Below are 115,343 nucleotides of genomic sequence, written 5' to 3'. Positions count from 1 at the left end.
AGACCTTCGCGACGCAGGCGACACGCGGCTTGTGAGATGCGTTTCTGACGCGCGCTTTTGAAGCGCGTCTTTGAAGCGTCGGGCAAGACGACGGGCGAGATACCGTTTGCGACGATGCCGCGGCCGTCGTCGTCCGACGTTCTGGGCCCCGGCCTTCGCGTTGTGCCGGTGTGAGCCCTGCGACGCAAGCGGGCCGCACAGGCGCCGTCGCAGCGCCCGCGCAGCCCGGCGCTTGTGCGCTATTGACCGCTCTGGTTGGGGCTATTCATTCCGTTGCCCTGGCCGCGATAGTTGTCGCTGTTCGAGCGACCCATGCGGCTGTTGTCCGACGGCGTGGCGCCGGTTCCCGTGCCCATGCCGCCGCCCGTACCGGTGACGCCCGGCGAGCCATAGCCGCTATCCGCGGAGCCGTTGCCTGAACGGCCCATTGCGCCCGTGCCCGGCGTCGCGACGCCCCCCGCACCGCCGCTCGTGCCGCCGCCGGCGCCCACTCCCGCGCTGCCGCCGGATCCACCGCCACCCGCGCCGCTACCCGCAGCACCACCCGCGCCGGCACCACCGCCCGCCTGGGCAAATGCGCCGCCCGCGAACGTGGCCACGGCTACCGATACGAGCATCTTCTTCACTGAAGTCTTCATGATCGAATTCCTCCCGAAAGTCGTAGACGAATTGCGCGTCCCACTTGGGGACATGCATGCAGAGAGTTCGCAAGGGCCGTGCCGCGACCACGTGCCCGGATGCTGCGCGTGGGCTCGCGAACCGGCGGAAGAAGAGTTGAAAAAGAGGCGCGAGGGACAGAGGACTGGAGACGTGCAGATGCGGTAAGCAAACGGGGTACGGACCGCTCTGCGGGTAACGGAACGCGCGCGCTGATGCCGTCACGCAGCCTACGCGGCACTCCTGTCCGGCTGGTCGCCTCGCACGCGCTGCAGCGCCTCGAGCGCTCGCATGCGCGCCTGCTGGTGATCCACCACCGGCAACGGATAGTTATCGCCGAGCCGCACCGACTCGGCCTGCAATTGCGCCGGCTGCGCGAGCCACGGCGCGTGGATCGACGCATCGGGCAACCGCGCCAGTTCCGGCACCCAGCGCCGCACGTAGTCGCCTTCGGGATCGAACTTCTGGCCTTGCAACACAGGATTGAAAATGCGGAAGTACGGCGCCGCGTCGGCGCCCGTGCCGGCCACCCATTGCCAGCTTGCGGGGTTGCTCGCTTCGTCGGCGTCCACGAGCGTGTCCCAGAACCAGGCTTCGCCCGCGCGCCAGTCCATCAGCAGATGCTTGACGAGAAACGACGCGGCCACCATACGCACGCGGTTGTGCATCCAACCCGTGTGCCACAGTTCGCGCATGCCGGCATCGACGAGCGGATAGCCCGTCCTGCCGCGCTGCCAGGCATGCAGCGCGTCGGCGTCGTTGCGCCACGGCATGGCGTCGAACTGGCGCCGGAAGTTCACGCGCTCGAGCGGCGCGAAATGGTAGAGCAGGTGGTACGAGAATTCGCGCCAGCCGAGTTCGTCGAGAAACTTGTCGAGGCTCGCCGCGGTATGGGAGGCAGGACTCGCCTCGGCACCCGCGTGCCCCGCCTCCAGCGCCGCGTACCACACCTGCCGTACCGAGAGATTGCCGAAGCGAAGATACGGCGACAGCCGGCTCGTGGCGTGCGCGGCGGGCGTGTCGCGGCCGGTGGCGTAAGCGGTCAGCGTGTCGGCGAGGAACTGCCGGAGCCGGTGTTGTCCCGCTGCTTCGCCGCATTGCCAGGTGTCGCGCAGGCCGCCGGCCCAGTCCGGTGCGGAGGGTTGCAGCTTCAGGTCGGCGAGAGCGCTCACGCGCGAGGCGACGTTTTCCGGCACGGGAAAGAACGCGATGCGGCGAGGCGCCGGGCGTGGCGGCTCGGGCGCGTAGTCGTGACGCGCCGCGCGCCAGTAGGCCGTAAATACCTGAAACGGTTGGCCGCCGCGGGTCGTGACGGTCCAGGGCTCGCGCAGCAGGTGTCCGTTGAAGGTAAGCACCTCGATGCCGCGCGCTTTCAGCGCCGACTTGATGGCGGCATCCGTCTCGCGCTGTGCCGCCGAATAGCGGCGGTTCCAGCACACCCTGGCCGCACCGATCTGCGCGGCGAACGCCTCGATGACCTGTTGTTCGGGGCCGCGCAGAATGGTCAGACCGCCGCCGCGCGCGGCGAGCGCCGCGTCGAGTTCGCGCAGCGATTCGTGCACCCACCAGCGCGCGGCGCCGCCCAGCGCACGCGCGTTGCGCGGCTCAGGGTCGTAGACATACACGCAGACGACGGGGTGGCCGCTCGCCACGGCGTGATCCAGAGCGGGATGGTCCGCGAGACGCTGGTCGTCGCGAAACCAGACGATGACGGGCGGTTGCGAAGGGTGGGGCATCGGTGAAGAACGATTTTGTGCGATTGCGTGACAGACGTCGGTGCGGCGACCTGCGCGAAACGGAATATTCGCATTCTGGTGTCATGGCGTCACGCAGATGCGTTTCATGACCGTTTCGCCGGGTCATCCGCTTGTTGGTGCACCGGTTGCCCGTCCCGTTTTGCCGTTCATTTGCCGGTCCAGTTTGCCGGTCCATTCACCGCTGCGATAATTCCCGCAGGCGGGCACCTGAACGCCTGCCTGCCACCACGACCAACGCCCGGGCATGAACGCCCCGGCACCAGACTCTGCGAGGAACCCCATGCGCCTTCTGCTTGCCCTGCTTTTGCCCTGGCTTCAGTTCTTCACGATCGGCCGTCCCATCGCCGGCATCATCTGTCTCGTGTTGCAGATCACGATCATCGGCTGGCTGCCCGCCGCGATCTGGTCGGTGTACGCGTTGGGGCAGTACAAGACGGACCGGAAAATCGAGCGCGCGCTCGGCAATCGCGGCTGAGCGCGGGGCCGTGATCAGTCGTACCCGCCTGCGAGTGCGTCGGCATTGCGTTGCAGTCCCGCGAAAATGGTCTCTGCCACACGCGATGGAAAGCCGGGCGGCAACGCCGCGCCCACTTCGGCGATGACCGCGGGCGTTCTTTCGACGATGGGCGCGATGAGCGACGCCGCGTTCTCGCCGTAGAAGCAGCGCCGCGCCATCTCGTCCAGATGAGCGCGGCGGATTTCCTGCATGCGGTAGCGGGCGTGCTTGCCGGGAACGGCCATGGCGAGGCGCGCCTTGTACCACGACCACTGGCTGCCGCCGTCGCCTTCCACGGGCCAGATCGACATCACGTCGTAGAGCGGCGTGAGCGCGAAGGCGCCGCGCGCCAGCAGATGGATGCTGAAGTTCTTCGCGTGACCATCGGGCGCGGCCAGCATCCAGAACAGAATCTGGGCGCTCAGCAGCGTTTCGATGTCCCGCTGCCCGTTCGCGGACTGCCGAAGCCGGTCCGCAATCTGCACGAGCCCCGGCCCGCCGTCGCGCTGGTACTTCAGGTGAGGGGGCAGGCCGAGCGCCTGGCAGAAATCTTCCTGCGGAAGACGTAGCAGCGTCTTCCCGTCCGGCGTGAAGCGGCGGTCGAAGCGCGCCACGGCGAGCACCTTCTGGCCGCCGAACTGAAGCATCTCCGTGGACGCGACCGGCAACCCGTAGGCGGCAAGGAGGCGCATGCAGAGCCACTCGTTTTCGACCGAGGCCTGCATGTCGACCTTGCGCCCGCCGATCAGCCCGAGCGGCAGCTTGAAGATGTGGGTGGTGGGCGTGGCGCCGTGCGGGAGCATCCAGTGGCCCTCGTGGCGCAGGAAAGCGGTCTTCTCCTGAGCGCCGGCAAGCGAAATGCGGAAGTCGTCGGGGTCCTGATCCGCCGCCGTGCGGCCGGGGTTGAGCGATACCGTGTCCAGCAGGTGGCGCTCGATGGCGGCTTCGTCCAGCACGCGTCCGCTGATGGCATCCCAGCCGTCGGAGGTCGCGTCCGCCGGCAGAATCTGCAAGGCGCCCACGCAGTCGCGGCCGATGGCTTCGAGCAGGTCGAACGCGTCGAGCGAGGGCGTCTTGAAGCGCGCGCCGATGCGCTGGCGAATGGCCTCGTTGTCCGGCAGCAGATTCTCGAAGAAGTTGCGCACGCGGTCGCCGCGCAGCGGCGTGGTGTCCACGCCGAACGGCAGCGAGAGCGAGAGCGGGCGGCCAAGCGGCGAGGTCATCCAGGCTGCGTCGTACTGGAATTCCATGGCACCGCTGGCCGGGTTGCGCCACTCGCCGATGCGCGCGCCGTTGGCCCAGACCGAAAGGGCGCGGGTATGGGAAGGACGGCCCATGACTACCACGCGGTCGCGGTGGCCTCGCCACGCTCGCCGCGGCTCGCGACTTCGAGCTGGAGGTCGTAGAGCGCGGTCATGGCAAGCAACTGGGCGACGGTCGCGGCGGCCGCGCCCTTCTCGAGCTCGGACACGCGGTTCTGGCTGAGCCCGAGCCGGATGCCGGCCTGCGCCTGCGACAGTCCCTTCGCGCGCCGCGCGCTGCGCAGGATCTGTCCGATCTGCTCGGGTGTGGTGATGAGTTGCCGCATGGGAGGAATATCGGTGATGTCGATAAACGCAGTATATCGGAGATGGCGATAAATTCAATATATCGCTTTTGCCGATATTCATGGCGACATCGGCATAACCGATAACGGGCGGCCGATAACCGGCCGCCGGGCCGCGACATGGCCCGACTCACGCCGATGGCGCGTGCCAGTACACGTCGAGGCCCATCAGCGTGGTCAGCATGTTGGCCGCTTCCTTCATCTTCTCGCCGACCTCGGCAATCGACGGCACGGGCGCATTGTCGATGCGCTCGATATAAGGCGTGGTCAACGACGCGATGGCGTGTCCGTCGCGGCCGAACACCGGGTAGGCGAGATTGCGCACGCCTTTCACCTGGCGGCTCGGCATGCGGGCGAAACCGCGCTGGCGGATCACGTCGAGTTCGTGCGCCAGAGCGGCAGCATCGACTTCGAGTTCGCCATCCACGGGCACGTGCAGCGCGAGCATGCGTTGGCGCTCGGCCAGGTCCTGGAACGCCATCAGCACCTGCCCGGAAGCCGTGTCCGTCATGCCGATGAGCGTGCCCACCTTCAGCGAGAACCCCCAGCGCTCGGGACTTTCGACCCCCGCCACGATGATCACGCGCCCCGCCTGATAGACGCACAGATGAAACGACTGCCGCACCTCGTTCGCGAGCTGCGTGAGCAGCGGCAACGCTGTGGACACGAGCGAACGCACCGGTTGATGCCGGTGCGCGAGCCGGAAGAGCAGCAGCGAGAGCGCATAGCGTTCGCCATTCGCGACCAGGTAGCCGCGCGTCTGCAGCGTCACGACCATCCGGAAGATCTCGTTCGTCGTGCGGCCCAGCGCGCGGCCGAGCTCGACCAGTGACAAGCCCTCGGGATGGTCGGCCAGCAGTTCGATGATGTCGAGGCCCTTTTCGAGAGCCGGTGCCGAGTAGCGCGTCGTGTCCAACGTAGTGTCCTTCGCAGAGCCAGGGGAAAGGTTCGGAGGTCGTCCGCAGTGGATTGTAGTGCCGCACCGCGGGCCGCCGGCGCGCATATGCCGCTGCGCAGGCGCGCCGCGAGGGGCGGGAAAACACCGATCATCATTTTATGTATAAAAATGAATTTTATAAATAAAATATACGCACAGGGTGTCGGGCGCTGCGCAGGGGCGCAGACGCGGTTCCGCTGGAGGAGAGGTGCATGGCCGAAGTGGTATTCGAGCAGGTGCAGAAGTCGTTCGGCGCGGTGTCGGTGCTCAAGCGCATCGACCTGACCGTGCGCAATGGCGAGTTCCTCGTGCTGGTGGGGCCGAGCGGCTGCGGCAAGTCCACCTTGCTGCGGGCGCTGGCGGGCCTGGATGGCGTGACGCACGGGCGCATCCTGATCGACGGGCGGGTGGTCAACAGCCTGCCGCCCAAGGAACGCGACATCGCGATGGTGTTCCAGAACTACGCGCTCTATCCGCATATGAGCGTGCTGGACAACCTCACGTTCGCGCTGAAGCTGCGCGACCTGAAACCGCAAGAGATCGATGCGCGCGCCCGCGAGGCCGTGGCCATTCTCGGGCTGGAGAGCCTCGTGGACCGCTATCCGCGCCATCTGTCGGGCGGGCAGCGGCAGCGCGTGGCGATGGGCCGCGCGATCGTGCGCGACCCGAAAGTCTTTCTCTTCGACGAACCGTTGTCGAATCTCGACGCGAAGCTGCGCGTGCAGATGCGGGCCGAAATCCGCGCGCTGCACCAGCGTCTGAAGGCGACCACCGTGTACGTGACGCACGACCAGATCGAGGCGATGACCATGGCCGACCGCATCGTCGTGCTGAACGGCGGGGCGATCGAACAGATCGGCGCGCCGCTCGACCTGTACGACGACCCCGACAACCTGTTCGTCGCGGGCTTCATCGGTTCGCCGGCCATGAACCGCTTCGGCGGCGTCTATGAGCGGACGGGCGAGGGCGCGCAGGTGCGCATCGGTGCAAGTGCGCTGGCAGCGCCCGTTGTGGCAGCGGCCCCGGGCCAGCGCGTGACGGTCGGCGTGCGGCCCGAGCATCTGGTGCCGGACGCTGACGGCAGTCTGCCGTTCTGCGTCGACGTGGTGGAACCCACGGGCGCGGCAACCGAACTGTTCGGCACCGTGGCCGGCGAGCGGTGCTGCGTGTTGGTGAACGGCCGCGCCGCGTTGAAGCCGGGCCACGTCACGGCCCTGCACGCGGCACCGGAGCACGTGTATCTGTTCGACGAGGAAAGCGGCCGCCGTCTTCGTTGAGGGTTAATGCCCTGCGCGCCGACGCGATGTGCGAGGACAAGGGGCAAGGGCAGGGCGGCAGGAACACCCGCCACGACGAAGCAGCACGATGCATCGCATGACAACCGCAACAGCGAAGCCGTCGCGGCATGGCGGCCAACACAGACGGCCAACACAGAGCCAACACAAGGAGACGCAACATGTCGGACTACAACAGGAGGAAGTCTGCACGCGGTGCGATCGTGCGGGCGGTGGTGTCGGTACTGGCGTTGGCGGGCATTGTCGCTGCCGGCGCGGCGCATGCCGACAACGAATACAAGGGCTACACGCTGCGCGTGAAGCTGATAGGCGGCGTGCAGTACGAGGCGCTCTATACGCGTATCCCGCTGTGGGAAAAGCAGACGGGCGCGAAGGTGGAGATCGTGTCGCGCAAGAGCCATTTCGAACTCGACCGCGAACTCAAGCAGGACATCGCGTCGAATCACATCGACTATTGCGTGTCGTCGAACCACACGAACTTCGCGGCGCAGTATCCGATTTTCCGCGACCTGAAGGACCTCTTTCCCGCGGACTATCTCGCGCAATTCGCGCCCAGTCTGCTCAAGCAGTCGGAAGTGAAGGGGCATCTCGTGCAGATTCCGCGCTCGACCGACATCGAGGCGCTCTACTACGACAAGACCGTCTTCGACGACCCCGCCATTCAAGCCGCCTACCGCAAGCAGTTTAACGAAGCGCTGACGCCGCCGAAGAATTTCACCGAATTCACGCAGCAGGCGAAGTTCTTCACGAAGGCCCCCGGCTTTTACGGCACGCAGTTCCCCGGCAAGGACGAGGCGCTGACCGGCACCTTCTATTCGTTGCTCGTCGCGAACGGCGGCCAGTTGCTCGACGCAAAAATGCGCCCCGTGTTCAACTCGCCCGCGGGCGTGAAGACGCTCGACTGGTTCGTCGACCTCTACAAGGCCGGCGCCGTGCCGAAGGGCGCGCCCAACTACGTGTGGGACGACCTGGGCAACAACTTCGCCGCGGGCAAGGTGGCACTCGACATGGACTGGCCGGGCTTCGCGTCGTTCTACAACGACCCGAAGACGTCGAAGCTTGCGGGCAACGTGGGCGTGGTGCGCGCGCCGCTCGGCGCGGCGGGCAAGCGTCCGGGCTGGTCGGGTTCGCATAGTTTCTCGATCACGAAGGCGTGCACCCGGCCCGAGGTGGCGGCGAGCTTCATCCAGTTCCTCACGAGCCATGATTCGCAGATGGTGGAGGCGCGCCTCGGCACCATTCCGTCGCGGCTCGACGCGCAGCGCGATGCGGTGAAGGAGTTTCAGGCGAAGCACGACGACTACATGGCGAACGCCATCGCCGTATTCAGCGCCGCCGCGAAGGACGATTCGTTCACGCCGCCGCGCATCGCGCAGTGGAACGAGATCTCCAATGCGCTGTGGCCGGAACTGCAGAAGGCGATCATCGGCGACAAGAGTTCGAAAGCGGCACTCGACGACGCCGCGAAAAAAGTCTCGGACATCATGCAGGACGCGGCCGATAACGAGTAAGCGTGTAAGCAATTGATCGACTGATGACGAACCTCGAACGACGGGACGGCGACGACATGCACTCTGGCAATCCGCAACTCACGCGACGCGACCTCTATGTGCCGCAGGTGGTGCGCGAGCGTTTGTCGCTGCCCGCGAAGCTGCTGCTGCCGGCGTTCGTTTCGGTCGCCGTCGTCGTCGTGCTGCCGCTGCTGTTCTCGCTGTACACGAGCTTCACGTCGTACCGGCTCACGGACCCGGCCACGCTCACGCACTTCATCGGCTGGCGCAATTACGCGCGCGCACTCGGCAACGGCGAGTTCTGGTCGGCATTCGGCCGCACGGTGCTGTTTCTCACGGTGGCGTTGAACCTGGAAATGCTGCTGGGGCTCGGCATCGCGTTGCTGCTGAATCGCGTGACGGCAGGGCAGCGCGCGCTGCGCACCGTGATGATGTTCCCCATGATGTTTTCGCCCGTACTCGTGGGGTTCCAGTTCAAGTTCATGCTCAACGACAGCACAGGCGTGATCAATCATCTGCTCCAGTCGCTCTTCGGCATGCGGACCTCGGTGCCGTTTCTCGTCAACGAAAATCTGGCGCTTGCCTCGCTGATCGCGGCCGAAGTGTGGAACTCGACGCCCGTGTTCGCCGTGATCCTGCTGGCCGGGCTCATGGCATTGCCTAAAGACCCCATCGAAGCTTCGAAGGTGGATGGCTGCACGCCGTGGCAGACCTTCCGCTACGTGACGCTGCCGTACCTCATGCCGTTCATCTACATCGCGATGACGATCCGCTCGCTCGACGTGGGCCGCGCCTACGACATCGTGCGGATCATGACGAACGGCGGTCCCGGCGGGCGCACCGAACTGCTATGGACCATGGTGGGCCGCATCGCCTACGACGATTCGCACATGGGCTACGCGAACGCCATCGGATACGTGTCCGTGCTCGTGTCGATTCTCTTCACGCTGTACTTCTTTCGCAAACTCAATGCCGCCCGCCGGCACATGGGACCGGGATAGATGAACGAGCCACAAGCTGCCCAACCCCTGCTTCCCGCATCCACGCCGTTTCAGTGGAGCGCGGCCGTCAAACGCTGTGCGTTGTGGCTGGGCGTATTCGTCGTAATGTCGGTGATCTGCCTGCCCGGCCTCTGGGTCGTGCTCAACGCGTTTCGCCCGAACGTCGCGATCCTCTCGAACGAGTCGCCGTTCGCCGCGGGCAGCTACACGCTCGATAATTTCCGCGCGATGTTCGGCTTCGGCGCCATGGCGTCATTGCCCATCGCGAAGTACTTCGTGAATTCGCTGATCATTTCGAGCGCGAGCACGGTGGCGGCGCTCGTGATCGGCGTGCTGGGCGGCTATGCGTTCGCGCGTTTCGAGTTCCGCCGCAAGAACGTGCTGTTCGTGGCGCTGATGTTGACGCGCGCCATTCCCGGCATCGCGCTTTCGCTGCCCATCTTCATGCTGTGGGCCTGGACGGGCCTGCTCGACACGCGCCTTGGCGTGATCGTGGTCTACCTTGCCATGAACGTGCCGTTCACGGTTTGGCTCATCGACGGATTCTTTCGCGAAGTGCCGATCGAACTCTCGCAGGCCGCACTCATCGACGGCTGCACGCGCTGGCAGGCGTTCTGGCGCGTCGAGCTGCCGCTCGCGCGCTCGGGCATCGCATCCGCGGGAATCTTTTCGTTTCTCACCAGCTGGAACGAATTCGCGCTCGCCACCCAGCTGTGCCGCAGCCCCGAGACCAAAACGCTGCCGGTGGGGCTGATGGACTACACCGCGCAGTTTTCGGTGGACTGGGCGGGCATGTGCGCGATGGCTGTGGTCATCATCGTGCCCGCCATCGTGCTGACGTTCATCGTGCAGAAGCACCTCATTGCAGGCCTCACGCTGGGCGGCGTGAAAGGCTGAAGCGCTGAAACTTCATGGAAGCGGCGAGACCGTTCCAGTTCGGGAGACGAATGTCCATGGCAAGAATCGATGCGGTCGAAATCCGCCAGGTAGACCTGCAGCCGAAGGTCAAGCGCACCGACGCGATCCAGTCGTTCGTCGTGCAGGAAACCGTGCTCGTGACGATCCGCTGCGACGACGGCAGTAGCGGCACCGGCTACACGTACACGATCGGCACCGGCGGGTCGTCGGTGGTGGCGCTGCTGCGCGATCATCTGGCGCCGCGCATCATCGGTCGCGACCCGGCCCTGTTCGAGGCGATCTGGCGCGACCTGCTGTTTCACACGCATGCCACCGCCGTGGGCGCGATCACGAGCCTCGCGCTGGCCGCCGTCGACACCGCGCTGTGGGACCGCAACACGCGCGTCGCCGGCCTGCCGCTGTGGATCGCGGCAGGCGGCGCGAAGCCGCGCACGCAAACGTATTCGACCGAGGGCGGCTGGCTTCATCTCGCCACGCAGGAACTGGTCGAGCAGACCTTGCAGGCGCGCGCCGACGGTTTTCGCGGCGCGAAGCTGAAGGTAGGGCGGCCGCATGTTTCGGAGGACGTGCGCCGTCTCGACGCTGTGCGTGAAGCCGTGGGCGAGGGCTTCGAGCTGATGACCGACGCCAATCAGGGTTTCACGTTTCAGGAGGCGTTGCGGCGCGCGCATGCATTCGAGCCGTTTCGCCTTGCCTGGCTCGAGGAGCCCATGCCTGCGGAAAACGTCGATGCGCACCGCAGGCTGTCGCTCGCGACGAACGTGCCGGTCGCGGTGGGCGAGTCGCTGTATCACCTGGGCCAGTTCGGCGAATACGTGAAGGCCGATGCATGCGCCATCGTGCAGGCCGACGTGGCACGCGTGGGCGGCATTACGCCGTGGCTCAAGGTGGCGCACATGGCCGAGGCGCTCAACCTCGACATCTGTCCGCACTTTCTGATGGAGCTGCACGTGAGCCTGTGCTCGGCCGTGCCCAACGCAACGTGGCTGGAGTACATTCCGCAACTGGATTCGTTGACGGCGAATCGCGTGCGTATCGAAGACGGCTACGCCTATGCACCGAACGAACCTGGCCTTGGCATCGAGTGGGACTGGGACGCGGTTCGCGCTGCGGCGCACGTGGAGTTCGCCGTCGACGCATCGAACCTGCAAACCGCATAGAACGAACTAGAGAGGACGCATGCGAAAAATGGCGATGGTGGTGGGGATCCGGCCCGAACAGATCGCGGAATACCGGCGGCTGCACGCGCAGGTGTGGCCCGCGGTGCTCGAACGCATACGGCAAAGCAACATACGCAACTACTCGATCTTCCTGCGCGAGCCGGAAAACCTGTTGTTCGGCTACTGGGAATATCACGGCCACGACTTCGCGGCCGACATGGCGGCGATGGCCGCCGACCCCGAGACCCAGCGCTGGTGGACCTTCACCGCCCCGTGCCAGGTGCGCCTTGCGGGAACGCCCGAAGGCGAGCAGTGGGCGATGATGGAACAGGTTTTCGACCTCGATCCGCAGGACTGAGACGCACGCGGGGCACGCGCGGGGCACGTAAGCCCGCCGTCGAACCCACACCTCCCATCTCGGCGCGCTTGCGCATGCCGGCAAGCGCCTTGCGCATCTTTCCTTCCTGAGCGAGACGCGATGTCTCGTGCCGGCAGACCGCCCGACGCGCGGTCTGCCCCGGCAAGCTCGTCCATGTGTTTCCGCGGCCAACAAGTTTGAGCCATATCAACAGGGCCGGGCCACGAAATCCAGAGCATGAGGGAATACCGGCACGACCGCGCTTGCCGCGTCGCACGTGCGCCCGCGCGTTGCAAAGGCAACGCGAAATGAATGTGGAGCGACCTCATGAAAAACAGGTCTGGCGCCCGGCGGCGTCGCCGCACGGCCCGGTGGGTCCATGCGCTCGTCTCGAGCTTCGCCCTGGCGATTGCCGTGACGTGGCTGGGCGCGACCTACGACCATCCCGTGGATGCCGCCATCGTGGCCGGTATGAACGCGCCCGAATGCGCAAGCGTGGGCGCGATACCGGCCGGTTCGCTGTTGGCGGCCCGCGAACCGGAGAGCGCCGTTTGCCGGTCCTTTTTCCTCTATCGCGTATCGTTCGCTGACGCCGCGCACGATGCGCCGTCCTACCAGGCGCGCGTGCTCCAGCAGCGTGTCGATGAATTCTGGTTGTTGGTCGGCTACGTCCTTGCCCTGTGGTTCGTAGTCGTTTGCCTGATAGCGGGCGCCGCGCTGGTCCTGCGCAAGATCGTGCGGCACATGAACCTCCATCATCCGTAACGAAAGGGCTCGTCTTCCAGGTCCCTCGATCGGCCTGTTCCCGCAGCGCGCCTGCGCCGCGTCCGCGACCCGCAACCGTTCAGCTTTGCCACGACAGACGAAACCAGCGTCACGTTGAAACAGGGTTTGTCAGGATACGGCCGATCGTTCTATTCGACGTTAAAGAGACAGGCGTCCGGCTTTGGCGGTGCGCGCAGCATCCGCACAAAGCCTGGAACGAACGGCAAGAAGATCTGGGGTATCCGGCAATGAAAGGTCTCGACGAAATTTTCGCGACGGTGCGCTCACACCTGCTGACACAAGGGGCCGTTTCCGAAGACGAGAGCGGCAGCTGCCGCCTTCGCGGTCATCACGGACGCCGATGCGCCATCGGTGTCCTTATCCGGGACGAGCATTACAGCGACGCGCTGGAAGGTCTTGGGATCAGTTACTACACGGCCGGCCAGGACGGCCCCTTGCTCCACGCGCTGACGCTGTCGGGCGTGGACGCTTATGAACCGCGCGTCGCTGCATTGCTGCACGATCTGGAAGATGTTCACGACGCAGGGCAGGTGGCCGACTGGCAGGCGCAGCTCGACGAGATCGCACGACGACACGCCGTCGGCGGCATAGGCGCGCCTGGTTAACTCGCGCGCCGCCAACGGTCCCAGCCCAGGGAAAACCACGGCGTATTGCGCAGGGATTTCCGTCTGCCGCGTAAGAAGTCAGTCAGCATCCGTGGCGAGAATGAGGCGTCCCATGCAGAACAATCGAGGAGACCTCAAATGGACGATCCCCTGATCGCAAAGATCCAGGCGCACCCTGGGTACGCCGAACTGAAACGGAGGCGCAACGGCCTCGGGCTGCTGCTGATCAGCCTGATGCTGCTCGTCTACTACGGCTACATCGCCCTTATCGCTTTCGACAAGTCGTTCCTGGCGCGCCCCATCGGCACCGGCGTCACGACGGTCGGCATCCCCGTCGGCGTGGCACTGATCGTCTTTACGGTCGTCATCACCGGCATCTACGTGCGCCGGGCCAACAGCGAATACGACCGGATGACACAAGACATTCTCAGGGACGTGGCGAAATGAACAGGAAACAACTCACAGCCCTTGCCGCGTTTGCAGCGCTCTCGTGGACGGGCATGGCGCTGGCTGCGGGCGGCGACGTCGGACAGACCACGCGCCAGGCAACCAACACGACGGCCATCATCCTCTTTGCGCTCTTCGTATCCGGCACGCTCTGGATCACGAAGTGGGCCGCCTCGCGCACGCGCTCGGCCGCCGATTTCTATACGGCGGGCGGCGGCATCACCGGGTTTCAGAACGGCCTTGCCATTGCGGGCGACTACATGTCCGCGGCGTCCTTCCTCGGCATTTCCGCCGCGGTGATGACGAGCGGTTACGACGGGCTCATCTATTCCATCGGCTTTCTGGTGGGCTGGCCCGTCATCACGTTCCTGATGGCCGAGCGCCTGCGCAACCTCGGGCGATTCACGTTCGCCGACGTGGCCGGCTACCGCTTCGCGCAGGGCCCCATCCGCACGTTCGCGGCCATCGGCACGCTGGTGGTGGTGGCGTTCTACCTCATCGCGCAGATGGTGGGAGCAGGGCAGCTCATCAAGCTGCTGTTCGGGCTCGACTACTGGGTGGCGGTCGTGATCGTCGGTGGCCTGATGATGGTCTACGTGCTGTTCGGCGGCATGACGGCGACCACGTGGGTGCAGATCATCAAGGCGTGCCTGCTGCTGGCCGGCGTCACGTTCATGGCCATCATGGTCATGGCGCAGTACGGCTTCAGCCCCGAAGCGCTGTTCGCGAAGGGCGTCGAGGTGAAGACGGCCATCGCGTCCGCCGCGGGCAAGTCGCCCGAGGAAGCGGCGAAGATCGGACGGTCCGTGATGGGCCCCGGCGGCTTCATCAAAGACCCCATCTCGGCCATCTCGTTCGGCATGGCGCTGATGTTCGGCACGGCAGGTCTGCCGCACATCCTCATGCGCTTCTTCACCGTGCCGGACGCGAAGGAAGCACGCAAGTCGGTGCTGTGGGCCACGACGTGGATCGGCTACTTCTACATCCTCATCTTCATCATCGGTTTCGGCGCCATCACGCTCGTGCTCACCAATCCGGAACTGGCCGATGTCGCGAAGGGCGTGATCAAGGGTGGGGCCGGTACGGCGAACATGGCGGCCGTGCTCGTGGCGAAGTCCGTGGGCGGCAACGTGTTCTACGGGTTCATCTCCGCCGTGGCGTTCGCCACCATCCTCGCGGTCGTGGCAGGTCTCACGCTCTCGGGCGCCTCCGCGGTTTCGCACGACCTGTATGCCACCGTCTTCCGCGGCGGCAAGGCGGACAGCGCCGACGAACTGCGTGTGTCGCGCGTCACCACCGTGGTGCTCGGCATCGTGGCCGTGGTGCTCGGCATCGCGTTCGAGAAGCAGAACATCGCGTTCATGGTGTCGCTCGCGTTCGCTGTCGCGGCCTCGGCGAACTTCCCCGTGCTGTTCCTCTCCATGCTGTGGAAGGGCTGCACCACGCGGGGCGCGGTGATCGGCGGGTTCCTCGGGCTCGTTTCGTCGGTGGCACTGACGATCGTGTCGCCCTCGGTGTGGGAAGCCACGCTGGGTCATCCGAAGGGTTCGGCGTGGTTCCCGTACACGTCGCCGGCACTGTTCTCGATGACCATCGGCTTCGTGGGCGTGTGGCTCTTCTCGGTGCTCGACCGCAGCGAGCGGGCACAGCGCGAGCGCGAGTCGTTCGCCGTGCAGCAGGTGCGTTCGGAAACCGGGCTGGGTGCCGCACGCGCTTCCGGCCACTAAGCGGATCGCTGCAACGGTAGAGACGTGCGGGCGCGTGGATGGTTCGAGCGCGACCCGCACGTTCGTCATCTGGACTGGCATCCATGCCGAACGCCTTCAATTTCGCCGCATCGCCGTTCGACTGTCTGAACGAAGACGAACGGCGCCTCGTGCGCGATAACGTCGATATCGCGTATTACGCGGAAAACGAGGCCATTCTGGAAGCGGGCGGGGCGCCCGCGCATCTCTTCGTCGTGACCAAAGGCCGCGTGACGCAGTACGAAGGCGACGAGGTCGTGGCGACCTACGGGCCGGACGACTGCTTCGACGGACGGGCGCTCGTGGCCGGCAAGTCGGGCAGCCGCTTCGTTGCAACGGAAGAGGTGCTCGCGTATCGCCTCGCGCGCCAGACGGTAAAGGACCTGATTGCCGCCAACGCCGGCTTCGGCGCGCTGCTCTTCTCGGATATCGGGCGGAAACTCGGTGTCATTGCGCAGCGGCGCAGCCAGGAGGAGATGCAGTCGCTCCTGCTCGCTCGCGTCGACGCCGCGTTCATCCGGCCGGCGCACTTCGTCGACGCGAGCACGGACGTCGTCTCCGTCGTCAGGCTCTTTCAGGAGCACAACGTTTCGAGCGTGCTGGTGCGCGACGCCACCACCACGCCGCCGCGGCTCGGCATCTTCACGCGCACGTCGCTGCAGCGGGCGATTCTCGATGGCACGCCGCTCAACCAGTTGCCCGTGGGCAGGATGAGCGCGTTCACGCTCGTGGCCGTGCCGGTTTCCTCGCAAATAGGCGACGCGCTCACCACGATGCTGCGCCACCGTGTGCATCGCCTCGTCGTCATGCGCGACAACGAGGTGGTGGGTCTGCTCGAATCGCTCGACGTCTTCAGCTTTCTCGCCAACCATTCCTTCCTGCTGGCCGAGCAGATCGACATGGCGCGCGACCTGGACGCACTGGCCCAGGCGGCATCGAGCGTGACGCGCATGGTGTCGCTGCTGTTCCGCGGCGGCTCGCGAGTGGAGCTGATCGCGCGCCAGGTGCAGGAAGTAAACGGCCGCCTGTTCGAGCGTGCATGGAAGATGATTGCGCCGCCGGACCTCGTCGCAAACAGCTGCCTGTTCGTCATGGGCAGTGAGGGGCGCGGCGAGCAGTTGCTCAAGACCGACCAGGACAATGCTCTCGTGCTGCGCGACGAATACGCTCCGCCCGCGGAGCTGGACGCGATCGTCACGCGCTTTTCCGACGCGCTGGCGGCGTTCGGCTATCCGCCTTGCCCGGGCGGGATCATGTTGAGCCGTCCCGATTGGTGCATGCCGGTGAGCGCGTTCGGGCGGCGCATTCGCGAGTGGCTAATTGCTCCGGATGCCGAAGGATTGATGAACCTCGCCATTTTCTTCGATGCGCGCGCCGTGTGCGGAGACGCAGCGCTGCTCGAACAGTTGCGGGCGTCGCTCATCGAATTCGCGCTCGACAGCGAAGTCATGCTCGCGCGGTTCGCTTCGGCAACCGAAGCGTTCGGCAATACGCAAGGCTGGTGGAACCGGCTCTTCACGCTTGCCGACGCCGACCGCGGGCTGGACATCAAGAAAGAAGGCATTTTTCCGATCGTGCATGGCGTGCGCAGCCTCGCGCTCGCGTGCCGCGTCACGCGCGAGACGGGCACCGTGCAGCGGCTCGATGCGTTGGTTGCCCATGACGCCGTGAGCGCCGACATGGCCTCGGAACTGGCGGAGAGCCTGCATTTTCTGATGGGGCTGCGCCTGAAGGCGGGACTCGCGGAGATCGATGCACACAAGCCCGTGTCGGGCGAAGTGCACATGGCGCATCTGTCGTCGCTGGAGCGCGATCTGCTCAAGGACGCGCTCGGCGTGGTGAAGCGGTTCAGGACGCTGCTGCGGCAGCGCTTCCGGACCGAGTTCCTGTGAACGGAGCAGGGGCGTGACGCTCGCATCCCGCGCCTGGTTGCAGCCGCTGCGCCGGCGATGGCTCATGCGACGGCTGCGAGACCCAGCCTACCGCTTCATGCTGGAACCGCCGCCGCCCGACGAATACGTTGCGCTCGACTGCGAAACAACGGGACTCGACCGGCGCACGGACGAAATCATTTCGATTGCCGCGGTCCGCATTGCGGGCAACGTGATCCTGACCAGCCAGCGCCTGGAAATGCTGGTCAGGCCCACACGGGACGTTTCGCGCGACAGCGTCTGTGTGCATCGCCTGCGTTCGCGAGACCTGGCCGACGGCGTGCCGGCCGCCGAGGCGCTGGCGGTGCTGCTGCGTTTCATCGGCAGCCGGCCGATCGTGGGCTACTACCTCGAATTCGATCTGGCGATGCTCGACCGGGTGGCGGTGCCCACGCTGGGCATCGGCCTGCCGCAGCGCAGGATCGAGGTGTCAGCCATGTTCTACGACTATATGTTTCGGCGGCTGCCGCCGTGGCGCCAACAGGGCGCGCCGGACATCGACCTGCGCCTCGCCACGATGATGGGCGAACTGGGGCTTCCCATGCGCCCCGCGCACGATGCGCTTAACGATGCCGTGATGGCGGCGGAAGCGTTTTTGAAATTGCGACGATGGGGATAGGGCGCGGTGTGAGGTGATTCGGGTCGTGCCGTTGGGAGGTGGATTGCGGTTGGGATTGGGATTCGCGGGTTTCGAGGGCGCTTGCTTGGGTACGATTGTCGGCCCACGTTATGAGTTTACATAACACAAATTATCGACATATGCCATGCACCAGCCATTCAGCAACGCGCGGCTCCGGCCGTTAGACATGCGTCGACTCAAGCCGGGCCAGGCCGCCGAACGGCTGGAACTGAGTGTGCGGCAGGTCGAACACTCCCCGACGATGCTCCGAATGAGGTGTTGCGGTCTCTCGAAGATTTTCTCGCCTGATACGTTCAGCGCTGTTCGGCGAGATCGTTCGACATCGCCGTCCGGACGGAACTGTAAGGCGAACGGCCGCTTCACTGCTCACGTTCATCCAGATGCCGGAGATAGCCGCTGCTTTATTGAGTGGGCGTTACTATCCCAGAAACCCCAATAATTGCCCCATTAGCATCAACTGCTTTGACTTGAAAATATTGAAAACCATTCCCCGCAAAAGAAATTTTTGTCTCGAAGCCATTTTTCGCAGCACTGGTGATAAGTTTCAAATTATTTGCAGTGGCACCCGCGTAGACTTGCCAAAGTCTGGTTTCAGTCGAACCATTCCATGAAGCGTATACCGCAAGACCACCACCACTAGATGTGGCGACTATACTTGGCGGATAATTTGGCGTAGCCACCCAATTATATCGATATGTCCGATACGAAATGTTATCGCCGGCCATTTTCGTGTCATAAAGTGTATTCGTTGCGGGCGTCAATGCGGTATTGCCGGCCCCTGCGAATTCGGTGTAGTATCCGTTTCCCCACCCAATAAATTTATTGCCATTTTCGAGCCATTGTGTATTGCCTTGCGCGGAGGAAAAGAGATTTGGGTTGTGATAATACGAGTTTTCCACTGCCGCCGTCATGCTATTGAAATCGAGCTTTAACACCAGGCCGTGTGAAGGCGCCGTCCCAGGCGGAACCGATCCATAACAGTCATCGCAAGCATCATCAAACATGCTGATTACATTGTCAGAAATGTATCGAGCGTCATGTTGCCACGAAAACTGCGCGTCGCCGTTGGGAATCTTGAAGTCCCCGCTCCCGTCTCCAGCCAATTGCCAGACAAATTTTCCCGTAGATTTATTCAAGCGATAAATTGTCCACGTGCTTCTGGACGAGAATACGATGTCGTTATCGTTATTTGCCACCAGATCCAGTGAATTCAGATGGTAAGGGTCCCAGACATTGCCACTGGCTGTTGCGGTAGAGGCAGCGAGATGCGAGCTTTCCAATGGAATATGCTCCTTCGCGTCCCAAAAATAGATCAGCTCGTTTGTGGCCAGATCTATTTCCTGGATTGAGAAGTCATGAATCGACCCATTCTGCGGTCCGCCATATGGCGTTAAATCCATGGGGATCACCTTGGTTGCCAAAAATAACGCGGTATTTTTTGGCGTAATCAGAAATTCATGATTGTCCGCAACGAATCCATTGCGTGCAGATACAGTTTTTATTGTCTGATAATGATTATCCAGAATGTAGTAGCACGCGCCGGGCTCGGCCGCACCTGATGGCAAATTAGTGTAAACAGGCGATGTGGCGACAGTGCCCTGCCAGAAAGTCAAAACCGGTGCGCCCAAATATTGCTGAACACGAAAATCAAAATCTGTCAGGCTTGAATTGTTTAACGCCCGAAACCAGATTGGATTTCCGTCATTGTCGGTAATCAATGCACCGCTCTGCCCGTACGTTGCGGTATTCGAACCTGTATAAGGCGAATTGAAAATTGAACCGCTTGCCAGTTGCGTTGCATCATAATAATTGACGTTCACCTTCATCGGGTGCAAATTTGGCTCACTGACAAAGCTCCAGACTTGAGGTGATTCCAGAATGGGAGCCGGCGGGAGGGTGCCGGTATTTGACGGATAGACCTCGGTAGCACACAAGGAATCTTGCGCTGGGGCAGTAATGTTATTGCCTCCGCTACAACCGGTTATCAAGATCGACAATAAAACCAGCAATGCCGATTGCATGAGGCTTTTGAGTTTTGAATTTTGGCATGCTGAATTTTTGCGTAAATATTTTTCGTTCATTGTTTCGCCTTCCAGTCTTATCGAAAAATAATCTGCCAATCTGGCTCACCATTCGAACAGGCTGCCCGGCGAGGTCCAGCCGTTCTCAACCGGGCAAAAGGACTTCCGAATGATCATTCTTTCGGGTTGTAGATCGACCCGGACGGATACTCCGTGTCCGCGATCGACAGGGTGCCGCCGTCCAGGTTGTAGATGCTCGCGCCGGCCAATGCCTTGTTGCCCCGGAACCGGCTCTTCTTCACCGTGACGCTGGTCGACCCCACCTGCGACGCACGGCTGATCATGTAGATTGCGCCGCCTTTGCCGCGCGCCTCGTTGGACTGGAACCGGCTCTCGTCGAAAGAAACGAGCGAGCCGTAGTCCGCGTAAGCGGCGGCGCCGTCGTGCGTGGCCTCGTTGCGCACGAACGATGATCGCTCGTGCGTTGCCGTCACGCCCTCGCGATCGAGCACCGCGCCGCCATAAACGGCGTGGTTACCGGCGAACGTGGTATCGACGATGGTCAGCGCGGCTTTGCCGAACGCGTAGATCGCCCCGCCCTCCAGTGCATCGTTCCGTTCGAACCGGCAACGGCGGATCGTCATGGTGAATCCGACCGGATCGCTGTATGACTCGAGTGCGCGTCCGGCGCGGTACGCCTTGAGTCCGTTGGGCAGATAGGTTTTGCCCGCGTGATAGGCCAGCAGTCCGCCGCCCTTGCCGTTGTAGGTGAAACCCACGGCGTGTCCATCGCGGATCGTCAGCCCGTCGAGCACGGCATGGTTGGCTCCGTAGACGACGTGCGGGTAGCGATAGTCGCCCCCGGCCAGCTTTGCGCTGAGCACCGTGCGGCCGGCGTTCGGGCGGCGCTGCGAGACGTCGGTTTCGGTGCCGGCAAAGCCGCCGTATACCTCGACGTCGTCGTACAGGATGAAGGCCGCAATCCGGTCGTCCCGCTTGGCTGGGTGATAGTTGCCCGCCCTTACCCAGACCGCGGCTTTCGATACCGACGCCAGATCGATGGCCGCCTGCAGGTCGGTCAGCGCCGTGGCCCACGACAGCCCGTCCCGATCGTTGCCGCTTGCGGCTGCCGATGCCGGCGCGACGTAGATGACCTTCGCTGCGACCGCCTCGCCCGTCGCGACGGGCCGCGTGTACTCCCCGTGGTATTCGACTACGCCCTCGTTGTGCGTATAGAACTGGAGCAGCGTCGCGACGACCGGCTCCTTCATGAGCTGCGCGCCATAAAGACGTGCCTGATAGCCCACACCGCCCGTCGGCAACGGCGTGAGGTCGGACGGCTGGATCTGGCCTTTGAAATTGCTGATCGCCAGAAAGTCGACAAGCGGCAGCGTCTTTCCCGCCGGCACGCTGGAGCCGAGCGCGGACACGATGTCCTCGTGCCAGTTGTAGATGTCGTCGACGGCACAACTGACGAGGACCGGATTGTTGTTGGCTCCCGTGCCCTGATAGAGCCCCGCGCCAAGGCCGCTCGTCGCCTTGTTGCCGGCAATCGTGACGTTGACGAGCAGTGGCGACGAGCCGCCGTCGTTGCCTATGCCGCCGGCCGTCTTCGCTTCGTTGCGCGTGACGAGGACGTTGAACAGCAGCGGCGTGGCGGCGAAATCGTTGTAGATCGCCCCGCCCTTGTCCTGGCTTTTGTTCCCGACGAAGCGGCAGTCGATGAAAACGGGCATGGCGCCAAGGTCGTTGCTGACGGCGCCGCCGCGAAGACCGGCCTCGTTGCCAATGAACTCGACGTTGACGAACGATGCCTGGTCCGCGCCGGGCTTGTGGACGTTGTAGACGGCGCCGCCCTTCGGGGAAAAGTTATTCCTGAAGACGCAGTTGCGCACGACAGGACTCGTCATGAAGTTGCGCATGCCGCCTCCTACCACCATGTCGCCCTTCAGGATGTCGTCGGGCACCAGATGCAGCCGCGGCTTGTCGGTTCCGTAGGCGTCGGCGATCGTGAATCCATCGAGCACCGCCCGGTCCGCGCCCATGACGATGGTGTGCGTGTTGCGCGTTTTGTCGCCCTTGCCGATGTTGCCGCTCAGGGTCGTGATGTTGTCTGCGTAGTTGCGCTCGTCGCGTGCCGCCTCGCCGCCGGCGAAGCCGCCGTATATAGCGACGTCGGCCTTGAGGGTGAACGACTGCGTCGCATCGTCGGAATGAGGATAGTAGGTGCCGCGGGCCACCCAGATTTCGTCGCTGGCCGAAGCGGCCGCGAGCGCCTCCTGCAGGGACTGAAACGCAGTGCTCCAGGTCTTGCCGTCGCCGCCCTGCTTTGCGCTTTGATCCACGTGCCAGATCTTGCCCTGCGTGGGCGCGGCCTGGGCGCCCCAACTGCGAGTGACGACCCCGGTGCACATGGCCGAGATCAGTGTGAGTGTCTGTCTGCGGTTCACGCCCACTTCATTCCCCCAGATTGTTAGGTGTTCGCAGTTTCGCCTGTCTGGCCGGCATAGAAACAAACGCTGCCAGTCTGCAATCCCGAAGAACGTCTCTCCTTGACGGAAATCAATGCGTGGCGCCCCCGCTACCGTGAACTCGCACGCTGCCCTTGCGTGCGCTCGGGCGTTCACCCGACCACAGGAGATTGAATCTTGCGGGGACGTCGCAAAGCCGACCGGCTGCCCGCCTGCCGCCGCGGGAACGCGCAATGCGCGACACTATCGCCTCACCCAACGGAGCCGCAACATGAAATACCCCACGAAACGCTGGCCGATGTGCGCGGCGCTGGTGTTCTGGCTCGCCGGCTGCGCCGCGGGCGGCATGCAGCCCGGCCCGCAAAGGCACTTGACCGACACGCAGTGCCGCGACCTGACGGCGCTCAGAAACCACGCGCCGCTCACGCGCGAGCGCAATGCGAGCGAACTCGCGGCACTGGAGGAAGCCGGTTATCACCCGGCATGGGCATGGGATCCGTACTATCCGGACGACCTTCAGGCGGCCCAGCATCTGGTGGATGGCTGGTATCAGGCAGAGTGCCGGCCCGCTCAGGGTCAGTGAACGGCCAGGGAAGCGTCATCGAAGGGCGGCTCAGGCGCCGACGCTGCCGGCGCTGACTCGCCGCTTTCCACTTTCGCGGGCGCAAACGGAAATATCGAGATTCACCGCTTGATCAAATATCCCGCGCCTTCTCGCGAAACAGCGATTCACCACCTCATCAAATAGCCTTCCGACAATCCCGTAAGGCTAACTTCATAGCGCTCTCCGGCAGGCCATCTTCCGCCCGTTTCCCCGAAAAATCTCGGGATTTTCCCTCACCTGGCCTGTAAAACCACCGTCACTGGTATTGCCCTTGCTCTGAATGGCTCACGCCCGGTGCACTGCGTGCCGCTCCGGGACGACGCATCCCATCCCAACAAGGAGACTTCACCATGGCGTTACTGGAACGCGCGGCCTGGTACGACATTGCCCGTGCCACCAACTGGACCCCGACCTACGTTGCGGAGTCCGACCTCTTCCCCGAGATCATGTCCGGTGACCAGGGCATTCCCATGGCCGACTGGGAAACCTACGACGAGCCGTACAAGACGTCGTATCCCGAGTACGTGCGCGTGCAGCGCGAGAAAGACGCCGGCGCCTACTCCGTGAAAGCGGCCCTCGAACGCAGCCGCATGTTCGAAGACGCCGATCCCGGCTGGCTCTCCATCCTGAAGGCGCACTACGGCGCCATCGCGCTGGGCGAATACGCGGCCATGAGCGCCGAGGCCCGCATGGCGCGTTTCGGCCGCGCGCCCGGCATGCGCAACATGGCGACGTTCGGCATGCTCGACGAGAACCGTCATGGCCAGTTGCAGCTCTTCTTCCCTCACGACTACTGCCCAAAAGACCGCCAGTTCGACTGGGCGCACAAGGCTTATCACACGAACGAATGGGGTGCCATTGCCGCACGCAATACCTTCGACGACCTGTTCATGTCGCGCAGCGCCATCGAAATCGCGGTCATGCTGACCTTCGCGTTCGAAACGGGTTTCACGAACATGCAGTTCCTCGGCCTTGCAGCCGACGCAGCGGAGGCCGGCGACTTCACGTTCGCAAGCCTGATCTCGAGCATCCAGACCGACGAGTCGCGCCATGCGCAGATCGGCGGCCCCGCGCTGCAGATCCTCATCGCGAACGGCCGCAAGGAAGAAGCGCAAAAGCTCGTGGACATCGCGATTGCGCGCGCGTGGCGTCTCTTCTGTCTGCTCACGGGCTCGTCCATGGACTACGCCACGCCGCTCGAGCACCGCAAGCAGTCGTTCAAGGAATTCATGCGCGAGTGGATCGTGGGGCAGTTCGAACGCACGCTGATCGACCTGGGCCTCGACCTCCCCTGGTACTGGGACCAGATGATCAACGAGTTCGATTACCAGCATCACGCTTACCAGATGGGCATCTGGTTCTGGCGGCCTACGGTCTGGTGGAACCCCGCGGCCGGCATGACGCCCGACTGCCGCGACTGGCTCGAAGAAAAGTATCCGGGCTGGAACGATACGTTCGGCAAGGCGTGGGACGTGATCATCGACAACCTGCTCGCCGGCAAGCCCGAGCTCACGGTGCCCGAGACGCTGCCCATCGTCTGCAACATGAGCCAGTTGCCCATCTGCGCGATTCCCGGCAACGGCTGGAACGTGAAGGACTATCCGCTCGACTACCACGGCCGCACCTATCACTTCAATTCGGAGATCGACCGCTGGGTGTTCCAGCAAGACCCGCTGCGCTATCGCGATCACCTCACGCTGGTCGATCGCTTTCTCGCCGGTCACATCCAGCCGCCCAACCTCATGGGCGCGCTGCAATACATGGGTCTTGCACCCGGCGAAAGCGGCGACGACGCGCACCACTACGCGTGGATCGAGGCGTATCGCGACCGGCGCTATCAGAAAAAAGCCGCCTGAAGCGGCCAACCAATGGAGGACGACATGGCACTTTTCCCCGTGATTTCCAATTTTCAGTACGACTTCGTATTGCAGCTCGTCGCGGTGGACACCGGCAATACGATGGACGAGGTGGCCGCCGCGGCGGCTCACCATTCCGTGGGCCGGCGCGTTGCGCCGCAGCCTGACAAGGTGGTGCGCGTGCGCCGCCAGGGCAGCGAGGCGTTCTATCCCCGCGATGCGAAGCTCGAAGAAACCGACATTCGCCCCATGGAAACGCTCGAATTCATCTTTTGCGAAAACTGAGGTCGACATGAAGTTCCAGAAAGTTTGCACGCTCGACGACCTCTGGGAAGGCGAGATGACCGAAGCGGAAGTGGATGGCCACGTGATCGTGCTCGTGCGCCCCGAAGGCGGCGAACCGCGCGCGTTCCAGGGCATTTGTCCGCACCAGGACATCCCGCTCGTGGAAGGCAAGTTCGACGGCCGCGTGCTGATGTGCCGCGCCCATCAATGGACCTTCGACGCCAACACCGGCAAGGGCATCAACCCCGGCGACTGCCGGCTCGCCGAATACGCCGTGAAGATCGACGGCGACGACGTGCTCGTTGCCGTCGAGGGCGTCGAGCCCCTCTTCGCCCACTCCTGACCCGCAAGGAAAACCCATGAGCACCGACAACACAGGCGAGGCGTACCGCAATAACCGCGTAGGCCCCGTGCTGCGCGCAAGCAGCATCACCGCGGGCGTCATCGAAGCCGCGCACGAGGACAACCCCGACAAGACGATCCGCGTGGACGACAAGCTCGCCTACGTTCGCATCTATGCGGACGGCGAACTGATCCTGCGCCGCGCGACGCTTGAAGAAACGCTGGGCAGGCCGTTCAGGATGTCCGAACTCGAAGTCAACCTCAGCTCGTTCTCCGGCCGTATCGAGACGACAGACGACTACGTGCGCTTCTATTACGAAAAAACGCTTTGACCGGAGACGAGCATGACTCAGCCCGAAGTTCTCAAGCCCCTGAAAACATGGAGCCATCTCGCTACGCGCCGGCGCAAGCCGAGCGAGTACGAGATCGTGTCCACTAATCTGCACTACACGACCGACAACCCCGATGCGCCGTTCGAACTTGATCCCAACTTCGGCATGGCGCAATGGTTCAAGCGGTACCGCAACGCGTCGCCGCTCACGCACGCCGACTGGAACGCGTTTCGCGACCCGGACGAGATCGTCTACCGCACCTACAACATGCTGCAGGACGGTCAGGAAACCTACGTATTCGGTTTGCTCGACCAGTTTTCGGCGCGTGGGCACGACACCATGCTCGCGCCGTCGTGGGCCGGCACGCTGGCCCGCCTTTACACGCCGGCGCGCTTCCTGTTCCACGCGCTGCAAATGGGCTCGGCTTATCTCACGCAGATGGCGCCGGCCTCCACCATTTCGAACTGCGCCGCCTACCAGACTGCGGACGCGCTGCGCTGGCTCACGCACACGGCGTACCGCACCAAAGAACTCTCGCAGACGTTCGGCGACGTGGGCCTCGGCACCGAAGAGCGGCGCTACTGGGAACAGGATCCGGCGTGGCAGGGTTGGCGCAAGGTGGTCGAAGAGGCGCTCACGGCGTGGGACTGGGCCGAAAACTTCGTTGCCCTGAATCTCGTCGTGCGGCCTGCGGTGGAAGAAACCGTACTGCGCGCGCTGGGCACCGCTGCGCGTCATAACGGCGACACGCTGCTCGGGCTCATCACGGACGCGCACCTCCTCGACGCGCAACGGCATCGCCGCTGGGCCACCGCGCTCGTGCGCATGGCACTCGAGCAGGACGGCAATCACGCCGTGCTGACGAACTGGGTGAGCAAGTGGGAGCCGCTGGCCGATCACGCCATCGACGCCTGGTGCGCCGCCCTGCCCGATGCGCCGGATGCGGCTGCGGCGGCGAAAGCCGCCACGCGTGAATTCCGACGCGCGATGGGTCTGTGAGCGAAGGCCGGCGCAAGCCGGCCGTAAGAACGGAAGCAATCGATGAAACATCACATCACGATCGAAGGCGGCGCGCGGTTCAGCGTGGGCGCCGACGAAGACACGCTGCTGCGTGGCGCCTTGCGTGCCGACGTAGGCTTGCCGCACGAATGCAGTGTGGGCGGCTGCGGCGCCTGCCGTTTCGAACTCGTCGCGGGAACGATGGAAACGCTTTGGCCAGAGGCACCCGGTCTCACGGAGCGTGACCACAAGCGCGGCAAACGCCTTGCGTGCCAGTCGCGGCCGCTCGGCGACTGCACGATACGCGTGCGCTGCGACGAGAGTTATCGCCCTGTCGTGCCGCCCGTTCGCCGTGAAGCCACGCTAGAAGCGAGCCGGGCGCTCACGCCCGACATGAACGAGTTCACGTTCCGCGCACCCGGCGCCGCGTCGTTTCGCGCGGGGCAGTACGCCCTGCTCTATCCGCCGCACGTGCAGGGCGCCCGCGCCTATTCGATGTCCAATCTCGCGAACACGGACGGCATCTGGCAGTTCATCGTTCGCCGCGTGCCGCAAGGCGCCGGCAGCAACAGCCTGTTCGATGCGCTGAAGCCGGGGCAGTCCATCACGATCGACGGCCCGTACGGTCATGCGCATCTGCGTGACGGCGGTTCGCGCGAGATCGTCTGCATCGCGGGCGGGTCGGGACTGGCGCCGATGCTCTCCGTCGCACGCGGCGCACTGGCGCAGCCTGAGGGGCCGCGTGTGCACTTCTTCTACGGTGCGCGCACGCAGGCCGATCTGGGTGCCGCGGCCGAGATCGATGCGCTCGCGCACGAACGTCTGTCCGCCACCGTCGTGCTCTCGTCGCCGCAACCGCTTCCGCCGTGGTCCGGCGCAACCGGCTTCGTTCACGGCGAGGTGGAACGCACTATTGCCTTGCCGCTCGATCAGTACGAGTTCTATTTCGCGGGGCCGCCACCCATGATCGAAGCCGTACAGGAGATGTTGATGCAAAGGTATCGCGTGCCCTTCGATCAGATTCACTTCGATCGTTTCGTCTGATAGCCACGATCACGTGAATCGCGTATTAACACCAATCGCCATACCTTGCCGGGAAGCGTAAGCTCAGCGAACCAATCACGATTCCCAGCTTCCGGCGCAGCCCGCGGGCGATCGGACAGTCGCCCGCTCATCCTTCATGGCATCGAACGCGCATCCGGAAGCGAGCGAGCCAGCATGCCGAAACACCACACGCACGGGGCCGCGCACGCCGCCTCGCCGATGGCGCCGTCCGCTCGATCCGCGGACGGCAAACCGGACGGAAAGCGCTCGAAAGAGGTCCGCGTCCCCGCCATTCACGATCTCGCGAAGCGCCTGCGTTTTGCGCCTCAGCAAGGCCGCATCTGGCTGGACGACCAGCGCATGATGCTCATGCACATCAGTTCGCTCGGTGCGCTGCGCCAGGAACTGATCGAGAGCCTCGGCAAGGAAACCGCTCGCGGCCTCGTGACCCGCATCGGCTATCAGGCGGGCACACGCGACGCCGCGATGACGCGCAAGGTTCGTGCAGGGTCGAACAGCTACGACGACTTTCTCGCCGGCCCGCAACTGGTGTCGCTCGAAGGCATCGTGCACTGCGAGCCTATCGCGCTCGACATCGACGTGGGGCGCGGGCACTACTTCGGCGACTTCTATCTGATCGATTGTGCCGAAGCCGAAACTCACATCGCGAGTTACGGCATCGGCAACGAAGCGGTCTGCTGGATGTTGACCGGCTACGCCTGCGGCTACACGAGCGCTTTCATGGGGCGCCCTATTCTGTGGCGCGAAATCGAATGCCGCGGCATGGGCCACGCGAAATGTCGCGTGGTGGGCAAGCCTGTCGAAGACTGGGAAGACCCGCAGGACGATCTGCGTTTCCTGCAGATCGGTGACTTCGCGAAATGGTCGCTCGAGCCGCAAGCCGCACTGCCCGCCACCAGCCGCATTGCCGAGCGTATTGTCGAGGCGCCTGAGCAGAGTGTCGGCGTGGTTGGTATTTCCGCCGGCTTCAACACCGTTTGCCACATGGTCAACAAGGTGGCGCCAACGGAGGCCACCGTGCTCTTTCTCGGCGAGAGCGGTGTGGGCAAGGAGGTCTTCGCGAACAACCTGCACAATCTCAGCAAGCGTGCGAGTGGCCCCTTCGTGGCCGTGAACTGCGCCTCCATTCCCGAACATCTGATGGAGTCCGAACTCTTCGGCGTGGAGCGCGGCGGCTATACCGGCGCAACGTCGTCACGCGCGGGTCGCTTCGAACGGGCCAACGGCGGCACGCTCTTTCTCGACGAGATCGGCACGCTCAGTTACACGGCGCAGGGCAAGCTGCTGCGCGCGCTTCAACAGGGCGAACTGGAACGCGTGGGCGACACGCGCACGCGCAAGATCGATGTGAGAGTGGTGGCGGCCACCAACGTGAATCTGCGGGAAGCCGTGAAAGCCGGGCTTTTTCGCGAAGACCTGTTCTTCCGTCTGAACGTGTTTCCCATTCACGTGCCGCCTTTGCGCGACCGGCGCGACGACATTCCGTTGATGATGAACTGGTTTCTCCAGCGCCTTGCCAAGAAGCACGACAAGCACATCACGGGCTTTCGCGAACGTGCGGTGGATGCCCTCTTCAACTACGACTGGCCCGGCAACGTACGTGAACTCGAAAACATGATCGAACGCGCCGTCATTCTGGCCGAAGACGGCGGCGCGCTGGACCTGTGCCACCTCTTCACCACCGGCGAGGAAATCGACGTGTCGTCGTTCATTCTCAAGCGCAGCGGCAACATCGGGCTCCTGAACGAACCTGTGGAGGCTGTGCCGCCTGCGCTCGCGGGCGCAGGCCGACCAGGGCTGGCCGAGACGGAGGCCGCGATGTTGCGCGCGGCCGTTGCCGAGGCGAACGGCAATCTCTCGCTTGCCGCGCGCGTGCTGGGCATCAGCCGGCCTAAGCTGGCCTACCGCCTGCGCAAATACGGCATCCCTATCGATCGCGCGTGACATCGCGCACGGGCAGCGCCTCATGGTGGCGTCCGTCCGTGCGCGCCCTGCTTCAGAACCGCTTCTGCCAGGACATTGCCGCGTTGAGTTGCGAGTGAGTCACCTTGAGCGGCGCGGACGTGTTCGGCTGGCTCGTATTCGTCAACGTCTTTTGCAGCGCATACGACAGCGCGAAATCCACCTGATCGTTCTTGCTGAACGCATACGAGACACCACCCGTCACGCTCGTGGTGGGAATGGCCGGTATGACCGCGAACAGCGTGTTGTTCGGAATGGCCTCCTGCGCATAGTGGAAGCCCGCGCGGAACGCGAGGCTCGCGTTGTAGCGGTATTCCGCGCCGATCGCGAACACGTTGATGTCGCGGTAATTCTGCGGCAACGAGAGGTTGAGGTTCGCCCCGCTGCCCGACTGCACGAAGGTCACGTTGATGTCCTTCATCACGCTGGCGAGAAACACGCGCTGATAGTCGGCCGACACGCTCCAGTGGTCGTTGAAACGGTGGCTGAGGCCCGCCGTGAACTGCGCCGGCATCTCGAAGTTATGGACCGTCACCTCGCCCGAAAGCGGAATGTTCCCCGCAACGGAACTCACGGCGGACAACGTTGCGTGGCCGCCCAGGTCCCCCACGTGGGTCTTGAAGTTGTACGCCATGCCCAACACGGTGTCCGGCGTGAGCCGATACGTGAGGCCCAGCTTGCCGCCTATCCCCCATGCGTCGACGCCGCCGCCCACTATGCCGTTGTGCGAGAAATTGATGTAGCCGCCCGAGAGCCCCGGCACGCTGGCCAGGGTGGGCAGCAGCGTGCCCGAGGCACGGCGCTGCGCCGCAAGCGTGCCGATCTGCGAGGCGTCCAGCAGCATGCCGAGGTTCAGCGACGTCCACACGGCGTCCAACGAACCGCCGACGGTGAGTTTGTCCGTAACGTCGTACGAGAGGGCAAACGGAATGCGCAACACGAGCAGCCGCGAGAAATTGTCGAAGCCGGTATCGATGCCGTTGGTCGTGGTGCGCGACAGAAAACTGCTGCCGCCGAACTGCGTGCCCAGCCCGCCTTCGGCAAACGCGCCCACGCCGAACGCGTAGCGCCCGTGGCGGTACACGAACGCGGTCTCCGGCGCGAAGTACGGACCGTTGTTGTTGCCGTGATTGCCTGACGTCGCCGTTTCACCCGTGGCCGTATTGGTGGCCTTGATGTCGGTGGTGACGATGTCGAGGCCCAGGTCGACGTAGCGTCCGTCGCTCATCATGCCGAGCGTGGCGGGGTTCAGCATCATCGCGGCGGGGCCGACGTTGTACGCCACCCCGCTTCCACCCATGGCGCGCGAGACAGGGCCGAAGCCTTCGAGGTTGAATACGTCTGTCGCCAGCGCACGACCGGCCCATACCGCCATGCATAGCGCGACCGCTACACGAATGCCATTACCTTTCACATCTGTCTCCTTATGTCTATATTTAGTAATGCATAATACATACGATGCTACTGGCCACGATGATTGCGGCTAACGACTACGCGGCTTCCGAAGGCGGATCGCCCGCTTCGCTGAAATGGTCGATCACAAGGCGGTTAAAGCGTGCAGCGTGTTCGATCTGTGTCCAGTGGCCGCATTGACCAAACACGTGAAGCTGAGCCCGGGGAATCAGCTCGGCGAGGCGCAGCGAAGAAGTGAGCGGAATGACCTTGTCCTCTCGGCCGTGAACGATCAGCGTTTCGTGCGAAATGGCGCGAATCGCCTGCTCCGGGCTCGCGAGCGCATCCACCCAGCGTTGGCGCGGCGCCGGAAACAGGTTGGCGAATGACTCCTGGTAGCCCGGCTGCACGCTCGCTTCGTAGCGCAGCTTCGCCAGATCGTCGTTCACCAGTGTGCGGTCATAGGCGAAGATGTCGAGCAGCGCGCGCATGTTTTCGATCGACGGCGTATAGCCCCACACCGCATCCAGCCCCTCCGTGATGCGAAATGCGGTGCCGGCGCTTCCCATCAGCACGAGCCGGCCCACGCGTTGGGGCGCTTCGATCGTCAATGCGAGTGCGAGTGCCCCGCCGAACGAGTTGCCCACCACGTGCGCACGCTCCACGCCCAGCACATCGAGCAAGCCCAAGAGGTGCGCCGCCCAGTTCTCCATCGAGTAGCGAAATCCCGCCGGGCGTTCCGTGTCGCCGAAGCCCACCATGTCCGGCGCGATCACGCGAAAACGTTGCGCGAACGCCGGCATGGTGAGCCGCCAGTTCGCAAGGGCCGTGACGCCAGGCCCCGAGCCGTGGATCAACAACACCACGGGCCCTTCGCCCACGTCGTGGTAGTGCGTGCGTATGCCGTTGGCAACAATGCTTTTTGCCGCTTGAGGTTGGGTCTGCATGGAGGAGTCCGACGAAAAGGGAGGAATGGGCGCCGCACGGCATGCGGCGCCTCGTAATCAGCGTCCGCGCTTTTTCGCGCTCTGCCCGCCGATGCCGAAGTGCTCCTTCGGCATTTCGACGATGATGACGCGCACCGATTCGAGCGGCGCGTCGATGGCGCGATGAATCGCCTCGCTGACCTCGGCGATCAGCCGCTCCTTCTTTTCGTCGTCGCGACCTTCCAGGATGTAAAGCTGGGCAATGGGCACAATGGCCTCCTTGTCAGATGAAGCGCAGTCCGGTGGAACCCATTCCCTGGACGCGCAATGTGATGTTGTCGCCGGTCTCGACCGCCACCGCTTCCGTGATGCCGCCCGAAAGAATGAGGCTGCCTGCCGGAATCGATTCGCCGCGTGCGCCGAGATGGTTCGCGAGCATGGCAATGGCCGCGGCCGGATGCCCGAGGACGGCGGCGCCTGCGCCGAACGCGACCGGCTCGCCATTCTTTTCCATGACGATGCCGATCGTGCGCAAGTCCACGCCCTCCACGGCAAGCGGCTGGCCGCCCACAACAAAGCGTGCGGCCGACGTATTGTCGGCCACCACGCTCTTCAGGTCGAACTTGAAGTCGCGGTAACGGCTGTCGATGACTTCGATGCCTGGCAGAACGAAGTCTGTTGCGGCCAGCACGTTGCCGATGTGGCAGCCGGGTCCCTTCAGTTCCGCGCGCGTAACGAAGGCGATCTCCGGCTCCACCTTCGGGTGAATGAGTTCGTTTGCGCGACAGACGCCGCCGTCTTCAATCGCGAACGTATCCATGAGATAGCCGAAGACGGGCGTGTCCACGCCCATCTGGCGCATCTTCGCGTGCGACGTCAGTCCCGCCTTGTACCCGACGAGCCGCGCGCCGCGCACGAGATGCCGCTGCCGCATGGCGTCCTGCACCGCGTAGGCGTCGCCCCAATCCATGGTGGGCCAGGTGTCGGTGATCTTCACGGTGTCGCGCGCGTGAAGGGCGCACTCGTCGAGGTGCGCCGCGAGCGATTGAATGGTGTCGATGGGCAGGTTCATGCGGCTTCCTTGCGGGCGGCCTGTTCGCGGGCCTTCTTCAGCGTGAGCGCGGTGTCTTCGATCATGTCTTCCTGGCCGCCCACCATGCCGCGCCGGCCCAGTTCGACCAGAATGTCGCGCGCCGGGATACCGTACTTCTCGCCCGCGCGCTTGGCGAACAGCAGGAACGAGCCGTACACGCCCGCATAGCCGAGCGTGAGCGAATCGCGGTCGATGCGAATGGGGAAGTCCATCATGGGCACCACGAGGTCTTCGGCCACGTCCTGAATCTTCCAGACGTCCACGCCGGTTTCGATGCCCATGCGGTCGCACACGGCCACGAACACTTCGAGCGGCGTGTTGCCCGCACCGGCGCCGAGCCCCGCGGCGGCACCGTCGATGCGGTTCGCGCCGCATTCGATGGCGGCCAGCGAATTCGCCACGCCCATCGCCAGGTTGTGGTGACCGTGAAAGCCCAGTTCGGTCTCCGGCTTCAGCGCGTCGCGCACCGCGGTAAGACGCACCTTGACGTCGTCGGGCAGCATGTAGCCCGCCGAGTCCGTGATGTAGATGCAGTTCGCGCCATACCCTTCCATCAGCTTCGCCTGCTTCACGAGGCCCTCGGGGCTATTCATGTGGCTCATCATCAGAAAGCCGACGGTGTCCATCTCGAGCTTGCGGGCGAGCGTGATGTGCTGCTCCGACACGTCGGCTTCAGTGCAGTGCGTGGCCACGCGAATGGTATGCACGCCGAGTCTGTGCGCCATCCTCAGATGATCGACCGTGCCGATACCCGGCAGCAGCAGCGCCGACACCTTCGCGCGCTTGAGCAACGGAATCACGGCGCCGAGATACGCTTCGTCCGTGTGCGCGGGGAAGCCGTAGTTCACCGACGACCCACCCAGGCCGTCGCCGTGCGTCACTTCGATGAGGGGCACGCCGGCATCGTCCAGCCCCTGGGCGATGCTGCGCATCTGATCGAGCGTCATTTGGTGACGTTTGGGGTGCATACCGTCGCGCAGCGTCATGTCGTGCACGGTAATGCGCTTGCCTTTGAGATTCATGGCGTTTCCTTTATTCAGCGATGTTCGGTTGCGTCCAGGCCGCGAATGTCCGCACTCAGGCGGCCGCGCCTTCCACGGGCGCAAGCGTGATGCGGCCTGCGATCAGTTCTTCGGCGAACATCTCCGCCGTGCGTGCCGCCGCCGCGGTCATGATGTCGAGATTGCCGGCGTAGCGCGGCAGGTAGTCGCCGAGTCCCGCCACCTCCAGATAGACGGACACGCGTTTGCCGTCAAACACGGGGCCGTTCACCAGCCGGTAGCCGGGCACGTAGCGTTGCACCTCTTCGATCATCGCGAGAATGGAGTCGGTGATGCGCGCTTCGTCGGGCGTATCCGCTGTCAGGCAATGGACGGTGTCGCGCATGATGAGCGGCGGATCGGCCGGATTGATGACGATGATCGCCTTGCCCTCTTTCGCACCGCCCACGCGCGCCACCGCGGCTGCCGTGGTGCGCGTGAACTCGTCGATGTTCTTGCGCGTGCCCGGCCCGGCCGAGCGTGACGAGACGGTCGCAATGATCTCCGCGTAATCCACGGGCTGCACGCGCGAAACGGCATACACCATCGGAATGGTGGCCTGGCCGCCGCACGTCACCATGTTCACGTTCATCTCGCGTTTGCCGATGTGCTGCTTGAGATTGACAGGTGGTACGCAGTACGGACCAATGGCCGCCGGTGTGAGGTCGATCATCATCACGCCGAGTTCGTTGAGCTTGCGGCTGTTTTCGGCGTGCACATAGGCGCTCGTGGCGTCGAAGGCGATCTGCACGTTGTCGGCCTTCACGTGCGGAAGCAGGCCGTCCACGCCCTCCGCCGTGGTCTGGATGCCCAGTTCGCGGGCCCGTTTGAGGCCGTCGGAGTCGGGGTCGATGCCCACCATCCAGACGGGCTCCAGCACTGGGCTGCGCTGCAGTTTCGCGAGCAGGTCCGTCCCGATGTTGCCTGGGCCAATCAACGCGCAACGGATTTTCTGTGTCATGGGAAATGTCCTTTGAATGACGATGGGGTTCAACCGAAGCGCACCGAACACGCGCCGATGCCGCCAATCGCAAGGCGGAAGTTGTCGCCGGCCTTGACGGGCGCCATGGCAGCGAGCGCGCCGGAGAGCACCACTTCGCCGGCCTTGAGCGGAATGCCGAGCCGGCCCAGCGTATTGGCAAGCCAGGCCACGGCGTTGACGGGCGAGCCGAGCGCCGCCGCGCCCGCGCCGGTGCCGATCACCTCGCCGTTCTTTTCCAGCACCATGCCGCAGGTGGCCAGATCCACGGCACGTGCGGATACCGCGCGGTCGCCGAGCACGAACACACCGCACGAGGCGTTATCCGCCACGGTGTCCTGAATGCGGATCTTCCAGTCTCGAATACGCGAATCGACAATCTCGAAGCACGGCATCACGCATTCGGTGGCAGCCAGCACCATCGCGTTGGTGATGCCCGGGCCGAGCAGGTCCTTCTTCAACACGAAGGCAATCTCCCCTTCGGCCTTCGGCTGGATCAGCGTGTTCACGGCAATGCTCTCGCCCTCGCCGTACACCATGCCCGAGAGCAGATAGCCGAAGTCGGGCTGATAGACGCCGAGCATGTCCATAACAGCTTTCGACGTCACCCCGATCTTCTTGCCCACCACCGTTTCGCCTGCATCCAGCCGGCGCTGCACCATGCGCTGCTGGACGTGATAAGCGTCTTCGATGGACATGTCGGGATAACTGTCGGTGAGCGGCGCAACCGTTTCGCGCGCGTTCAACGCGCCGTAGAGCCTGTCGCCAAGCTCGGCAATCAACGTGGATTCCATGAGTCTTCCGGGTGGCAGGGTTGATCAAATGCGCGCATCACAGCTTCACGCACACGTTCTTGAGTTCCGTGTAGAACTCCAGCGAATGCACGCCGCCTTCGCGGCCGATGCCCGACTGCTTCGCGCCCCCGAACGGTGTGCGCAGGTCGCGCAGAAACCACGAGTTGACCCAGGCGATGCCCACCTCGATCGAAGCGGCCACGCGATGCGCACGCGCGAGATGCGTGGTCCAGATGGCCGTTGCAAGGCCGTATGCATTGTCGTTTGTACGCCGAATCACTTCCTGCTCGGAATCGAACGGCATGATGAGCGCGCACGGGCCGAAGATTTCTTCGCGAGCAATGGGCGAATCGTCGCCCAGGCCGGTCCAGAGCGTGGGCTGCACCCAGGCGCCCTCTTTCAGGTCGCCGGGCATGTCGGGCACGCCACCGCCCGTCACGACAGTCGCGCCCAGTTCGGCAGCCTTCGCGTAGTACGACAGCACCTTGCGGCGATGCTCTTCGCTGATGAGCGGACCGAGGCCCGTGGCCGGGTCTTCGGGTCGGCCGATGCGCAGCGCTTCGGCTCCCGCCTTGAGCGCGGCGACGAAGCGCTCGAAGATGGGCCGCTCCACATAGACGCGCTCCGTGCCAAGACACACCTGCCCCGCATTGGCGAAGCACGAGCGCAACGTGCCTTCCACGGCCGCGTCGAAATCGCAGTCGGCGAACACGATGGCCGCGTTCTTGCCGCCCATCTCGAGACTCACCGGCCGCGCGCCGTCCGCGGCGGCCTTCATGATGGCCGCGCCCGTGCGCGTTTCGCCTGTAAACGTGATGGCGTTGACGCCCGGGTGCGTGGTCAAAAACTCGCCGGCCGAACCGGGACCGAAACCATGCACGACGTTGTAGACGCCGCGCGGCACGCCGGCCGCGTTCATGACCTCGCCGAGCAACGCAGCCGTTTGCGGCGTTTCTTCCGAAGGCTTCACCACCACCGTATTGCCGCAGGCGAGTGCGGGCCCGACCTTCCACGTCATGAGCAGCAGCGGCAGGTTCCACGGGCAGATCACGCCCACCACGCCGACCGGGCGGCGCATGGCGTAGTTGATCGCGCCTGCGCCGTCAGGCGTCGCCATTTCGAAGCACTCGGTGGGCACATTCTTCACCACGTCGGCGAAGATCCGGAAGTTGGCCGCGCCGCGCGGAATGTCGAGGTGCCGCGCGAGGCTCATGGGCTTGCCGGTGTCGGCCACTTCAGCGGCGAGGAAGTCGTCGAAGCGACGGTTGATGCCGTCTGCCAGCGCGTACAGCACGTCGACGCGCTCCGTCACCGTCATCGTGCCCCACGGCCCATGCAACGCGTTGCGTGCGGCCTGCACCGCCGCATCCACCTGCTCGCGGCCCGCTTCCGCCACACGGGCGATCACGGCGTGATCGAGTGGCGAGCGCTTGTCGAACCAGCGCACACCGTCCCGATACTGGCCGTCGATGAAATTGCGGATGAGTGGAATGCCGCTGTCGGCGGCGTCGGCTGCGCTCGCGCTATGCGACGCGGCCCTCGGTTCTGTCGTCAGCATGATCGTTTATGCAATGTGTTCGTGTTCGTTCATAACGCCGGGAAACAGGCCGCCGCCTGAAACAACGGGTTTCGGCAGCGGCGCGACGCCCTCAGGTGTACACGCTCGTGAAGGCTTCGTTTAGCTCGCCTGAGTGGAAGAAGATGCCGCGGCCAAGATGGTCTTCGGTCCACGTGGTGACGGGACGGTCCGGCTGCGCCATGTAGCCGAGCCCCGCAAAGGTTTCGTTGCGGTTGCCGCTCGGGTCGAAGAAATAGATGGTCGTGCCGCGCGTAATACCGTGACGCGTGGGCGCCACGTCGATCTTCACCTTGTTCTTCGCCATGACGTCCGCGGACTTCAGCACGTCGGCCCAGTCGTCGAGGAAGAACGCGATGTGATGCAGGCCATTCGTCGGGCCACCCACGAACGCGATGTCATGCGGCGTCGAGCTGCGAAACAGCCACGTGGCAGCCTGAATGCTGTTGCCCGGCCCCACCATCACCTGCTCGGCCAGATGAAAGTCGAGACACGCCTGCATGAACTGCGTGTTCTCCGCCACGCGGTTGATGCCTGCCTCCGGGTTCAGTTCGCACATGAGCAGACAGTGGTCGAGCCAATGAACGCCGGAGCCCTTGATGTCGTCGGGCCACGGGTCGGGGTTGAGCGACCCGACGTCGGTGCCCACCTGTTCCTTGTATGCGTAGAGGCGCATGTCGTGGCCGCTCGGCAAGTTGAATTGCAGCATGCGGCCCGTTGCGGGCAGCGTGCCTTCGGGCAGCATCTGCGTACGGATACCGTAGGCTTCGATGCGCTCCTTCAAGACATCGAGATCGGCATCCTTCTCCACCTTGTAGGCCACGTGGCTCAGGCCCGCGTGGTCGGACGGGCTCAGAATGAGCGAGTATCTGTCCCATTCGTCCCAGCACTTGAGGTACACGTTGCCCGCGTTGTCGCGGAATGTCTCCTTCAGGCCCAGCACGTTCTGGTAATGCCTGAGCGCCGCATCCATGTCCATGACCCGCAGGTTGGCATGGCCGATTCGCATCACACCCATGGTGTCTCTCCTCCGTTTCTGTCTAGTCGGTATAACTAACGGGATGCCTCGCAGGCGAATCCCTTGAAAAACGGCTTTTGCATCTTGCCGGCTACTTCCAGCTCCACGTCGCACTGCGGAGCGATCCGGCAAGCCAGCGAGTAGCCGGCCTCTTCTTCCTCCACGCTCACATGCGCCCGGCTGACCGGCCCCAGCTTGCGGACTTCCCCGCGCAGCACGCGCACCTTGCACACGCCGCAGCCGCCGTTCAGGCAGCCGACGGGAATGCCCCGCCGCCCCAGGCGGGCCATGCCCGCGAGCAGTGACTCGTCCACCGCGCAGGGGTAGTGCTCGCCAGTCTGCGTGAGGGTGACAGCCACCTTCGGCTCGCTCGCGTCCATGTCAGACCTTCCTGAAGAGCGGGCTGCGCACCTGCTGCACGTCCGCTGCCGAAATGAACTTCTCGTGGTAGATATCGCCTTCGAAGAGCCGCCCCTGCATGAGCGTCGTGATGCACGCGTCGATCATGGCGGGCGGCCCGCAGAGGTACGCCTTGTGCCCCGCGAAGTTGTTGTCGAAGTGGGCCTTCGCCGCTTCGTGAACGAAGCCGTGTGCCACGTCGCCGCGCCCTTGCGCTCCTTTTTCCGCGGCGCCTTCCGACAGCGCGGGCACGTAGCGGAAGTTCGGGTATTGCCGCGCCAGTTCGCGGAACGCGGCGTCGTAGTAGAGTTCGGCCGCGTTGCGCTGACCGTAGACCAGCGTGATGGATTCGGTCGCTCCGCCTTGCAGCAGATCGAGAATCATCGAGCGCGGACTCGACAGGCCCGAGCCACCCGCCATGAAAATCATGGGCAGGTGTGCCGACTTGCGCACGAAGAAGCGCCCGTAGGGACCCGATAACGTCACCCTGTCACCCACCCCGAGTTGCTCATGCAGATACGCGGTGCCGACGCCGCCCGGAACCTGCCGCACGTTCAGTTCGATTTCGCCGGTCGCCGCAACGTCGGCCGGCGCATTCGCGATGGAAAACGCGCGGCTCTGATGCAGGTCCGGAATCTCGAGCTGCACGTACTGGCCTGCCTGGAAGTGGAGCGCGTCGTCGAGCCGTAGATAGATGGCCTTGATGGTGGGCGTGAGCTGGACGATGCGCGACACTTCCGCGCTGAAGTCCTTTACAGGAATCACTTCGGCGTCCGGATCTTCTTCCACGTCCGCTTCGATCACGGCGTCGGTGGTGAGCGTGGCACAGCAGGCGAGCGCCTTGCGTTCTTCGCGTTCGAAGTCCATCAGGGCGAACGGATTGGCGTCGCCCAGATCGGCCTCCCCGTCGAGAATCGCGACCTTGCACGTTCCGCACAGGCCGTGGCCGCAGGCGTGCGGAATATAGATGCCCTGGCGCAGTGCGGCATCGAGAATGGTCTGCCCTTCCTCGACTTCGATGGTGGCGCCCAGCGGTTCGATAGTCAGTTGATGGCTCATGATGATCGCTACGTCGAAACTTCAGGTGAGGCTGCTCACGAGCCACTGATACCGGCCAATCCCGGCGTGCGAAACCGGATCAGGTCCTTGTGACCGATACCGTTTTCCGCCAGCGTCTTCGCGTTGTCGGGCTGAAACGCCTTGCCGGATTTGAGCCACTGAACGTGATTCCAGTCGATCTTCGCGAAGTCCGGGTGATAGCCGTAGATGCCCGGCAGAATTTGCGCGGCGAGCGCCCCGAAGGGCGTGTGCGGCGGCACCGGCAGGCAGAACGGCGCCGGGAACATGAGGTGGTCTTCCCAGGCCACGTAGAGCAGCGGCGCCGGAAATTTCTCCACCGTGTCCTGCGGAGCGAAGCGGTAGGGTTTGAGTGCGACGACGGTCATAGCGGTCTCCTGCCGGTCAGTTGCCCGTAGCCTGGCCGCGCCAGACTGCGAAGTTCTTCTGGTCTTCGGATCCTTCGAAGTCCTTGTTGTCGTGCTCGCTGACCTCGTAGTAGTCGAGCACGGCTGCGAGCGGATCGAAGCCTTCCACGGTGGGGTCCGTGCCCGGCTTGAAGCAGTGGCCCTGATAGATCTGGTGCACCGGCAGCCACGACTGCACGTACTTCTCGGGCTCGTGATCGAAGATTTCTTTGCAGTGGTCGCTGCAGAAGTGATAGCGGTTGCCCAGGTAGTCGGACTCGCGTGCGCAGAGCTTCTTCGCGTCGCCGGGTTCCGTGAACAGCATCGGAATCTGGCAGGTCTGGCACAGCATGGGCAGTGTCTTCACGTAGAAGCGCTCGTCCGCCTGCGCACGCTCGCGCCAGTGATCGAAGCGCGGCCGGTAGAGCGCATCGAAGCTCTCGGGATACTTCGCAGCAAGCCACGTCATTTCGTCTTCGCGCGGCAGCCACGTGTGGAACGGTGCCGCTGCGCCGAAGCTGTAGAAGGTGGCCCACGCCTGGTGGCTGATGTGGTCTTTGCCTTCGCACGCGTCTTTCCAGCCCTTCGGTTCGCGAATGCCGTAGCGGGCCAGGTCGCGGAACAGCGCACCGCCGTTCTGCTCGGCATACATCTCCCACGCCTCTTTCCAGCTCATGACGCGCTTGGGCTGCATGTAGTCCATCATCATCGCCACGAGCGTGAGCAACCGGTAGCCGCGCCAGAACCACTTGTCGATCCAGCGCTGCACGATGGGCACGTTGCCCGGGTCCTGCTCGAGCATGAACTTGATGCATTCGATGCCGAGCGTCATGTGACGCGATTCGTCGGACTGCGCCGAAAAGCCGAACGTCACCGTGGACATGTCGCCGTTGTAGGCCGCGCCCGACATGAAAGGCACGAACAGCAGATTGGTCAGCACGTACTCGAACGAGAAGCTCACCGCCGTGAGGAACTCGAAGGGTCCGGCCGTGCACGCATCTTCGAAGAACGACTTCGGCACGGAGAGGTACCAGACGCGATCGAACCAGTGGTTCGAGTGGTGCATGCCGTTGAAGAACCGGTTGTACGTCGACATGGCGTGCGTTTCGGTCTGGTAGTGACGCAGTTCGTCGATGGACTGCATCTGGCACGCCACCCGCGCGCCCTCGCCGGTGAAGTGGCGGCCCACGTGCGCGAAGCCGCGGTGCGCGTAATACTCGAGCGGCGTCACGCCCTGAATGAAGAGCTTGAGCGCGTTGATGTAGCGGGCGTCGGTCACGCCCAGAAAGGCGTTGTTCTGCGTGAACGCGTCGATCACCGCGTACAGCTTCTTTTCCTTTTCGCCCTGGTATTTCCAGTAGGCGTCCATGGTGAGGCGGAACGGGTCCACCCATTTGTCCCAGTCGTGAATCTTGATGCCCTCGTACTGATCGTACGGGAACACCTTTTCCATGGGCTGATACGAAGTCTCCCAGCCGAGACCGCGGGTCATGGCCGCGTAGCGTTCTTTCAGGCCGAGTTTCTTTTTCAGCACGGGCGTGTCCATTCGTGTCTCCTTCCCTCTCGATTCGATGCTCTGTCGTTTAGTGTTTCCAGCTCAGCGTCAACTCATCGTCGTCTTCGTCGATATGGCCGGACAACGTGATGAGGTTCACATGCAGCTGCTGCAGGTTGAAGCGCGTGCCGGTCAGGTTCTCGATGGTTTCGCGGCGGATGGTGAGACGCCCCGGCGCATCGATCTTGACCATGCCGGGAGACTCCACGGCAACGGCGCTGGGGTTGTCCGCGAGGATGGCTTCGACAATCTGTCTGGACTCCTCATTGGCCTGAAAGGCGATGAATACGTTCGACATGAAATGTTCCTGATTTGGGGGCGTTCGGTGAATGGATGGCGGCCGGTTCGTGGCACGGCGACTTCAAGACTCGACGCCCAGCTTCGCGAGCCGCGTGCGCAACTGCTGGCGCACCTCGTCGAGCACGCTGTGCCCGCGCCCCGGGAACGCCAGTTCGGCAACCGGCAGCAGCGCCGCGGCAGCCTGCGCTTCCCAGTGGCTCACCCATTGGGTGAGCAACGCCTTGTTGTCTTCCGATTCGGCGGCCATCGTCTTCACGACCGCGTCGATCCAGCGTGCCGACTCGTCGTGCCATTCCGGCATGAACGACGTGAGCATGGCCACCGCGCTGCCGCCGGCCAGCGCCACGTAACCATCGACGAAGCGGTCATAGACGAGCGGATACAGCAGGCCGTCCAGCACGACGTTTTGCGCCACGTAAAGCTCCACTGGGTCGGCGAGCACCAGCGTGTCTTCGACGTAGCGGCGCAGCGTCTGCCAAGCGGGGTCGTTCATCCAGGCGTCTTTGGCCTCGTCAAGCGCGTCGGAGCCGGACATCGAGAGCGCGAGGCGCGTCAGATACTGCGCGACCCCCAGGTTGTCCATCGCGTGAAACATGGACGGCGCGGTGAACGCCGTGCCGTAGCCCACGGCGCAGATCTGCGAGTTGTTCATGTTCGCGCCCCACGCCACGTGGCGCAACGGCACGAGCACGCGCAACGCATGCGCCGTGAGGCTTTCCGGCATGAGCGCGAACATACCGCGCGATTCGACGAATTCGAAGTTCGCTTCCATCGTGTCCTGCTGACGGGCACGCGTCATCGTCCACGATGCGTAGTAGAACTGACGGGGGTCTTTCAGCGCATACCAGTTCTCCATGCGAATCGCGGTGCGCGCCCTGTCGAACAGTTCGTGCTCCGGGTCCCAGGTGGGCCGGTAGTGGAAGTTCGCCGCCGGCTGCGCGCCCATGGTGCCTTCCTGATAGCGCGAAGCGGTCTTGTCGCCGCCGATGTATTGCGCCACGTGCGCATACGTGTGCCGCAGCGGCTTGATGTCCACTGTTTTCAGATCGATCGTCACTGCCTGCTCCTGCTGGTCATGGGTTCGCCTTCTGCCGTGAGCCGCACGACGTTCTGCGCAACGCAGAACTCTTCGAACGCGGCTCGCGGCAACATCAGTTCGACGCAAAGCTCAGGAATGCCGACGGAAAATTCGAACTCCACGAATCCCCGCCGGTTGATGCCCGTGACCCTGACGAACCTGCGCGTCGGGTCGAATGCGTCGTTGTCTTGCTGCCCGAGTGCCGGATGTCCGGCTACCGGATGTCTGGTCATGGCGCGTGTCTCCTTCATGCCCGGCCCTTCATGCAGCCTCCATGCCACGCGACGGTCTTCAGAACCTAAAATCTCGATAATCGAGGGAAAACACCGAGGACCGAGTACCCCTTTGCAGGCCACAATCAAGGTTAACCCGGGCCGCAATACGCTCCTTTTCGGGCGTCAACGCATTGATTTACATGGTCGTCTCATGTTTTGATGAAGGCCTTCCCGTGCATTTGATGAAATCGTGAAATCGTCGCCCTTTCTCAGGCTGATCAGTTGAGAAAACGGAAAATCTCGACGAAGGAGACAAGATGCCGCCCCAACCCGCCCCCTTTCCCTCTGACGCAGACCTGCGGCGGCTCATCCATTTTTCGGCCGCCGACGGCCGTATCTGGCTGGGCGACCAGCGCATGGTGCTGATCCACGCGGCCGCGCTGGGCGCGCTCAGGAAAGAGATGATGGAAAGCGTGGGGCCGGCGCCCACGCGCCGCTATTTCACGCGTGCGGGATTCGCCGCAGGCGAGCGCGACGCCGTGCTTGCGCGCGAAATACGCGGCAATGCATCGCTCTACGACATGTTCGCCGTGGGCCCGCAGCTCCATATGCTCGAAGGCGCGGCGCAGGTCGCGCCGGTGCGCTTCGACGTCGATGTGGAAACGGGGCATTTTTTTGGCGAATTCCGGTGGGAGCATTCGTGGGAAGCGGAAGTGCACCGGCGCGCCTTCGGTCTGCAAACCGAGCCCGTGTGCTGGATGCTCATCGGCTATGCGTCCGGCTACACCAGCGCATTCATGGGTCGCACCATCCTGTTTCGCGAAACCGCCTGCACGTGCAAGGGCGACACGCATTGCCTGATCGTCGGCAAGCCGCTCGAAGAGTGGGACGATGCTGAAGAGCTTGGCTCGTGGTTCAAGGCCGAATCGCTGCTCAATACGATCCGGAGCCTGCAAACCGAGGTGGAGTCGCTGCGACTCGAGATCGAGCCGGACGCGAATCGTACGGAATTGACGGGACAATCCGAAACGTTTCGGCATGCATATGAATTGTTGCAGACGGCGGCACCCACGAAAGTGACCGTGCTGCTCACCGGCGAAACCGGTGTGGGCAAAGAGCGCTTCGCCCGCGCGCTGCATGCGCTGAGTCCTCGCGCGGACAAGCCGTTCGTGGCCGTCAACTGCGCTGCGATTCCCCATGCGCTCATCGAATCCGAACTGTTCGGCGCGGAGAAAGGCGCATACACGGGCTCGCAGGCCGCGCGGCCGGGCCGTTTCGAGCGCGCCGAGGGCGGCACGCTCTTTCTCGATGAAATCGGCGAATTGCCCATGGACGTGCAGGCCAAGCTGCTGCGTGCTATCCAGGAAGGCGAAATCGAACGGCTGGGTTCCACACAGGGCCGTCGCATCGACGTGCGTCTTGTCGCCGCGACCAATCAGGACCTGGGGCGCGCCGTGCAGGAAGGCCGCTTTCGCGCGGACCTGTATTACCGCATCAACGTCTACCCTGTGGTTATCCCGCCGCTGCGCGAACGCCAGGGCGATATCGAAGCACTGGCACAAACCATGCTGGAACGTTTTGCGCGCCTGCACGGCAAGCCGGTGCCGAAGTTGACCGATCACGCCTGCGAGGCGCTACGCAATCACGCATGGCCAGGCAATGTGCGTGAACTGGAGAATCTCGTGGAGCGAGCGGTGATCTTGTCGCGGCCGAACCGCGACATCGAGGCAAGGGACCTGTTCCCGGGCATCACGCTGCCCGCGGGCGCTTCCGTGGACCGGCGCGGGCTCATTACCGAAGGCCGGACGCTCCCAGTAGACTGCCGGGCGCTGCTCGAACAGTTGCAGAACTCGGGTGCGGGGCTGGACGGTCTTGAACGCGCCTTGCTGCGCGAGGCGGTGGACCGCGCGGACGGCAATCTTTCCGCGGCCGCGCGCATGCTCGGACTCACACGGCCTCAGCTCAGCTATCGCCTCAGCCGGGACCATGACAAGGAGAATCAGCAATCGTGAGTACAACCGATCCGGTGCATCCGCTCAGCCTCGCCTTCGCGATCGGGTCCGTGCCGCACGCCGATGCCGGCGCGTCCGCCATGCAGGCGCTTGCAGACGAAGCCAATGGCGCGCACGCCCGCACCTTGGGCGAACAGGCTTATCACCAGTTGCGCCAGCACATCATCGAAGGTCGCTATCCGCCGGGCACGAAGTTGCGCGTGGAACATCTGAAGGACGTGTACGGCGTGGGTGCCGGCACGCTGCGCGAAGCGCTCACGCGGCTCGTGAGCGATGCACTCGTGGTGGCCGAAGGCCAGCGCGGATTCCGCGTCATGCCGATGTCGCTTGCGGACCTCGAAGACATCACGCGTCTGCGCATTCACATCGAAGTGGACGCATTGCGCCAATCCGTGCGTCATGGCGACGACGCCTGGGAGCAGCGTGTGCGCCAAAGCTTCGAAGTGCTTTCCGGTTTCGAGCAACCTGTGTCCGTCGAAAACCGTCCCGCCTGGGAAGTGCATAACCGTCGCTTCCACGAGGAGTTGATCTCGGCGGCCGCGTCGCCGTGGACCTACCTCGTGCTGCGCATCCTGTCCCAGCATGGCGAGCGTTATCGCCGCGTCTGCATCGGGCTTGAAGACTCGCATCGCGACGTGCACGAAGAGCATCTGCGGATTTTCGAAGCCGCTATGCAGCGAGCCGACGCGCGCGCGGCGCTCGCACTGGAAGACCACATCAGTACGACATTGAGCATCGTGAAAAGAGCGCCGGCGGGCACGCTGCCGTTCGACCGTTGATGTCGCTGCCGCACGCCGGCACGCCGGAAAACCGGCACGAAACGCAGAGTTGGCCGGTATCGGGCATCGTCTTTCGACGCTGTGCGCACGAATCGTCTTGTGAATGCAGCATGGCCCGAATTCGCGTGATGCGAATGGCGCCGAAGCTTGTCCCCGCGAAGCATCCCGATAAAAGCGCGGCGAAGCCCTGAATTTTCCCGCCGATTTGCCGATAATCCAGCTGGAAGCCCGCGCATTCCAGCCGTACATGCCGGCGGCGCCCTAAACAAGATCGGCACCCTACAAGACGATTACCGTGTTTCCTAATTCTGTCAGGCGGGCGGCCGTTCTCGCGGGCCGCCGTCCTTTCATCGTGGGCGCGCTCGGCACGCTGCTGGCCGCGGGCGTGCTGGGCGTCAGCCTGCTCACACTCGTCGCCGCACGCGACACGGCAATCCAGCACGCTCACGAGACCTCGCGAAACGTAGTCGCCGTTTTGTCGAGCAATATCTCGCGCACCATCGAATCGTCGGATCAATCGTTGCAGACGCTGATCGCGGCAGTCGACAAGCCGGCCGTGCAACACATGGACGCCGACGTGCGGCACGAACTGCTGTTCAACCGCACGGCCGCTTCGCGTTACGTGACCGGCATGGGCGTGACCGACGCGCGCGGGCGGCTCATAGACGGCTGCTGTTCCAGCACGCATCACTGGGACTTCAGCGACCGCGATTACTTCCTCGTGCATCGTCAGTCGGCAAAGGTCGGTCTGTACATTTCGGCGGTGTATCGCGCGCGCTCGCGCGGCGGCGTGGAAGCCATGGCATTGAGCCGACGCATCGACAACGCAGACGGTTCCTTCAAGGGCGTGGCCCTGGTTGCCATCGACGTGGCGTATTTCCGGCACCTGCTGGACGACCTCGACGTCGGTCCGCACGGCATCACGGCTATCGTTCGAACCGACGGTACGCTGGTGGCAAGGAATCCTTACTTACCGCCGGCGCTGACGCCGAACTTCAGCAAGTCGCCCTCCTTCCCGCTCATGATTAACCACGCGTCGGGCTTCTATGCAGCGCGTGCGTCCACGGATGGCGTGTTCCGGCTCTACACGTTTCAGCGCGTGCCCGGTACGCCGCTCATCGCCGTCGTGGCACCCGCGCTGGACGACGTGCTCGCCTCGTGGAGAACGCTTGCGTGGATGGTGGGCGTGTCCGCTTCGGCCATCAGCTTCGCTTTTTGCGCGGTGGTGTGGCTGCTCGCGTTTGCGCTGCGCGACCGCGCGCTCGCCGAAGACCGCCTGACGGAACTCACGCAAACCGATTCGCTGACGGGCCTCAAGAACCGGCGCGCGCTGGACGACGTGCTGGAAAACGAGTGGGAGAGATTGCAGCGTAACGACAGCAGCCTCTCGGTGCTCTACGTCGATGCCGATCACTTCAAGCAATACAACGACAAATACGGGCATGCCGAGGGCGACAAGGCCTTGAAGCATCTCGCCGCGTGCATCGCGCGGCGCGTTCGGCGCCGTGGCGATTGCGCCGCCCGCTATGGCGGCGAGGAATTCGTGGTGGTCCTGCCCGACACGGACGCGGCGAACGCGTTGCTCGTGGCCGAAGGCATTCGCGAGGCGCTGGAGAAATCGTGGCGCGCGCGGCGTGAAACCGCTACGGCAGGCCTTCATCCGTTCACCGTGAGCATCGGTTGCGCGACGGCACGGCGCACGCGCCCTGCGTCCCTCGGCGAACTGACGAAGGCAGCGGACCTCGCACTCTACGAAGCCAAGCGTGCCGGCCGCAATTGCGTCAGAGCGGCAAGCATGGACGCCCCGCGGACCGACGCTGCCCAAGGCAATTAGCCGCCGGCCCTACCGGGACTCCAGCCACGCGGCCACCGCTTTCGCTTCATCGGCATCCAGCGAATGTGCGATGGCCGTCATGACGGGCGCGTTGGCGCGCGTGCCGTTGCTGAAGACTTCGATCTGCCGTTGCAGATATTCGTGGTGCTGGCCCGCGAGGCGCGGGAACGTGCCGTTGCCCTGGCCCTGCTCGCCGTGGCATGACGCGCACGCAGGCGTGCCTCGATCCGGTGCGCCATGTTCGAAGAGGTCCTGCCCCTTCGCGAGCAATGCGGCGTCGCCCGGTGTGCCGTGCACCGGCTCCTGATGCGCGTAATAGTCCGCCAGCGACGCGATGGTGGCATCGTCCAGCTGCGATGCAATGGCCCACATGTACGAGCGCGCGTCGGTTTCGCCGCGCGCGTGGTCGCGAAAGCCCTTGAGCTGTGCCGTCAGATACTCGGGCGTTTGTGCGGAAAGCCGCGGAAAGATGGGCGACTCGCTGTGCCCATGTACGCCGTGACACGCGGCGCACAGCTGGCCGGCAAGGCGCTCGCCGTCTTCGGCATGTGTGAGCGACGGCAGGCCGGCAAAGACCACGGCGAATGAAACGAGCCGCCTCGCGAGACGCAGCCGCGTTTTTAGCCGCGACGGCGCCGGCGGAATCGGGAGATGAAGAGTGCGCATGAATGACCCCGCAGATCAGAAAACGAACCAGGCGAGCATGTACAACGTGTTGTTGTCGCTGGCGTTTCGTCCGTTGCCGTCGTAGTTGAAGCGCGCGCCGTCGAATTTGAGGAACCACGTGTATTGCAGCGAGAGTTTTATCTGCGGCAGCGGCAGGTAATCGAGTTCGAAGATAAGGCCGCGCGTGTCCGGCAGACCGTTGACGCTGCCCGTTACCGGCACGGCGCCGTACAGGCCCGCATCGGCATTGCCTGTCGTCGAGAAGTACGCGAGTGTCGCGCCATACTTGCGCAGGTAGTAGTACGAAGCTTTGAGCTTGAGCGTGTTGAGGTGATCGGTCGGATTGGCGGGCGTGGGCCCTGCGCCAATGCCGCCGCTCGGAAAGCTCGCGCTCCAGTCCTGCTTTTCGTGGATGAAGGTGATCTGCGTGGTGAACGCATGCGACAGCGTGAGGTACTGGTACTGCAGGTCGAGGCCGTAATCGCTGAAGCGGTCGGTGGGGGAGCCGGGAATCGTGTTGTCCGGATAGACGTCTGCGATCAGGCCGAACGTGCCCACTTCGATGGAATGCGGCCCGAACTCGCGGTTGTAGGCCACCCGCCAGTACGGATTGGCGCCCTTGAGGCGCTTCACTGCACCCGGCGTGGTGATGTCCTGCCCCGTGCGAAACACCGAGAACATCTGGTCTGCCGTGCGGTAAAACCCGAACTCGGCATATACGCTGCGATTCCAGAACGCGTAGGCCGACACGCCCGCCACCTGCTGGGCGAGGCCGCCGTCGATCAACGTGGCCGCGGTCGGCGTGAGCGAAACGCTGCTCGACGCATAGGGGAAGCCGAACGCCGGCGTGGTGTTCCACACGTCGGACACGGTCGGGTTGTTGTTGACCGTGACGCCGTAGATGAAGTCGATGTCGCCCTGCGTGAAATGACCCGCTGCGCGAATGTCCGTATTGTCGATGCCGCTGTGATGTGCGACGCCGTCATAGGTCCACTGCGCGAAGGCGCCCACCGGGCCGGCAATGCGTCCGCCGTAGAACAGGCTCGCCTGTTGCAGCACCACGTCCTGGTTGCGCACGAAGTCGTAGTTGGTGTTGTTGATGCTGCGCGTGTTGGTCTGGGATATCTGCGCCATGCCCGCGAGTGGAATGGTCCACTTGTTCGATAGCGTGTAGGCGGTCAACTTGAAGAAACGCCCGAACGGCGTGAGTTCCGGGAAGCTGACGTGGCACGCCACACAGGCGAGTCCCGTTTGCCGTGCGAACGCGGGGACTGCTTTCGCCCCCGGCGCATGCAACAGCGCAGCCGCAACGAGTGCGAATGCGGCAAACCCATGCCGTCTTGTCCGGTTAGCCATGTCGTCCCCTCCGCTTCTTTTTTTTGCGGGTCCGACTGCGCTGGTTCGTGACTCGATCGACTCTCGATCGACGAACGAGCACATGGCCGTATCGGCGCGCGCCGGACACGGCTTCAATATAGGAGTGCGATGCGTACTGGTTTTGACCGAAGTCAACCGCTCGATAGCACACCCGAAGGCTCAACCGGAAACAGCGCGCGCCGTTCCACCCGCCTGTGTCGAGATTGCGCCGAGTGTGCGCCGCAGACTGTGGCCGGGACCACACTGCGAGCATCGAGCCTGCATTACGTCATACAAGACGTCGAAGGCATGGTGTAAGTGTGCATGTAAGCCTGCGCATAAACCGCAGGCGTGATCCCGTAGCACCGCACGAAGTGCTTGTTCAATGCGCTCTGATCGCAGAAGCCGCTCGTGATGGCGGCGTCGGCCGGCGTCATGCCAGCGCGTAGCAAACGGCTTGCTGCACGAAGCCGGGTCTGGACGAGCCACGCGTGAGGCGTGAGACCGGTAGTAGCCCGAAACGACTGGATGAGTCGAAACGGCGTGACCTCGCAGGCCGCGGCCATCTGCTCGAGCGTAACCGGCGAGTCGTATCGATCGGCGACGAGTTGCAGCGCGGGCTCGATCACCGTGCGCGCGTGCAACGGTCCCGCACCCTTAAGCGGCATGCCGGCGTGGCGCGAAACGAGCGTGCCGAGCGCGGCGATGAGCATCTCGTGTCCGGCTTGCCCTTCGCCCGCTTCGAAAAGCGCGTGGGCCGAAAGCAGGGCGCGCGCCAGTTGCGGATCGGCCAGTCCGTTCGCCACGAAGCCCGGCTCGGTTGTGAGACCGATCTGCGCGCGCAGTGCCGCGAGCGCCGGCTGTTCGAGATAGAAGCCGCGATAGCGCCAGATCTCGTGGTCCACGGTGTGTCCCGCGTGCACTTCCATCGGGTTGAACGCGAGCACCTGGCCCGTGCCGGCTCGCTGCGTGCTGCCGCGGCTGAAAAACGCGCTGCCGCCCTCTTCCGTGACCGCGAGCACCAGCGCCTCATGCACGTGCGGCGTGTACCGATGGCCCAGCAGATTCGCGCGCAGCAGCGAAAGGCCCGGCAAGGCCGGTTCGGTCCAGTAGCGCATCCTTTCCCGGGCAGTGGAGCGGGTCACGGGTACCTCACGAAGAGAGAAAGCCGCCGTCGGCCGCGAGCACGTGACCCACGACGTACGACGCATCGTCCGATGCAAGCCACACGACTGCCTGCGCCACTTCCTCGGGCTGACCGAGGCGCCGTACCGGCAGGCTCGCCGCGATCGTGTCCGGGTCGATGCCGGAGCCCAGCATCATGCTCGTCACGACGCGGCCCGGCGCGATGGCGTTGATGCGAATGCCGCGCGGCGCGCATTCCATGGCCGCCGACCGCATGAGCGAAATGACCGCGGCCTTGGACGCCGAATACAGCGCGAGCCCCGGATTCGGATTGCGGATGCCGCTCACCGACGCGTTCACGATGATACGACCGCCGCGTTCCAGCATCGCGGGAATCTGATGCTTCATGCCGTAGAACACGGAGCGCAGGTTCGCGTCGAGCACGGCGTCGAAGGTCTCGCGCGTCTGGGCTTCGAGGGGCGCGCGCGGCTCCTGGTAGCCGGCGTTGTTGAAGGCGACGTCGAGCCGGCCGAAGCGTGTCAGGGCGAATTCGACGAGCGCCGCGGCATCGGCTTCGTCGGTGACGTCGGCCTGCACGTACCGGGCGTCGCAGCCGAACGCGTGGCCGGCCTCGCGGCATGCCTGCACGGCGGCTTCGCCGGGCTCGCGGCGGCGCCCCGCCACGATCACGCCCGCCGCGCCTTCGCGCGCCATGAGGACTGCGGTGGCCCGGCCGATGCCGCTGCCGCCGCCGGTGACGAGGCAGACGCGGCCCGCCATGCGTGGCGGACGATGGGCGGTGGTGGAAACGGGCGTGTCGGATGCAGGAATGTCGGACATGAGCGGAACCGTCTGGCTGCGGCGCAAACCGCGCCGTGACGCTATTCCACCCAGGCCGACCGGCCGCCGTCTTGGTCGAAATTTGCGGCGGGCGCGCGCGCGGGCGCCTGCACGCCCGAGGGCCCCGCGCGATGCACGCGCCCTTTGGCACGGACGGCCGCAAATGGCGAGCGCAGTGTCCACCGCCGTGCCCGCTGCGGCGACCCCGCATAGCGCCACGTAAGCAGCAGCAACGCCGCGAGCGCAAGTGCCCAGCGCACGTCGGTGGGCACGGGTTCCCGATGCGCGAGCGACGGGTCGCGCAACGCAGTGGCAAGCGACGCCGGCCCCAGCAGCCGCCGATACCCGAAGCCGATACGGCTCGCCACGCTCGCCAGATACGGTCCGCGCAGGCCGGACAGCTCCTCGTGGCTTTCGCCCGCGCCGGGCGGTCGATCGGCCGGCGGCACCTGGACCACGTCGGCGGCGCTCCAGTAGCCGGTCTTGCGGCCGGACGCGTCGGTCTTCGGCACCGGCACGGGCTGTTCGCCGCCCACGCCGATGAGCCAGCCTTTCACGCCCGGCATGCCGATCTCGATAGCCGGCCCGTTCGAGGGCAGGATGGGCGGCGCCTCCTGGCCATCGGTGAAGAACACCACGGCGACGCCGCGTGCGGCAGGGTCTTGCCTGACTGTTTGTCCTTCCGACTGCCCGCGCGCTTGCCCGCCTGTTTGCGCGATGCCTGGGTCGCTGCCTTGCCCGCCGCCCTGCCCGATGGTGTGCGCGACCCGCACGGCCGAATAGATGCCGCCCTCCGCGATGCGGCTCCAGTTGGTCCAGCGCATGCGGCCGTCGATCGCGGCGAGCGACGCCAGCAGCGCGTCGTAATGCCGGCACACCTCCACGGGCGTCACGAGCGGCAGCGCGGCCTGGCCCGTGAACACGCTCCAGCCCACTTTCGAGCCGCACGGCAGTTGACCCAGCGCGTCGCGCATCGACGCCTTCGCAAACGCCAGCCGGCTCGCGGGCGCCCCGTTCAGGCTCATGTCTTCGGCGTCCATGCTCTGCGTGATGTCGAAGGTGACCATGTAGGTGAAGGTGTCGCGCGGCAGATCCACCGACGGCACGGCGAACGCCGCGGCCAGCAGCACGAGCGCAGCCGCCACGGCCCAGTCGCGTCCTGCAAGGAAGTGCCGCGGCGCATGCAGAAGACGGCGCGCAAGGGTGCGCACGCGCGCGCCCCCTGCCACCGATGCCGGCGCATGACGCGTCATGGCAGGTCCTCGCTTTGCGCGCCGCGCAGCTTGATCTGGCTTTTCTTCGCGATCTCGGCGGGCGCCTCCGTGGCCTGCTCGGGCGCGAGCCGCAACGCGAGTTCCAGGTTGTAGCGCGCGTCCCAGTCGTCGGGCGCGATGCGCAGCAGCGCGCGGTAGCGCGCCTTCGCCTGCTCGATCATCGGTGCCGGGCTGGCCGCTCCCGCGCTGTCGTGATTGCCCTGGGCTTCGCGCAGCGACATGTTGGCGAAATCGAACAGCGCGGCGCGGCCGGTCTCGTCGTCCACGCCGTCTTCGATGAGCGCATCGAAGCGGCGTGCTGCCGCGTCATAACGGCGCTGCGCCGAAAGCGCGACGGCCTGCGCGAGTTGCACGGGGCGCGGCACATGGGAATCGATCGTATCGGTGCCGCTGGCGGGGGCGGCAACGCGTGACGAACCGGCCGGTGCCGTTGTCGATGCAGTCGATGCAACCGCCAGTTCGCGCGCCACAGCCGCGACCTCGCGGTTCACGCGTTGCGCCTTCACGAGCCGGATCGTCTCGAAACCCGCCAACGCCCCACACGCGAGCGCAACGACGGCGAATGCAGCGTGAACGGTGGTGCGCTTCATGCCCAGCTCCGTACCTGAAGGGCGCGCGCCGCGAGCAACACCGCGCACGCCGCGAGCGCGACGGCAAAGCAGATGCCGCTGCGGTCCTGGCGCGGCAACTGCTCCACGAACGAAACGGGAAAGCTCTGCTGGCGGTCGATCTCGTTCATCGCCGCCGTCATCGCGCCGGGGTCGCCGGCCTCGTAGAGCCGGTACGGCGTGCCGAGCGAAAGAAAGAAGCGGTGCAGGTCGGCCTCGGGCGACGCGCTGCCCTCGCGCGCGGCCACGTCGAGCTTCGCGCCGTAGAAGCTGCTGCGCAGAAAGACGAAATACAGCGCGATGCGGTTGCGCGCGAGCCCTTCGGCAATGAGCGTGCGTTCCGTATCCGAGAGCTTCGCGCCGCCGTCGGACACCATCACGATGGCGCGATGCCCAGTCCAGGGCAGACCGTCGAATTGCCCGATGGCCGCAAGCAGACCGCGGCCCAGCTGCGTGTCCGGCATGCCGCGGCCGATCTGCGTGCTGCCGATCGCGGCGCGAATCACGGCGTGGTCGTAGGTGAACGGCACCGCGAGCATGGGATTGATGCCGAACATCATGAACGCGAAGCGGTCGTTGGGGCGGCCGTTCACGAACTCGTCGAGCGCGGCGCGCGCCACGGTGTTCTTGGCGTCGCCGGTGGCGTTGGCGCCCTTGCTCGCCATCACGCCGTTCATGCTGCCGCTGCGGTCCATCAGAATCAGCGTCTCCGCGCCGCGCCCCGTGCGGTGCGCTTCCAGATGGATGCGGCCCGGCTGCGCGAGTCCCACTACGATCGCCGCCATCGCCAGTGCGGCGGCCGCACGCGACACCCAGCCCAGCACGCGGCCCGCGCGATCGGGCGGCAGCCACGCGGCCCACGAGAACGGCAGCGTGTCGTCGCGGCGCGGCATGAAGGGCAACAGCGCAAGCGGCAGCAGCAGGAGCATCCAGGGCGCGGCGAAGTCGATGGGAGCGGCGACGGGCGCGATCATCGTTGCCGGCGCCTTTCCGCGAGATAGAGCGCGCGGCACAGATCGACGAGGCCGCGCGTGTCGGTGTCCGCCGTGGCGGGCGCCGCTTCGCTCTGCCGCGTCACGGCGAAGAAGTACTCGTCCGATTGGCGGTAGAACTGTTCGAGCTGCGGCCGCAGCGGTTGCAGCCACGGCTCGCGGACCATCATCGCGGCGAGCGACCCCGCATGCACGACGTGCCCCGCCGTCTCGTTGACCGCGCGATGCAGCACGCGCCACGCGGATTCGGCGCGCGCCTGCCGGGCATCGAGGCGCCGCATCTGCCGCCAGGCGCGCGCGAACGGCAGCCGCGCGGCCTCGCGCGCACTGCGCCACCAGGCCCAGGCGCCCCACGCGGCGAGTGTGACCATGAGTGCCGCCAGCGCCACGCCGAGCCGTCGGCGGATAGGCGCGAGCGGAACGGGCGCGGCGAGCCGGTCGGGCCGTATCCCGTTCAAGCCTGCCTGCGGGGCAGCGAACAACGCGGCACCGGAGGCATCCGCCGACACGGCGCCGGACGCCTCATTGGCAACATCGGCCACATCGGTCACGAGCGGCCCGATACCGACGCGCCACGCGGGCACGTGCAGCACGTCGCCCGCGGCGGTGTGCAGTTCGAGCGCGGGCAACGCGACCTGCGTGGGCGCGAGCGGCGCATTGGTGAGCTGGTAGTCGAGGACGAGCCAGCGGCGCCCTTCGGCGTCGGTCTCGAAGCGCGCCGCACGGCGCTCGAACCAGACGCCGACGCGGCCCGCCGAAGGCGCCGCCACGCCGCTCGCCGCGCGCCCGTCCGCTTCGAGCAGAACCCGTTGCGTCAGAACATCGCCGATGGTGTGGCCGAACGCACGCGGCTCGTCCACGTGCGCTGGCCACTCCGCAGCGGCGGCCGTGGATGCTGCGAAGGCGCCGCATGAAACCGCGATAGCGAGCCATGCGGTGGTCGCCACGGTGAGGGCAGCGAAGGCCGCCACCCCGCCCCGCCCGACGACATCGCGACCCGCCGCACCCCGCCTCATACGCTCTGCTCCAGAAAGTATCGCGAGAGCGCCTCGGGTTCGAACGCGCCCTCCATGAAGAACGGCGCCATGGCGCGCTTGCCGAAGAGGCTCACCAGTTCCGCGCGCCGTCGCGCGACGCCGTCGCGCCACTTCTCGCGCACCTGGCCCGAGAGCCATACCGTGCGGCGCGCGCCGGTCTCCATGTCGCGCACGTCGAGCAGGCCGCCACGCTCGGGCGCCTGCAGTTCCGCGGGGTCCCACACCACCATCGGCACGACGAGCGCATGCAACAGCATGTCGAGCACCGCGGGCATGCCGTCGAGCGGCCAGTGGAAGTCCGAGACGATGAACACGAGCGCATGCCGACCGGCGAGCTTCGCCACCACGCGCGCGAGCGCCGCCGCGCCGTTGCCGGCCGCAGCCGCGTTCCTCGCCGCGGGCATGGCCGCATGCTGCGCGGCGGCCTCGTCGCGCAGCATCGCGGCCATCACGTCGCCGCTGCCGCGTCCGTAGCGCGGCGGCGCGCTCAGGTCGTTGCGCTCGGTGTGGTCGAACGCGGCCATGCCCACGCGGTCGCCGCTCCGGAACGCGCTGTAGCCGAGCGCCTCGACGAAGTCGGCCACCACGTGGAGCTTCGAGCGCTGCACGCCGAAGCGCATGGACGCGGACACGTCCACGATCACCTGCACCGGCACCGCCACGCGCTGCAGATTGAGCCGCACGAGCCATTCGCCGCGCACCGACTGCACGCTCGCGCGCAAGTCGAGCCGGCGCGGGTCGGGGTAATCGACGAGCCGCGCGTGCAACGCGAATTCCTGCCCCGGCCCGAAGCTCGTGCCGGGGTGCGAGCCGGGACGAAAACCGCTTGCGCGGCCCGGCAGACGATAGTGGAACTCGCGCGGCGCCTTCATGAACGATGTCCCGCCGCGCTCAAGGCACCGCGAGCCGCGCCACGATCTGCGCGACCAAGGCTTGCGCCAGCTCCTGGCGGCGCAGTTCGTAGATGGGTGTGAAGAAAACGCGATGGCCGAGCGCCGCCGGCAGCACGGCGTGCACGTCTTCCGGCGTGAGATGCGAGCGGCCCGCAAGCCAGGCACTCACGCGCGCGGCGCGCAGCAGCGCGCTCATGCCGCGCGGGCTCGCGCCGGCCAGAATCAGGCGGTCCATGTCCACGTCGTCGAGGGCGATGCCGAAGGTCTGCGGCGTTTCCGTCGCGCTCCAGATGTCGAGCACGTAGCGCTCGATCGCCTCGCTCGCGTGAATGCCCTGCTGGATCGCCGCGCCCATGCTGTTGAGTTCCTCCCACGCCACCACGCCGGGCCGCACGGTTTCGATGAGCGCGTCGGCGTCGTGGAAGGCGGTGTCGAATACGAGGGCGCGGCGCACGTCGGGGTCGGCCGGCGTCGGCATGTTGAGTTCGAAGAGAAAGCGGTCGCGCGCCGCGGAGGCCAGCTCGAAGGTCTCTTCCTTTTCCACCTTGTTGCGGTCCGCGAACACCGTCATGTGCGGGAAGCGGTACTCGCGGTCGAAGGCGGAAACCGAGCGCTCCGCCATCGCGCGCAACAGCAGTGACTGCACCTGCGGGCGCGCACGGTTGATCTCGTTGAAGAAGAACGTGGTGAGCCGCTCACCCTTGCGCAAGAGCGGGCCGGGGTCGATGCGCGGCTTGCCTTCGGCATCCACGTAGGTGTGATAGACGAGGTCGCCGGGCATGAGGTCGATGGTGCCCTCCACGCGCTCGAACTCGCCGCCCACGGCCCGCGCGAAGGCGCGCAGCACGGTGGTCTTGCCCACGCCCACGCCGCCTTCCAGCAGCACGTGGCCGCGCGCGAAGAGCGCGACGGTGATGAGGCGGATGGTCGGCTGCTGGCCGATCACGACCTTGCCTACTTCGTCTTCGAGCCGCAGCGCGCTTGCGCGCCAGTCCTGAAGTCTCTCGCCCAATGCCATCGGCCGCTCCTCCGTCTTTTCTTCGCGAAACCGGCTTGCGAGGGCGACGACGCCCGCCGACCGGCCGCATCGCGAGCCCGCAAGCAGCTCTCATGCCGATTGCGCCGCAGCAGAGCGGCCAAGGGTGCGGGAAGGCGTGGGCCATGGGGCGCAGCGCTCGCCGCAACGACGCGCGTGGCGCGTGCGCCGCGAGGTTCGATCGGAGGGAACGGCACACACTGTCACCGAACCGGCGCAGTGTGGCGAAGGAAAAGACGCGCAAGGGCGACGAGGCGGTGCGGCGAAGTGTGCCGCGAGGCGAGACGCTCGGCGGTCAGCGCGAACCGGCCTCGGCATAGCACGACGGTCAACGTGAACCGAAGCGGCGCGAGCCCGTCAGTTGGAAACGGCGGCCGCCTCGCCGTCGTGCGGAATGGTGATGGCGAGCGTGCCGCCTGCTGCCGCCGAAGGCTCGCTCAAAGCGGCCTGCGAGGCCACATACTCGACGCGTCCACCCAACGCGGCCACGCGCTCCTGCACGGAGAGCAGCCACGCGGGCGTGGGCGTATGGATCGCGGGCTGCGACGCCGCCCCCATGCTTGCGGCACCGATGGCGCCCCCCGCCACCACCGCCCCTTGCGCATCCTTCGCCTCGCGAGGCGTGTCGACGTCGGGCGGGGCACCGCGCGGCGCCTCGCCCAGCCTCAGCACCACGAACCCGCCCGCCTTCGCCAGCACCAGCGAAAAATCCGCGTCGCGCTGCTGGCGGCCCGCATCGTCGAGGGTCTCCTGCACGATGCGATAGAGCACGGTGGCCACGTCGCGGTCCAGTTCGGTATCCGTGACGTCGAGCGCCACACGCAGGCCGTAGCGCGTGGCGAGGTCGCCGGCCAGCCAGTCGAGCGCGGCTGCAAGGCCCAGGTCGTCGAGCATCGGCGGACGCAGTTCGGACGCGAGCGCCCGCACGAGCGCGACGAGATGGTCCACGAGGCCATCCACGTTCTCGCGCAGCACGCGGGCCGCGTCGCTCTCGCCTTCGATGCGCGCGAGGTTGTCGCGATGCGTTTGGGCGTCGAGCGCCGACATCTCCATCTTGAGCGCGGTGAGCGGCTGCCCGAGCCCTTCGTGGAGCCGCCGCGCCAGCACGGCGCGCTCGTCTTCACGCACGCGTTGCAGCGACCGCGCGAGTTCGCGATAGCGCGCCTCGCTCTCGCGCAGCGCGTTCTGGAAGCGCTGGCGTTCGGTCATGTCGCGCGCCACCACCGTGTAGAAGCGCTTGCCCAGCGCGGTTGCGCGGGAAATGGAGGCGTCTATCAGGAACTCGGTGCCGTCCGCGCGCAGCGCGACCACGTCGCGCCCGCCGTTCATGGCCTTTAGGCTTACGCCTTCCTCGCCGAAGCGCGCCACGTGCTGACGATGGTCGGTGCGAAACCGCGCCGGAATCAGCACGCCCACGTCCTCGCCCAGCACGGTGGCAGCCGTGTGGCCGAACATGTGCTCGGCGGCGGGATTGAACATGACGATGCGATGCTGTTCGTCCACGGTGACGATGGCGTCCGCCGCGGTCGAGACGATGGCCTGCAGTTGGCTTTCCTGCGTTTCGGCCTGCCTCACGGCGAGGCGCATTCTGGCGAACAGCCAGGCGGATGCCCCGAGCGCGGCAATCAACAGGGCGCTGAGAACCAGGACGGCGGGTGAATTCATTGGTTTATTGGTTCGGCGGGTGCCGCCACGATCCGATGCGAAACAGATCGGACGATTGTGGCGGGCGCGCAGGCGTTTCAATTGACTCAGATCAACGACCGCGGGCAAACCGTTCCCACGCTGGTCCGCAGCGGCCTGCCGGACGTGCACATGAAGCCCGAACCGACGCTCGATACGAAGCTGAACCCGATCCCCGCCCCGAACGTTGGCGCGCAGCGTGCCGCGACGCGCTCGCCGTGCGGGCGCAGCGCGCGCCGCACGTGCGCATCGTCAATCCGGAGCGGATGTAATCCACGGCCACTCGTCGCGTCACTTGCGGGCTATCGAGGTGTATCGCGGCAAACCGGTGTTCTACGGCTGCGGCGACTTTCTGGACGATTACGAGGGCATTCCGGGCCACGCGCCGTACCGGCCCGACCTGACGCTGATGTACTTTCCGGTGCTGGATGCGGCCACGGGTCTGCTCGGTGGACCGGAAGCGGTGCCCATGCGCATCCGTCATGTCCGGCTGGCGCATGCACTCGACGAAGACGTGGCCTGGTTGCGCGAAACGCTCGCGCAGCAAGGCGAGCGTTTCGGGGTGCGCGTGGAGCGGATCGAACGCGCGGAGGGAGAAGAAAACGTGCTGGGCGCGGGTAAGTCGGAACGCCAGCCGCTTCAGTGGGCTCTTGAGGGCGCTTCAGTTGCCGCTTCGGCGACGCGCCTCAAACCGCCCGGCGGCTGCGCCGGAACTGGTCGAACAGCACCGCGAGCAGCAGGATGCCGCCGCGAATCAGGTATTGATAGAACGTCGGCACGTTCATGAGGCTCATGGCGTCCTGCACCGCGCCCATGATGAGCACGCCCACCAGCACGCCCGAGATGGTCGCGACGCCGCCCGTCAGCGACACGCCGCCCAGCACGCACGCCGAGATCACGCCCAGCTCCAGGCCCACGGACGTCTTCGGGTCGCCGAGGCTCATGCGCGAGGCCAGCATCACGCCCGCGAAGCCGGTTACGAGACCTTGCAGCACGAACACGACGATCTTGATGCGCGTCACGGGCAAGCCCGCGAGCAACGCCGCCTCGCTGTTGCCGCCCACCGCCAGCACGTTCTTGCCGAACACCGTCTTCTTCAGCAGGAAGCCGAACACCACGAAGCCGATGATGTTGCTCCAGATCGGAAACGAGATGCCGAGGAACGAGCCGCCGCCCAGGTCGAAGAAGCGCTCTTCCGAGATCATCACCGCGTCGCCGTTCGACGTGAGGAACGCGAGGCCGCGCACCGCTTCCATCATGGCGAGCGTCGCGATCAGCGAGTTGATCTTGAAGCGCGCAATGAGCACGCCGTTCACGAGGCCCACCGCCCCGCCCGCCAGCACGCCGGCCGCGATGCCGAGCAGCACGCTATGCGACTGCGTGATGACGGTGGACGCCACCACGCCCGAAAACGCGACGATGGAGGCGACCGAAAGGTCCACCTCGCCGAGCGCGAGCACGAACATCATCGTGACCGCGATCGAGCCGATCAGCGTGACCGAGAGCAGCAGGCCCTGGATGTTGCGGGTGGTGAGAAAGTCGGGCACGGTCGCGGAGAGCACCGCGAACAGCACGACGAACACCACCACGATGCCCGACTTGTTGATGACGTCCCACGTGCGCGCCTTGCGGGGCGTGATGGGGCCGGCGGCGTCGGCAACTGCGTCGGCGGCCGGTTCGGTAACGGAGGAAGTGCCCTGGGGTTGCATGGCTTGGCTCATCTCGTGTTCGTGTTTCGTGGTACGTCCGGTCTCTGGAGAATCCGGGTGAATCAGCGGGTGAATCAGCAATGCCGGCGCGCTAGCGCGGCAGCGCCAGCTTGATCAGTTCGTCGGGGCTCGCCTGCGCCTTCGGCACGGTGCCGGCAATGCGGCCTTCGCGCATCACGATGATGCGGTCGGCCACGCCGATCACTTCGGCCAGGTCGCTCGACACCATCACGACGGTGCGCCCCGCCGCCGCCAGGTCGTACAGCAGGTTGTAGATTTCCGCGCGCGCGCCCACGTCGATGCCGCGCGTGGGTTCGTCCATCAGGAACACGTCGATGCGTTCGGCGAGCCAGCGCGACAGGATCACCTTCTGCTGGTTGCCGCCCGACAGCGTGCCGATGGCCGTGTCGCCGTTGCGCGTCTTGATGGCGAGCTTCGCGATGTATTCCTGCGCCAGCTCGCGTTCGCGGCGCGCATTGAGCAGGAAGCGCGCGGGGCTGAAATGACGCCGCGCGCTGATGTTGAGGTTGTCCGCCACCGATGCGATGGCCACGATGCCTTCCTGCTTGCGGTCTTCGGGGCACAGCGCAATGCCGGCGCGCACGGCGTCGCGCGGGCTCGCAAAGGCCACGCGCCGGCCGTTCAGCTCGACGTGGCCCGCGCTCGGCCGCTCGGCGCCGTACAGCAGCTTCATGAGCTCGGAGCGCCCCGCGCCCACCAGCCCGAAGAAGCCCACGATCTCGCCGCGCCGCGCGGCAAACGAGACCGGTTCGGCAAGGCCCGGGCCCATCAGGCCCTTCGCCTCGATCATCACGTCGCCCGCCTCGCGCGGCCGGTAGCCGTACACGTCGGCAATCGAGCGCCCCACCATGCAGGCGATCAGCCGGTCGCGCTCGAGTCCGTCCACCTCGTCGAACGTCTCGATATGGCGGCCGTCGCGAAACACCGTCACGCGGTCGCACAGCTCGTAGACCTCGTCCATGCGGTGGGTGACGTAGATGATGGCGCGCCCTTCGGCGCGCAGCGCGTTGATGATGCGAAAGAGGTTCACCGTCTCGCGCGCCGAGAGCGAGCTCGTCGGTTCGTCGAAGGCGATGACGCGCGCGTCGCGCATCAGCGCCTTGCCGATCTCGATCATCTGGCGCTGGCCGATGGAGAGATTCTTGACCGGCGTGTTCGGGTCGATGCGCTCGCCAAGGCGCTTCAATTCGTCCATGGCGCGCGAGACGAGCGTGCGCTCGTCCACCACGCCGAGCCGGTTCGGCAACTGCCCGAGCATCAGGTTTTCCGCCACCGTCAGCTCGGGCACGAGATGCAGTTCCTGATAGATGATCGCGATGCCCGCATCCAGCGCGGCGCGCGTGGTCGCGAAGCGGTGCTCCACGCCGTTTAAGCGCAACGTGCCTTCCTGCGGATGGTTCACGCCCGAGAGCACCTTGAGCAGCGTCGATTTGCCGGCGCCGTTCTCGCCCATCAGGCCGAGCACTTCGCCGGCGCGCACCGTGAGCGACACGCGGTCGAGCGCGCGCACGCCCGGAAAGCTCACGGAGATCCCGTCGAGCTCGAGGTAAGCGCGCCCTGCCGCTTCGCCGCCGTCACGCGCAGGCGCGGCGGCCGCGCCTGCTTGAGTCATCGTTTCAGTCATTGCATCCCTGCCCGCACGCCTTCAGATTAAATGCCCAGCTCGGTGCGCACGGCCTGCCAGTTTTCGCGCGTCATCAGCTTGCCCGTGGTCTGCGTGTCGGCGGGCGGCTGCTTGCCGCTGCGGATCCAGTCCACGAGGTTCTGCGTGCTTTGCTTGCCGTGGTTCGTGGAGCTCACCGCGATGGTGCCGTAGAAGCCCGTGGGTTCCTTCTTCTGGAACTCGGCAAACGCTTCGCCCGCGCCGTTGATGCCCACACCGATCACGTCGGCTGCCGGAATGTGCAGCTGCTCCGTGGCGCGCACGGCGCCCAGCACCGTTTCCTCGTTGAGCGCGAACACCACCCACTTCTTGATGTTCGGATGCTGCGCGAGCACGGGCGACGCTGCGTTGAAGCCGCCTTCGTCGTCGGTGGTCTTCTGCGGCGCGTCGAAGATGTTTTCCTTCTTGAAGCCGTTGGCGAGCAGCGTCTGCGTGGCGCCGTCGGTGCGCAGCTTGGCCGTGGGCAGTTCGTAGTCGGTCACGCGCAGCGCGCCCACTTCTTCGGGCTTCCAGCCGCGCTTCTTCATTTCGTCGGAGATCGCCTGGCCTACCTGATTGCCGATCTTGAACGCCGACATGCCGAGGTGCGGCACGGTGGCGAGCGGCTTGCCCGACGAGTCGACGAGCTGGTCGTCCACCGTCACGAACTTCATGTTGTAGCGCTTCGCGCGCGCGGCGATGGCCGGTCCGAGGCGCACGTCCGGCGCGCAGATCACGAAGCCTTGCGCGCCTTGTGCGCCGAGGTTGTCGATGGCCGACAGCACTTTTTCACCGTCCGGCGTGCCGATGTTCACCACCGAAAAACCTTCCTGCTTGCCGAGCGCCGTGGCGGCCTTCTGCTCGTTGATGAACCATGCCTGCTCCGGCATCTTCACAAGAAAGCCGATCTTGAGCGGCGTGTCGGCCTGGGCCGTGGCGAGCATGCCGAGCGGCGCCACGCACATGGCGGCGAGCGCGGCGCGCAGGGTCAGACGGCGAAGGGTGCGGGTCATGCGAGTCTCCTGGTGAGTGGTTGTTGTTCAACCGTTTGTTTCAAGCTGGGTCCAACTGATGCAATGGGTTCGGGCGTGGATGCTGCCTCGGTTGTTCTGTTCTGTCCTGCGTTGTTCGGCATCGCGCGCGGCGCCATGCGCTGCCGCGCGAGGCCGCTCAACCGCCGAACGCTTCCACTTCCACCTGACGACCGAGCAGGAACGCGTCGGCCACCAGTTGCAGCGGACGCACGTCCACGTCGTGCGCGCCGTTGGCGATCAGCGTGTGAAAGTGTTCGTAGAGCGACGGATACTCGCGCTCGGGTCCCAGTTCGACCGGCTCGCCGCCGATCGACAGGCGCTTGCCGCCTTCGCTGATCGAGAGCAGACCATCGGTGGTTTCCACGTCGATTTCCCATTGCTCGACCGGGCCGTGACGCCAGTCGAACTCGGCGCGCACGGGCACGCCGAGCGTGTCGACGCAGTCGAGTTCAGCGGCGATCGGCGTGGCGGCGTCCGAGGGCACCCAGAGCGTAGCCGCGCGCAGCAGCACCGCACGCGGCAGGATGCGCGTGACGATGGACAGCGCGTTGATGCCCGGATCGAATACGCCGAGGCCGCCCGGTTCCCAGATCCATTGCTGGCCCGGATGCCAGCGGCGCACGTCTTCCTTCCAGCGCACGTGCACGCCGCGAATGGTGCGTTGCGCGAGCCAGCCGCGCGCCGGTTCCACGGCGCTGGCATGGCGCGAGTGCCACGTCGCGAAGAGCGTGCGGTTGTGGGCGCTCGCGAGTTCGCGCAGCGCTTCCACTTCGCTCACGCCCGCGCCGGGCGGTTTTTCGAGCATCACGTGCTTGCCCGCTTCGAGCGCGGCGCGCGCCTGCGCGTAGCGCACCTGGGGCGGCGCGCAGAGCGACACGGCGTCCAGTCCGGTTTCAGCGGCGAGCAGTTCTTCGATGGTCTTGTAGTTGCGCACGCCGTCCACTTCGGCATGGCGGCTTGCACAGGCCACGAGGTCGAAGCCGCTGTGCGCCGCGATGGCGGGCAGATGCTGGTCGCGGGCAATCTTGCCGACGCCCGCGATGGCGATGCTGTAGGTCGAATTCGTCGTCATGGTGGCTCTTGCGTTCTTACTTCGCCCAGCGCAGCACGAGCGGATCGAGCCGGCGCGCAATGGCGACGAGTTCGGCACGCGTCTCGGGATGCATGGCCGGCAGCGGATGGCGCGGCAGTTCGCAGTCGATCACGCCGCCCTCCTTCATGAGCGCCTTGCAGGCGAGCAGCCCAGCCTGGCGATTCTCGTGATTGATGAGCGGCAGCCAGCGCTGATAGAGCGTGAAGGCGTCGTCGAGGCGGCCTTCGCGATGCGCCTCGATGATCGGACGGATGCCGTCGGGAAAACCGCCGCCCGTCATGGAGCCCGTCGCGCCCGCGTTGAGGTCGGCCAGCAGCGTGATGGCCTCTTCGCCGTCCCACGGGCCTTCCACGGCTTCGCCGCCCAGCCGGATCAGCTCGCGCAGCTTGTTCGCGGCGCCCGGCGTTTCGATCTTGAAGTACGCCACGTGCTCGATCTCGCGCGCCATGCGGGCAAGGAACGGCGCGGAGAGCACCGTGCCGCTCGCCGGCGCGTCCTGGATCATGACGGGAATGTCGATGGCGTCGGACACGCGCGCGTAGAAGTCGTAGATCTGCGGCTCGGGCACGCGGAAGGTGGCGCCGTGATACGGCGGCATCAGCATGACCATGGCCGCGCCCTGGTCCTGCGCGCGGCGGCTGCGCTCGGCGGCGACGCGCGTGCCGTAGTGCGTCGTGGTCACGATGACGGGCACGCGGCCCGCCACGTGTTCGAGAATCGTGCGCGTGAGCGTCTCGCGCTCGTCGTCGGTCAGCGCGAACTGCTCGGAGAAGTTCGCGAGAATGCACAGGCCGTCCGAACCGGCGTCGATCATGAAGTCGACCGCGCGCTTCTGGCTGGCCAGATCGAGTTCGCCGGTCTCGGTGAACGTGGTCGGCACCACCGGGAAGATGCCGCTATAGGGACGCTTCGCGTTCGTGTTCATGGCTGGGAATCCTGCTCAATGCCTCAATGCGAATGACGCGGCACGGCGCAGCCGCGCTGGCCCACGAGGAAGTCGAGGTCGCAGCCTTCGTCGGCCTGCAGCACGTGGTCGACGTACAGGCGCGCATAGCCGCCGCGATCGCTCTGCTCGGCGACGCCCGGCGCCGCGAGCGGATCGACGTCGGACAGGCGCCGCGCCAGTTCCTCGTCGCTGATGTCCAGATGCAGCCGGCCGGCGTCGCAGTCCAGCTCGATCCAGTCGCCCGTGCGTACCGCCGCGAGCGGGCCGCCCGCCGCGGCTTCGGGCGCCACGTGCAATACCACGGTGCCGTAAGCGGTGCCGCTCATGCGGGCGTCCGAAATTCGCACCATGTCCTTCACGCCCTGCCGCAAGAGCTTGGGCGGCAGGCCCATGTTGCCCACTTCGGCCATGCCAGGATAGCCGCGCGGACCGCAATTCTTCATGACAAGCACGGAATCCGCATCCACGTCGAGCGACTCGTCGTTGATGGTCGCCTTGTAGTGGTCGAAGTTTTCGAACACCACGGCGCGGCCGCGATGCTTGAGCAGTTCTGGCGTGGCCGCCGACGGTTTGAGCACCGCGCCGCGCGGCGCCAGGTTGCCGCGCAGGATGCAGATGCCGCCGTCCGCGATGAGCGGCTTGTCGAGCGGGCGGATCACTTCGTCGTTGTAGTTGGGCGCCGTGCGCACGTTGTCCCACAGCGTCTTGCCGTTCGCCGTGAGCGCGTCGGGATGCGGAATCAGGCCCGCTTCGCCCAGGCGCCGCAGCACGGCGGGCAGGCCGCCTGCGTAATAGAACTCTTCCATCAGGAAGCGGCCCGAGGGCAGCAGGTCGACGATGGTCGGCGTGTTGCGGCCAATGCGCATCCAGTCTTCCAGTTCGAGCGGCACGCCGATGCGGCCGGCAATCGCCTTCAGGTGGATCACGGCGTTGGTCGAACCGCCGATGGCGGCGTTGGTGCGAATCGCGTTTTCGAACGCTCCGCGCGTGAGCAGCTTCGAGAGCGTGAGCCCTTCGAGCGCCATCTCGACGATACGGATGCCCGACATGTGGGCCAGCACGTAGCGGCGCGCGTCCACGGCGGGAATGGCGGCGTTGTGCGGCAGCGTGACGCCGAGCGCTTCGGCCATGCACGCCATCGTGGAGGCCGTGCCCATCGTGTTGCAGGTGCCCGCCGAGCGCGACATGCCCGCTTCGGCGGACAGGAAATGATGCAGGTCGATCTCGCCCGCCTTCAGCGACTCGTGCAGTTGCCACACCGCCGTGCCGGAGCCGATGTCCTTGCCTTCCAGCTTGCCGTTGAGCATGGGGCCGCCCGAGACGACGATGGCCGGCACGTCGCAGCTCGCGGCGCCCATCAAGAGCGCGGGCGTGGTCTTGTCGCAGCCGGCCAGCAGCACGACGGCGTCGATGGGGTTGCCGCGAATGGCCTCTTCCACGTCCATGCTCGCGAGGTTGCGCGTGAGCATGGCGGTGGGCCGCAGGTTCGACTCGCCGTTCGAGAACACCGGGAATTCCACCGGGAAGCCGCCGGCTTCGTAGATGCCGCGCTTGACGTGTTCGGCCAGCTTGCGGAAGTGCGCGTTACACGGCGTGAGTTCCGACCACGTATTGCAGATACCAATGATGGGCCGGCCGTCGAATTCGTGGTCCGGAATGCCCTGGTTCTTCATCCAGCTTCGGTACATGAAGCCGTTCTTGTCCGTGGTGCCGAACCACTGTTGGGAGCGCAGTTTGGGTTTCGAAGCCGACATCGTCTCTGTTTGTTCTCAAGGCGAAATATGCGGCACAGTTTAAGGACAAGTCTGATAACCTTCCAATGAAAATCCAGACGTTTCCGATATCCATTTCGACATTAGTGTAAATACCTACGCCATGCTGGAGACAAGCCACTCTTACGTCCGAACCCGCCTGAAAACACGCCAGTTGTTGCTGGTCGTGGCGCTCGCGGAGACGGGCAACATCCACCGTGCGGCGGCCACGCTCAATATGACGCAGCCGGCGGCGTCGAAGGTACTGCGCGAACTGGAGGAACTTCTGGGTGCGGTGCTGTTCGAGCGCATGCCGCGCGGCATGCGGCCCACGCTCTATGGCGACGCCCTGATCCGTCATGCCCGCGCGGTGCTGGAAAGCCTCGACCAGGCCCAGGAGGAACTGACGGCGCTCAAGGCCGGGCGGCTCGGCCACGTGGCCGTGGGCGCCATCACGTCGCCCAGCGTGCGCCTCTTGCCCGCGGCCGTGGCGGCCGTGAAGCGCACCCACGCGAACATGCGCGTTTCCGTGGAGATCGAAGCAAGCAACGTGTTGCTGGAGCGGCTTGCGCAAGACAAGCTCGACGTGGTGCTCGGGCGGCTTTCTGCCGACCACGACGACCTGCAACTGCGCTACGAGCCGCTCGCCGGCGAGCCGATCTGCGCCGTGGTGCGACCCGGCCATCCCATGCTGGCCCGCGCGCCCGCGGCGCTGCCCGACGTGGAGCGCTTCGCCTGGGTCGTGCCGCCCGCCGGCAGCGTGCTGCGCCACCGCTTCGACATGATGTTCCAGCGCGCAAGCCTTGCGCCGCCGTCGAACGTGGTGGAGACCTCGGCGCTGCTCTTCATTACGCGCGTGCTGGAACAGAGCGACATGATCGCGGTGATTGCCGAAGACGTGGGACGCTATTACGCGGGCCACGGCATGGTGGAGATCCTGCCGCTACAGATGAACTGCCAGATGGACGACTTCGGCATCATCACGCGGGCCGACCGGCTGCTTTCGCCGGCGGCGGGCGTGATGGTGGACGCGTTGCGGGCGGCAAGCCGCGAGGCTTACGGCGAGGCGGCCGTGGTTTGATGTGGGTTGGGTTTGACGTGAGTTTGACGCGGACTCGATGCAGGTCAGCGCGAGCCGCACGCCTTCAAGCCCCGCTGCGCGCTTCGCGCCGCACCGCCTGCGGCGGCACGCCGAAGCCGCGCACGAAGGCCTCGCGCAGGTGGCGGCGGTCGCGAAAGCCGGTTTCCTTGGCGATGACGTCGAGCGAATGCCGGCTCTGCTCGATCATGAGACGGGCCGCTTCCAGTCGTAGTCCCTCCACGGCCTTCGCGGGCGATTGCCCCGTTTCCATCGTGAACACGCGGCTGAACTGGCGCGCGCTCAGATGCACCGCCGCGGCCAGCTCTTCCACCGTGAGCGGGCGCGTCAGGTTCTGGCGCGCGTAGTTCAGCGCGTTCTGGATACGGTCGGACTTCGGCGCGAGGTCGAGCATCTCCGAATGCTGGGACTGCCCGCCCGCACGCCGCTGGTGCATGACAAGTTTGTGCGCGACCGAGCGCGCCACCTCGGCGCCCAGGTCCTTTTCCACCATGCCGAGCGCGAGATCGAGTCCGGCCGTCATGCCCGCCGACGTCCAGAGCGAGCCGTCGATGATGAAGATCCGGTCGGCTTCCACGTGAATGTCGGGAAAACGCGCCTCCATCTCGCGGGCGAAAGCCCAGTGCGTGGTGGCGCGGCGTCCGTCCAGCAGGCCGGCTTGCGCCAGCACGAAACCGCCCGTGCAGATGGCCGCGACGCGACGTGCACGTCCAGCGGCTTTACGGAGGAAGGCGAGCACGTCGGGTCGGGCGGGCATGGCCACCGGATCGCTCACGCCGGCCACGATCCACGTGTCCGCCTGGGTGCGCGGCCCCGCCGCGCGCGTGCCGACGGCGAGGCCAATCGACGACCGCACCTCGCCTCCCTCAACCGAGTAGTGCTCCATCGTGTAGAAGGGGCTGCCCGCGGTCTCGTTGGCGTACTCGAACACCGCCTGGGTGGCGAGCGCCATGATCTGAAACCCGTCGGACAGCAGATAGCCGATGCGATGCATGCGAGTGCTCCGTGCGCCTGGGTGTGCGCTTGTACGTGCGTGTGTCTGGAAACGTGATCATAGACGTTATTCCAGCCATTTGCGCACCATCACGCGCAGCACCCGCTGGCCGCCGACATTCCTGAGCGGGAAGTAGACGCGGTGCGTTGCCGGATCCGTGCGTTCGCCACGCCCGCCGGGGCCGCCTCGTCCCTTGCCTTGCCCGCGGGTTTCATGGCGCCTCCGGCTGCGGCCCTCGCCTTCGCGCGGATCAAAGCGCGTGCGAATGAAGAAGCGGATAGATCACGAGCCCGAGGAGCGCCGCCGCCGTGACGACCACTGGTTCCTGAAGCTTCTTGAAGCGCCACAGCAAGACGACCGTGACGAGGCCGATGGCAAGCGTTGGCACGTCGACAATCGAGCGCTTCGCGATCACGATCACCGAACCCGTGATGGCGCCCACCGCGGCGGCGGTAATGCCGTCGACGAAGGCCTTTACCGCGGGCAACCGGCCGTACTTCTTGAAATACGGCGCAGGAACCACGGTGAACAGATAGCACGGCAGGAACGTGCCGAGTGCCGCAACGACGGCGCCCGGCAGCCCCGCCACGAGGTAGCCGATGAAGCCCACCGTGATGACGACGGGACCGGGCGTGATCATCGCGACGGCGACGGCGTCGACGAATTGCCTGTCGTTGAGCCAGTGGTGCTGGGTCACGACGCCGCCATACAGGAACGGCACGATCGCGAGTCCCGACCCGAAGACGAAGGCGCCCGCCTTCATGAAAAAGCCGCCGATCTGCGCGAGCAGCGGCCAGTCGAATCCCGCGACGATTCCCGCGCCTGCCGGCAGGTTCGCCGCGGCAACGGCCTGGATGCCGCCTTTGTGCAGCCATTGCGGCGGCGCGCGCCAGAACCAGCCAATCAGTCCGCCGGCGATGAAAAGCCAGGCGATCTCGGATTCGGTCACGAACGTGACGACCGCGAGCGTCAGATAGATGGCCCACAGCAGCCGGTCTTTGCCCACCGTCTTCAACGTGAGCCGCGCGGCGCTCATGGCGATGATGCCGACCACCGCCGCGCCCACGCCGTAGAACACCGCCTGCATCCACGCGAGGCCGCCGAAGTGCGCGTACGCCCAGCCGAGCGCCACCACCATCACGAACGACGGCAGGACGAACGCAAACCCGACGAGCGTTGCGCCCCAGATCCGGTAATGCACATAACCCAGGTACATCGCGAGCTGGGCGGCGAGCGGTCCCGGCGCGAGTTGCGCGAGCGCGAGGCCCTCCTTGTAGTCGGATTCGGAAATCCACCCCAGCCGCTCGACGAGATCACGGCGCATATAGCCCGCAAGCGCCACGGGGCCGCCGAAGCCCAACGTGCCGAGGCGCAGCATGTAGCGGACGAGCTGACCCAGCGAATAGGCGGGCGCCGCAGTGGTGACGATGCTCATGAACGCCTCCCTGAACTTTCCTTCGCGCTTGCCGCGAAGTGCGTATAAAGCGCATCCAGAACGGGGCTCATCTGTTCGAGCAGTTGATCGTCGTTCTCGACGCGCTCGCGCGTGCCGGCCATCACCGCTTCGAAGCCGGCGGCCTCCGGCGCGGCGGGGCCGCCCACGTCGAGCGCGTGCACGATTTCGCCGAGCCGCAGCAACGCGGGGTCGTCGTCGAAGCCGAAGCTCGCGAGCAGCACTTCGAACGTCACACACTCGCCCACGTGCGTGAACGCGGCGCCGTCGAAGTCGAAGCCCACGGCGTCCTCGGGGCATGCCTCGGGCGACGTGAGCCAGAGGAACCGCGACTGGGTGTCGATGAAGCGCCGGATGAGCCAGGCGCTCGCCACGCGATCCACCCACATCCGCCGGCGCGTGGCCCAGAGGCGGCCCTGGTAGGCGTCCGGCAAACGCCGCAGAATCGCGCCTTCGGCCCGATGCGGCTCACCGGGCGCGAGCACCGTATCGACGAGGCCGACGAAATCCTGCCAGGCCGCCTCGGCACGCGTGGCGGCCTCGCCCGGGAAGTAGTCGATAGCCTGGATCGTCTCGTAGTCCTTGCGCAGGCGGCGCAGCAGCCGGGTCAGGCCGGCGGCCGGCTGCCCCGCGACCGTCTTGCGCGCCTCGGCCAGCGTGCGAACGAACGTCTCGTACTCGCCTGCGCGGTCGAACAACGTGCGGAATTCGTCCTCCTGGGCCGCGTCGAGGCCCGGCAACCGCAGCAGGTGCGCCGTGCCGCCGCTTGCCGCAATGGCGTCGGCCAGGTCGCGCAGCATGGCTTCGTGCGGCGCGCTGTCGGGCAGAAGATAAACGCCGTCGCGCAGCACCCCGCAGCCCTTCGCCTTCAGCGCGCGATAGAAGCGCATGCGCGCCGTCGCGTTTTCGGTGGGCAGCGTGAGGACGAGCAGCAACCAGGTCGACGATGTTTTCATGTCGATGATGCTACGTTCATGTTGATATTAATACAAGTTAACTTCGTCCAGTCCCGCAGGACGGCGCGGGGCCGTGCCGGCGCGCCGCCCCGAATGATGCAGGTCAAGCGGATGCACAAGCCCCGATGACCTAATGTGGTGATATTCCCGACTGCTCATGAGCCGCCCCATACGCTCCGCCTGACCATGCCCCGTTCCGAACCGCCCTTGCCCTCCGGCGCCGCGCGCAGTGCGTCGCGTCTCGACCGCTGGGTGCCGGGCGTCGCCATGCTGCGCGGCTACCAGCGCGCGTGGTTCGCCAAAGACCTCTTTGCCGGCCTCGCCCTGACGGCGGTGCTGATTCCGGTCGGCATGAGCTATGCGGAGGCGTCGGGCCTGCCCGTCATGGCCGGGCTCTATGCCACGATTGCGGCGCTCGTCGGTTACGCCGTGTTCGGGCCGAGCCGCATCCTCGTGCTCGGTCCCGACTCCGCGCTCGCCGCGCTCATCGCCGCGACCGTGCTGCCGCTCGCCCACGGCGACGCCGGCCACACCGTGGCGCTCGCCGCCATGCTGGCCGTCATGGCCGGCGCCGTCTGCGTGTTGTTCGGCCTGCTGCGCTTCGGCTTCGTCTCCGACCTGCTCTCGCAGCCCATCCGCTATGGCTATCTGAACGGCATTGCCGTGACGCTCGCCGCGAGCCAGTTGCCGCGGCTGCTGGGGCTCGACGGCGGCAGCCACACGTTCGCGGGCTCGCTACTGCACGTGGTGCACGGCGTGGCCGACGGCGAGGCCAACGTGGCCGCCGCGGCCATCGGCGTGTCGTGCATCGTCGCGATCATGGTGCTGCGCAGGGTCGCGCCGTCGCTGCCCGGCATGCTGCTGGTCTGCGCCGCGGCCGCGCTTGCCGGCTGGTGGCTGCACGACGAACGCCGGTTGCCGCTCGCCGTGATCGGCGCGCTGCCGTCCGTTGGGGGGCGCCCGCAATGGCCCGCGCTCACGCTTGCCGAGATCGGCGGACTCGCGGGCGGCGCGATCGCCATCGCGCTCGTCTCGTTCGCCGACATCAGCGTGTTGTCGCGCGCGTTCGCGCCGCGCACCGACACCGAAGCCAACCGCAACCAGGAGCTGATCGCACTGGGCGCGGCGAATCTGCTGGCCGGGCTGTTCCAGGGATGCCCGGTGAGCAGCAGTTCGTCGCGCACGCCCGTGGCGCAGGCGGCCGGCGCGCAGACGCAGGTGACGGGCCTCGTGGCCGCCGCCTGCATGGCCGCGCTGCTGCTCGCCGCGCCCGCGCTGCTGGCCCACATGCCGTATTCGGCGCTGGCGGCCATCGTGATCTGCGCGTCGGTGGGCATCGTGGAAATCCGCAACGTGGCGCGGCTCTTTCGCACCCGGCGCAGCGAGTTCGCGGTGTCGATGCTGTGCTTCGCGGGCGTCGTGCTGCTCGGCGTGATTCAGGGCATTTTTCTGTCGGTGGGGCTCGCGCTGCTCTCGTTCGTGTGGCGCGCGTGGCATCCCTACGACGCCGTGCTGGGCCGCGTCACCGGCATGCGCGGCTACCACGACGTGAGCCGCCATCCCGAGGCGCAGCAGTTGCCCGGGCTCGTGCTGTTCCGCTGGGACGCGCCGCTTTTCTTCGCCAACGCGAACATCTTCGCGGACCATCTGCGCCGCGCCATTGCCGGCTCGCCCACGAAGGTGGAATGGGCGATCGTGGCCGCCGAGCCGATCACCGACATCGACGTGACGGCCGCCGACGTGCTCGACGCCTTGCGCGACGAACTGGAGGCCGAGGGCATCCGGCTCTGCTTTGCGGAGATGAAGGGGCCGGTCAAGGACTGGCTGCGCGCCTACGGCATGTTCGGCCGCTTCGGCAGCCGCACGCCGTTTTTCGCGACGGTGAGCGAGGCGGTGGAACATTGCCTCGCGGCACGGCGGCGGCATGGCGAGCAGACGAAGCGGACGAAGGGCAATCCGGAACAACCGGCGGCGGGTGGGCAGGATGAACGTCGCGCGCGTCCTTAAGGTTCCCTTCAGCAGCGCGTCCGTACGATGCAGGCGACCCTCTCGCGCCTGGGCCATCGGTCGTGAAAGCAGGAGTTAAAGGTCGCTCCGGCGCGGTGAGTCATTTTCCATTCATAAAACAGGTGCGCAATGACCATCTCTTCAATTGGCAATCCGGTCGCTATGTCCATGCAGGCTGCCCAGCAGTCGGCACGTTACGCGTCCACGGGGAACGAAGCACAGGAAGTCGGCCCGGATATCGACGGCGATGCCGACGACAGCGGCGCCAAAGCGGTGCAGGCTCAACCGCAGACGCAACCGCCCGTCGTGAACGCAAGCGGTCAGACCATCGGCACGACGATCAACGTCACGGCCTGAGCACGGCGGGCTCGCCGATGAGGCGAGCGAAGCCGATGCCGTCTTGACCGACAGTACGCCGGCCTCCCAGGAACCCTTCCTGGCGAGGCCGGCTTCGTTTTGGGCGGGGAAAAATGGCCGCCGCCCTGGCTTGATGGATTCGCCCGGGGCCAGGGCGCTACGCGCGATACGCGAAGGTGGTCATCATGCCCGCCGCCATGTGGTACAGGTGGTGGCAGTGAAACGCCCATTGCCCGGGGTTGTTGGCGTCGACGGCAATCGTCACCGAGCGTCCCGGCGGCAGCAGCACGGTGTCGCGCACGGCGCCATTGAAGCGACGGCCGTCGATGGCGACCACCTGGAAGTGGTGACCGTGCAGGTGCATGGGGTGCGCCATCATGCTCGCATTGCGCATCGTCACTTCGACGCGCTCGCCGCGCTCCACCTCGATGCGCGGCTGCGTGGCGAGCGCCCAGCGGTAGGCCGCCATGTCGCCCATGAGCGTCATCTTGAAGGTGTTGGCTGGGCGCCGTTGCAGGAGCGGCGCGGCGGCACGCAGCCTGGATTCCAGCGCGAGGTCGAGCACCGGCCCTGCGGCGCTGCCCGTGGCCGCCATCTTGCGCACCGGCGCGCCGGCGGGCTGCAGAACGATGCCGGTGCGCTCCCTCGCGCCTTCGCGCAGCGCGAGAATCGGGAACGCACGCGCCTCGCTCGGCAACTGCAGGCGAACGTCGATGCGCTGCCCCATGCTGACCGGGAACCGGCGGCCCATCACGGGTTGCACGGGTTGACCGTCCACCGCGATCAGCGCGCCGCTGAGGCCGCCCAGATCCACCGTAAACGCCGTGGCCGTCGCGCCGTTGATGATGCGCAGACGCACCCGCCCGCCCCGCTCCACCTTCACGATTTCGGGATCGGCGAGCGTGCGCTCGTTGGCGAGATAGGCGTCGTAGTCGATGTCGTTGAGGTCCATCGGCATGCCGGCGCTCATGTCGCCCATGTGCCCCATGTCGCCCATGTCCATGCCGGCCATCGTGCCGTGGGTCGATGACGGGTTCTGCATCTGCATGCCGCTCATGTTCATGCCGCCTGCCGCGTGCGCGCTCCCCATGGCGCCCTGGCCGCTCATGGCACCGTGGCCTGCCGGCGCGTTCGCGGCGGCGCCCTGCTGGCCGCCCTTCGTGAGGCCGGCCAGCAGTTCTTCCGGCGACTTGAACGAAAAGTCGTGCAGCATGACGACCACCTCCTGTTCGTCGCGACGGCTGTCGGCCGGGTCGGCAACGATCAGCGGCGCCGCAAGCAACTGCTGCTCCTGCAACGTGTGCGCGTGCATCCAGTAGGTGCCGGGCGCGTTCACCGGGAAGCGATAGGTCTGCTGGGCGCGTGCCGCGAGAAGCGGCATGGGCGCGTCCGGCACGCCGTCCTGATTCCACGGCGGCGTGAGGCCGTGCCAGTGGATGAGCGTGGCGTCGTCGGTGTCGTTGCGCAGCGCGACGTCGAACGCATCGCCCGCGGTCAACCGGATGCCGTGCGCGCCATTCGGCTGAACGACGCCGTAGACGCTCGCGGCGCGGCCGTTCACCTCGATCGTGCGGCGCACGACGGCAAGCGGCGTCGGCGCCCCTGTGGCGGCAGGCGTGGATGCCGACGCCGAAGCGGCGGCAGGCTCGGCCGCCCAGACGCGCGGCAGGCGTGCCGGATACAGCGCGAGCGCGGCGGCGCCGGCGAGCGTAGTAGTAATGAACCGTCGGCGGCTCGCAGCGTTGTCGGCGAGGCGAGTGGAACCGGACGTGTTGAGAGACGCGACGTGCGCGTCGTTGAAGCGCTTCATGATGATGCTTTCCTTGACATGAATGGACAGGGCGGCCCGACGATCGGGCGACCTCATGACCGACAAGCGGCAACTGGCGGCGGCAAGCGGCAGCAAGCGGCGACAGGCCGTCAGCGACGGCCAGGACGTTCAGGCAAGGAAAAGCCGGGGCGGACGTTCGATGCCGTCCGTGAAGAAATGGGAGGCCGCGTCGGAGCGCGGCGGCGAGGCGCGCAGCACCGCGACTTTCGTGGGGCCCGCGGGGAAGCGGAAGCCGGGCGCCGCCGCGGCGGTACAACAGGCGGCGGCCATCCCGGCGCACTGCCCGGCCACGTGGCAATGGCCGCTCCCTGGGCAAACGCCATGCGGAGCGTTCGCCGAATCGTCGATTGCCGTGGCGGCCACGGCGTGACGATGCGCGAGCCGCGCATCCGGCACGGCCATGTGCGCGTCACTGTGCGCCGAGGGCGAAGACACGGCTGGCGCCGTGCACAGCTGCTGCGCCTCGCAAGGCATAACGACCGCACGCGCCCATGCGGCCGTCGCGGGGCGCAGCAGCAGGCTTGCCCCGGTCAGCAGCAGGATCAGCAATAGCACGCGCCAGCGGTTCATCGGACGTATCGAGGAAGTCAAGCGGGAAGATGAGCAGATGCCGGATTATCGCTCAACCCACATGGATGCGACCCCGCCGATGTGGCCGGCGCGCATTTGACGCATTGCCCGCCGACGCGGCGGTGGCCCGCGTACCTTCCGGTCACGATGCGTTGGCAGCCCGAGCACCGGCGTTGCGCCGGAATTCTGGAGAGGGTTTCCCGGCGTGGCTTGCGTCGGAAATAAAGGGAATGATTGAAATTCGATTATGTTTCGGCGGATATGCCGAACGGATAAATATATCCATTAATCTAAATCCGGGATTGATTTATGGTCTGCAGACGCCTAAGATGGCAGCGCCGCTGCGCAACGATTAACACATTAGATTTAATGCATTCCCACGGTCATTTCACGCGCAATCCATTTGACGAGAAAACAATGACACAACCCACCTCATCCGATAATCCATCCATCATCGAACCGCAATTCGTCGCGCAGGGAAACCGGTTTGTGATTCCCACCCTGGTCATACTTTGGGTGGTGATTTTTCCGGCCATCATGTATTTTTTATCAGGCCCATTTTCCGGCCTCGATTTTAGCGATATATGGAAAATTTTTATTTTCCCCACCATCATGCTCGTCTGGCTGATTTTCAGAACGCGTGCCCGATTTTATGACGACTTTTGCCAGATCGAAAAATCGGTCATCCACTACCAGAACATCATCAGCCTGAAACGGGGCTGGCTGACGCTGCTCATCTGCTATACCCGGCCGGACGACGCGCGCAGCAAGCCACGTAAAGCCCGCCTGTCGCTCTATGAAATGCCGCGGGCGGACCAGCAGCGCTGTCTGGAGATTTTGCGCACCCATTTGCCGGCCACGGCGACCGCGGACATCTAGATAATCGGCGTATTCTCCTGCAGCCACCATCCGCTCCAAAAGGCGGATGGTGCGTGCAGCCCCTTCACCGCCCCGCGCGCTTGCGCACGATCACGCCGTACCATCCCATCCCTTCGTAGGTTTCGTAGCCGGGCGTCAACGCGTAGGCAACCAACGTGTCGGCGTCCGGCCGATACGCGCCGGCCTTCGGATCACCCACTTTGAGCGGCAGCACCTCTTGCAGCACGCCTTTGTCGTCGGAGCTGGCGATCACGCGTTTGCGCGCATCCACGAGCAGGCAGCGCGTACGCGTCCACTCCTCGGCCGACAGACGCACGCCCTTCACCACCGTCGACGCCTGCGGCGCCCAGTTGAAGAAAACCGCGAGTACGCCGAGCGGGCGCCCCCGGTTCGCGCCGCCTTCGCGAATGGCCGCGGCGTAGGTGGCCACGGCAGCGCCGCCCAATGCCTCCATCGTCTCCAGTTCGGCCGACGCGTATTCGGCGCCCGACGCCGACTTCGCCGCGGCCTTGAACCACGGCTTGTCCGCCACGTTCTGGCGCCCCGCCGGGGCGAACCGGCCGGGCCGTCCGGTGGCCACGACGTTGCCGGCCATGTCGATCACCCACAGATCGAGGTACACGGTATAGCTGTCCAGGATCACGCCCAGCCGCTCGGACGCGAACGCGCGGTGTTCGGGCGTGTCGTGCGCAAGGCAATCGACGATCGCGGAGTCGGTCGCCCACCAGCGCACGTCGCAGGAACGTTCGTAGAGGTTGCGGTCGATGATTTCGATCATGTTGAGCGCGAGATCCGTGAGGCGCTGCGCTTCCTGCTGCTCCAACTGCGTGATCATCCGGTCGCCCAGGGCCGTGAGTTCGCGGCCCAGTTCGGTGGTCAACTGTCCGATGCGTTGCGACACGACCTTGACCTGATTCGCGACCACCGCAAAACCGCGCCCGGCATCGCCGGCACGCGCCGATTCGATCAGCGCGTTGATGGCGAGGAACGTCGTTTCCCGATTGATGTCGTTAATGTCCGATACGTTGCCCTTCGCAATACGGTGAACTTCTCGCGTCAAATCGACAATCTCGTTGGCGTCAGCCATGACTTTCCCTCTGCTTATCGTTTAAGTTCGTCTTTTGCGTGCGACAGATCGCACCAAAGCAATGCAAGTCGGCGCCATTACTGTGCAGCCGCACTTTTATTCCCTTTCGTTGGGCGGCTTTTTCGTCAGATAAAGATTCCGGCGCGAAAACAACTCATAAACGGCATAACGCGGGCATTTCTTTAGGCCTTTCGGAGGGACGAGGGGCACGCGGAACGAGTTGGTGCAGGTTTGCCCCGACGGGCTGCGGGCGTGGCTCGGCGCCTGTGCATGACCGTCGTTTAATGGTTTTAAATAACGCTCGCCCCGCCCCGAAAGTCGGTTTTATAGGCCTGTCGATTTTATTTAAATCAAAACATCAGCCTCTAATAATGGGCCCCGTGCCTAGGTCGTCTTTTCAATAGATAGAAGATTAACGGCACTCGTCCCAAGGCCTGCTCGTTCAGCCGCTCATCGGAACGAATTACCGGAATCGCACAAGTCGTTGCCGCGTCGCACACGTCTCTGCAATGCCCAAATCAATAGGGCATTCGTTCGGCTATTTGACCAATCGCCGGCGCGCCGCGTCTCTTACGCTCTTGAAACGCCATCTCGATGCGGCAGCGCATCGGTAATATCGACCGTCTTTTTGCTTTATCCCGCTCAATCGTGAAATCAATCAAGCTCACTTCCGTGGCGAGCGCCGTACTCGCGCTCAGCGTGGCCGCCTGCGGATCGTCCACGCCGTCCCTGTCCGGCAGTGCCTGGATGGGTGCCGTAGCGAACGCCACGGTCGCCGTCTATCCGTTGAATCCCGACGGCAGCGCCGCCCACGAACCGCTCGCCACCACGACCACGGCGAGCGACGGCTCTTTCTCGCTATGGCAGACGCTGCGCTACCCCGTGCTGGTGCGCGTGACGGGCGGCCGCTACGAGGAAGAGGCCACGGGCGCCAGCGCCGATCTGTCCGGCGAAGTGGACGCGGTCTATCTCTCGACGCCAGCGCGGATGGTCGTGTCGCCCTGGTCGAACGCCGTTGTTGCGGACGCCGTGAGCGCGGGCGGTCTGACGGCGGGCAACGTCACGGCCGCCCTGTCGCGCGTGAACGCGTTCGCCGGCAACATCGACGTGCAGCAGACGCTGCCCACCTTCGTGACAGCGGGCGCCGCGGCCGCTATGACGCCGGGCGCCGTCATGGCGCTCGCGCTCGGCGCGGAATCGCAGAGCCGCACGTCGGCCGGCCTGTCGATTGCCGATAGCACGGCGAACATCGTCGCGCAGGCGGCCAACGGCGACACGCTCGCGGAATGCAACGCCGGCGCGGGCGACGTGGCCGCCGACGGCACGCTGGGCGCGCCGGCCACCGCCAACTGCGCGCTCACCGTGGGCGCCGCCGATTACGTCGCTGGTGCCCATAACCGCTCCGGCATCACGTCGATCTCGGCGCTCACCGCGGTCGTTCCGGGCAAACCGGCCGCCGTCACCGTGAGCAGCGCGGCCTGCCACGACCGCATCGCCCTTCTCGCCGAGCAGTTCGGCCTCTTTGCGAGCCGCAAGAACGACGTTCAGGCGCTGCTCGGCAACGGCGTGACGGCCGCCAACTGGGCAAGCTACGCGAACGGCGGCACGTGGGGTCCGCACGCGGCCGTATACGGCGCGATCACCACCGCCTCGTGCAACGACGACGTGGCCACCTTCCAGCGCGAACTCGTGATGGCCGTCGAGAACTACTGGGTCGACCAGGGCATCAACTATTGCCACCACCACATTCCCGGCTGGCTGCCGCCCGTGAGTCCGGCCAAATTCCGTAACTCGACGTCGGGCAGCACGTCGGGCGGCGACAGCTCCGGCATGACCTGTACCGCGAACCGCAGAAGCGACGGATCGCAGAGCCTCACTGCCGTTGCGCACGACGACGTGAACTGGCAAGGCGTGGACTGCTCCGACTTCACGTCGTGGGTCTACGACTTCGCCGGCGTGACGCACGACACGGGCAATCTGGAAACCGGCATCGGCACGCAGGCGTGCTCCACGGGCGGCGACCCGCTCGTCGGCAAAGAACAGGCCGGCGTGCTGCTCGACATCAACCAGGGCAATATCGCGAGCCTCGTCGATCATCTGCGGCCGGGCGACCTGCTCTACATCACGCAGACCGCGCCGCAGGCGGCCGACGCCACGCCGTCGAACATCGCGAACGGCTACATCGTCTCGCACGTGATCACGTGGACGGGCAAGCACTTCAGCGATCTGCGCAACGGTCCGGACGGCAGCCTCTACGATCCCGCCACGGCGGGGCAGCGCGGCTCGCGTCTGGGCGCCGACATCGCGTCGTATCTGAAGAGCACCGCGCCAGGACAGAAGGTGCTGCCCTCCGACCTGGGCAGCGCCGGCAAGGACCCGTGGATGATCATCGACAGCCACTTCGCCGGCCCGGCGTATCGCCCGTTCGTGATTCCGACGGCGTCCATGAAGGCGGACTGGTACGTGCAGAACCTCTCGCACGTGCGCCGCATCATCGACGCGGATTCGGCGCGCACCGACCCCGTGCTCGCCCCGCTCGTCATCGGCCAGGTGAGCACCACGGACGGCGATTTCGGCAAGGTGGTGACGTTCAGCTCGCCGCAGTCGCGCACGTCGGCGGGCGGCTACAAGCTGATCTATCAGCGCCCCAAGAAGAACGCGATTCCTACGTGCTACCGCGTAGGGACGGCTGCGGCGGCGCAGTAAGTCGAAGGCAGCGGACCCGCTGCGTAAGAGCGGGTCCGGCGTCGTGACTGGTTCTTGGCGTTCGTTGGACAGCTGCAAGCCGATGCCGCTTCCGTAGAGGGCGCCGCGGGCGCGACGACCCATCGCGGGCCGCGTGCCTGCCGAGGCCTGCCCACGCCCGCTCAAGCGCCTTCGACGCGCGCGATCACCGCCTTCAATCGTTCGAGCCCGGCATCGGCGCCCACCTCCTGCGCCAGTGCCACCACCGGCACCATCCTGCGCCTCACCTTCTCCGCGTGATTCTGCGCAATGTCCGCAAGGCGATGCCGCAGGAACGGATTCAGAAACCGCTCCCGCACGCTGGCTACGTACTGTTCCGCGCGTTCGGCGAGACTCATGGCCGCGAACACCGGCATCACCTCTTCCCACCAGGCCGCTTCCACGGAGGCGCGCATGGCGTCGTCGTTCATGGCCTCGAAGACGGTTTCGTCCGCGCGGCGGCCTTGCACGAGCCATTGCTCGGCAAGCCATGTGTGGCCCAGGTTCAGGAAGAAGAGCTTCAGTTGCTCGAAACTTTTGAGGTCGTCGGTCAGGACGATGGCCGGGTGGGTGCACGGCAACTCGAGCCGGGGCTGCCGCTCGATGGCCCAGAGCGCATACGGCTCGGCCACGGCGCCTACCGGGTCGATGGCTTCGGAGACGATGCGGTCCACCAGCGAATTGGCCCAGACGCAATGCGTCGCGAGCCACGACACGAACGCCGGTTCTGCCTGCCATTGCCGCGCGAGTCCGATCACGAGGTCGCGCAACGTGTCGCCGTTGTTCGCCACGAGTTCGCACGGAAAGAGCGAGACCGGCGCCTCCGCGCGTTCTGCCCAGCGCGCGTGCAAAAGCACGAGCAGCTTGGCAGGAAAGCTGCGCGGCACGTGGTCCGTCTGCGCGAGCAGTGGCGCGCCGTCGCGCTCGTCGAGGCGATAGCCCGTGTCGCCCGTGTTCGAAACGATCACGCGCATGTCTTCAATCGCGGCGCGGCGAATGGCGGGCCAGTCTTCGTCCGCAATCCACGCGCGGCGGATGGCGCGCCCTGTCACCCCGCGATCGACTGCGGCGCCCGACTCCATGCCGCGAATCCGCACGGGGTAGCCCTCGCCCGAGGCGAGCGCTGCAATGCGCGCGCGGCTCACGGGGTTGTTCGTGGTCTGCACCACGGCGATGCCGCCCATCGCCTCGTCGCGCGCGAGCGCCTCCGAAACGAACAGCGCGGCATGCGCCTGCAGGAAGCGGCTGGTGCCGAACTGGAGAATGGGTGCCCTGATGGATGCCTGGGAAGGTTCGCTCATGCGCAACGACGCCGTTCAAGAATAGGGAAAACAGGCGGGCGACACACGCCGTTCAGCATTCGACCAGCGCCTTCACCACCGTCTGCTGCGGATCGAGCAGCTTCGGAAATTCCGCGGGCACGTCGGCGAGGCGCATGCGATGCGTGTTGAGCGCCTTGTCCGGAATCCTGCCCGCGCGCATTGCATCGAGCACGGTCTCGAAGTCCTGCGCCGTGGCGTTGCGGCTGCCCAGCAGCGTCGCTTCGCGCTTGTGGAACTCGGGGTCCGAGAACGTGATCTGCCCCGGCACGATGGAGATGAGCACGTACTTGCCGCCGTGCGCGATGAACTCGAAGCCGCGGTTCATCGCGTTCACGTTGCCCGTGGCGTCGAACACCACGTCGAAGAACTCGCCGTTCGTGAGCTTCGACAACGCGTCCGCATCGCCTGCGCCGGTCTGCACGGTGGTCTTGATGTCGAGGTGGCTCGCACAGAACGCGAGGCGGTCGGCGCGCGTGTCGAGGCAGGTCACTTCGCCGCCGCGCAAGCCCGCGAAAATCATCGCGGCCATGCCGATGGGCCCCGCGCCCACCACGAGCACGCGCTGTTTCGGCTGCACGTCGGCGCGGCGCACGGCATGCGCGCCGATGGCGAGAAATTCGAGCATGGCGGCCTGGTCGAGCGTCACGCCGTCCGCCTTGTGCACGAACTGTGCAGGCACGCTGAGGTATTCGGCCAGCCCGCCGTCGCGATGCACGCCGAGCACCTTGATGTTCACGCAGCAATTCGTCTTGCCCTGGCGGCACGCCACGCATTGCCCGCAGGAGAGATACGGCATCACGTACACGGCGTCACCCGCGGCAAGCTTCGTCTGCGGCTCGGCTTCCACGACGATGCCCGACAGCTCGTGCCCCATCACGCGCGGATACGAAAGGTACGGCTGGTTGCCCGTGAAAATGTGCAGGTCGGTGCCGCAGATGCCGACGCGCGACACGCGCAGCAGCACCTCGCCCGCGCCGCGCAGCGGCGTTTCGCGTTGTTCGGAACGCAACACGCCGGGGGATTCGCAAATGACGCTCAGCATGTGACTTCTTCTCCAGTGGACCGGCCGCGCCTCGCAGCGGGCAACGCTTCGCACGCCATGCGCGAGGCACAGCCGGTCGGGTTCAATACGACTGCTTCACTACGACTGCTTCAACGCGCCCTCAATACAGCACGTTCTTCGCCTCGGGCGTGTCGATGTTCTGCTTGTCGACCATCACGACGCCGGTGTCCACCACCTTCGCGACCGGCTTGTGATCGATCACGTTGACGAGCGTCTGGATGCCCTTGTAGCCCATCTGATACGAACTCTGCACGGCAATGCCCTGGATGGTGCCGTCGCGCACGAAGCCTTGCAGGTCCTGGTTGCCGTCGAAGCCGATGGCCACCACCTTGCCTGCCTTGCCCGACTGCGCGAGCGCGCGGCCCATGCCGATCGCCGTGGGCTCGTTGGCGCCGAAGATGCCCTTGAGGTCAGGGTTCGCGGAGAGCACGTCGGTGGTCTGGTTCAGCGCGGTGGCCATCTGCGACTGCGAGTAGAACGGTCCCACGATCTGCAGCTTCGAATGCGCCGCCAGGTACTTGCGGAAGCCGCCCACGCGGCCGATCTCCGAGCCCGCGCCCGGCACGTACGACATGATCGCGACCTTGCCGGTCTGTCCAACCTTGTCGATCATCGCCTTCGCGCAGAGTTCGCCGGCCTTGTTGTTGTCCGTCGAGAGGAACGACTGGTAGTACTGCTTACCAGCGTCCGAGATCATCGAGTCGATCAGCACGACCGGAATGTGCGCCTCCCACGCTTTCTTGATGGCGGGCACGAGCGCGTCCGGGTCCGACGGCGCAAGCACGATGCCGGCCACGTGACGGTTCACGGCGTTCTCCACCATGTTCACTTCGGCGGCGATGTCGGATTCCGCGGCCGGACCCTGGAAGGTCATGGTGTAGCCCTTGGCGTTCGCCATGGCGGCGGTGGCGCCCTTCTGCACGTTCTGCCAGTAGTTCGAATTAGCGGTCTTCACGATCACGGCGATCTCGCCGCCCGCGGCCTGCGCGTAAGTGGTGAACGCGGCGCACAGCGTGGCGGCCGCGGCCAGGATGGAAAGCTTTTTCATGTCTCGCTCCTATGCCCGTGGTTAGGGACGTGTTGTTGGAATTGCGCTTGTGATGGCTTACCGCTTCCTGCTTCTCAACTGATCGATCCACACGGTGCCCAGAATCACGACGCCGATGATGATCTGCTGGATGAAACTCGACACCCCGTTCATGTTCAGGCCGTTGCGCAGCACGCCGATCACGAACGCGCCGATGGCCGTGCCCGAGATGGTGCCCACGCCGCCCATCAGCGACGTGCCGCCGATCACGGCGCTCGCAATCGCATCGAGTTCGTACATCACGCCTTCGTTGGGCTGGCCCGTGACGAGCCGCGACATCAGCACGCAACCCGTCACGCCCGCCAGCACGCCCGAGAGCACGTAAGTGAAAAGCTGCACGCCGCGCACGTTGACGCCCGAAAGCCGCGCGGCCTCCGCGTTCGAACCGGCCGCATAGATGTGGCGGCCCAGCGCCGTGCGCGACAGCAATATCGACGCCGCAATGAACAGCACGACCATGATCACCACGGGGTACGGAATGCCCGGGAACGTGGTGTCGGGAAAACCATCGGCGCCGATGTGCGAAATCTTGAAGAGCGCACCGTTGCCGAGCGCGCCGAACGCGTCGCCCAGTTCCGAGACAGGCCGCGCGCCCGTGATCTGCAAGGCGACGCCGCGCGCCACGAGCATCATGCCGAGCGTCGCGATGAACGGCGGCAGGCCCATGCGCGTCACACACAGCCCGTTGACGAAGCCGCACAGGCCGCCCACCAGCACGCCGCCCAGCATCGCGACCGGCACCGGTGCGCCCGCCTTCACGAGCAGCGCGGCCACCACGCCCGCCAGCGCGAGCACCGACCCGACGGAAAGGTCGATGCCGCCCGTGATGATCACGCAGGTGGCGGCCACGCCTAGGTAGGCAATCGAGGTCACTTGCAGCGAGACCGTCATGAGATTGCCCACCGAGAAGAACGCCGCACTCGTGAGCGAAAACGCGATCACGAGCACGACGAGGCTGCCCAATGCGGCGAACTTCTGAATCAGGTCACGGCGCCGCTGCCGTGCGGCCTTGTCGACCGCTTCGCTTCGATCCGATGTCATTTCAAGCATGAGTGCGCCCCGACGCGTAGTGCATGATTTCTTCCTGAGAAGTCTCTTTCGTTTCGAGAACCGCGGTGATGCGGCCTTCGTGGAACACGGCGATGCGATCGGTCATGCCCATCAGTTCGGGCAACTCCGAGCTGATCAGCACGACACCCACGCCGTCCGCCGCGAGCCGGTCCATGAGCCCGTAGATGGCGTACTTGGCGCCCACGTCGATGCCGCGCGTGGGTTCGTCGAAAAACAGGATCTTCGAGCCGCGATACAGCCACTTGCTCACCACGACCTTCTGCTGGTTGCCGCCCGAGAGATTGCGCGCGGTCTGCCCGACGCCCGGCGTGCGGATGCCGAGTTCGCGCACGTAGCGTTCGGCCACCGCGGTTTCCTCGTCGAAGCGCAGAAAGCCGGCGCGCGACGAAATGGCCCGCACGTTGGCGAGCGTCACGTTCGCCGACACCGGCATGGCGAGCGCGAGGCCGTCCTTCTTGCGGTCTTCGGAGAGGTAGGCAATGCCGTGCTTGATGGCTTCGCGCGGCGAGCGGATGGTGACCGCTTCGCCGGCGAGCAGCACCGCGCCGCTATCGGTGCGGTCCGCGCCGAAGATGGCGCGCGCCACCTCGGTACGGCCCGCGCCCATCAGCCCGGCGAAGCCCAGAATCTCGCCGCGGCGCAGTTCGAACGACACGGGGCCGAACACGCCCTCGCGCCGCAGGTCTTTCACGGCGAGCAGGACGTCGGTGGTCGGCACCGACTGGCGCGGCGGATACGCGTCGTGCAGCGGACGCCCCACCATGCGCGCCACGATCTCGTCCACGGTGGTCGCGGCGAAGTCGTGCGTGGAAATGTGGCGGCCGTCGCGCAGCACGGTGACGCGATCCACGATCTCGGCCATTTCGTCGAGCCGGTGCGAGATGTAGAGAATCGCGACGCCAGCCGCGCGCAGTTCCTTGATGATGCGAAAGAGCTGCACCGTCTCCTGCTCGGTGAGCGAAGACGTGGGCTCGTCCATGATCAGCACCTGGGCATCGAGCGAGAGCGCCTTCGCGATCTCCACCATCTGCTGCTGCGCGATGGAGAGCGCGCCCACGAGCGTGCCGGGCGACACGTTGAGTCCGATGCGGGCGAGGCAGCGCTGCGCGTTTTCGTGCAGCCGGCGGTAATCGACGAACGGCCCGCGCTTCGGCTCGCGTGCCAGGTAGAGGTTCTCCGCCACCGAGAGGTGGGGAACGAGGTTCAGCTCCTGGTGAATGATGGCGATGCCCGCGGCCTGCGCCTGCGTGGTGGACTGGAACTGCACCGGCTGATCTTTGTAGCGGATCGTGCCTTCGTCCGCGCGGTACTGGCCGCTGATGATCTTCATCAGCGTCGACTTGCCGGCGCCGTTCTCGCCGCAGATGGCATGCACCTCGCCGTAGCGCAGATCGAGGTCGATGCCGTCGAGCGCGACGACGCCCGGAAAGCGCTTGCCGACGCCTTCCAGCCGCAGGATCTCGCGCAGCGGCGGCTGCTCCGGCGCGGCCGTACCGGCCGGCTGGACGCTGGGACTTGCCATGCCCGTCTCCATGGTTGTTCTGTGTGACGAAAACCCGGGCTGCACTGCGCGCCATCTCTGTCGTCAGTCCGGGTGGGCACCGGTCAGGCCGGTTGCGAGAAATTCGGCTGAATTTCGTGTCGCCGCCGTCCGTTTGGTCAAGCCAATATCGTTTTTTTATAAGTGCTCTGACCATTGGTGAAAACCCCGAGCAGCGCGCAAACCCGCGCTGAATGGGGCGAGAGACGCGTATGCTAGACTCCGTCCCCGCTTGCGACCCCGGTCGTTCGCGTGTGAAACCGCTCAGAAACGGGCCCCCGATGAAACAGACAGAACCCAAGCGGCTTTACCAATCCGTGGCCGCGCAGATCCTTGCGTTGATCCGCCAGGGCGAATTCCCGCCGGGCGAACGTCTGCCGCCCGAGCGCGAGCTGGCGCAGCAGCTGGGCGTGTCGCGTCCGTCGCTGCGCGAGGCGCTGATTGCGCTGGAAATTGGCGGGCAGATCGAGATCCGCATGGGCTCGGGCGTCTACGTCCGCGAGGCGGCCGGCGGCAGCACAGGCGGCGAGCACGCCATCGCCGCGCTGGGCGAAAGCCCGTCCGAGCTGATGCAGGCGCGTATCGCCATTGAAGGCACCGTGATCGTGCTGGCCACCGGCAAGTTCACGGCGGCCACGCTGGACCGCTTACGCCGCGTACTGGAACGCATGCGCAAGCTGGCCGCGGCCGGCAAGTCGCCCGTGGATGCCGACCGTCAGTTCCACATGCTGATTGCCGAGACCACCGGCAATTCGGTGCTCGCGCGCTTCGTGGGCGAGCTGTTCGACAGCCGGCACGACCCCATTGCGGCGGCCATGCGCGGCCATGCCGAGAGCGCGCAGACGTGGTCAGTGGCCGTGCGCGAGCATGAAGACATTCTCAAGGCGTTGCAGGCGGGCGACCCCATCGCGGCGCAAACCGCGATGCGCGCCCATCTGAAGGCATCGGAGGAACGGTGGATGGCGGGTGCGTTGAAGCAGGACGTGCAGTAACGCGCGCAGGGGTTGCCCCGCTGCGCGCGTTGTCCTGCGGTGCGACGTGCATGACTGCATGAGGTGACGCGAAGGCGTCTTAGTGCAGCGGCCCGGAACCCCGCTGCTGCGAGTTGCCCTCGGCCGAAGGCGGCCGCGCTTCACTGCCTGCGGGTCCGCCCGCCGCGCCGTCCGCACTGCGCTCATGAAGCGGCGGGATCGAAGGCTCCTCTTTCGCCACCTTCGTCTCGCCGTCCGCGCGACCCTTGCCCGACGCAGCGGGCTCGAACGTGACCTCGCCCGTTGCCGCATCGATAGCGCAACGCACGTCCGCGCCTTCGCGGATGTCCCCGCTCAGCATGCGCTTCGCGAGTTCGTTCTCGATGGTCTGACGCACGAGGCGCCGCAATTCGCGCGCGCCGTACTCGGGCCGGTAGCCCTGGGTGGCGAGCCGGTCCACCACGCTCTCGTCGAACTCGATCTCCACGTTCTGCGACCGCGCCACGCGCTTCACCTGGTCCAGCTGCAACGTCGTGATGGCGCGCATTTCTTCCTGCGTGAGCGCATTGAAGATGATGATGTCGTCGATGCGGTTCAGGAACTCGGGCCGGAAGTGCTGGCGCAGTTCGCCCATCACGCCGCTCTCCACGGAAGCTGCGCCGCCCGACAAAAAGCCCGGGCCGCGTTGACGCTGACCGGCGATCACGTCGGAGGCGAGGTTGCTCGTGGCGATGATGAGCGCGTTGCTGAAGTCCACCACACGACCCTTGCCGTCGGTGAGACGGCCATCGTCGAACACCTGGAGCAGCACGTTGTAGACGTCGGGGTGCGCCTTCTCGATCTCGTCGAGCAGGATCACCGAATAGGGCCGCCGCCGCACGCGTTCGGTCAGCTGGCCGCCCTCCTCGTAGCCCACGTAGCCGGGCGGCGCGCCGATCAGCCGCGCCACCGAATGGCGCTCCATGTACTCACTCATGTCGATGCGCACCACGGCGTTCTCGTCGCCGAACACCACTTCGGCCAGCGCCTTCGCGAGTTCCGTCTTGCCCACACCGGTCGGCCCGAGGAACAGGAACACCGCCGTGGGACGCCGCACGTCGTGCAGCCCCGCGCGCGAACGGCGCACCGCATCGCTCACCGCGGCAATCGCGCGTTGCTGGCCGATCACGCGTTCGTGCAGACGCTCTTCCATGTGCAGCAGGCGCTCGCGCTCCTCGGTGGTGAGGTTCGTCACGGGAATGCCCGTGATTTTCGCGACGATCTCGGCAATGTGCTCGATGCGCACGTCCGACGTGTTCGACTCCATCTGGCGCTTCCACGAGTCCGTCACCTCGGCGAGCGCACGTTCGGCCTGGGTGATCTCCTCGCCGAGCGTGTGGGCCTTTTCGTACTGCTTGCGCGAGGCCGCGTAGTCCTGGTCGCGGCGCAACTGCGCAAGCTGCGCTTCCTGTTCGAGAATGCGCGCGGGCCGCGACGTGCCCGACAGATGCACACGCGCCGCGGCCTGATCGACGAGGTCGATGGCCTTGTCCGGCAGGAAGCGGCCGCTGATGTAGCGGTTCGACAGTTCCGCTGCGGACACTAGCGCCGAGTCCTGGATCGTCACCTTGTGGTGCGCCTCCAGCTTGTCGCGCAGGCCGCGCAGAATCGTGATGGTCTGCTCGACGCTCGGCTCCGCGATGAACACGGGCTGGAAGCGCCGCTCGAGCGCCGCGTCCTTCTCGATGTACTTCTGGTACTCGGACAGCGTGGTGGCGCCGATCAGGTTCAGTTCGCCGCGCGCCATCGCGGGCTTGAAGACGTTGGCGATGTCGAGCCCGCCCTCGCCGCCGCCCTGCCCCGCGCCCACGATGGTATGAATCTCGTCGACGAAGATCACGAGCGCTTCGCGATGCTCGGTGATCTCGTCGATCACCTGCTTCACGCGTTCCTCGAATTCGCCGCGATATTTCGAGCCCGCCACGAGCGAGTTCACGTTGAGTTCCACGAGCCGCTTGTCGCGCAGCGACTCGGGCACGTCGCCGCCCACGATGCGCTGCGCGAGGCCTTCCACCACGGCCGTCTTGCCGACGCCGGGCTCGCCGATCAGCACCGGGTTGTTCTTGCGGCGCCGCGCGAGCACTTCGACCATGGTTTCGATCTCGCTGGAGCGGCCGATCACGGGGTCGAGCCGCCCTTCGCGCGCAAGCGCCGTGAGGTCGCGGCTATAGCGGTCCAGATGCGGCGTGCTCGGTCCTTTCGGCGGACCAGCGCGGTCGCGCCCGGCCTGCACCGTGCCCGACTGCACCATCTGTTCCAGCAGCTTGCGCGCGTCGATGCCGTAATTGCGCATGACGTTGCCGGCGAAGCTGTCGGGCACGTCGGCAAGCCCCACGAGCAGATGCTCCGGACCGACGAAGCCCTGGCCCAACTGACGCGAGGCGAGGAAGGCACGATCGAGCGCGCTTTTCACGCGCGGCGAGACGGCAATCGTGTCGTTCTCGGGCGCGTCGCCGGGCGCGCCCTTCGGCGCGTTCGCATCGATGTAGGCGCGCAGCTGGCCCGGGTCCACGCCGAGCCGCGTGAGAATGCCGGCCGCCACGTCGTTGCCCGCGAGTTCGTACAGCAGATGGTCGGACTCGATCTGCCGGCGGCCCCACTGCACCGCGCGTTCCGCGGCGCGCTGCAGCAGTTCGCGCGCGGTCTCGCTGAAGTAGCGTTCGAGGCCGGCGCTTTCCTCGGGCGGCACGCCGGTCGCGACGCCCGCGGGCGTGTCCGGTTGCGGCTGGCCGTAGCCCGCGGGCTGGCCGCCGTTGTCGGCCATCGCGCCGAGGAACAGCGATTCGAGCGGCGACAGCGTGCGCTGATGCCGCGTGAGCTGCGCGTAGTGGTAGTCGCAGACGTCGAGGAAACGGCGATAGCCGTTCTGGATGATTGCGACGCGAACGGCGGCGGGCCGCGCGCCGCAGATTTCACAGGTCTGTCGTGCCATATCGGATTCCCGTTGTGTGACGGCGCGCCGGGCCGGCGCAGCCATTGACCGCAAAACACAGGGCGCGCAAACCGCGCGCCTGTGCGCTTTCTGCAAGGTGCGCGCGGTGGCGGGGAAATCAAGGGCAGAACGCAAAGACGCGCGGGGCTGTGTTTGCAGGGAGGCGGCCTGGCGGGAAGGCCTGGCGATGAGCCGGCCCTACGCGCAGGCCGCCTCTTCAAAGATAGTCCGAAATGTGCGGGTTCCCCAGGCCTGATGGCAGGTATACGCGAGGAAGTCAGAAAGCGAGGAAAAAGCGCGCGCGCCGCACCCAGGTGCGGCGACGTGCCACGTGCTAGCCGAACCCCACACGACGGGCGGCTCAGAAGCCGCGCCGCGCATATCAAGAGGCAGGCGCAAGGGCTATTCCTGTTAGCGCCCCGCGAAGTCCCCTTTGTGCGAACCGTTCGGGCCGGCAAGCACGCCGGCCCCAGATCGTGGAGAAAAGAAGCGGTCTACGCCGCGGCAACCGCGCCTCGCCCGTAGTCCTCGGCGTCGATGTCGTAGCCCGCCGGGTCCCAGCGGATGAGCAACAGCACGACGAGCGAGGTCAACGGCGCGAGCGCGATGACCCAGAACACCTGCGTGCCGAGCGCCGCCGCGAGAATCGGAAACAGGAACAGCGAGACCGTGGAGGCCGTGCGCACGAGCGTCTGGTTGAAGCCCACGCCCACGCCGCGCAGCGAAGTCGGGTAGCTGAGCGACGCGAAGCTCATGCTGTGCGCACCCGGCCCGAACCCTTGCCCCAACAGATAGCCGCCCAGCAGCAGGATGGCGAGCACCACGAACACGCCGCTGCCGGGCCGCCCGATGAGCGCGAGTCCGATCAGCGACGCGAACTGCAACGCGTGGCCCACCGCGGTCATCTTCCATGCGCCGAAGCGCGACACGAAGCGCACGCCGATCAAACCGCCCACGAACGCGAACAGCAGGTTCAGCGTCAGCGCCGCGACGATGGCGGTGAGCGGCCCCTGCTTGAGAAAGCTCGCGAGAATCACGGGCAAGCCGTAGACGATTGCGTTGTAGCCGAACGAGGACGCCGCGCCGATCGTCGCGGCCAGCACCGTGCGCCGCGCGTAGCGTCCGCGAAAGAGCGCGCCGTAGCTGCGCCAGGAGGCCACGCGCGGCTCGTGCGTGGCGGTATGCTCGCGCTGGACGACGACCTCAACGCCATACGCCCGCTTGAGAATGCGCGCCGCGCCTTCCAGGTCGCCCTGATTCGCGGCCCACACGGGCGACTCGCTGATATAGCGGCTGCGCACGGCGATGATGAGGAGCGCCGGCACCGCGCCGAACGCGAGCGTGAAGCGCCACAGCCAGCCCAGCTGATGCTCGGGCAGCGCCGCATAGAGCCCGAGGATCAGCAGATAGCAGGTGCTCGTGGCGGCGTACCACGCCGGGCACCATGCCGCGACGCTCGCGGCCTTGCTGCCCTTGCCCGTCACCTTCGAAAACTCCGCGAGAAACGCCATGGCCACCGGCAGGTCGAGCCCCACGCCGAAGCCCATCAAAAAGCGCGCGCCGCCCAGCACCCACGCGTTGGGCGCGAACCCGGCCGCAATCGCGGCCACCACGAAGAACAGCATGTCGGCCATGAAGACGCGATAGCGTCCGATGCGATCCGTGAGATAGCCGCCCACCAGCGCGCCCAGGATCGCGCCGAACGTAATGGCTGCCGACACGAGCCCCACCTGGGCGGGACTCAGCGCGAACTCGCGGGCAATGTCCTTCACGCCGTACGCGAGCGAAGTGAGGTCGTAGGCGTCGAGGAACACGCCGCCCAGCGCAATGGCGATGACCCAGCGCGCGTTGCCGCCCGTCGAGGCGCCCTCGCCGACCATGCGCGCGACGTCTTCGGCGGACCGCACGATGCGCGGTGCCGATGCGTCGCCGTGCGGCGGTGGATGGACCGCGTCGGCGGCATCGGTGGAAACAGCGGGGGAAAGATTCGAAGCGTCGGCAACGGTGGACATGAGGACGAGGCGCTTATGCGCGATGGTGGCAAGTCCGCTGCATCGTAGCGAACGCATTGCAGCGCACCAAGCAACGTTTTTTCATATGCTTTTCGCGGGCGCCGCCGTGGATGTCGCAGCAGACACGCGTGCGTCGCCTCGTTCGCGGCGATCCGGTATTTCGGATCCCGAAGCATGCGGTTGCCCGACGCGGAACGCTGCCCCCGCATGCCGCGCGGCCAGCGTATCGCCTTCGCCGAACAGCTTGTGCCGCAACGTGCCCGCTTCGTAAGCCGTCTTGTAGAGGCCGCGGTTCTGCAGCTCGGGCACGACGAGATCCACGAAGTCTTCGTAGCTCTCCGGCACGACGGTGCGGCTCAGGTTGAAACCGTCCACGTCGGCTTCGTCCACCCACTTCTGCAATTCGTCGGCCACCTGGTCCGCCGTACCGACGATGGCCGGATAGCGCCCGCCCAACGCGAAGAGGTCTAGCAGCTTGCGGCGTGTCCAGCCGTGCGCCTGCGCGGTGCGCGTGGCGGATTCGATGGCGTTGCCCGGCGAGTAGTCCACCGGCTCGTCGAGGTCGTACTGCGCGTAGTCGATGCCCGTGCTCGCCGCGAAGTGCGCGAGGCCTGCCTCGCGGCTCGCATAGTGCAGATAGTCGGCGTGCTTCTCGCGCGCTTCGGCCTCGGTCGCGCCGGGCACCACGGCCGCGCCGACGAATACCTTCACGTCCTCGGGCCGTCTGCCCGCTTTCACGAGCTGCTCGCGCAACGCGCGCACCGTTTCGCGTCCCACCTCGCGGTTGGGCGGCGAAATGAACACGCATTCCGCGTGACGCGCGGCAAAGCGCTGCCCGCGGCCGGAACTGCCCGCCTGGAACAATACCGGCGTGCGTTGCGGCGAGGGCTCCGCGAGGTGGTAGCCGTGCACGTCGTAGTAGCGGCCTGTGTGCTCCACGCGGTGCACCTTCGCCGGATCCGCGTAGACGCGCGCGGCCTTGTCACGCCGCACCGCGTCGTTCTCCCAGCTGCCCTCCCAAAGCTGATAGAGCACCTCGAGATACTCGTCGGCGCGGTCGTAGCGCTCGTCGTGCGGCAGTTGCGCGGGCTGCCCCATCGCGCGCGCCGCGCTGTCCAGGTAGCCCGTCACGATGTTCCAGCCGATGCGGCCTTGCGTGAGGTGGTCGAGCGTCGAGAAGCGCCGTGCGAGCAGATACGGCGCCTCGTAGGTGAGATTGACCGTCACGCCGAAGCCCAGATGCTGCGTGGCGGCGGCCATCGCGGGCACGAGCAGCGTCGGATCGTTGACCGGCAACTGGATCGATTCGCGCAGCGTCACGTCGACGTTGCGCTGATACACGTCGTAGACGCCCACGATGTCCGCCAGAAAAAGCCCGTCGAAGAGGCCGCGTTCGAGCGTGCGAGCGAGGTCCGTCCAGTACGACAGCAGCCGGTAGTCCGAGGAGCGGTCGCGCGGATGCGTCCACAGCCCGTGGTTGATGTGGCCGACGCAGTTCATGTTGAACGCGTTGAGCAGGATGCGTTTGCGGGCGCGCGTGTTCGCCATTACAGGGCTCCGTGGCGCGGCGGCCGTTTGCCGTTCAGATAGAAGTTGCCGATAGCGTGGTACTTCCAGCGCACCGGGTCGTGCAGGGTGTGCGTGCGCGCGTTGCGCCAGAAACGGTCGAGGCCGAGGCCGTCGAGCGTGGCCGCCGTGCCCGCGAGTTCGAAGAGGCGCGAGCCCGCGTCGAGCGAAACGGTGGTGGTGGCCGCGCGTGCTTCGGCCACGGCGATGGAGGCTTCGGCAACGGAGGCTTCGTCAGGCGCCGCCTGCGCGGCATCGACGAAACGCCCCGCGCGGCGCAGCAACGCCTCGGCGCCGCGCAGCCGTGCGGCGAGGTCGCCGAATTGCACGATGGCGAGCGGGTCGTCCGCGGCGCGCGCCACCTTCGCGTCGATCCATGGGCGCGCGTGCTCGCGCACGAAATCGAGCGCGGCGGCGAACGCGCCGCGCGCCTGGCCCAGATCGATGGCGGCATGCATGATCTGCGCGAGGGGCCCGATGGTGGTTGCGCGCTCGAACGACGCCTGGAACGGCACCACCCATTCGGGTTCCACTTCCACATGCTCGAACTGCACGGAACCGCTGCCGGTCACGCGTTGCCCGAACCCGTCCCAGTCGTCGATCACGGTCACCCCTTTCGCGTGGCGCGGCACGAATGCGAGATACGAGACCTCGCGACCGTCTTCTTCGGCCACGACGAGCGTCGGGATCCAGTGCGCGTAGAGCGCGCCGGTGCAATAGAACTTGCGGCCGTCGATATGCCAGCCCGCGCTCGTGCGCGTGAGCCGCGTGCGGCGCTTGAAGTCGCGCTGGCCGATCTCGGCGAGCGCGTTGCCGAAGCGCTCGCCCGCGAGCACGCGGTCGTAGAAGAAGCGCTGCTGCGCCGCACTGCCGCCCACGCGCAGCACTTCGAGCGCGTAGAAGTGGTTCTGCGGGATCTGGCCGAGCGAGCCGTCCGCGGCGGAAATCGTCGCGATCACTTCGGCGAGCGTGCCCGCCTTGACGCCGGGCCCGCCGTACTCGCGCGGCACGGTGATGCCCCACAAGCCGCTCGCGACGAAGGCATCGAGCTCGGCCCACGGCAGGCGGCGCTCGCGGTCGCGCAGCGCGGCCTGCGGCGCGAATTGCGCGGCAAGGCGAATGGCGGTCTGAACGGCATGGGCGTCGTTTTCGATCCGCTCGGGCACGGTCGGCGCATTCGGTGCGGCCGGTGCGGTGGGCAATGGCGCGGGCGCGGCCGATACGGCAGATGCAGCGGCTCGCGTCGACACAGCATCGGGCGCCGCGGTCAATTCGACGGTCATCGTCGGGCTCCTTGTCAGTTCCAGGCGTGGCGCGCGGGCAGCACGTGGTTCAGGTGATAGTTGCCGAGCAGGTGCAGCTTCCAGCGCACCGGGTCGTGCAGCGTATGCGTGCGGGCGTTGCGCCAGTGGCGGTCGAGGTTGTGCGCAGCGCGCGTGGCCGCGGAGCCCGCCAGTTCGAAGAGCTTCTCGCTCGCTTCGAGCGCGATGCGCGTGGTGAGCACCTTCGCTTCGGCCACGGCCACCGAGGCCCGCGCGCTCGCTTCGGCATCCAGTGGACTTTGCCGTTGCCGGGCCGCGAGGTCGTCGAGCGTGCGGCCCGCTTCCATCAGCACTTCGTGCGCGGCGTGCAGGTCGATCTCCAGCCGGCCGACGTCCGCGATGATGTAGGGGTCGTCGCTCGCGTGATCGAGGCCCGAGTCGATCCAGGGCCGGGCGCGCTCGCGCACGAAACCGAGCGCGTCGGCGACGGCGGCCTGCGCGATGCCTTGATCGATGGCGGCCTGGATCAGCTGCGAGGTGGGACCGTAGAGGCCCGGCTGGTCGGCAATCGCCCAGACGGCAACGACGTCGCTCGCCTCGACGGGAACGTTGTCGAACACGACGGTGCCGCTCGCCGTAACGCGCTGGCCGAAGGCGCTCCAGTCGTCGATCACGGCGAGCCCCGGCGCGTCGCGCGGCACCCAGACCTGGACGGCGCGGCCTTCGTCGTCGGTGGCGCGCGTGGGGATGCGATGCGCGAAAAGCGCGCCCGTCGAATAGAAGCGCCGGCCCGAGAGGCGCAGGCCGTGCGGCGTGGTCTGCAGGCGCGTGGTGCCTTGCAGGATAGTGGGCGCGGCCACGGCGCCGGCTGCGTTGGCGCGACGCTCCGGGCCTGCGTTGCCGAGGCGGCGGCCCGCCAGCACTTCGCCGTAGAAGCGCGCTTGCTGTTCCCGCGTGCCGGCTTCGCGCAGCAGACCGAGCACGCCGAAGTGGTTCTGCGGAATCTGGCCGAGCGCCGGGTCGGCCTCGCACAGCGTGACGAACACTTCGGCGAGCGTGGCGTACGACACCTCGGCTCCGCCGTATTCGCGCGGCACGGTGATGGCGCCGAGGCCGCTTTCGGACCACTGATCGAGTTCGTCCCACGGCAGCGCGCGCTCGCGGTCGCGAGCGGCGGCGCCTTGTGCGAAGGCGTCGGCGAGCGTGCGCGCAGCGGCGAGTGCGGCGGCATCGTCGGCGATGCGCTGCACGCGTGCGAGGTCGGGCGGTCGAGGAAGGCGCGCTGTGGAAGGCGCAGGCGGGATGGACTGAAGCGACGTTGGCGACGTGAGCGACATGGCTGTTCGAACCGGAGAATGACCGCGCCCGTCCCGCGCAAGGCGAATGGACGTGCGGAAAACCTCCATTGGAACAGCCCGGGGCGCGATGCCCTACCAGCAATTTTTCACTTGCTTATCGGCTTTGCCGATTTTGGTTTGCCGGTCTCGCGAGCGCCGATTCCGGTTTGCCGATCGAGCACCGCAAGCCGCTTCGTTGCCGCCTCTTTGCCGCCGCGTTCGCCTACCCCCTGAAGCGCTGCTCCTCGATCGCCTGCAAGCGCCCCACGCGCGACACGTCCACGAGCATGGAGGCGAGATATTCGACCACGTCATCCATCGCGACAATGCCGGTGAGCTTGCCGGTTTCGTCGACCACCGGCAGGCGGCGCACGCCCGAGCGGCGCATCTGTTCGAGCGCGACGCTCACGTCGTCGCCCTCGTTCGCGACCACCACGCCGCGCGACATGATCTCGCCCGCCGTGACGCGCTCGGGGTCCTGGTTGGTGGCCAGCACGGTGACGACGAGATCGCGGTCGGTCACGAGCCCGACCGGCACCGCCTCGCCGTTGCGATATTCGATGACCACGAGATTGCCCACGTGCGACTGACGCATGCGTGCGGCAAGCGCCGAGGCGCTCTCGTTGACGCCGCAGGTCTCCACGGGACGCGTAACGATTTTTCCGACGTGCATGATGCAATTCCTCTTGTCTGCCTCCGACGACCATTGACGAAGCGCGTGTTCAGCGTAGAACGCGGCCGGGTGCCGGCATTGACGTGCGTCAACCGGCCCGTGGGGAACGAGCGGCCGGTGCGGCGACATACGGCGAGAGGAAAAGCGTAGAGAGGATAAAGCTAAGGCAGACCGGAGCTGACGGGAGTCAGACAGACTCGGTGCCCTCGGCAAAGCGCCGCACCACGTCGCGCAGCGTGCCGATTTCGGTGGCCTTGTCGAAGAAGTAGCGCGCGCCCGCGGCGAAGCAGGCGTCGCGATACTGCGGCAAAGCGGAGTTGGTGAGCACGATGGCCACGATGCCCGGATGCTGGCTCGCAAGCCCCTTGAGCACCGTGAGGCCGCTGCTGCCGTCGAGCAGTTGCAGGTCGACGATCGCGATATCCACGTCTTCGGCGGCGGCGATGCCCGCCAGCGCCGAGACCGGCTCGTCCGCCTCGCCCACGATCTTCACGCCACCGACCGTCTCGAGCAAAGCGGCGAGCCGCTTGCGCACGAGCGTCGAATCTTCCACGAGAAAGATGTTCAGTGAGGGCACGAGGGTATCCGCAGTCATAGGTGCAGTATCCACAACACGCCCATTCGAAGAAATCAGCGCAGGACGAGTTCTTTGTAGGGCTTTTCCGACAAGCGCCCAAAGGCCGCCGGGCGTGGCTTCGGGTGCGCGCGCTGCGATGCGCCAGCAGACGGCGCACAAAATTTCATTTGTCTTTCAATCGAAGCACTTCAGCGAGCCTTCGTTGCTGCCCCACCTGCCCTTTATCCAGCCCTTTGTCCTGCGCTTTGTGGGGATCCCTTGGAGCCGATCAATGCCAGCCGCCGCCCTGGCCCCATTGCGGTCCGCGCCGGGTTCCGCCCCCGCCGCCACCGCCATTTCCACCATTGCCGCCGCCGCGCGCGCCCGACTGCGCTGGCGGCGGAGCCGGGGCAGGCGCCGGTGCGGCAGCCACTGCCGGAGCGGGCGGCCGCGCGCCCGGAGGACCGCCGCCCGGCGGACGGTGGCCCGGCATCGGACGCGCGTCCTGGGGCGGACGGCCGCGATCGCCCCACGACCCGCGTCCCCAGTCACGGTCGCCGTCGTGCCAGTAACCGCGGTCGCCATACCAGCCGCCGTAGCCCGGCCCGTAATAGACGGGGCCGTTGTCATAGACGGTTGCCGGCCCATACGGCGCGTAGTAATAGCCGCCGTTGTCCACTGCGCCGCCGTAATACGAACTGTCGTACGTGCTGTAGGTGTTGTAGGGATACGCCGCACAGCCGGCTACGGTGAGCACCGCGAGCGCCGCCGCGGTTCGCAGCGCGATGCTGCGCAGGCTCGCCCTACGCGCCGGGGTGCCGTTCTTCCGGCTTGCGGAAGGGATACTTCTCGAATGCTGGGTACACATGGCTTCACAAAACTCAAGGTCGATGCGCATTTGACCACAAGCCTTACCCCTCCGTTGTCGAAGGCCGTAGCGTTTTTGTAAGCGGATCTTTCTGCGCGGCCGGTTGGCACTGCTTCGCATGGGGCCGCACGCCGCATGCCTTGCCACGCACGCCGTCATTCGCGGCGGGTCTTTAGTCAGGTCCTTAGTCAGGTCCTTAATCAGCTCTTTAGCCGGGCCTTTACCCCGGCCCCCGAGGCATAGTTCTTTCGAACTACCCGAACCGCTTCGGCATCGTTCTTCCGCCTCGCTCCGCGCACCCACCGGGCGGATATTCACGCACCGGCCCGCCCACCACAATGAGCCATCCTGTCAACGATGGCGGTACGCCGTGCGCAGCTCCCCCACTCCCGTTCCCCGCAAAGCCTGGTCCGTACTCGCGGTCAGCACCTTCGCGTTCACCGTGTGCTTCATGGTCTGGATGATGTTTGCCGTCATCGGCATTCCCATCCGCAAGACGCTCGGACTGAACGCGACGGAATTCGGCTTGCTCACCGCGATGCCGGTGCTCTCCGGGTCGCTGATCCGCGTGCCGCTCGGTATCTGGACCGACCGCTTCGGCGGCCGCATCGTCATGGCCGTGCTGCTCGCCGTCGTCGTGCCCGCCGTGTGGCTGATGGCGTATGCCACGCAGTACTGGCACTACCTCGCCATCGGCATGGTGCTGGGGCTGGCGGGCGGCGCGTTCTCCGTGGGCACGCCCTACGTCGCGCGCTGGTTCCCGAAAGAGCGGCAAGGCACGGCGATGGGCGTGTTCGGCGCGGGCAACTCGGGCGCCGCGGTCAACAAGTTTCTCGCGCCCGCGCTGCTGGTCGCCTACGGCTGGACGAGCGTGCCCAAGGTCTACGCCGCGCTGCTGCTCGGCACGCTGATCGTCTTCTGGCTGGGCAGCGCAAGCGACCCGAAGCATCTCGTGCCCGCGAACACGACCTTCACCGAACAGTTGCGCGTGCTGAAAGACCCGAAGGTGCTGCGCTACTGTCAGTACTACAGCATCGTGTTCGGCGGCTATGTGGGCTTGAGCCTCTGGATGGTGCAGTACTACGTCGGCGAATACGGGCTCGACATTCGTGTCGCGGCGCTGCTTGCGGCCTGCTTCTCGCTGCCGGGCGGCGTGCTGCGTGCCATCGGCGGCGTGCTCTCGGACCGTCACGGCGCGCACCGCGTCACCTGGTGGGTGATGTGGGTGAGCTGGGTCTGCCTCTTCCTGCTGAGCTACCCGCAGACCTCTTTCACCGTATCGACCGTGGCCGGCGCGAAGACCTTCCACGTCGGCCTCAACGTCTACGCCTTCACCGCGCTGATGTTCCTGCTCGGCATCTGCTGGGCCTTCGGCAAGGCGAGCGTCTTCAAGTACATCAGCAACGACTTCTCGCACAACATCGGCGCCGTGAGCGGCATCGTCGGCCTGGCCGGCGGCCTCGGCGGTTTCCTGCTGCCCATTCTGTTCGGGGCGCTGCTCGATCTCACCGGCATCCGCTCCAGCGCCTTCATGCTGCTTTACGGAATCGTCTGGGTCTCGCTGATCTGGATGTACTGGACCGAAGTGCGCACGGCCAACGTGCTCAATGTGCCGGATCTGCGCCCCTCTCAAGGAGAATCCAAATGAACTCCCAACCGCTGGGCTCGCGGCGTGGCCGCCTGCTCGAAATCTGGACGCCTGAAGACAAGGCGTTCTGGGAACGCGAAGGCGAAGCCGTCGCGCGACTGAACCTGTGGATCTCGGTGCCGGCGCTGTTTCTCGCCTTCGCCATCTGGCAGGTGTGGAGCGTGGTGGCCGTGAGCCTGCCCGCGCTCGGCTTCCACTACTCGACGAACCAGCTGTTCTGGCTCGCCGCCGCGCCCGCGCTGAGCGGCGCGACGCTGCGCATCTTCTACTCGTTCATGGTGCCGCTCGTGGGCGGGCGCCGCTGGACGGCGATCTCCACTGCCTCGCTGCTGATTCCCGCGCTCGGCATCGGCTTCGCCGTGCAGGACAACACGACGAGCTACCCCACCATGCTGCTGCTCGCGCTGCTGTGCGGCTTCGGCGGCGGCAACTTCAGCTCGAGCATGGCCAACATCAGCTTCTTCTTTCCGAAGGAGCGCAAGGGTTCGGCGCTCGGCGTGAATGCGGGCCTCGGCAACCTGGGTGTCTCGGTGGTGCAGTTCCTGAGCCCGCTCGTGGTGACGGCCGGTGTCTTCGGCATCTTCGGCGGCGCGCCGCAAACCATCATCAAGAATCACGAGACCATCCAGGTCTGGACGCAGAACGCCGCGTTCATCTGGGTGCCGTGGATCGCCATCGCCTCGCTCGCCGCCTGGTTCGGCATGAACGATCTGGCCGAAGCCAGGGCGTCGTTCTCCGAGCAAGCCGTGATCTTCCGCCGCAAGCACAACTGGCTCATGTGCGTGCTCTATCTGGGCACCTTCGGCTCGTTCATCGGTTATGCGGCGGGCTTTCCGCTTCTCATCAAGAGCCAGTTCCCCGGCATCAACCCGCTCGCCTACGCATGGCTCGGACCGCTCGGCGGCGCGGTGGTGCGTCCGTTCGGCGGCTGGCTCGCGGACCGGCTCGGCGGCGCGCGCGTCACGCTCTGGAACTTCGTCGTGATGGCCTGCGCCGTGGGCGGCGTGCTGTACTTCCTGCCCACCGGCCCTTCGGGCGGCGTGTTCGGCGGCTTCTTCACGAGCTTCCTCGTGCTGTTCCTGACCACGGGCATCGGCAACGGCTCGACGTTTCGCATGATCCCCGTGATCTTCCAGACGCTGAAGCTGCGCGAAGTGAACGCGAAGGACCGCGATGCCGTGGCGCGCGCCACGAAGGAAGGCAACACCGAAGCCGCCGCCACGCTCGGCTTTTCCGCCGCGATGGCGGCCTACGGCGGCTTCTTCATCCCGAAGAGCTACGGCAGCTCCATCGCGCTCACGGGCGGCCCGGAAGCGGCGCTCTACGTGTTCATCGCCTTCTACCTCATCTGCATCGCCGTGACCTGGTGGCACTACGCCCGCCGCAACGCGCCTATGCCCTGCTGATCCCTGCTGATTTCAAACGGAGCCGTTACATGAGTCACTTCCTCGATCGCCTGACGCACTTCGTGCTGCCCAGGGAACGCTTCTCGGACGGACACGGCGTCACCACGGGCGAGGACCGCACGTGGGAAGACGCCTATCGCAACCGCTGGTCGCACGACAAGATCGTGCGCAGCACGCACGGCGTCAACTGTACGGGCTCGTGCTCCTGGAAGATCTACGTGAAGGGCGGCATCGTCACGTGGGAAACCCAGCAGACCGACTATCCGCGCACGCGCTGGGACATGCCCAATCACGAGCCGCGCGGCTGCGCGCGCGGCGCTTCCTACTCGTGGTACCTCTATAGCGCGAACCGCGTGAAGTACCCGATGGTGCGCGGCCGGCTGCTCTCGCGCTGGCGCGCGGCGCTCGCCGTCGCGAAAGATCCGGTGGCCGCGTGGGCCTCCATCGTGCAGGACGACGAAGCGCGGCGCGACTACCAGAAGATGCGCGGCATGGGCGGCTTCGTGCGCAGCACGTGGGACGAAGTCAACCAGCTCGTGGCCGCCGCGAACGTCTACACCATCAAGAAGCACGGGCCGGACCGCATCATCGGCTTCTCGCCCATTCCGGCCATGAGCATGGTGAGCTACGCCGCGGGCAGCCGCTACCTGAGCCTGATCGGCGGCGTCTGCATGAGCTTCTACGACTGGTATTGCGACCTGCCGCCGTCCAGCCCGCAGGTGTGGGGCGAACAGACCGACGTGCCCGAATCCGCCGACTGGTACAACTCGAGCTACATCATCGCGTGGGGCAGCAACGTTCCGCAGACCCGCACGCCCGACGCGCACTTCTTCACCGAAGTGCGCTACAAAGGCACGAAGACGGTAGCCGTCACGCCCGACTACAGCGAAGTGGCCAAGCTCTCCGACCTCTGGCTGCATCCGCGCCAGGGCACGGACGCGGCGCTCGCCATGGCGATGGGCCACGTCGCACTCAACGAGTTCTACTTCCGCACGCGCAGCGCCTATTTCGACGACTACGCGCGCCGCTACACCGACCTGCCCATGCTCGTGCTGCTGCGCGAGCACACGCTGCCCGACGGCCGCACGACGCTCGTGCCCGACCGCTATCTGCGCGCGAGCGACTTCAACGGCAAGCTGGGCCAGTCGAACAACCCCGAATGGAAAACCATGGCGTTCGACATGGCGGGCCACGCCGTGCTGCCGAACGGCTCGATCGGCTTCCGCTGGGGCGCCGAAGGCCGCGACGACGAAGGCAAGTGGAACCTCGAAGACAAGGAAGCACGCCACGGCGGACCGGTGCATCTGAAGCTCTCCGTGATCGAAGGTGAAGAGCAGGCCCACGAAATCGTCGACGTGGCGTTCCCCTACTTCGGCGGCGTGAACTCGCCGCACTTCCCCGCCAACGCGCAGCAAGGCGACATCAACATGGCGCGCGTGCCGGCCGTGCGCCTGCCGCTCGGCAAGGACGGCGAAGTGCGCGAAGCGATCGTCGCCACGGTGTTCGACCTGCAGGCCGCGCAGTACGGCATCGACCGCGGCCTCGGCAGCGGCGCCGCGAGCTACGACGACGACGCGCCCTACACGCCCGCCTGGGCCGAGAGCATCACCGGCGTGCCGCGCGAGCAGATCGTCACCGTGGCGCGCGAATTCGCCGCCAACGCGGACAAGACGCAGGGCCGCTCGATGGTCATCATCGGCGCCGCCATGAACCACTGGTATCACGCCGACATGAATTACCGCGGCGTGATCAACCTGCTCATGATGTGCGGCTGCATCGGCAAGAGCGGCGGCGGCTGGGCGCACTACGTGGGCCAGGAAAAGCTGCGTCCGCAGACGGGCTGGACCGCGCTCGCCTTTGCGCTCGACTGGGTGCGTCCGCCGCGCCAGACCAACAGCACGAGCTTCTTCTACGCGCACACCGACCAGTGGCGCTACGAGAAGCTCAACGTCGAGGAAATCGTTTCGCCGCTCGCCGACCGCAAGCAGTACGGCGGCAGCATGATCGACTACAACGTGCGCGCCGAACGCATGGGCTGGCTGCCCAGCGCGCCGCAGCTGAAGACCAACCCGCTGCATATCGCGGCGGCCGCCGCGGCGCAAGGCATGGAGCCGAAGGACTACGTGGTTAAAGGCCTGACCGACGGCAGTCTGCGCATGAGCTGCGAAGACCCCGACGCGCCGGAAAACTGGCCGCGCAACATGTTCGTGTGGCGCTCGAACCTGCTCGGTTCGTCGGGCAAGGGTCACGAGTATTTCTGCAAGCATCTGCTCGGCACCGAAAACGGCGTGCAAGGCAAAGACCTGGGCCGCGACGACGCGAAGCCCGCCGAAGTGAAATGGCACGAGCACGCGCCGCAAGGCAAGCTCGACCTGCTCGTCACGCTCGACTTCCGCATGAGCACCACGTGCCTCTATTCGGACATCGTGCTGCCCACGGCCAGCTGGTACGAGAAGAACGACCTCAACACGAGCGACATGCATCCGTTCATCCACCCGCTCTCCGCGGCCGTGGACCCGGTGTGGCAGGCGCGCTCGGACTGGGAGATCTACAAGGGTTTCGCGAAGGCCGTGAGCGAAGTGAGCGTGGGGCACCTGGGCGTCGAGAAGGACGTGGTGCTCACGCCGCTCATGCACGACTCGCCGGGCGAACTGGCGCAGCCCTTCGGCGTGCAGGAGTGGCACAAGGGCGAATGCCCCGTGGTGCCGGGCAAGACCGCGCCGCAGATCAACGTGGTGGAGCGCGACTACCCGAACCTCTACAAGCGCTTCACGGCGCTCGGGCCGCTCATGAACCGCGTGGGCAACGGCGGCAAGGGCATTGCGTGGCAGACCGAAACCGAAGTGCGGCAACTGGGCGAACTCAACGGCGTGACGCGTGAACCGGGCGTGACGCAAGGCATGCCGAAGATCGTCACCGACATCGACGCCTGCGAAGTGATTCTGCAACTGGCGCCCGAAACCAATGGCCACGTCGCCGTGAAGGCCTGGGACGCGCTCTCGAAGGCGACGGGCCGCGAGCACCGGCACCTCGCGCTCTATCGCGAAGACGAGAAGATCCGTTATCGCGACGTGCAGGCGCAGCCGCGCAAGATCATCAGCTCGCCTACGTGGAGCGGGATCGAAAGCGAGACGGTCAGCTACAACGCGGGCTACACCAACGTGCATGAACTGATTCCCTGGCGCACGCTCACCGGGCGGCAGCAGTTCTACCAGGACCACCCGTGGATGATCGCGTTCGGCGAAGGCTTTTCGAGTTACCGGCCGCCCGTGGACCTCAAGGCGACGAGCGAGATTCACAACATCCGCTCGAACGGCGAGCCCGAGATCGTGCTGAACTTCATCACGCCGCACCAGAAGTGGGGCATTCACAGCACCTACAGCGACAACCTGCTGATGCTCACGCTGAACCGCGGCGGCCCCGTGGTGTGGCTCTCCGAAGACGACGCGAAGCGCGCCGGCATCGAAGACAACGACTGGGTGGAACTCTTCAACATCAACGGCGCCATTGCAGCACGGGCGGTGGTGAGCCAGCGCGTGAATCAGGGCATGGTGCTCATGTACCACGCGCAGGAAAAGATCATCAACACGCCGGGCTCGGAGATCACGGGCGTGCGCGGCGGCATTCACAACTCCGTCACGCGCATCGTGCTCAAGCCGACTCACATGATCGGCGGCTACGCGCAGCTTGCCTACGGATTCAACTATTACGGAACGATCGGCACCAACCGCGACGAGTTCGTCGTGGTGCGCAAGATGAAACAAGTGGACTGGCTCGACACGCCGCGCGGCGACGAGCTCGCGAAAGCCTTCCAGTCGCAGGGCGAGAACCCCTGAAGCATCGTCGATCACAAGGAGCCAGACATGAAAGTACGCGCACAGATCGGCATGGTGCTGAATCTCGACAAGTGCATTGGCTGCCACACCTGCAGCGTGACCTGCAAGAACGTGTGGACGAGCCGCCCAGGCGTGGAATACGCGTGGTTCAACAACGTGGAAACGAAGCCGGGCATCGGCTACCCGAAGGAGTGGGAGAACCAGGACAAGTGGAACGGCGGCTGGATTCGCCAGGCCGACGGCTCCATCGTCCCGCGCCAGGGCGCGAAGTGGAAGCTGCTGATGCGCATCTTCGCGAACCCGAACCTGCCGCAGATCGACGACTACTACGAGCCGTTCACGTTCGACTACGAGCATCTGCACACGGCGCCCGAAATGAAGGCCGCGCCCACGGCGCGCCCGCGCAGCCTGATTACGGGCCAGCGCATGGAGAAGATCGTGTGGGGGCCGAACTGGGAAGAAATTCTGGGCGGCGAGTTTTCGAAGCGCAGCAAAGACCGCAACTTCGACGACATCCAGAAGGACATCTATGGCCAGTTCGAGAACACCTTCATGATGTATCTGCCGCGCCTGTGCGAGCACTGCCTGAACCCGGCGTGCGTGGCGTCGTGCCCCTCGGGCTCCATCTACAAGCGCGAGGAAGACGGCATCGTGCTGATCGACCAGGACAAGTGCCGCGGCTGGCGCATGTGCGTGTCGGGCTGCCCGTACAAGAAGATCTACTACAACTGGAAGAGCGGCAAGGCCGAGAAGTGCATCTTCTGCTATCCGCGCATCGAAGCGGGCCAGCCCACGGTGTGCTCCGAAACCTGCGTGGGCCGTATCCGCTACCTGGGCGTGATGCTCTACGACGCGGACCGCATCGAAGAAGCGGCAAGCGTGGCCGAAGACCGCAACCTCTATGAAGCGCAGCTCGGCATCTTCCTCGACCCGAACGACCCCGAAGTGGTCGAGCAGGCCCGCCGCGACGGCGTGCCCGACAACTGGCTGGAAGCCGCGCGTTCGAGCCCCGTCTACCGCATGGCCGTGGACTGGAAAGTGGCGCTGCCGCTGCACCCGGAATACCGCACGCTGCCGATGGTCTGGTACGTGCCGCCGCTCTCGCCCATCACGTCCGCGGCACAGGCCGGCCACGTGAGCGCAAACGGCGAGATTCCGGACGTGCGCCAGCTGCGCATTCCCGTGAAGTACCTCGCGAACCTGCTGACGGCGGGCGACACGGCACCGGTGGTGCGCGCGCTCGAACGCATGCTCGCCATGCGCGCGTGGCAGCGCGGCAAGCACGTGGACGGCGTGGAAAACCACGCGGCGCTCACGCAGACGGGACTCACGCCCGCCCAGGTGGAAGAGATGTATCGCGTGATGGCCATCGCGAACTACGAAGACCGCTTCGTGATTCCGACCACGCACCGCGAGTACGCCGAGAACGCGTTCAACGTGCGCGGCGGCTGCGGCTTCAGCTTCGGCAACGGCTGCTCGGAAGGCACGACGGAAACGAGCCTCTTCGGCAGCGAAAAGAAACGCACCATTCCGATCAAGGTGGAGATCTGAGCATGACGTCCCGCACCCTTTCTTCTCACGGCCTGCCGGTGACGCTGCGCGCGCTGGCGCGCCTGCTCGACTACCCGGACGCCGCCATGCGCGCCGACCTGCCCGACGTGCGCGAGGCGCTGCATGCGCAGGCCGTGCTCGGCGCGGCGCGACTTGCGGCGCTCGATGCGCTGATCGACACGTTGATCGCGCGCCCGGGCCTCGAATCCGAAGCGGTCTACGTGGACCTGTTCGATCGCGGCCGCGGCACGGCGCTGCATCTCTTTGAGCACGTGCACGGCGATTCGCGCGACCGCGGTCCCGCGATGATCGACCTCATTCAGACCTACGAGGCCGCGGGCATGTACCTCGCCTCGAACGAACTGCCCGACCACCTGACCGTGCTGCTCGAATACGCGTCGACGCAGCCGCCGCAATCGGCGGTGGGCCTGCTGGGCGAAGTCGCGCACATCGTGCAGACGATCTTCAGCGCGCTCACGAAGCGCGAGAGCGATTACGCAAGCGTGCTGGGCGCGCTGCTCGATCTGGCCGGACAACCGGCGCAGCCCGTGGCCGTGCCCGCCGAACCCGCGCTCGACGAAAGCTGGAGCGAGCCGGAAGCATTCGGTGCGTGTCCGTCGGCGAGCATCTCGCCGGATGCTCAGGCAACCGCTCAGGCAGCGGCGCAAGCCGGCGCGCCCCAACCCATCCGCATCGTGCGCGGCGCCGCGGCGTCGCATCGCTCATCGTCCAGTCCTTCTTCTTCGCAGGGAGCGTCCGCATGAACTCCGCCCTCAATACCTTCCTGTTCAGCGTCTATCCGTACCTCTGCCTCGCGGTGTTCCTGATGGGCAGCCTCGCCCGCTTCGACCGCGACCAGTACACGTGGAAGAGCGACTCGTCGCAACTGCTGCGTGCGGGGCAACTGCGCTGGGGCAGCAACCTGTTCCACATCGGCATCCTGTTTCTACTGTTCGGGCACACGGTGGGTCTGCTCACGCCGCACTTCATCTACTCGCCGTTCATCAGCGCGCAGCACAAGCAGATGCTCGCCATTCTCTCGGGCGGCACGGCCGGCGTGATCTGCTTCATCGGCCTCACGCTGCTGCTGCACCGGCGCATGTTCGACCCGCGCATTCGCCTGACGAGCCATCGCACCGACCTCGCCATTCTCGCGATCCTCTGGCTCCAGTTGTGCCTCGGCCTCGTCACGCTGCCGTTTTCGTATGCGGACCGCGGCGACGCGGCGACCATGCTCTCGCTGGCCGAATGGGCGCAGCACGTCGTCACGTTCCGTCCCGACGCGAGCTTCCTTGCTGCCGTCGGGTGGCCGTTCAAGGTGCACATCGTGCTGGGCATGACGATCTTCCTGCTGTTTCCGTTCAGCCGGCTCGTGCATATCTGGAGCGGATTCGCCTCGGTCGGTTATCTGTTCCGCCCCTACCAGCTTGTGCGCTCGCGCCGCATGAACCTGCCCTCGGCGCGCCGCAAGGCGTAAGGCCCAGCAAGGAGACCACACCATGACTACCCCGGACTCGCTCGTTGCCGTCGATGTCGCCACCGTCAACGGCGTCCCGCTGCATCACGCCGACGAGACGTTGAGCCCCGACGAATTGCGCCAGCGCGCCTGCACAGAACTGCTGCGCCAGGCCGCGATGGCGGCCGGCCTGCTCGCCGCCGACGACCCGGCGCCCGTGGAGGGCGCGACGAGCGCGGCGGCGTCGGCCGCCATCGAGGCGCTGCTGGAAACCGCGCTCAAGGTGCCCGAGCCGTCGGACGAAGCCTGCCGCCGCTACTACGACGCCAACCCGAACCGCTACGCCGTGGGCGAACGGCTGCTCGCGCGCCACATCCTCTTTGCCGTGACGCCCGGTGTGGACATCACCTTGCTGCGCCAGCGCGCGGAAGCGTGTCTGCTGCAACTGCGCTGCCGCGACACCGACGCAGCAACGAGCGCCGACGAGAGCTTCGCGCGCGCCGCCGCCGAACTGTCGAACTGCCCGAGCGCCGCCGAAGGCGGCCAGCTGGGCTGGCTGCGCGCCGAGGAATGCGCGCCGGAGTTCGCGCGCGCGATCTTCGGCATCCGCGACACGGGCGTGCTGCCGCAACTCGTGCACAGCCGCTTCGGCCTGCACGTGGTGGACGTGCTCGCGCGCGAGCCCGGCACCGTGCCGCCTTACGAGGCCGTGAGCCAGGCTGCCGCGCAGTCGCTGCGGCAGCAGGCGTTCGTCACGGCGCTGCGCCAGTACGTGACCGTGCTGGCCGGCGAGGCGGACATCATGGGCGTGGATCTCGACAGCGTGCCCACGCCGCTGGTCCAATAGCGGTTCTGTCGAAGGCTGCGCCGGCCGTTTCATGGCCCACGCAGCCTGACGCCCTGCTCCCGCACCATGTCCCTGATCGAACTGTGGCCCGCGCTGCGCCACGCGCACATGACCCTCGCCGCGTGCAGCGGCGCCCTCTTCGCCACGCGCGGCGCCGCCGTGCTGCTGCAACGGCCGTGGCCGATGCGCCGTCATTGGCGCATGGCGAGCTACGCGATCGATACGCTGCTGCTCGCGGCCGGCATCACCTTGTGGGCCACGCTGCGTTTGAACCCCGTGCACGACGCGTGGCTCGGCACCAAGCTGCTGGTGCTGGTGGCGTACATTCTGGCGGGGTCGGTTGCGCTCAAGCGCGGCAAAACGCTCACGGCGCGCGGCGCCGCCTATGGCACTGCGCTTGCGCTGTATCTGTTCATCGCTTCCGTCGCGATTGCGCACAGCCCGGCGGGGGTCTTCAGTTCTCTGTTGGCGCGTTGACGATCGAGGACACGCAGGCGTCGCAGCCGCCTTAGCCTTAAGCCTTCGCCTTAGCGCCACACTTCAACGCTGCCATTGACCGAGCGCGCCGAGCGCTGCCCTGCCATGTCGCCCTTACTCTTTCCCGGCTCCCGACCCGCCGCCAGCTTCGACGAACCGTTCGAGATGCTCGCCGCCTGCCACGGCAACGCCGAGCGCATGCTGCGTCTGCTCGAACGCCTCGCAGCCAGACTTGCCGAAACAGGGTGCGATGAAGCCGCGCAGCAAGCCGCGCGCGATGTGATCCGATATTTCGACATCGCGGCGCCCGCCCATCACGAGGACGAGGAACGGCACGTCTTTCCACTGCTCGCCGCCCACGGCACGCCCGAGCAAAAGCTGTTGGTGGAGCGCCTGAAGCAGGAACACGTCGAGATGTCCAGACACTGGCAGGCCATCAAGCTTGACCTCGATCAAGTGATCAGCGGCCAGTGGACGGTACAAACGCAGGGTGCCGCAGGCCATGATGCCGACCGGTCCCCGCTTGCCGATTGGGCGAGTTTTGCCGCGCTGTACCGCGCGCACATCGAGGCCGAGGAAAGCGGGGCGTATCCCGCCGTGCAGACCTCGATGGACGACACCACGCGCGCCGGAATGGGCCGCGAGATGGCGAAACGGCGCAGCGTGCGCTGGCCCCCCGAGTCCTGAGACGTGCTCTGCCCTTGAGCAGTGGCCTGGTCGCGAAGAACTCCGGAAAAGGGGATCGCGGGGAACCTGCGCCAACACGGCGGAAAACGACCGAAGGGATGCAGCGGGCCAGCATCCCAGGCCTCTGCGGCACGCGTAGAACACACCCAAGCACCGCGCTGCACCCAGGAAAGCGCAACAGAAGGACTTCAATGAGCCGGTTTCGTACCCTCTCGGCCAAACTCGGCCTGATCGGCGGCACGCTGCTGCTGGTCGCCCTTGCCTCCATCAGCTTTACGCTGTGGGCCAGCTGGCAGCTGGAAGGCGGCGCCGCGGCCGTCAACGAAGCGGGCCGCATGCGCATGCAGACCTGGCGCATCGCGCAGACGCTGGGCCGCGGCGACACCGCGCAGCTTGCGCAACAGGTCGCGCAGTTCGACCGCAGCGTGGTGCTGCTGCGCAACGGCGACCCCGCGCGGCCCCTGTTCCTGCCGCACGACGCCCGCTCCACGCAAGCCTTTCTCGACGTGCAGCGCGACTGGCAGACGCTGCGCGCACAATGGACGGGCTCCGCCGCGCCCAACGCCGCCGAGGCCGCGCGGCAGGCCGAAGCGTTCGTCCAGCACATCGACGTGCTGGTGTCGTCGGTGGAAACGCGGCTCTCGTCGCTCACCGGCATCCTCAACGCCTTGCAACTCTTCATGGTGGCGCTGACCGTGGCGAGCGCCGTCACGCTGCTCTACTCGGCTTACCTCTTCGTGTTCAATCCGCTCGAACGGCTGCAAACGGGACTCGCCCGCGCGCGCGAAGGCGACCTTTCGGCGCGCGTGACCGTGGATTCGAGCGACGAATTCGGCGAGCTGTCCGAAGGCTTCAACCGTATGGCCGAAACGCTGCAAGGCCTCTACCAGAACCTCGAAGTGAAGGTCGAGGAAAAGACGGTGCGCCTTGCCGCCCAGCACGAGCGCCTGAGCACGCTCTACCAGGCCACCGCATTCGCCGCGCACGCTGCAACGCTCGACGAACTGGCTCAGGGCTTCGCGCAGCGCGTGCGGCGCGCGGCCCACGCCGACGCCGCCGCCATCCGCTGGTCCGACGAAGGGAACCGCCGCTACGTGATGCTCGCCTCCGACGGCCTGCCCGCCGAGGTGGCGGCCAACGAACATTGCGTGATGACGGGCGACTGCCTGTGCGCGCAGCCGCAGGAAGAAGCGCTGACGCGCGTCATTCCGATCCGCTCGGAAAGCACGGAGCCGCTGCTCGGCCATTGCGAGCGCGCCGGCTACCGCACCGTGGTGAGCGTGCCCGTGCGGTTGCAGGACCGCCTCGTCGGCGAAATGGATCTGTTCTACACGACCCAGGCCACGCTCACGGACGAGGACCGCGGCCTGCTCGATACGCTCGCGAACCACCTGGCCGTGGCGATCGAAGGCTTGCGCGCAAGCGCGCTGGAACGCGAAGCCGCGGTGGCCGCGGAGCGCGGGCTGCTGGCGCGCGAGCTGCACGATTCGATTGCGCAGAGCCTCGCGTTCATGAAGATCCAGATCGCGCTGCTGCGCGCGGCGCTGCGCCGCGACGACGACGCGCAGGTGGCGCGCACCGTGGGCGAACTCGAAGCCGGCATTCATGAGAGCCTCTCCGACGTACGCGAACTGCTCGTCCACTTCCGCACGCGTTCCGGCGTGGCACTTCGACGTCACAGCAGGCACGCAGCGGCTCTGCGAACAACTAGAAGTGGCCAGCCTGGATGGCTTCAGCGCCCAGACGCTGACGAGCGCGTGCGGCGCCGCCGGCGCCCTGCTACTCTACGCCGCGGCGACGCAAGGCCAGCAGTTGCGGCACGTGCGCAGCCTCAAGGTCGAATACGAATCCGAGTACATCGGGCTCGATCCCGCCACGCGCCGCAATCTCGAACTGACGGAAACGCTGCGCGGCACCGAATCGCCCACGTTGTGCTCGTTGCTCGACACGTGCAGCACGACGATGGGGAGCCGGCTGCTGCGTCACTGGCTGCATCACCCGCCGCGCGATGCGTCGATTGCCGGTGCACGTCAGCAGGCCATCGGTGCGCTGCTGGAGGCGCCGCCACAAGCCAGTCTCGATGCGTTGCGCAGCGCGCTGCGCCAGATAGCGGACGTCGAGCGGATTACAGGGCGGCTCGCCCTGCTCTCGGCGCGCCCGCGCGACCTCTCGAGCCTGCGTGACACGTTCATCGCATTGCCGTCGCTGCGCGAGCAAATGGCCGCGGTGAGCGGCGCTGCGCCTATGCTCGCGCACATCGAAGCGACGCTGGAGCCGCCCGGGTCTTGCGTGGAGTTGCTGGCTCGTGCGGTCGCGCCGGAACCCGCAGCCATGGTGCGCGACGGCGGTGTCATCGCGCGCGGCTACGACGCCGAACTCGACGAATTGCGCGACATCTCCGAAAACTGCGGCCAGTTCCTGCTCGAACTCGAAACGCGCGAACGCGAGCGCACCGGCATCAACAATCTGCGGGTCGAGTACAACAAGGTTCACGGCTTCTACATCGAAGTGACGCGCGGGCAAACCGACAAGGTGCCCGACGATTATCGGCGGCGTCAGACGCTCAAGAATGCCGAGCGCTACATCACGCCGGAACTGAAGACGTTCGAAGACAAGGCGCTATCAGCCCAGGAACGGGCGCTCGCGCGCGAGCGGGCGCTCTACGACGCGCTCCTGCAATCACTGCTGCCGTTCATTCCCGATTGCCAGCGTGTTGCGACCGCGCTCGCGGAACTCGACGTACTCGCGACCTTCGCTGAACGCGCGCGAGCACTCGACTGGGTCGCGCCCTCGTTCGACGAAAGCGCAGGCATCGAGATCGAGCAGGGACGGCATCCTGTCGTCGAAGCCCAGGTCGAGCAGTTCATCGCGAACGACTGCCGGCTCGACGCGGAGCGCAAACTGCTGCTCATCACGGGCCCGAACATGGGCGGTAAATCGACATTCATGCGCCAGACCGCGCTGATTGCGCTGTTGGCCTACGTCGGCAGCTACGTCCCGGCACGGCGGGCACGCTTCGGTCCGATCGATCGCATCTTCACGCGCATTGGCGCCGCCGACGACCTGGCGGGCGGCCGTTCCACGTTCATGGTGGAAATGACCGAGGCAGCCGCGATCCTCAACGACGCAACCTCGCAAAGTCTCGTGCTGATGGATGAAATCGGTCGCGGCACGTCGACGTTCGACGGGCTTGCGCTTGCCTGGGCCATCGCGCGGCACCTGCTCTCGCATAA

The 115,343-nt window shown here is 65.9% G+C and carries 100 protein-coding genes and 2 pseudogenes (2 of these 102 only partly in view); 43 read left to right on the top strand and 59 right to left on the bottom strand.

The features are described from left to right. Positions 1-35, top strand: the end of a protein-coding gene (locus U0042_RS26940; RefSeq protein ID WP_198665334.1) for a TraR/DksA family transcriptional regulator. Its footprint begins 361 nt before the window's first position; the window shows 35 of its 396 coding nt (coding positions 362-396); the start codon falls outside the window, past its left edge; the stop codon is at positions 33-35. A 204-nt stretch (positions 36-239) separates the two neighbouring features. On the opposite strand, the gene U0042_RS26935 is transcribed toward U0042_RS26940, so the two are convergent. Then, positions 240-638 (bottom strand): hypothetical protein, encoded by a 399-nt coding sequence (locus U0042_RS26935; protein WP_157977840.1) that lies wholly within the window; start codon positions 636-638, stop codon positions 240-242. A 249-nt stretch (positions 639-887) separates the two neighbouring features. Next, complete coding sequence (locus U0042_RS26930) at positions 888-2,393, bottom strand: cryptochrome/photolyase family protein (protein ID WP_114811594.1); 1,506 nt, start codon at positions 2,391-2,393, stop codon at positions 888-890. Between the two features lie 301 nt (positions 2,394-2,694). Between U0042_RS26930 and U0042_RS26925 the strand changes: the two genes are divergently transcribed. Further along, positions 2,695-2,889, top strand: coding sequence for a YqaE/Pmp3 family membrane protein (locus U0042_RS26925; protein WP_114811593.1), 195 nt, complete (start codon positions 2,695-2,697; stop codon positions 2,887-2,889). Positions 2,890-2,903: 14 nt separating this feature from the next. Here U0042_RS26925 and U0042_RS26920 read toward each other — a convergent pair whose 3' ends face one another. The 3 genes from U0042_RS26920 to U0042_RS26910 all read right to left on the bottom strand — a co-directional run bounded on the left by U0042_RS26920 (position 2,904) and on the right by U0042_RS26910 (position 5,432). Next, complete coding sequence (locus tag U0042_RS26920; RefSeq protein ID WP_114811592.1) at positions 2,904-4,247, bottom strand: type II toxin-antitoxin system HipA family toxin; 1,344 nt, start codon at positions 4,245-4,247, stop codon at positions 2,904-2,906. 2 nt (positions 4,248-4,249) lie between these two features. Continuing rightward, positions 4,250-4,498, bottom strand: coding sequence for a helix-turn-helix domain-containing protein (locus U0042_RS26915; protein ID WP_114811591.1), 249 nt, complete (start codon positions 4,496-4,498; stop codon positions 4,250-4,252). Positions 4,499-4,646: 148 nt separating this feature from the next. Further along, positions 4,647-5,432, bottom strand: coding sequence for an IclR family transcriptional regulator (locus U0042_RS26910; protein WP_114811590.1), 786 nt, complete (start codon positions 5,430-5,432; stop codon positions 4,647-4,649). Positions 5,433-5,665: 233 nt separating this feature from the next. Here U0042_RS26910 and U0042_RS26905 point away from each other — a divergent pair, with 233 nt between their 5' ends. The 12 genes from U0042_RS26905 (at position 5,666) to U0042_RS26850 (ending at position 17,829) form a co-directional block, all read left to right on the top strand. Beyond that, complete coding sequence (locus tag U0042_RS26905) at positions 5,666-6,730, top strand: ABC transporter ATP-binding protein (protein ID WP_114811589.1); 1,065 nt, start codon at positions 5,666-5,668, stop codon at positions 6,728-6,730. A gap of 179 nt (positions 6,731-6,909) precedes the next feature. Continuing rightward, complete coding sequence (locus tag U0042_RS26900; RefSeq protein WP_114811588.1) at positions 6,910-8,259, top strand: ABC transporter substrate-binding protein; 1,350 nt, start codon at positions 6,910-6,912, stop codon at positions 8,257-8,259. A gap of 56 nt (positions 8,260-8,315) precedes the next feature. Next, positions 8,316-9,260, top strand: coding sequence for a carbohydrate ABC transporter permease (locus U0042_RS26895; RefSeq protein ID WP_419150543.1), 945 nt, complete (start codon positions 8,316-8,318; stop codon positions 9,258-9,260). A gap of 105 nt (positions 9,261-9,365) precedes the next feature. After that, positions 9,366-10,157 (top strand): carbohydrate ABC transporter permease, encoded by a 792-nt coding sequence (locus U0042_RS26890; protein WP_198665337.1) that lies wholly within the window; start codon positions 9,366-9,368, stop codon positions 10,155-10,157. A gap of 56 nt (positions 10,158-10,213) precedes the next feature. Then, positions 10,214-11,338 carry a mandelate racemase/muconate lactonizing enzyme family protein gene (locus U0042_RS26885; RefSeq protein ID WP_114811633.1) on the top strand — a complete coding sequence of 375 codons (1,125 nt, stop codon included), beginning with the start codon at positions 10,214-10,216 and terminating at the stop codon, positions 11,336-11,338. Positions 11,339-11,366: 28 nt separating this feature from the next. Then, positions 11,367-11,696 (top strand): L-rhamnose mutarotase, encoded by a 330-nt coding sequence (locus U0042_RS26880; RefSeq protein WP_327205011.1) that lies wholly within the window; start codon positions 11,367-11,369, stop codon positions 11,694-11,696. 327 nt (positions 11,697-12,023) lie between these two features. Beyond that, positions 12,024-12,461, top strand: a complete 438-nt coding sequence (locus U0042_RS26875; RefSeq protein WP_114811632.1) for a hypothetical protein — start codon at positions 12,024-12,026, stop codon at positions 12,459-12,461. A gap of 248 nt (positions 12,462-12,709) precedes the next feature. Then, positions 12,710-13,087: a hypothetical protein gene (locus U0042_RS26870; RefSeq protein WP_114811586.1), complete on the top strand. Its 378-nt coding sequence runs from the start codon at positions 12,710-12,712 to the stop codon at positions 13,085-13,087. Positions 13,088-13,225: 138 nt separating this feature from the next. After that, complete coding sequence (locus U0042_RS26865) at positions 13,226-13,534, top strand: DUF485 domain-containing protein (protein WP_114811585.1); 309 nt, start codon at positions 13,226-13,228, stop codon at positions 13,532-13,534. Further along, a complete protein-coding gene (locus tag U0042_RS26860) occupies positions 13,531-15,261 on the top strand; it encodes a cation acetate symporter (RefSeq protein WP_114811584.1) in 1,731 nt (576 codons plus the stop codon). The genes U0042_RS26865 and U0042_RS26860 overlap by 4 nt, the downstream gene beginning before the upstream one ends. A gap of 83 nt (positions 15,262-15,344) precedes the next feature. Beyond that, on the top strand, positions 15,345-17,171 hold the full coding sequence (locus tag U0042_RS26855) for a DUF294 nucleotidyltransferase-like domain-containing protein (RefSeq protein ID WP_114811583.1): 1,827 nt from the start codon (positions 15,345-15,347) through the stop codon (positions 17,169-17,171). Between the two features lie 13 nt (positions 17,172-17,184). Beyond that, positions 17,185-17,829, top strand: a complete 645-nt coding sequence (locus U0042_RS26850) for a 3'-5' exonuclease (RefSeq protein WP_114811582.1) — start codon at positions 17,185-17,187, stop codon at positions 17,827-17,829. A 422-nt stretch (positions 17,830-18,251) separates the two neighbouring features. On the opposite strand, the gene U0042_RS26845 is transcribed toward U0042_RS26850, so the two are convergent. Then, the gene (locus U0042_RS26845) at positions 18,252-19,931 is read right to left on the bottom strand and encodes an arylsulfotransferase family protein (protein ID WP_114811581.1); all 1,680 of its coding nucleotides are present in this window, start codon (positions 19,929-19,931) and stop codon (positions 18,252-18,254) included. 113 nt (positions 19,932-20,044) lie between these two features. Further along, positions 20,045-22,321 carry a DUF1565 domain-containing protein gene (locus tag U0042_RS26840; RefSeq protein WP_114811631.1) on the bottom strand — a complete coding sequence of 759 codons (2,277 nt, stop codon included), beginning with the start codon at positions 22,319-22,321 and terminating at the stop codon, positions 20,045-20,047. Positions 22,322-22,613: 292 nt separating this feature from the next. On the opposite strand from U0042_RS26840, the gene U0042_RS26835 reads away from it, so the two are divergent. The 8 genes from U0042_RS26835 to U0042_RS26800 all read left to right on the top strand — a co-directional run bounded on the left by U0042_RS26835 (position 22,614) and on the right by U0042_RS26800 (position 29,769). Continuing rightward, complete coding sequence (locus U0042_RS26835) at positions 22,614-22,925, top strand: DUF4148 domain-containing protein (RefSeq protein ID WP_114811580.1); 312 nt, start codon at positions 22,614-22,616, stop codon at positions 22,923-22,925. Positions 22,926-23,296: 371 nt separating this feature from the next. Beyond that, positions 23,297-24,802 (top strand): toluene monooxygenase, encoded by a 1,506-nt coding sequence (locus U0042_RS26830; RefSeq protein WP_114811579.1) that lies wholly within the window; start codon positions 23,297-23,299, stop codon positions 24,800-24,802. A 24-nt stretch (positions 24,803-24,826) separates the two neighbouring features. Then, positions 24,827-25,087 (top strand): toluene-4-monooxygenase system B family protein, encoded by a 261-nt coding sequence (locus tag U0042_RS26825; protein WP_114811630.1) that lies wholly within the window; start codon positions 24,827-24,829, stop codon positions 25,085-25,087. A 7-nt stretch (positions 25,088-25,094) separates the two neighbouring features. Then, positions 25,095-25,430, top strand: coding sequence for a Rieske 2Fe-2S domain-containing protein (locus U0042_RS26820; protein WP_114811578.1), 336 nt, complete (start codon positions 25,095-25,097; stop codon positions 25,428-25,430). A 16-nt stretch (positions 25,431-25,446) separates the two neighbouring features. Further along, entirely contained in the window at positions 25,447-25,761 is a 315-nt protein-coding gene (locus U0042_RS26815) for an MmoB/DmpM family protein (protein ID WP_114811577.1), read from the top strand. A gap of 12 nt (positions 25,762-25,773) precedes the next feature. Beyond that, entirely contained in the window at positions 25,774-26,760 is a 987-nt protein-coding gene (locus U0042_RS26810; protein ID WP_114811576.1) for an aromatic/alkene monooxygenase hydroxylase subunit beta, read from the top strand. 42 nt (positions 26,761-26,802) lie between these two features. Further along, positions 26,803-27,804 carry a 2Fe-2S iron-sulfur cluster-binding protein gene (locus U0042_RS26805; RefSeq protein WP_114811575.1) on the top strand — a complete coding sequence of 334 codons (1,002 nt, stop codon included), beginning with the start codon at positions 26,803-26,805 and terminating at the stop codon, positions 27,802-27,804. A 174-nt stretch (positions 27,805-27,978) separates the two neighbouring features. Beyond that, entirely contained in the window at positions 27,979-29,769 is a 1,791-nt protein-coding gene (locus U0042_RS26800; protein WP_419150469.1) for a sigma 54-interacting transcriptional regulator, read from the top strand. A 52-nt stretch (positions 29,770-29,821) separates the two neighbouring features. Here the strand turns inward: U0042_RS26800 and U0042_RS26795 are convergent, their stop codons facing one another. The 16 genes from U0042_RS26795 to U0042_RS26720 form a co-directional block, all read right to left on the bottom strand. Beyond that, the gene (locus U0042_RS26795) at positions 29,822-31,201 is read right to left on the bottom strand and encodes an outer membrane protein transport protein (RefSeq protein ID WP_114811574.1); all 1,380 of its coding nucleotides are present in this window, start codon (positions 31,199-31,201) and stop codon (positions 29,822-29,824) included. A gap of 76 nt (positions 31,202-31,277) precedes the next feature. Beyond that, positions 31,278-32,126: an alpha/beta fold hydrolase gene (locus U0042_RS26790; protein ID WP_114811573.1), complete on the bottom strand. Its 849-nt coding sequence runs from the start codon at positions 32,124-32,126 to the stop codon at positions 31,278-31,280. A 57-nt stretch (positions 32,127-32,183) separates the two neighbouring features. Next, the gene (locus U0042_RS26785) at positions 32,184-32,375 is read right to left on the bottom strand and encodes a 2-hydroxymuconate tautomerase (protein ID WP_042301712.1); all 192 of its coding nucleotides are present in this window, start codon (positions 32,373-32,375) and stop codon (positions 32,184-32,186) included. Positions 32,376-32,388: 13 nt separating this feature from the next. Next, positions 32,389-33,177, bottom strand: coding sequence for a 2-oxo-3-hexenedioate decarboxylase (dmpH, locus tag U0042_RS26780; protein WP_114811572.1), 789 nt, complete (start codon positions 33,175-33,177; stop codon positions 32,389-32,391). Then, positions 33,174-34,220, bottom strand: a complete 1,047-nt coding sequence (gene dmpG / locus U0042_RS26775) for a 4-hydroxy-2-oxovalerate aldolase (RefSeq protein ID WP_114811571.1) — start codon at positions 34,218-34,220, stop codon at positions 33,174-33,176. The genes dmpH and dmpG overlap by 4 nt, the downstream gene beginning before the upstream one ends. A 55-nt stretch (positions 34,221-34,275) precedes the next feature. Further along, positions 34,276-35,199 carry an acetaldehyde dehydrogenase (acetylating) gene (locus U0042_RS26770; protein ID WP_114811570.1) on the bottom strand — a complete coding sequence of 308 codons (924 nt, stop codon included), beginning with the start codon at positions 35,197-35,199 and terminating at the stop codon, positions 34,276-34,278. 29 nt (positions 35,200-35,228) lie between these two features. Beyond that, positions 35,229-36,011 (bottom strand): 2-oxopent-4-enoate hydratase, encoded by a 783-nt coding sequence (gene dmpE / locus U0042_RS26765; RefSeq protein WP_114811569.1) that lies wholly within the window; start codon positions 36,009-36,011, stop codon positions 35,229-35,231. A 37-nt stretch (positions 36,012-36,048) separates the two neighbouring features. Next, positions 36,049-37,569 carry a 2-hydroxymuconic semialdehyde dehydrogenase gene (locus tag U0042_RS26760; RefSeq protein ID WP_232833411.1) on the bottom strand — a complete coding sequence of 507 codons (1,521 nt, stop codon included), beginning with the start codon at positions 37,567-37,569 and terminating at the stop codon, positions 36,049-36,051. Positions 37,570-37,660: 91 nt separating this feature from the next. Then, entirely contained in the window at positions 37,661-38,605 is a 945-nt protein-coding gene (locus U0042_RS26755) for a catechol 2,3-dioxygenase (protein WP_114811568.1), read from the bottom strand. A 35-nt stretch (positions 38,606-38,640) separates the two neighbouring features. Then, the gene (locus tag U0042_RS26750; RefSeq protein ID WP_114811567.1) at positions 38,641-38,985 is read right to left on the bottom strand and encodes a 2Fe-2S iron-sulfur cluster-binding protein; all 345 of its coding nucleotides are present in this window, start codon (positions 38,983-38,985) and stop codon (positions 38,641-38,643) included. Between the two features lies 1 nt (position 38,986). After that, on the bottom strand, positions 38,987-40,063 hold the full coding sequence (locus U0042_RS26745; protein WP_114811566.1) for an NADH:ubiquinone reductase (Na(+)-transporting) subunit F: 1,077 nt from the start codon (positions 40,061-40,063) through the stop codon (positions 38,987-38,989). 35 nt (positions 40,064-40,098) lie between these two features. Continuing rightward, the gene (locus U0042_RS26740; protein WP_114811565.1) at positions 40,099-40,449 is read right to left on the bottom strand and encodes a phenol hydroxylase subunit P4; all 351 of its coding nucleotides are present in this window, start codon (positions 40,447-40,449) and stop codon (positions 40,099-40,101) included. A 16-nt stretch (positions 40,450-40,465) separates the two neighbouring features. Continuing rightward, positions 40,466-42,013 (bottom strand): aromatic/alkene/methane monooxygenase hydroxylase/oxygenase subunit alpha, encoded by a 1,548-nt coding sequence (locus tag U0042_RS26735; protein ID WP_114811564.1) that lies wholly within the window; start codon positions 42,011-42,013, stop codon positions 40,466-40,468. A gap of 37 nt (positions 42,014-42,050) precedes the next feature. Continuing rightward, positions 42,051-42,320, bottom strand: coding sequence for an MmoB/DmpM family protein (locus U0042_RS26730; protein WP_114811563.1), 270 nt, complete (start codon positions 42,318-42,320; stop codon positions 42,051-42,053). A 63-nt stretch (positions 42,321-42,383) separates the two neighbouring features. Beyond that, positions 42,384-43,379 carry an aromatic/alkene monooxygenase hydroxylase subunit beta gene (locus U0042_RS26725; protein ID WP_114811562.1) on the bottom strand — a complete coding sequence of 332 codons (996 nt, stop codon included), beginning with the start codon at positions 43,377-43,379 and terminating at the stop codon, positions 42,384-42,386. Next, complete coding sequence (locus U0042_RS26720; protein WP_114811626.1) at positions 43,376-43,633, bottom strand: phenol hydroxylase subunit; 258 nt, start codon at positions 43,631-43,633, stop codon at positions 43,376-43,378. The genes U0042_RS26725 and U0042_RS26720 overlap by 4 nt, the downstream gene beginning before the upstream one ends. A gap of 299 nt (positions 43,634-43,932) precedes the next feature. On the opposite strand from U0042_RS26720, the gene U0042_RS26715 reads away from it, so the two are divergent. The 3 genes from U0042_RS26715 (at position 43,933) to U0042_RS26705 (ending at position 48,240) form a co-directional block, all read left to right on the top strand. Then, positions 43,933-45,627 (top strand): sigma 54-interacting transcriptional regulator, encoded by a 1,695-nt coding sequence (locus U0042_RS26715; RefSeq protein ID WP_114811561.1) that lies wholly within the window; start codon positions 43,933-43,935, stop codon positions 45,625-45,627. After that, positions 45,624-46,406 (top strand): GntR family transcriptional regulator, encoded by a 783-nt coding sequence (locus tag U0042_RS26710; RefSeq protein WP_114811560.1) that lies wholly within the window; start codon positions 45,624-45,626, stop codon positions 46,404-46,406. Before U0042_RS26715 ends, U0042_RS26710 begins: the two co-directional genes overlap by 4 nt. Positions 46,407-46,701: 295 nt before the next feature. Then, positions 46,702-48,240 carry a sensor domain-containing diguanylate cyclase gene (locus U0042_RS26705; protein WP_114811559.1) on the top strand — a complete coding sequence of 513 codons (1,539 nt, stop codon included), beginning with the start codon at positions 46,702-46,704 and terminating at the stop codon, positions 48,238-48,240. 9 nt (positions 48,241-48,249) lie between these two features. Here U0042_RS26705 and U0042_RS26700 read toward each other — a convergent pair whose 3' ends face one another. The 11 genes from U0042_RS26700 to U0042_RS26650 all read right to left on the bottom strand — a co-directional run bounded on the left by U0042_RS26700 (position 48,250) and on the right by U0042_RS26650 (position 59,732). After that, the gene (locus U0042_RS26700; RefSeq protein WP_114811558.1) at positions 48,250-48,906 is read right to left on the bottom strand and encodes a c-type cytochrome; all 657 of its coding nucleotides are present in this window, start codon (positions 48,904-48,906) and stop codon (positions 48,250-48,252) included. A 15-nt stretch (positions 48,907-48,921) separates the two neighbouring features. Next, positions 48,922-50,262 carry a cytochrome C gene (locus tag U0042_RS26695; RefSeq protein ID WP_232833410.1) on the bottom strand — a complete coding sequence of 447 codons (1,341 nt, stop codon included), beginning with the start codon at positions 50,260-50,262 and terminating at the stop codon, positions 48,922-48,924. 284 nt (positions 50,263-50,546) lie between these two features. Beyond that, positions 50,547-51,380, bottom strand: a complete 834-nt coding sequence (locus tag U0042_RS26690; protein WP_198665333.1) for an AraC family transcriptional regulator — start codon at positions 51,378-51,380, stop codon at positions 50,547-50,549. A 34-nt stretch (positions 51,381-51,414) separates the two neighbouring features. After that, entirely contained in the window at positions 51,415-52,227 is an 813-nt protein-coding gene (locus U0042_RS26685; protein WP_232833409.1) for an SDR family NAD(P)-dependent oxidoreductase, read from the bottom strand. Between the two features lie 41 nt (positions 52,228-52,268). Then, entirely contained in the window at positions 52,269-53,480 is a 1,212-nt protein-coding gene (locus U0042_RS26680) for an MxaL protein (RefSeq protein ID WP_232833408.1), read from the bottom strand. Further along, a complete protein-coding gene (locus U0042_RS26675; protein WP_114811555.1) occupies positions 53,477-54,091 on the bottom strand; it encodes a hypothetical protein in 615 nt (204 codons plus the stop codon). The genes U0042_RS26680 and U0042_RS26675 overlap by 4 nt, the downstream gene beginning before the upstream one ends. Next, complete coding sequence (locus U0042_RS26670) at positions 54,088-55,083, bottom strand: vWA domain-containing protein (protein ID WP_114811554.1); 996 nt, start codon at positions 55,081-55,083, stop codon at positions 54,088-54,090. Before U0042_RS26670 ends, U0042_RS26675 begins: the two co-directional genes overlap by 4 nt. Continuing rightward, the gene (locus tag U0042_RS26665; protein WP_327205010.1) at positions 55,080-55,961 is read right to left on the bottom strand and encodes a calcium incorporation protein MxaA; all 882 of its coding nucleotides are present in this window, start codon (positions 55,959-55,961) and stop codon (positions 55,080-55,082) included. The genes U0042_RS26670 and U0042_RS26665 overlap by 4 nt, the downstream gene beginning before the upstream one ends. Positions 55,962-56,113: 152 nt before the next feature. Next, positions 56,114-57,010: a DUF58 domain-containing protein gene (locus U0042_RS26660; RefSeq protein ID WP_114811552.1), complete on the bottom strand. Its 897-nt coding sequence runs from the start codon at positions 57,008-57,010 to the stop codon at positions 56,114-56,116. Positions 57,011-57,029: 19 nt separating this feature from the next. Continuing rightward, on the bottom strand, positions 57,030-58,049 hold the full coding sequence (locus U0042_RS26655; RefSeq protein WP_114811551.1) for an AAA family ATPase: 1,020 nt from the start codon (positions 58,047-58,049) through the stop codon (positions 57,030-57,032). A gap of 375 nt (positions 58,050-58,424) precedes the next feature. After that, a complete protein-coding gene (locus U0042_RS26650; protein ID WP_114811550.1) occupies positions 58,425-59,732 on the bottom strand; it encodes a PAS domain S-box protein in 1,308 nt (435 codons plus the stop codon). Positions 59,733-59,949: 217 nt separating this feature from the next. Here U0042_RS26650 and U0042_RS26645 point away from each other — a divergent pair, with 217 nt between their 5' ends. Then, positions 59,950-60,537 carry a CapA family protein gene (locus U0042_RS26645; protein ID WP_269814046.1) on the top strand — a complete coding sequence of 196 codons (588 nt, stop codon included), beginning with the start codon at positions 59,950-59,952 and terminating at the stop codon, positions 60,535-60,537. Here U0042_RS26645 and araH read toward each other — a convergent pair. The 6 genes from araH to U0042_RS26615 form a co-directional block, all read right to left on the bottom strand. Further along, a complete protein-coding gene (gene araH / locus U0042_RS26640; protein WP_114811548.1) occupies positions 60,437-61,471 on the bottom strand; it encodes an L-arabinose ABC transporter permease AraH in 1,035 nt (344 codons plus the stop codon). The genes U0042_RS26645 and araH overlap by 101 nt on opposite strands. A gap of 79 nt (positions 61,472-61,550) precedes the next feature. Further along, positions 61,551-63,092 carry an L-arabinose ABC transporter ATP-binding protein AraG gene (gene araG, locus U0042_RS26635; RefSeq protein ID WP_419150468.1) on the bottom strand — a complete coding sequence of 514 codons (1,542 nt, stop codon included), beginning with the start codon at positions 63,090-63,092 and terminating at the stop codon, positions 61,551-61,553. A 38-nt stretch (positions 63,093-63,130) separates the two neighbouring features. After that, the gene (locus U0042_RS26630) at positions 63,131-64,135 is read right to left on the bottom strand and encodes an arabinose ABC transporter substrate-binding protein (RefSeq protein WP_114811546.1); all 1,005 of its coding nucleotides are present in this window, start codon (positions 64,133-64,135) and stop codon (positions 63,131-63,133) included. Positions 64,136-64,292: 157 nt separating this feature from the next. Continuing rightward, positions 64,293-65,228 carry a Gfo/Idh/MocA family protein gene (locus U0042_RS26625; protein ID WP_114811545.1) on the bottom strand — a complete coding sequence of 312 codons (936 nt, stop codon included), beginning with the start codon at positions 65,226-65,228 and terminating at the stop codon, positions 64,293-64,295. Positions 65,229-65,244: 16 nt separating this feature from the next. Continuing rightward, positions 65,245-66,174, bottom strand: coding sequence for a dihydrodipicolinate synthase family protein (locus tag U0042_RS26620; RefSeq protein WP_114811544.1), 930 nt, complete (start codon positions 66,172-66,174; stop codon positions 65,245-65,247). 23 nt (positions 66,175-66,197) lie between these two features. Beyond that, positions 66,198-67,949 (bottom strand): IlvD/Edd family dehydratase, encoded by a 1,752-nt coding sequence (locus U0042_RS26615; protein ID WP_114811543.1) that lies wholly within the window; start codon positions 67,947-67,949, stop codon positions 66,198-66,200. A gap of 121 nt (positions 67,950-68,070) precedes the next feature. Between U0042_RS26615 and U0042_RS26610 the strand changes: the two genes are divergently transcribed. After that, complete coding sequence (locus U0042_RS26610) at positions 68,071-69,027, top strand: LysR substrate-binding domain-containing protein (protein WP_114811542.1); 957 nt, start codon at positions 68,071-68,073, stop codon at positions 69,025-69,027. 64 nt (positions 69,028-69,091) lie between these two features. On the opposite strand, the gene U0042_RS26605 is transcribed toward U0042_RS26610, so the two are convergent. From U0042_RS26605 to U0042_RS26595, 3 genes are all read right to left on the bottom strand, one after another. Then, on the bottom strand, positions 69,092-70,039 hold the full coding sequence (locus U0042_RS26605) for a GlxA family transcriptional regulator (RefSeq protein WP_114811541.1): 948 nt from the start codon (positions 70,037-70,039) through the stop codon (positions 69,092-69,094). Positions 70,040-70,289: 250 nt separating this feature from the next. Next, positions 70,290-71,474 (bottom strand): chromate transporter, encoded by a 1,185-nt coding sequence (locus U0042_RS26600; protein ID WP_114811540.1) that lies wholly within the window; start codon positions 71,472-71,474, stop codon positions 70,290-70,292. Beyond that, positions 71,471-72,448 carry a chromate resistance protein ChrB domain-containing protein gene (locus tag U0042_RS26595; RefSeq protein WP_114811539.1) on the bottom strand — a complete coding sequence of 326 codons (978 nt, stop codon included), beginning with the start codon at positions 72,446-72,448 and terminating at the stop codon, positions 71,471-71,473. The genes U0042_RS26600 and U0042_RS26595 overlap by 4 nt, the downstream gene beginning before the upstream one ends. 186 nt (positions 72,449-72,634) lie before the next feature. On the opposite strand from U0042_RS26595, the gene U0042_RS26590 reads away from it, so the two are divergent. Further along, a complete protein-coding gene (locus U0042_RS26590) occupies positions 72,635-74,455 on the top strand; it encodes a SulP family inorganic anion transporter (RefSeq protein WP_114811538.1) in 1,821 nt (606 codons plus the stop codon). A 129-nt stretch (positions 74,456-74,584) separates the two neighbouring features. Continuing rightward, on the top strand, positions 74,585-74,812 hold the full coding sequence (locus U0042_RS26585; RefSeq protein WP_232833407.1) for a hypothetical protein: 228 nt from the start codon (positions 74,585-74,587) through the stop codon (positions 74,810-74,812). A gap of 157 nt (positions 74,813-74,969) precedes the next feature. Here U0042_RS26585 and U0042_RS26580 read toward each other — a convergent pair whose 3' ends face one another. Together U0042_RS26580 and U0042_RS26575 are read right to left on the bottom strand one after the other, a co-directional pair. Continuing rightward, positions 74,970-76,622, bottom strand: a complete 1,653-nt coding sequence (locus U0042_RS26580; protein WP_114811536.1) for a multicopper oxidase family protein — start codon at positions 76,620-76,622, stop codon at positions 74,970-74,972. 129 nt (positions 76,623-76,751) lie between these two features. Further along, complete coding sequence (locus U0042_RS26575; protein WP_157977839.1) at positions 76,752-77,192, bottom strand: hypothetical protein; 441 nt, start codon at positions 77,190-77,192, stop codon at positions 76,752-76,754. A 438-nt stretch (positions 77,193-77,630) separates the two neighbouring features. Here U0042_RS26575 and U0042_RS26570 point away from each other — a divergent pair, with 438 nt between their 5' ends. After that, positions 77,631-78,092: a hypothetical protein gene (locus tag U0042_RS26570; RefSeq protein WP_114811533.1), complete on the top strand. Its 462-nt coding sequence runs from the start codon at positions 77,631-77,633 to the stop codon at positions 78,090-78,092. A gap of 64 nt (positions 78,093-78,156) precedes the next feature. Here the strand turns inward: U0042_RS26570 and U0042_RS26565 are convergent, their stop codons facing one another. Beyond that, entirely contained in the window at positions 78,157-79,179 is a 1,023-nt protein-coding gene (locus U0042_RS26565; protein WP_114811532.1) for a methyl-accepting chemotaxis protein, read from the bottom strand. Between the two features lie 594 nt (positions 79,180-79,773). Between U0042_RS26565 and U0042_RS26560 the strand changes: the two genes are divergently transcribed. Further along, a complete protein-coding gene (locus tag U0042_RS26560; RefSeq protein ID WP_198665332.1) occupies positions 79,774-81,885 on the top strand; it encodes a hypothetical protein in 2,112 nt (703 codons plus the stop codon). 161 nt (positions 81,886-82,046) lie between these two features. Here U0042_RS26560 and U0042_RS26555 read toward each other — a convergent pair whose 3' ends face one another. The 5 genes from U0042_RS26555 to U0042_RS26535 all read right to left on the bottom strand — a co-directional run bounded on the left by U0042_RS26555 (position 82,047) and on the right by U0042_RS26535 (position 87,968). Beyond that, the gene (locus tag U0042_RS26555) at positions 82,047-83,180 is read right to left on the bottom strand and encodes a mannitol dehydrogenase family protein (RefSeq protein WP_114811624.1); all 1,134 of its coding nucleotides are present in this window, start codon (positions 83,178-83,180) and stop codon (positions 82,047-82,049) included. Between the two features lie 76 nt (positions 83,181-83,256). Continuing rightward, a complete protein-coding gene (locus tag U0042_RS26550; protein ID WP_114811529.1) occupies positions 83,257-84,267 on the bottom strand; it encodes a zinc-binding alcohol dehydrogenase family protein in 1,011 nt (336 codons plus the stop codon). A gap of 121 nt (positions 84,268-84,388) precedes the next feature. Beyond that, a complete protein-coding gene (locus U0042_RS26545) occupies positions 84,389-85,336 on the bottom strand; it encodes an ABC transporter substrate-binding protein (RefSeq protein WP_114811528.1) in 948 nt (315 codons plus the stop codon). 57 nt (positions 85,337-85,393) lie between these two features. Continuing rightward, positions 85,394-86,425 carry an ABC transporter permease gene (locus U0042_RS26540; RefSeq protein ID WP_114811527.1) on the bottom strand — a complete coding sequence of 344 codons (1,032 nt, stop codon included), beginning with the start codon at positions 86,423-86,425 and terminating at the stop codon, positions 85,394-85,396. Next, entirely contained in the window at positions 86,418-87,968 is a 1,551-nt protein-coding gene (locus tag U0042_RS26535) for a sugar ABC transporter ATP-binding protein (RefSeq protein WP_114811526.1), read from the bottom strand. Before U0042_RS26535 ends, U0042_RS26540 begins: the two co-directional genes overlap by 8 nt. Before the next feature lie 299 nt (positions 87,969-88,267). Here U0042_RS26535 and U0042_RS26530 point away from each other — a divergent pair, with 299 nt between their 5' ends. Then, the gene (locus U0042_RS26530) at positions 88,268-88,978 is read left to right on the top strand and encodes a FadR/GntR family transcriptional regulator (protein ID WP_114811525.1); all 711 of its coding nucleotides are present in this window, start codon (positions 88,268-88,270) and stop codon (positions 88,976-88,978) included. 79 nt (positions 88,979-89,057) lie between these two features. On the opposite strand, the gene U0042_RS26525 is transcribed toward U0042_RS26530, so the two are convergent. The 8 genes from U0042_RS26525 to U0042_RS26490 all read right to left on the bottom strand — a co-directional run bounded on the left by U0042_RS26525 (position 89,058) and on the right by U0042_RS26490 (position 100,091). After that, entirely contained in the window at positions 89,058-91,928 is a 2,871-nt protein-coding gene (locus U0042_RS26525; protein ID WP_114811524.1) for an ATP-dependent Clp protease ATP-binding subunit, read from the bottom strand. 494 nt (positions 91,929-92,422) lie between these two features. Next, the gene (locus U0042_RS26520) at positions 92,423-93,940 is read right to left on the bottom strand and encodes an MFS transporter (RefSeq protein ID WP_114811523.1); all 1,518 of its coding nucleotides are present in this window, start codon (positions 93,938-93,940) and stop codon (positions 92,423-92,425) included. An 81-nt stretch (positions 93,941-94,021) separates the two neighbouring features. After that, positions 94,022-95,488: an LLM class flavin-dependent oxidoreductase gene (locus U0042_RS26515; protein WP_114811522.1), complete on the bottom strand. Its 1,467-nt coding sequence runs from the start codon at positions 95,486-95,488 to the stop codon at positions 94,022-94,024. After that, positions 95,488-96,789, bottom strand: a complete 1,302-nt coding sequence (locus U0042_RS26510) for an SfnB family sulfur acquisition oxidoreductase (protein ID WP_198665331.1) — start codon at positions 96,787-96,789, stop codon at positions 95,488-95,490. The genes U0042_RS26515 and U0042_RS26510 overlap by 1 nt, the downstream gene beginning before the upstream one ends. 14 nt (positions 96,790-96,803) lie before the next feature. Further along, positions 96,804-98,105, bottom strand: coding sequence for an SfnB family sulfur acquisition oxidoreductase (locus tag U0042_RS26505; protein WP_114811521.1), 1,302 nt, complete (start codon positions 98,103-98,105; stop codon positions 96,804-96,806). Positions 98,106-98,328: 223 nt separating this feature from the next. Next, the gene (locus U0042_RS26500; RefSeq protein ID WP_114811520.1) at positions 98,329-98,778 is read right to left on the bottom strand and encodes a CBS domain-containing protein; all 450 of its coding nucleotides are present in this window, start codon (positions 98,776-98,778) and stop codon (positions 98,329-98,331) included. A gap of 187 nt (positions 98,779-98,965) precedes the next feature. Continuing rightward, positions 98,966-99,373, bottom strand: a complete 408-nt coding sequence (locus U0042_RS26495; RefSeq protein WP_114811519.1) for a response regulator — start codon at positions 99,371-99,373, stop codon at positions 98,966-98,968. Between the two features lie 250 nt (positions 99,374-99,623). Next, complete coding sequence (locus U0042_RS26490; RefSeq protein ID WP_232833406.1) at positions 99,624-100,091, bottom strand: hypothetical protein; 468 nt, start codon at positions 100,089-100,091, stop codon at positions 99,624-99,626. A 481-nt stretch (positions 100,092-100,572) separates the two neighbouring features. Between U0042_RS26490 and U0042_RS26485 the strand changes: the two genes are divergently transcribed. The 11 genes and pseudogenes from U0042_RS26485 to mutS all read left to right on the top strand — a co-directional run. Next, complete coding sequence (locus U0042_RS26485) at positions 100,573-101,850, top strand: MFS transporter (protein WP_114811518.1); 1,278 nt, start codon at positions 100,573-100,575, stop codon at positions 101,848-101,850. Continuing rightward, complete coding sequence (locus U0042_RS26480; RefSeq protein ID WP_114811517.1) at positions 101,847-103,256, top strand: NarK family nitrate/nitrite MFS transporter; 1,410 nt, start codon at positions 101,847-101,849, stop codon at positions 103,254-103,256. Before U0042_RS26485 ends, U0042_RS26480 begins: the two co-directional genes overlap by 4 nt. Positions 103,257-103,285: 29 nt before the next feature. After that, positions 103,286-107,092 (top strand): nitrate reductase subunit alpha, encoded by a 3,807-nt coding sequence (locus U0042_RS26475; RefSeq protein ID WP_114811516.1) that lies wholly within the window; start codon positions 103,286-103,288, stop codon positions 107,090-107,092. Positions 107,093-107,119: 27 nt separating this feature from the next. Further along, positions 107,120-108,643, top strand: coding sequence for a nitrate reductase subunit beta (gene narH, locus U0042_RS26470; RefSeq protein ID WP_114811515.1), 1,524 nt, complete (start codon positions 107,120-107,122; stop codon positions 108,641-108,643). Between the two features lie 2 nt (positions 108,644-108,645). Further along, positions 108,646-109,407 (top strand): nitrate reductase molybdenum cofactor assembly chaperone, encoded by a 762-nt coding sequence (gene narJ / locus U0042_RS26465; RefSeq protein WP_114811514.1) that lies wholly within the window; start codon positions 108,646-108,648, stop codon positions 109,405-109,407. Next, entirely contained in the window at positions 109,404-110,120 is a 717-nt protein-coding gene (narI, locus tag U0042_RS26460; RefSeq protein ID WP_114811513.1) for a respiratory nitrate reductase subunit gamma, read from the top strand. The genes narJ and narI overlap by 4 nt, the downstream gene beginning before the upstream one ends. 22 nt (positions 110,121-110,142) lie before the next feature. Next, a complete protein-coding gene (locus U0042_RS26455) occupies positions 110,143-110,946 on the top strand; it encodes a peptidylprolyl isomerase (RefSeq protein WP_114811512.1) in 804 nt (267 codons plus the stop codon). A gap of 66 nt (positions 110,947-111,012) precedes the next feature. Beyond that, positions 111,013-111,423 carry a SirB2 family protein gene (locus tag U0042_RS26450; protein WP_114811511.1) on the top strand — a complete coding sequence of 137 codons (411 nt, stop codon included), beginning with the start codon at positions 111,013-111,015 and terminating at the stop codon, positions 111,421-111,423. A 75-nt stretch (positions 111,424-111,498) separates the two neighbouring features. Beyond that, positions 111,499-112,110 carry a hemerythrin domain-containing protein gene (locus U0042_RS26445; protein ID WP_327205009.1) on the top strand — a complete coding sequence of 204 codons (612 nt, stop codon included), beginning with the start codon at positions 111,499-111,501 and terminating at the stop codon, positions 112,108-112,110. 98 nt (positions 112,111-112,208) lie between these two features. Further along, positions 112,209-113,705: pseudogene (locus tag U0042_RS26440) on the top strand (type IV pili methyl-accepting chemotaxis transducer N-terminal domain-containing protein); the annotation flags it as partial. A gap of 55 nt (positions 113,706-113,760) precedes the next feature. Further along, a pseudogene (gene mutS, locus U0042_RS26435) lies at positions 113,761-115,343 on the top strand (DNA mismatch repair protein MutS); its annotated part runs 499 nt beyond the window's last position; the annotation flags it as partial.

Source organism: Paraburkholderia kururiensis (genome assembly GCF_034424375.1).
GTDB classification, from domain to species: Bacteria; Pseudomonadota; Gammaproteobacteria; order Burkholderiales; family Burkholderiaceae; genus Paraburkholderia; species Paraburkholderia kururiensis_A.
The sequence above is the reverse complement of the archived record's forward strand: the minus strand, read 5'-3'. Positions and strand labels throughout refer to the sequence as shown.

Coding starts and splice junctions, on each gene's coding strand:
- U0042_RS26935 (WP_157977840.1), bottom strand. CDS start 638: ATGAAGACTTCAGTGAAGAAGATGCTCGTATCGGTAGCCGTGGCCACG.
- U0042_RS26930 (WP_114811594.1), bottom strand. CDS start 2,393: ATGCCCCACCCTTCGCAACCGCCCGTCATCGTCTGGTTTCGCGACGAC.
- U0042_RS26925 (WP_114811593.1), top strand. CDS start 2,695: ATGCGCCTTCTGCTTGCCCTGCTTTTGCCCTGGCTTCAGTTCTTCACG.
- U0042_RS26920 (WP_114811592.1), bottom strand. CDS start 4,247: ATGGGCCGTCCTTCCCATACCCGCGCCCTTTCGGTCTGGGCCAACGGC.
- U0042_RS26915 (WP_114811591.1), bottom strand. CDS start 4,498: ATGCGGCAACTCATCACCACACCCGAGCAGATCGGACAGATCCTGCGC.
- U0042_RS26905 (WP_114811589.1), top strand. CDS start 5,666: ATGGCCGAAGTGGTATTCGAGCAGGTGCAGAAGTCGTTCGGCGCGGTG.
- U0042_RS26900 (WP_114811588.1), top strand. CDS start 6,910: ATGTCGGACTACAACAGGAGGAAGTCTGCACGCGGTGCGATCGTGCGG.
- U0042_RS26895 (WP_419150543.1), top strand. CDS start 8,316: ATGCACTCTGGCAATCCGCAACTCACGCGACGCGACCTCTATGTGCCG.
- U0042_RS26890 (WP_198665337.1), top strand. CDS start 9,366: ATGTCGGTGATCTGCCTGCCCGGCCTCTGGGTCGTGCTCAACGCGTTT.
- U0042_RS26885 (WP_114811633.1), top strand. CDS start 10,214: ATGGCAAGAATCGATGCGGTCGAAATCCGCCAGGTAGACCTGCAGCCG.
- U0042_RS26880 (WP_327205011.1), top strand. CDS start 11,367: ATGGCGATGGTGGTGGGGATCCGGCCCGAACAGATCGCGGAATACCGG.
- U0042_RS26875 (WP_114811632.1), top strand. CDS start 12,024: ATGAAAAACAGGTCTGGCGCCCGGCGGCGTCGCCGCACGGCCCGGTGG.
- U0042_RS26870 (WP_114811586.1), top strand. CDS start 12,710: ATGAAAGGTCTCGACGAAATTTTCGCGACGGTGCGCTCACACCTGCTG.
- U0042_RS26865 (WP_114811585.1), top strand. CDS start 13,226: ATGGACGATCCCCTGATCGCAAAGATCCAGGCGCACCCTGGGTACGCC.
- U0042_RS26860 (WP_114811584.1), top strand. CDS start 13,531: ATGAACAGGAAACAACTCACAGCCCTTGCCGCGTTTGCAGCGCTCTCG.
- U0042_RS26855 (WP_114811583.1), top strand. CDS start 15,345: ATGCCGAACGCCTTCAATTTCGCCGCATCGCCGTTCGACTGTCTGAAC.
- U0042_RS26845 (WP_114811581.1), bottom strand. CDS start 19,931: ATGAACGAAAAATATTTACGCAAAAATTCAGCATGCCAAAATTCAAAA.
- U0042_RS26835 (WP_114811580.1), top strand. CDS start 22,614: ATGAAATACCCCACGAAACGCTGGCCGATGTGCGCGGCGCTGGTGTTC.
- U0042_RS26830 (WP_114811579.1), top strand. CDS start 23,297: ATGGCGTTACTGGAACGCGCGGCCTGGTACGACATTGCCCGTGCCACC.
- U0042_RS26825 (WP_114811630.1), top strand. CDS start 24,827: ATGGCACTTTTCCCCGTGATTTCCAATTTTCAGTACGACTTCGTATTG.
- U0042_RS26820 (WP_114811578.1), top strand. CDS start 25,095: ATGAAGTTCCAGAAAGTTTGCACGCTCGACGACCTCTGGGAAGGCGAG.
- U0042_RS26815 (WP_114811577.1), top strand. CDS start 25,447: ATGAGCACCGACAACACAGGCGAGGCGTACCGCAATAACCGCGTAGGC.
- U0042_RS26810 (WP_114811576.1), top strand. CDS start 25,774: ATGACTCAGCCCGAAGTTCTCAAGCCCCTGAAAACATGGAGCCATCTC.
- U0042_RS26805 (WP_114811575.1), top strand. CDS start 26,803: ATGAAACATCACATCACGATCGAAGGCGGCGCGCGGTTCAGCGTGGGC.
- U0042_RS26800 (WP_419150469.1), top strand. CDS start 27,979: ATGCCGAAACACCACACGCACGGGGCCGCGCACGCCGCCTCGCCGATG.
- U0042_RS26790 (WP_114811573.1), bottom strand. CDS start 32,126: ATGCAGACCCAACCTCAAGCGGCAAAAAGCATTGTTGCCAACGGCATA.
- dmpH (WP_114811572.1), bottom strand. CDS start 33,177: ATGAACCTGCCCATCGACACCATTCAATCGCTCGCGGCGCACCTCGAC.
- dmpG (WP_114811571.1), bottom strand. CDS start 34,220: ATGAATCTCAAAGGCAAGCGCATTACCGTGCACGACATGACGCTGCGC.
- U0042_RS26770 (WP_114811570.1), bottom strand. CDS start 35,199: ATGACACAGAAAATCCGTTGCGCGTTGATTGGCCCAGGCAACATCGGG.
- dmpE (WP_114811569.1), bottom strand. CDS start 36,011: ATGGAATCCACGTTGATTGCCGAGCTTGGCGACAGGCTCTACGGCGCG.
- U0042_RS26760 (WP_232833411.1), bottom strand. CDS start 37,569: ATGCTGACGACAGAACCGAGGGCCGCGTCGCATAGCGCGAGCGCAGCC.
- U0042_RS26755 (WP_114811568.1), bottom strand. CDS start 38,605: ATGGGTGTGATGCGAATCGGCCATGCCAACCTGCGGGTCATGGACATG.
- U0042_RS26750 (WP_114811567.1), bottom strand. CDS start 38,985: ATGGACGCGAGCGAGCCGAAGGTGGCTGTCACCCTCACGCAGACTGGC.
- U0042_RS26745 (WP_114811566.1), bottom strand. CDS start 40,063: ATGAGCCATCAACTGACTATCGAACCGCTGGGCGCCACCATCGAAGTC.
- U0042_RS26740 (WP_114811565.1), bottom strand. CDS start 40,449: ATGACCGTCGTCGCACTCAAACCCTACCGCTTCGCTCCGCAGGACACG.
- U0042_RS26735 (WP_114811564.1), bottom strand. CDS start 42,013: ATGGACACGCCCGTGCTGAAAAAGAAACTCGGCCTGAAAGAACGCTAC.
- U0042_RS26730 (WP_114811563.1), bottom strand. CDS start 42,320: ATGTCGAACGTATTCATCGCCTTTCAGGCCAATGAGGAGTCCAGACAG.
- U0042_RS26720 (WP_114811626.1), bottom strand. CDS start 43,633: ATGACCAGACATCCGGTAGCCGGACATCCGGCACTCGGGCAGCAAGAC.
- U0042_RS26715 (WP_114811561.1), top strand. CDS start 43,933: ATGCCGCCCCAACCCGCCCCCTTTCCCTCTGACGCAGACCTGCGGCGG.
- U0042_RS26700 (WP_114811558.1), bottom strand. CDS start 48,906: ATGCGCACTCTTCATCTCCCGATTCCGCCGGCGCCGTCGCGGCTAAAA.
- U0042_RS26695 (WP_232833410.1), bottom strand. CDS start 50,262: ATGGCTAACCGGACAAGACGGCATGGGTTTGCCGCATTCGCACTCGTT.
- U0042_RS26690 (WP_198665333.1), bottom strand. CDS start 51,380: ATGCGCTACTGGACCGAACCGGCCTTGCCGGGCCTTTCGCTGCTGCGC.
- U0042_RS26685 (WP_232833409.1), bottom strand. CDS start 52,227: ATGTCCGACATTCCTGCATCCGACACGCCCGTTTCCACCACCGCCCAT.
- U0042_RS26680 (WP_232833408.1), bottom strand. CDS start 53,480: ATGACGCGTCATGCGCCGGCATCGGTGGCAGGGGGCGCGCGCGTGCGC.
- U0042_RS26675 (WP_114811555.1), bottom strand. CDS start 54,091: ATGAAGCGCACCACCGTTCACGCTGCATTCGCCGTCGTTGCGCTCGCG.
- U0042_RS26670 (WP_114811554.1), bottom strand. CDS start 55,083: ATGATCGCGCCCGTCGCCGCTCCCATCGACTTCGCCGCGCCCTGGATG.
- U0042_RS26660 (WP_114811552.1), bottom strand. CDS start 57,010: ATGAAGGCGCCGCGCGAGTTCCACTATCGTCTGCCGGGCCGCGCAAGC.
- U0042_RS26655 (WP_114811551.1), bottom strand. CDS start 58,049: ATGGCATTGGGCGAGAGACTTCAGGACTGGCGCGCAAGCGCGCTGCGG.
- U0042_RS26650 (WP_114811550.1), bottom strand. CDS start 59,732: ATGAATTCACCCGCCGTCCTGGTTCTCAGCGCCCTGTTGATTGCCGCG.
- araH (WP_114811548.1), bottom strand. CDS start 61,471: ATGAGCCAAGCCATGCAACCCCAGGGCACTTCCTCCGTTACCGAACCG.
- araG (WP_419150468.1), bottom strand. CDS start 63,092: ATGACTCAAGCAGGCGCGGCCGCCGCGCCTGCGCGTGACGGCGGCGAA.
- U0042_RS26630 (WP_114811546.1), bottom strand. CDS start 64,135: ATGACCCGCACCCTTCGCCGTCTGACCCTGCGCGCCGCGCTCGCCGCC.
- U0042_RS26625 (WP_114811545.1), bottom strand. CDS start 65,228: ATGACGACGAATTCGACCTACAGCATCGCCATCGCGGGCGTCGGCAAG.
- U0042_RS26620 (WP_114811544.1), bottom strand. CDS start 66,174: ATGAACACGAACGCGAAGCGTCCCTATAGCGGCATCTTCCCGGTGGTG.
- U0042_RS26615 (WP_114811543.1), bottom strand. CDS start 67,949: ATGTCGGCTTCGAAACCCAAACTGCGCTCCCAACAGTGGTTCGGCACC.
- U0042_RS26610 (WP_114811542.1), top strand. CDS start 68,071: ATGCTGGAGACAAGCCACTCTTACGTCCGAACCCGCCTGAAAACACGC.
- U0042_RS26605 (WP_114811541.1), bottom strand. CDS start 70,039: ATGCATCGCATCGGCTATCTGCTGTCCGACGGGTTTCAGATCATGGCG.
- U0042_RS26600 (WP_114811540.1), bottom strand. CDS start 71,474: ATGAGCATCGTCACCACTGCGGCGCCCGCCTATTCGCTGGGTCAGCTC.
- U0042_RS26595 (WP_114811539.1), bottom strand. CDS start 72,448: ATGAAAACATCGTCGACCTGGTTGCTGCTCGTCCTCACGCTGCCCACC.
- U0042_RS26590 (WP_114811538.1), top strand. CDS start 72,635: ATGCCCCGTTCCGAACCGCCCTTGCCCTCCGGCGCCGCGCGCAGTGCG.
- U0042_RS26585 (WP_232833407.1), top strand. CDS start 74,585: ATGACCATCTCTTCAATTGGCAATCCGGTCGCTATGTCCATGCAGGCT.
- U0042_RS26580 (WP_114811536.1), bottom strand. CDS start 76,622: ATGAAGCGCTTCAACGACGCGCACGTCGCGTCTCTCAACACGTCCGGT.
- U0042_RS26570 (WP_114811533.1), top strand. CDS start 77,631: ATGACACAACCCACCTCATCCGATAATCCATCCATCATCGAACCGCAA.
- U0042_RS26565 (WP_114811532.1), bottom strand. CDS start 79,179: ATGGCTGACGCCAACGAGATTGTCGATTTGACGCGAGAAGTTCACCGT.
- U0042_RS26560 (WP_198665332.1), top strand. CDS start 79,774: ATGCGGCAGCGCATCGGTAATATCGACCGTCTTTTTGCTTTATCCCGC.
- U0042_RS26550 (WP_114811529.1), bottom strand. CDS start 84,267: ATGCTGAGCGTCATTTGCGAATCCCCCGGCGTGTTGCGTTCCGAACAA.
- U0042_RS26545 (WP_114811528.1), bottom strand. CDS start 85,336: ATGAAAAAGCTTTCCATCCTGGCCGCGGCCGCCACGCTGTGCGCCGCG.
- U0042_RS26540 (WP_114811527.1), bottom strand. CDS start 86,425: ATGCTTGAAATGACATCGGATCGAAGCGAAGCGGTCGACAAGGCCGCA.
- U0042_RS26535 (WP_114811526.1), bottom strand. CDS start 87,968: ATGGCAAGTCCCAGCGTCCAGCCGGCCGGTACGGCCGCGCCGGAGCAG.
- U0042_RS26530 (WP_114811525.1), top strand. CDS start 88,268: ATGAAACAGACAGAACCCAAGCGGCTTTACCAATCCGTGGCCGCGCAG.
- U0042_RS26525 (WP_114811524.1), bottom strand. CDS start 91,928: ATGGCACGACAGACCTGTGAAATCTGCGGCGCGCGGCCCGCCGCCGTT.
- U0042_RS26520 (WP_114811523.1), bottom strand. CDS start 93,940: ATGTCCACCGTTGCCGACGCTTCGAATCTTTCCCCCGCTGTTTCCACC.
- U0042_RS26515 (WP_114811522.1), bottom strand. CDS start 95,488: ATGGCGAACACGCGCGCCCGCAAACGCATCCTGCTCAACGCGTTCAAC.
- U0042_RS26510 (WP_198665331.1), bottom strand. CDS start 96,789: ATGACCGTCGAATTGACCGCGGCGCCCGATGCTGTGTCGACGCGAGCC.
- U0042_RS26505 (WP_114811521.1), bottom strand. CDS start 98,105: ATGTCGCTCACGTCGCCAACGTCGCTTCAGTCCATCCCGCCTGCGCCT.
- U0042_RS26500 (WP_114811520.1), bottom strand. CDS start 98,778: ATGCACGTCGGAAAAATCGTTACGCGTCCCGTGGAGACCTGCGGCGTC.
- U0042_RS26495 (WP_114811519.1), bottom strand. CDS start 99,373: ATGACTGCGGATACCCTCGTGCCCTCACTGAACATCTTTCTCGTGGAA.
- U0042_RS26480 (WP_114811517.1), top strand. CDS start 101,847: ATGAACTCCCAACCGCTGGGCTCGCGGCGTGGCCGCCTGCTCGAAATC.
- U0042_RS26475 (WP_114811516.1), top strand. CDS start 103,286: ATGAGTCACTTCCTCGATCGCCTGACGCACTTCGTGCTGCCCAGGGAA.
- narH (WP_114811515.1), top strand. CDS start 107,120: ATGAAAGTACGCGCACAGATCGGCATGGTGCTGAATCTCGACAAGTGC.
- narJ (WP_114811514.1), top strand. CDS start 108,646: ATGACGTCCCGCACCCTTTCTTCTCACGGCCTGCCGGTGACGCTGCGC.
- narI (WP_114811513.1), top strand. CDS start 109,404: ATGAACTCCGCCCTCAATACCTTCCTGTTCAGCGTCTATCCGTACCTC.
- U0042_RS26455 (WP_114811512.1), top strand. CDS start 110,143: ATGACTACCCCGGACTCGCTCGTTGCCGTCGATGTCGCCACCGTCAAC.
- U0042_RS26450 (WP_114811511.1), top strand. CDS start 111,013: ATGTCCCTGATCGAACTGTGGCCCGCGCTGCGCCACGCGCACATGACC.